General features: G+C 73.9%; 112 protein-coding genes, 1 tRNA gene, 2 pseudogenes and 2 riboswitches (2 of these 117 running past the window's edge). Of the genes and pseudogenes, 59 read left to right on the forward strand and 56 right to left on the reverse strand.

Annotated elements, in window-relative coordinates; genetic code table 11:
- The 3 genes in view from DER29_RS10035 to DER29_RS10045 are tightly spaced (at most 40 nt apart) and all read right to left on the reverse strand, a layout consistent with a single transcriptional unit that may run on beyond the window.
- Positions 1–520 carry the 5' portion of a menaquinone biosynthetic enzyme MqnA/MqnD family protein gene (locus tag DER29_RS10035; protein WP_121397102.1) on the reverse strand. It extends 332 nt beyond the left edge of the window, so only the first 520 of its 852 coding nucleotides appear in the window; the start codon lies at positions 518–520; the stop codon falls past the left edge of the window.
- A 33-nt stretch (positions 521–553) separates the two neighbouring features.
- Positions 554–1,831, reverse strand: coding sequence for an MFS transporter (locus tag DER29_RS10040; RefSeq protein WP_121397103.1), 1,278 nt, complete (start codon positions 1,829–1,831; stop codon positions 554–556).
- A gap of 40 nt (positions 1,832–1,871) precedes the next feature.
- The gene (locus tag DER29_RS10045; RefSeq protein ID WP_121397104.1) at positions 1,872–2,456 is read right to left on the reverse strand and encodes a helix-turn-helix transcriptional regulator; all 585 of its coding nucleotides are present in this window, start codon (positions 2,454–2,456) and stop codon (positions 1,872–1,874) included.
- A 220-nt stretch (positions 2,457–2,676) separates the two neighbouring features.
- Between DER29_RS10045 and DER29_RS10050 the strand changes: the two genes are divergently transcribed.
- The 4 genes from DER29_RS10050 to DER29_RS10065 all read left to right on the forward strand — a co-directional run bounded on the left by DER29_RS10050 (position 2,677) and on the right by DER29_RS10065 (position 7,429).
- Entirely contained in the window at positions 2,677–4,839 is a 2,163-nt protein-coding gene (locus DER29_RS10050) for an AAA family ATPase (protein ID WP_121397105.1), read from the forward strand.
- 59 nt (positions 4,840–4,898) lie between these two features.
- A complete protein-coding gene (locus DER29_RS36065; RefSeq protein WP_121397106.1) occupies positions 4,899–5,819 on the forward strand; it encodes an ABC transporter ATP-binding protein in 921 nt (306 codons plus the stop codon).
- Between the two features lie 15 nt (positions 5,820–5,834).
- On the forward strand, positions 5,835–6,572 hold the full coding sequence (locus tag DER29_RS10060; RefSeq protein ID WP_121397107.1) for an ABC transporter permease: 738 nt from the start codon (positions 5,835–5,837) through the stop codon (positions 6,570–6,572).
- A 95-nt stretch (positions 6,573–6,667) separates the two neighbouring features.
- Complete coding sequence (locus DER29_RS10065; RefSeq protein ID WP_121397108.1) at positions 6,668–7,429, forward strand: VOC family protein; 762 nt, start codon at positions 6,668–6,670, stop codon at positions 7,427–7,429.
- Between the two features lie 128 nt (positions 7,430–7,557).
- Here DER29_RS10065 and DER29_RS10070 read toward each other — a convergent pair whose 3' ends face one another.
- The 4 genes from DER29_RS10070 to DER29_RS10085 all read right to left on the reverse strand — a co-directional run bounded on the left by DER29_RS10070 (position 7,558) and on the right by DER29_RS10085 (position 12,702).
- A complete protein-coding gene (locus tag DER29_RS10070) occupies positions 7,558–8,358 on the reverse strand; it encodes an ABC transporter ATP-binding protein (RefSeq protein WP_121399124.1) in 801 nt (266 codons plus the stop codon).
- Between the two features lie 44 nt (positions 8,359–8,402).
- Entirely contained in the window at positions 8,403–9,491 is a 1,089-nt protein-coding gene (locus DER29_RS10075; RefSeq protein WP_121397109.1) for an iron ABC transporter permease, read from the reverse strand.
- 28 nt (positions 9,492–9,519) lie between these two features.
- On the reverse strand, positions 9,520–10,458 hold the full coding sequence (locus tag DER29_RS10080; protein WP_121397110.1) for an ABC transporter substrate-binding protein: 939 nt from the start codon (positions 10,456–10,458) through the stop codon (positions 9,520–9,522).
- A 111-nt stretch (positions 10,459–10,569) separates the two neighbouring features.
- Positions 10,570–10,653, reverse strand: a riboswitch (cobalamin riboswitch).
- Between the two features lie 165 nt (positions 10,654–10,818).
- On the reverse strand, positions 10,819–12,702 hold the full coding sequence (locus tag DER29_RS10085; protein WP_121397111.1) for a M14 family zinc carboxypeptidase: 1,884 nt from the start codon (positions 12,700–12,702) through the stop codon (positions 10,819–10,821).
- Positions 12,703–12,914: 212 nt separating this feature from the next.
- Here DER29_RS10085 and DER29_RS10090 point away from each other — a divergent pair, with 212 nt between their 5' ends.
- The 3 genes and pseudogenes from DER29_RS10090 (at position 12,915) to DER29_RS33850 (ending at position 14,838) form a co-directional block, all read left to right on the forward strand.
- On the forward strand, positions 12,915–14,273 hold the full coding sequence (locus DER29_RS10090) for a C39 family peptidase (RefSeq protein WP_121397112.1): 1,359 nt from the start codon (positions 12,915–12,917) through the stop codon (positions 14,271–14,273).
- A gap of 89 nt (positions 14,274–14,362) precedes the next feature.
- Positions 14,363–14,446: pseudogene (locus tag DER29_RS36225) on the forward strand (sigma factor); the annotation flags it as partial.
- A gap of 188 nt (positions 14,447–14,634) precedes the next feature.
- Positions 14,635–14,838 carry a hypothetical protein gene (locus DER29_RS33850; protein ID WP_148709999.1) on the forward strand — a complete coding sequence of 68 codons (204 nt, stop codon included), beginning with the start codon at positions 14,635–14,637 and terminating at the stop codon, positions 14,836–14,838.
- Between the two features lie 129 nt (positions 14,839–14,967).
- On the opposite strand, the gene DER29_RS10100 is transcribed toward DER29_RS33850, so the two are convergent.
- The 3 genes from DER29_RS10100 to mqnE are packed head-to-tail and all read right to left on the reverse strand — an operon-like array spanning position 14,968 to position 16,896.
- The gene (locus DER29_RS10100) at positions 14,968–15,237 is read right to left on the reverse strand and encodes a DUF4229 domain-containing protein (RefSeq protein WP_121397113.1); all 270 of its coding nucleotides are present in this window, start codon (positions 15,235–15,237) and stop codon (positions 14,968–14,970) included.
- Positions 15,238–15,280: 43 nt separating this feature from the next.
- On the reverse strand, positions 15,281–15,703 hold the full coding sequence (locus DER29_RS10105; RefSeq protein ID WP_121397114.1) for a hypothetical protein: 423 nt from the start codon (positions 15,701–15,703) through the stop codon (positions 15,281–15,283).
- 23 nt (positions 15,704–15,726) lie between these two features.
- Positions 15,727–16,896 carry an aminofutalosine synthase MqnE gene (gene mqnE / locus DER29_RS10110; protein WP_121397115.1) on the reverse strand — a complete coding sequence of 390 codons (1,170 nt, stop codon included), beginning with the start codon at positions 16,894–16,896 and terminating at the stop codon, positions 15,727–15,729.
- Positions 16,897–17,137: 241 nt separating this feature from the next.
- On the opposite strand from mqnE, the gene DER29_RS10115 reads away from it, so the two are divergent.
- From DER29_RS10115 to DER29_RS10130, 4 genes are all read left to right on the forward strand, one after another.
- Positions 17,138–18,751: a C40 family peptidase gene (locus DER29_RS10115; protein WP_121397116.1), complete on the forward strand. Its 1,614-nt coding sequence runs from the start codon at positions 17,138–17,140 to the stop codon at positions 18,749–18,751.
- Positions 18,752–18,904: 153 nt separating this feature from the next.
- Complete coding sequence (locus DER29_RS35150) at positions 18,905–20,266, forward strand: hypothetical protein (protein ID WP_233599705.1); 1,362 nt, start codon at positions 18,905–18,907, stop codon at positions 20,264–20,266.
- A gap of 196 nt (positions 20,267–20,462) precedes the next feature.
- Positions 20,463–22,217 carry a DEAD/DEAH box helicase gene (locus DER29_RS10125; protein ID WP_370040057.1) on the forward strand — a complete coding sequence of 585 codons (1,755 nt, stop codon included), beginning with the start codon at positions 20,463–20,465 and terminating at the stop codon, positions 22,215–22,217.
- Positions 22,218–22,326: 109 nt separating this feature from the next.
- The gene (locus tag DER29_RS10130; protein WP_121399126.1) at positions 22,327–22,947 is read left to right on the forward strand and encodes a putative glycolipid-binding domain-containing protein; all 621 of its coding nucleotides are present in this window, start codon (positions 22,327–22,329) and stop codon (positions 22,945–22,947) included.
- A 125-nt stretch (positions 22,948–23,072) separates the two neighbouring features.
- Here the strand turns inward: DER29_RS10130 and DER29_RS10135 are convergent, their stop codons facing one another.
- The 3 genes from DER29_RS10135 to DER29_RS10145 all read right to left on the reverse strand — a co-directional run bounded on the left by DER29_RS10135 (position 23,073) and on the right by DER29_RS10145 (position 25,636).
- Complete coding sequence (locus DER29_RS10135; RefSeq protein WP_121397118.1) at positions 23,073–24,164, reverse strand: PLP-dependent cysteine synthase family protein; 1,092 nt, start codon at positions 24,162–24,164, stop codon at positions 23,073–23,075.
- Between the two features lie 22 nt (positions 24,165–24,186).
- Positions 24,187–25,014: an SDR family oxidoreductase gene (locus tag DER29_RS10140; RefSeq protein WP_121397119.1), complete on the reverse strand. Its 828-nt coding sequence runs from the start codon at positions 25,012–25,014 to the stop codon at positions 24,187–24,189.
- Positions 25,015–25,177: 163 nt separating this feature from the next.
- Positions 25,178–25,636, reverse strand: a complete 459-nt coding sequence (locus DER29_RS10145) for an Lrp/AsnC family transcriptional regulator (protein WP_101413732.1) — start codon at positions 25,634–25,636, stop codon at positions 25,178–25,180.
- Between the two features lie 268 nt (positions 25,637–25,904).
- Here DER29_RS10145 and DER29_RS10150 point away from each other — a divergent pair, with 268 nt between their 5' ends.
- Entirely contained in the window at positions 25,905–26,171 is a 267-nt protein-coding gene (locus tag DER29_RS10150; RefSeq protein ID WP_089002465.1) for a BldC family transcriptional regulator, read from the forward strand.
- 66 nt (positions 26,172–26,237) lie between these two features.
- On the opposite strand, the gene DER29_RS10155 is transcribed toward DER29_RS10150, so the two are convergent.
- Positions 26,238–26,867: a UbiX family flavin prenyltransferase gene (locus DER29_RS10155; RefSeq protein WP_121397120.1), complete on the reverse strand. Its 630-nt coding sequence runs from the start codon at positions 26,865–26,867 to the stop codon at positions 26,238–26,240.
- A gap of 195 nt (positions 26,868–27,062) precedes the next feature.
- On the opposite strand from DER29_RS10155, the gene DER29_RS10160 reads away from it, so the two are divergent.
- Entirely contained in the window at positions 27,063–28,067 is a 1,005-nt protein-coding gene (locus DER29_RS10160) for a terpene synthase (protein ID WP_121397121.1), read from the forward strand.
- A gap of 5 nt (positions 28,068–28,072) precedes the next feature.
- Here DER29_RS10160 and mqnP read toward each other — a convergent pair whose 3' ends face one another.
- Together mqnP and DER29_RS10170 are read right to left on the reverse strand one after the other, a co-directional pair.
- Positions 28,073–28,984: a menaquinone biosynthesis prenyltransferase MqnP gene (mqnP, locus tag DER29_RS10165; RefSeq protein WP_121397122.1), complete on the reverse strand. Its 912-nt coding sequence runs from the start codon at positions 28,982–28,984 to the stop codon at positions 28,073–28,075.
- Entirely contained in the window at positions 28,984–30,444 is a 1,461-nt protein-coding gene (locus DER29_RS10170; RefSeq protein ID WP_121397123.1) for a menaquinone biosynthesis decarboxylase, read from the reverse strand. Before DER29_RS10170 ends, mqnP begins: the two co-directional genes overlap by 1 nt.
- Positions 30,445–30,690: 246 nt before the next feature.
- On the opposite strand from DER29_RS10170, the gene DER29_RS10175 reads away from it, so the two are divergent.
- Positions 30,691–32,040, forward strand: a complete 1,350-nt coding sequence (locus DER29_RS10175) for a hypothetical protein (RefSeq protein ID WP_148710000.1) — start codon at positions 30,691–30,693, stop codon at positions 32,038–32,040.
- 127 nt (positions 32,041–32,167) lie between these two features.
- Here DER29_RS10175 and DER29_RS10180 read toward each other — a convergent pair whose 3' ends face one another.
- Positions 32,168–32,725 carry a carboxymuconolactone decarboxylase family protein gene (locus tag DER29_RS10180; RefSeq protein WP_121397125.1) on the reverse strand — a complete coding sequence of 186 codons (558 nt, stop codon included), beginning with the start codon at positions 32,723–32,725 and terminating at the stop codon, positions 32,168–32,170.
- Positions 32,726–32,839: 114 nt separating this feature from the next.
- Between DER29_RS10180 and DER29_RS10185 the strand changes: the two genes are divergently transcribed.
- The 3 genes from DER29_RS10185 to DER29_RS10195 all read left to right on the forward strand — a co-directional run bounded on the left by DER29_RS10185 (position 32,840) and on the right by DER29_RS10195 (position 35,432).
- Complete coding sequence (locus DER29_RS10185; RefSeq protein ID WP_121397126.1) at positions 32,840–33,316, forward strand: MarR family winged helix-turn-helix transcriptional regulator; 477 nt, start codon at positions 32,840–32,842, stop codon at positions 33,314–33,316.
- 422 nt (positions 33,317–33,738) lie between these two features.
- A complete protein-coding gene (locus tag DER29_RS10190) occupies positions 33,739–34,104 on the forward strand; it encodes a hypothetical protein (RefSeq protein WP_121397127.1) in 366 nt (121 codons plus the stop codon).
- The gene (locus DER29_RS10195; protein ID WP_121397128.1) at positions 34,104–35,432 is read left to right on the forward strand and encodes a hypothetical protein; all 1,329 of its coding nucleotides are present in this window, start codon (positions 34,104–34,106) and stop codon (positions 35,430–35,432) included. The genes DER29_RS10190 and DER29_RS10195 overlap by 1 nt, the downstream gene beginning before the upstream one ends.
- A gap of 146 nt (positions 35,433–35,578) precedes the next feature.
- On the opposite strand, the gene ccsB is transcribed toward DER29_RS10195, so the two are convergent.
- The 6 genes from ccsB to hemL form a co-directional block, all read right to left on the reverse strand.
- A complete protein-coding gene (ccsB, locus tag DER29_RS10200; RefSeq protein ID WP_121397129.1) occupies positions 35,579–36,556 on the reverse strand; it encodes a c-type cytochrome biogenesis protein CcsB in 978 nt (325 codons plus the stop codon).
- On the reverse strand, positions 36,556–38,220 hold the full coding sequence (locus DER29_RS10205) for a cytochrome c biogenesis protein ResB (protein WP_121397130.1): 1,665 nt from the start codon (positions 38,218–38,220) through the stop codon (positions 36,556–36,558). Before DER29_RS10205 ends, ccsB begins: the two co-directional genes overlap by 1 nt.
- On the reverse strand, positions 38,220–39,092 hold the full coding sequence (locus DER29_RS10210) for a cytochrome c biogenesis CcdA family protein (RefSeq protein WP_121397131.1): 873 nt from the start codon (positions 39,090–39,092) through the stop codon (positions 38,220–38,222). Before DER29_RS10210 ends, DER29_RS10205 begins: the two co-directional genes overlap by 1 nt.
- Entirely contained in the window at positions 39,092–39,667 is a 576-nt protein-coding gene (locus DER29_RS10215) for a TlpA disulfide reductase family protein (RefSeq protein WP_121397132.1), read from the reverse strand. The genes DER29_RS10210 and DER29_RS10215 overlap by 1 nt, the downstream gene beginning before the upstream one ends.
- Positions 39,667–40,314, reverse strand: a complete 648-nt coding sequence (locus tag DER29_RS10220; RefSeq protein ID WP_121397133.1) for a histidine phosphatase family protein — start codon at positions 40,312–40,314, stop codon at positions 39,667–39,669. The genes DER29_RS10215 and DER29_RS10220 overlap by 1 nt, the downstream gene beginning before the upstream one ends.
- Before the next feature lie 124 nt (positions 40,315–40,438).
- Positions 40,439–41,776 (reverse strand): glutamate-1-semialdehyde 2,1-aminomutase, encoded by a 1,338-nt coding sequence (hemL, locus tag DER29_RS10225; RefSeq protein ID WP_121397134.1) that lies wholly within the window; start codon positions 41,774–41,776, stop codon positions 40,439–40,441.
- A 575-nt stretch (positions 41,777–42,351) separates the two neighbouring features.
- On the opposite strand from hemL, the gene DER29_RS10230 reads away from it, so the two are divergent.
- Entirely contained in the window at positions 42,352–42,687 is a 336-nt protein-coding gene (locus tag DER29_RS10230; protein ID WP_121397135.1) for an STAS domain-containing protein, read from the forward strand.
- Positions 42,688–43,222: 535 nt separating this feature from the next.
- On the opposite strand, the gene DER29_RS10235 is transcribed toward DER29_RS10230, so the two are convergent.
- Entirely contained in the window at positions 43,223–43,777 is a 555-nt protein-coding gene (locus tag DER29_RS10235) for a two-component system response regulator (RefSeq protein WP_121397136.1), read from the reverse strand.
- Complete coding sequence (locus DER29_RS10240) at positions 43,774–48,141, reverse strand: HAMP domain-containing protein (protein WP_121397137.1); 4,368 nt, start codon at positions 48,139–48,141, stop codon at positions 43,774–43,776. The genes DER29_RS10235 and DER29_RS10240 overlap by 4 nt, the downstream gene beginning before the upstream one ends.
- Before the next feature lie 298 nt (positions 48,142–48,439).
- Here DER29_RS10240 and DER29_RS10245 point away from each other — a divergent pair, with 298 nt between their 5' ends.
- Together DER29_RS10245 and DER29_RS10250 are read left to right on the forward strand one after the other, a co-directional pair.
- On the forward strand, positions 48,440–50,512 hold the full coding sequence (locus DER29_RS10245) for a SpoIIE family protein phosphatase (protein WP_121397138.1): 2,073 nt from the start codon (positions 48,440–48,442) through the stop codon (positions 50,510–50,512).
- A 208-nt stretch (positions 50,513–50,720) separates the two neighbouring features.
- Positions 50,721–51,152 (forward strand): hypothetical protein, encoded by a 432-nt coding sequence (locus DER29_RS10250; RefSeq protein WP_121397139.1) that lies wholly within the window; start codon positions 50,721–50,723, stop codon positions 51,150–51,152.
- 20 nt (positions 51,153–51,172) lie between these two features.
- Here the strand turns inward: DER29_RS10250 and DER29_RS10255 are convergent, their stop codons facing one another.
- A complete protein-coding gene (locus tag DER29_RS10255) occupies positions 51,173–52,522 on the reverse strand; it encodes an FAD-binding oxidoreductase (RefSeq protein WP_121399127.1) in 1,350 nt (449 codons plus the stop codon).
- A gap of 90 nt (positions 52,523–52,612) precedes the next feature.
- Here DER29_RS10255 and DER29_RS10260 point away from each other — a divergent pair, with 90 nt between their 5' ends.
- Positions 52,613–54,709: a S9 family peptidase gene (locus DER29_RS10260; RefSeq protein ID WP_121397140.1), complete on the forward strand. Its 2,097-nt coding sequence runs from the start codon at positions 52,613–52,615 to the stop codon at positions 54,707–54,709.
- A 49-nt stretch (positions 54,710–54,758) separates the two neighbouring features.
- Here the strand turns inward: DER29_RS10260 and DER29_RS10265 are convergent, their stop codons facing one another.
- Positions 54,759–55,700, reverse strand: a complete 942-nt coding sequence (locus DER29_RS10265) for a threonine/serine dehydratase (RefSeq protein WP_121397141.1) — start codon at positions 55,698–55,700, stop codon at positions 54,759–54,761.
- A 95-nt stretch (positions 55,701–55,795) separates the two neighbouring features.
- Here DER29_RS10265 and DER29_RS10270 point away from each other — a divergent pair, with 95 nt between their 5' ends.
- Positions 55,796–55,984 (forward strand): hypothetical protein, encoded by a 189-nt coding sequence (locus DER29_RS10270; RefSeq protein ID WP_121397142.1) that lies wholly within the window; start codon positions 55,796–55,798, stop codon positions 55,982–55,984.
- 25 nt (positions 55,985–56,009) lie between these two features.
- Here DER29_RS10270 and DER29_RS10275 read toward each other — a convergent pair whose 3' ends face one another.
- The 4 genes from DER29_RS10275 to DER29_RS10290 all read right to left on the reverse strand — a co-directional run bounded on the left by DER29_RS10275 (position 56,010) and on the right by DER29_RS10290 (position 59,428).
- Complete coding sequence (locus tag DER29_RS10275; protein WP_121397143.1) at positions 56,010–57,530, reverse strand: FtsX-like permease family protein; 1,521 nt, start codon at positions 57,528–57,530, stop codon at positions 56,010–56,012.
- A complete protein-coding gene (locus tag DER29_RS10280) occupies positions 57,527–58,228 on the reverse strand; it encodes an ABC transporter ATP-binding protein (protein WP_121397144.1) in 702 nt (233 codons plus the stop codon). Before DER29_RS10280 ends, DER29_RS10275 begins: the two co-directional genes overlap by 4 nt.
- Positions 58,225–58,761 (reverse strand): PadR family transcriptional regulator, encoded by a 537-nt coding sequence (locus DER29_RS10285; RefSeq protein WP_121399128.1) that lies wholly within the window; start codon positions 58,759–58,761, stop codon positions 58,225–58,227. Before DER29_RS10285 ends, DER29_RS10280 begins: the two co-directional genes overlap by 4 nt.
- Positions 58,762–58,852: 91 nt before the next feature.
- A complete protein-coding gene (locus DER29_RS10290) occupies positions 58,853–59,428 on the reverse strand; it encodes a TIGR03086 family metal-binding protein (RefSeq protein WP_121397145.1) in 576 nt (191 codons plus the stop codon).
- Between the two features lie 31 nt (positions 59,429–59,459).
- Here DER29_RS10290 and DER29_RS10295 point away from each other — a divergent pair, with 31 nt between their 5' ends.
- The gene (locus tag DER29_RS10295) at positions 59,460–60,293 is read left to right on the forward strand and encodes an AraC family transcriptional regulator (RefSeq protein WP_121397146.1); all 834 of its coding nucleotides are present in this window, start codon (positions 59,460–59,462) and stop codon (positions 60,291–60,293) included.
- A 77-nt stretch (positions 60,294–60,370) separates the two neighbouring features.
- Here the strand turns inward: DER29_RS10295 and DER29_RS10300 are convergent, their stop codons facing one another.
- The 6 genes from DER29_RS10300 to DER29_RS10325 are packed head-to-tail and all read right to left on the reverse strand — an operon-like array spanning position 60,371 to position 65,971.
- A complete protein-coding gene (locus tag DER29_RS10300; RefSeq protein WP_121397147.1) occupies positions 60,371–61,909 on the reverse strand; it encodes a SpoIIE family protein phosphatase in 1,539 nt (512 codons plus the stop codon).
- A gap of 1 nt (position 61,910) precedes the next feature.
- On the reverse strand, positions 61,911–63,239 hold the full coding sequence (locus DER29_RS10305) for a sensor histidine kinase (protein ID WP_199729427.1): 1,329 nt from the start codon (positions 63,237–63,239) through the stop codon (positions 61,911–61,913).
- A gap of 29 nt (positions 63,240–63,268) precedes the next feature.
- Positions 63,269–64,297 carry a SpoIIE family protein phosphatase gene (locus DER29_RS10310; RefSeq protein WP_233599708.1) on the reverse strand — a complete coding sequence of 343 codons (1,029 nt, stop codon included), beginning with the start codon at positions 64,295–64,297 and terminating at the stop codon, positions 63,269–63,271.
- A complete protein-coding gene (locus tag DER29_RS10315) occupies positions 64,285–64,704 on the reverse strand; it encodes an ATP-binding protein (protein ID WP_121397149.1) in 420 nt (139 codons plus the stop codon). The genes DER29_RS10310 and DER29_RS10315 overlap by 13 nt, the downstream gene beginning before the upstream one ends.
- Entirely contained in the window at positions 64,701–65,114 is a 414-nt protein-coding gene (locus DER29_RS10320; protein ID WP_101413704.1) for an STAS domain-containing protein, read from the reverse strand. Before DER29_RS10320 ends, DER29_RS10315 begins: the two co-directional genes overlap by 4 nt.
- A complete protein-coding gene (locus tag DER29_RS10325; protein ID WP_121397150.1) occupies positions 65,114–65,971 on the reverse strand; it encodes an STAS domain-containing protein in 858 nt (285 codons plus the stop codon). Before DER29_RS10325 ends, DER29_RS10320 begins: the two co-directional genes overlap by 1 nt.
- A 162-nt stretch (positions 65,972–66,133) precedes the next feature.
- On the opposite strand from DER29_RS10325, the gene DER29_RS10330 reads away from it, so the two are divergent.
- The gene (locus tag DER29_RS10330; RefSeq protein ID WP_092381119.1) at positions 66,134–66,490 is read left to right on the forward strand and encodes an STAS domain-containing protein; all 357 of its coding nucleotides are present in this window, start codon (positions 66,134–66,136) and stop codon (positions 66,488–66,490) included.
- A gap of 9 nt (positions 66,491–66,499) precedes the next feature.
- Here the strand turns inward: DER29_RS10330 and DER29_RS10335 are convergent, their stop codons facing one another.
- Entirely contained in the window at positions 66,500–67,801 is a 1,302-nt protein-coding gene (locus DER29_RS10335; RefSeq protein ID WP_121397151.1) for an MFS transporter, read from the reverse strand.
- A 50-nt stretch (positions 67,802–67,851) separates the two neighbouring features.
- Here DER29_RS10335 and DER29_RS10340 point away from each other — a divergent pair, with 50 nt between their 5' ends.
- From DER29_RS10340 to DER29_RS10355, 4 genes are all read left to right on the forward strand, one after another.
- A complete protein-coding gene (locus tag DER29_RS10340; protein WP_121397152.1) occupies positions 67,852–68,535 on the forward strand; it encodes a FadR/GntR family transcriptional regulator in 684 nt (227 codons plus the stop codon).
- 39 nt (positions 68,536–68,574) lie between these two features.
- Positions 68,575–69,048 carry a large conductance mechanosensitive channel protein MscL gene (gene mscL, locus DER29_RS10345; protein ID WP_121397153.1) on the forward strand — a complete coding sequence of 158 codons (474 nt, stop codon included), beginning with the start codon at positions 68,575–68,577 and terminating at the stop codon, positions 69,046–69,048.
- An 82-nt stretch (positions 69,049–69,130) separates the two neighbouring features.
- Positions 69,131–69,379: a hypothetical protein gene (locus DER29_RS10350; RefSeq protein WP_121397154.1), complete on the forward strand. Its 249-nt coding sequence runs from the start codon at positions 69,131–69,133 to the stop codon at positions 69,377–69,379.
- A 108-nt stretch (positions 69,380–69,487) separates the two neighbouring features.
- Positions 69,488–69,862: a hypothetical protein gene (locus DER29_RS10355; RefSeq protein WP_121397155.1), complete on the forward strand. Its 375-nt coding sequence runs from the start codon at positions 69,488–69,490 to the stop codon at positions 69,860–69,862.
- Here the strand turns inward: DER29_RS10355 and DER29_RS10360 are convergent.
- Positions 69,804–71,192, reverse strand: a complete 1,389-nt coding sequence (locus DER29_RS10360; RefSeq protein WP_305036119.1) for a benzoate/H(+) symporter BenE family transporter — start codon at positions 71,190–71,192, stop codon at positions 69,804–69,806. The genes DER29_RS10355 and DER29_RS10360 overlap by 59 nt on opposite strands.
- 149 nt (positions 71,193–71,341) lie before the next feature.
- Here DER29_RS10360 and DER29_RS10365 point away from each other — a divergent pair, with 149 nt between their 5' ends.
- Positions 71,342–71,809 (forward strand): helix-turn-helix domain-containing protein, encoded by a 468-nt coding sequence (locus DER29_RS10365; protein WP_233599709.1) that lies wholly within the window; start codon positions 71,342–71,344, stop codon positions 71,807–71,809.
- A 46-nt stretch (positions 71,810–71,855) separates the two neighbouring features.
- On the opposite strand, the gene DER29_RS10370 is transcribed toward DER29_RS10365, so the two are convergent.
- Positions 71,856–72,893, reverse strand: a complete 1,038-nt coding sequence (locus DER29_RS10370) for a helix-turn-helix transcriptional regulator (protein ID WP_121397157.1) — start codon at positions 72,891–72,893, stop codon at positions 71,856–71,858.
- Positions 72,894–72,956: 63 nt separating this feature from the next.
- Between DER29_RS10370 and DER29_RS10375 the strand changes: the two genes are divergently transcribed.
- The 5 genes from DER29_RS10375 (at position 72,957) to eis (ending at position 76,868) form a co-directional block, all read left to right on the forward strand.
- Positions 72,957–73,676: a PP2C family serine/threonine-protein phosphatase gene (locus tag DER29_RS10375; RefSeq protein WP_121397158.1), complete on the forward strand. Its 720-nt coding sequence runs from the start codon at positions 72,957–72,959 to the stop codon at positions 73,674–73,676.
- 80 nt (positions 73,677–73,756) lie between these two features.
- A complete protein-coding gene (locus DER29_RS10380) occupies positions 73,757–74,098 on the forward strand; it encodes a PadR family transcriptional regulator (RefSeq protein ID WP_121397159.1) in 342 nt (113 codons plus the stop codon).
- Entirely contained in the window at positions 74,095–74,913 is an 819-nt protein-coding gene (locus DER29_RS10385; protein WP_121397160.1) for an ATP-binding cassette domain-containing protein, read from the forward strand. The genes DER29_RS10380 and DER29_RS10385 overlap by 4 nt, the downstream gene beginning before the upstream one ends.
- Positions 74,910–75,602, forward strand: a complete 693-nt coding sequence (locus DER29_RS10390) for a hypothetical protein (RefSeq protein WP_121397161.1) — start codon at positions 74,910–74,912, stop codon at positions 75,600–75,602. The genes DER29_RS10385 and DER29_RS10390 overlap by 4 nt, the downstream gene beginning before the upstream one ends.
- A gap of 66 nt (positions 75,603–75,668) precedes the next feature.
- Positions 75,669–76,868 (forward strand): enhanced intracellular survival protein Eis, encoded by a 1,200-nt coding sequence (eis, locus tag DER29_RS10395; RefSeq protein WP_121397162.1) that lies wholly within the window; start codon positions 75,669–75,671, stop codon positions 76,866–76,868.
- 22 nt (positions 76,869–76,890) lie between these two features.
- Here eis and DER29_RS10400 read toward each other — a convergent pair whose 3' ends face one another.
- The 3 genes from DER29_RS10400 to DER29_RS10410 form a co-directional block, all read right to left on the reverse strand.
- Complete coding sequence (locus DER29_RS10400; protein WP_121397163.1) at positions 76,891–77,973, reverse strand: NAD-dependent epimerase/dehydratase family protein; 1,083 nt, start codon at positions 77,971–77,973, stop codon at positions 76,891–76,893.
- A 96-nt stretch (positions 77,974–78,069) separates the two neighbouring features.
- Positions 78,070–78,366: a hypothetical protein gene (locus tag DER29_RS10405; protein WP_233599710.1), complete on the reverse strand. Its 297-nt coding sequence runs from the start codon at positions 78,364–78,366 to the stop codon at positions 78,070–78,072.
- Between the two features lie 92 nt (positions 78,367–78,458).
- Positions 78,459–78,950 carry a DUF1772 domain-containing protein gene (locus tag DER29_RS10410; protein WP_121397165.1) on the reverse strand — a complete coding sequence of 164 codons (492 nt, stop codon included), beginning with the start codon at positions 78,948–78,950 and terminating at the stop codon, positions 78,459–78,461.
- 235 nt (positions 78,951–79,185) lie between these two features.
- Here DER29_RS10410 and DER29_RS10415 point away from each other — a divergent pair, with 235 nt between their 5' ends.
- Complete coding sequence (locus DER29_RS10415; RefSeq protein WP_158618998.1) at positions 79,186–80,508, forward strand: M23 family metallopeptidase; 1,323 nt, start codon at positions 79,186–79,188, stop codon at positions 80,506–80,508.
- Positions 80,509–80,538: 30 nt separating this feature from the next.
- Here DER29_RS10415 and DER29_RS35155 read toward each other — a convergent pair whose 3' ends face one another.
- Together DER29_RS35155 and DER29_RS10425 are read right to left on the reverse strand one after the other, a co-directional pair.
- The gene (locus DER29_RS35155; protein WP_233599711.1) at positions 80,539–80,793 is read right to left on the reverse strand and encodes a flavin reductase; all 255 of its coding nucleotides are present in this window, start codon (positions 80,791–80,793) and stop codon (positions 80,539–80,541) included.
- A complete protein-coding gene (locus DER29_RS10425) occupies positions 80,790–81,050 on the reverse strand; it encodes a hypothetical protein (RefSeq protein WP_121397167.1) in 261 nt (86 codons plus the stop codon). The genes DER29_RS35155 and DER29_RS10425 overlap by 4 nt, the downstream gene beginning before the upstream one ends.
- A gap of 243 nt (positions 81,051–81,293) precedes the next feature.
- Here DER29_RS10425 and DER29_RS10430 point away from each other — a divergent pair, with 243 nt between their 5' ends.
- The 7 genes from DER29_RS10430 (at position 81,294) to argS (ending at position 85,845) form a co-directional block, all read left to right on the forward strand.
- Positions 81,294–82,100: a helix-turn-helix transcriptional regulator gene (locus DER29_RS10430; RefSeq protein WP_121397168.1), complete on the forward strand. Its 807-nt coding sequence runs from the start codon at positions 81,294–81,296 to the stop codon at positions 82,098–82,100.
- Positions 82,087–82,278 (forward strand): DUF397 domain-containing protein, encoded by a 192-nt coding sequence (locus DER29_RS10435; protein WP_121397169.1) that lies wholly within the window; start codon positions 82,087–82,089, stop codon positions 82,276–82,278. The genes DER29_RS10430 and DER29_RS10435 overlap by 14 nt, the downstream gene beginning before the upstream one ends.
- Before the next feature lie 146 nt (positions 82,279–82,424).
- Positions 82,425–82,496 (forward strand) — tRNA-Lys (locus DER29_RS10440).
- A gap of 152 nt (positions 82,497–82,648) precedes the next feature.
- Positions 82,649–82,924 (forward strand): type II toxin-antitoxin system Phd/YefM family antitoxin, encoded by a 276-nt coding sequence (locus DER29_RS10445; protein WP_121397170.1) that lies wholly within the window; start codon positions 82,649–82,651, stop codon positions 82,922–82,924.
- The gene (locus DER29_RS10450; RefSeq protein ID WP_120328095.1) at positions 82,921–83,178 is read left to right on the forward strand and encodes a Txe/YoeB family addiction module toxin; all 258 of its coding nucleotides are present in this window, start codon (positions 82,921–82,923) and stop codon (positions 83,176–83,178) included. Before DER29_RS10445 ends, DER29_RS10450 begins: the two co-directional genes overlap by 4 nt.
- Before the next feature lie 245 nt (positions 83,179–83,423).
- Positions 83,424–83,828, forward strand: a complete 405-nt coding sequence (locus tag DER29_RS10455) for a hypothetical protein (protein ID WP_121397171.1) — start codon at positions 83,424–83,426, stop codon at positions 83,826–83,828.
- Between the two features lie 298 nt (positions 83,829–84,126).
- Complete coding sequence (argS, locus tag DER29_RS10460; protein ID WP_121399130.1) at positions 84,127–85,845, forward strand: arginine--tRNA ligase; 1,719 nt, start codon at positions 84,127–84,129, stop codon at positions 85,843–85,845.
- A gap of 285 nt (positions 85,846–86,130) precedes the next feature.
- On the opposite strand, the gene DER29_RS10465 is transcribed toward argS, so the two are convergent.
- Both DER29_RS10465 and DER29_RS10470 read right to left on the reverse strand, forming a co-directional pair.
- Complete coding sequence (locus DER29_RS10465; RefSeq protein WP_121397172.1) at positions 86,131–86,595, reverse strand: DIP1984 family protein; 465 nt, start codon at positions 86,593–86,595, stop codon at positions 86,131–86,133.
- A 164-nt stretch (positions 86,596–86,759) separates the two neighbouring features.
- Positions 86,760–87,743, reverse strand: coding sequence for an NAD(P)-dependent alcohol dehydrogenase (locus DER29_RS10470; RefSeq protein ID WP_121397173.1), 984 nt, complete (start codon positions 87,741–87,743; stop codon positions 86,760–86,762).
- A 104-nt stretch (positions 87,744–87,847) separates the two neighbouring features.
- Between DER29_RS10470 and DER29_RS10475 the strand changes: the two genes are divergently transcribed.
- Positions 87,848–88,564: a TetR/AcrR family transcriptional regulator gene (locus DER29_RS10475; protein WP_121397174.1), complete on the forward strand. Its 717-nt coding sequence runs from the start codon at positions 87,848–87,850 to the stop codon at positions 88,562–88,564.
- A gap of 118 nt (positions 88,565–88,682) precedes the next feature.
- Here the strand turns inward: DER29_RS10475 and DER29_RS10480 are convergent, their stop codons facing one another.
- The 4 genes from DER29_RS10480 to DER29_RS10495 all read right to left on the reverse strand — a co-directional run bounded on the left by DER29_RS10480 (position 88,683) and on the right by DER29_RS10495 (position 92,522).
- Positions 88,683–89,360 (reverse strand): hypothetical protein, encoded by a 678-nt coding sequence (locus DER29_RS10480; protein WP_121397175.1) that lies wholly within the window; start codon positions 89,358–89,360, stop codon positions 88,683–88,685.
- 177 nt (positions 89,361–89,537) lie between these two features.
- Positions 89,538–90,014, reverse strand: coding sequence for a MerR family transcriptional regulator (locus DER29_RS10485; protein ID WP_121397176.1), 477 nt, complete (start codon positions 90,012–90,014; stop codon positions 89,538–89,540).
- Positions 90,014–91,513 (reverse strand): SulP family inorganic anion transporter, encoded by a 1,500-nt coding sequence (locus tag DER29_RS10490; protein WP_121397177.1) that lies wholly within the window; start codon positions 91,511–91,513, stop codon positions 90,014–90,016. Before DER29_RS10490 ends, DER29_RS10485 begins: the two co-directional genes overlap by 1 nt.
- A 142-nt stretch (positions 91,514–91,655) precedes the next feature.
- Entirely contained in the window at positions 91,656–92,522 is an 867-nt protein-coding gene (locus DER29_RS10495) for an SDR family oxidoreductase (protein WP_121397178.1), read from the reverse strand.
- Between the two features lie 119 nt (positions 92,523–92,641).
- Here DER29_RS10495 and DER29_RS10500 point away from each other — a divergent pair, with 119 nt between their 5' ends.
- A complete protein-coding gene (locus tag DER29_RS10500; RefSeq protein WP_121397179.1) occupies positions 92,642–93,259 on the forward strand; it encodes a TetR/AcrR family transcriptional regulator in 618 nt (205 codons plus the stop codon).
- Positions 93,260–93,381: 122 nt separating this feature from the next.
- On the forward strand, positions 93,382–93,888 hold the full coding sequence (locus DER29_RS10505; RefSeq protein ID WP_121397180.1) for a hypothetical protein: 507 nt from the start codon (positions 93,382–93,384) through the stop codon (positions 93,886–93,888).
- On the opposite strand, the gene DER29_RS10510 is transcribed toward DER29_RS10505, so the two are convergent.
- On the reverse strand, positions 93,832–94,323 hold the full coding sequence (locus DER29_RS10510) for a GNAT family N-acetyltransferase (protein ID WP_121397181.1): 492 nt from the start codon (positions 94,321–94,323) through the stop codon (positions 93,832–93,834). The genes DER29_RS10505 and DER29_RS10510 overlap by 57 nt on opposite strands.
- Positions 94,324–94,355: 32 nt before the next feature.
- Positions 94,356–96,671 carry a glycoside hydrolase family 65 protein gene (locus DER29_RS10515; RefSeq protein WP_121399131.1) on the reverse strand — a complete coding sequence of 772 codons (2,316 nt, stop codon included), beginning with the start codon at positions 96,669–96,671 and terminating at the stop codon, positions 94,356–94,358.
- Positions 96,672–96,933: 262 nt separating this feature from the next.
- Between DER29_RS10515 and DER29_RS10520 the strand changes: the two genes are divergently transcribed.
- Entirely contained in the window at positions 96,934–97,572 is a 639-nt protein-coding gene (locus DER29_RS10520) for a phosphatase PAP2 family protein (protein WP_121397182.1), read from the forward strand.
- 60 nt (positions 97,573–97,632) lie between these two features.
- Here the strand turns inward: DER29_RS10520 and DER29_RS10525 are convergent, their stop codons facing one another.
- Complete coding sequence (locus tag DER29_RS10525) at positions 97,633–98,391, reverse strand: A24 family peptidase (protein WP_233600042.1); 759 nt, start codon at positions 98,389–98,391, stop codon at positions 97,633–97,635.
- 551 nt (positions 98,392–98,942) lie between these two features.
- Here DER29_RS10525 and DER29_RS10530 point away from each other — a divergent pair.
- The 12 genes and pseudogenes from DER29_RS10530 to DER29_RS10585 all read left to right on the forward strand — a co-directional run.
- Positions 98,943–99,560, forward strand: coding sequence for a hypothetical protein (locus DER29_RS10530; RefSeq protein ID WP_370040058.1), 618 nt, complete (start codon positions 98,943–98,945; stop codon positions 99,558–99,560).
- Positions 99,557–100,540: a hypothetical protein gene (locus DER29_RS10535; RefSeq protein WP_121399132.1), complete on the forward strand. Its 984-nt coding sequence runs from the start codon at positions 99,557–99,559 to the stop codon at positions 100,538–100,540. The genes DER29_RS10530 and DER29_RS10535 overlap by 4 nt, the downstream gene beginning before the upstream one ends.
- 55 nt (positions 100,541–100,595) lie before the next feature.
- Positions 100,596–101,255 carry an SAF domain-containing protein gene (locus DER29_RS10540; RefSeq protein WP_121397185.1) on the forward strand — a complete coding sequence of 220 codons (660 nt, stop codon included), beginning with the start codon at positions 100,596–100,598 and terminating at the stop codon, positions 101,253–101,255.
- 2 nt (positions 101,256–101,257) lie between these two features.
- The gene (locus DER29_RS10545) at positions 101,258–102,058 is read left to right on the forward strand and encodes a ParA family protein (RefSeq protein WP_121397186.1); all 801 of its coding nucleotides are present in this window, start codon (positions 101,258–101,260) and stop codon (positions 102,056–102,058) included.
- On the forward strand, positions 102,048–103,583 hold the full coding sequence (locus DER29_RS10550) for a CpaF family protein (RefSeq protein WP_121397187.1): 1,536 nt from the start codon (positions 102,048–102,050) through the stop codon (positions 103,581–103,583). Before DER29_RS10545 ends, DER29_RS10550 begins: the two co-directional genes overlap by 11 nt.
- A 6-nt stretch (positions 103,584–103,589) precedes the next feature.
- The gene (locus DER29_RS10555) at positions 103,590–104,492 is read left to right on the forward strand and encodes a type II secretion system F family protein (RefSeq protein WP_121397188.1); all 903 of its coding nucleotides are present in this window, start codon (positions 103,590–103,592) and stop codon (positions 104,490–104,492) included.
- 8 nt (positions 104,493–104,500) lie between these two features.
- Entirely contained in the window at positions 104,501–105,370 is an 870-nt protein-coding gene (locus DER29_RS10560) for a type II secretion system F family protein (RefSeq protein ID WP_121399133.1), read from the forward strand.
- Positions 105,371–105,396: 26 nt separating this feature from the next.
- Positions 105,397–105,600 carry a hypothetical protein gene (locus tag DER29_RS10565; RefSeq protein WP_121397189.1) on the forward strand — a complete coding sequence of 68 codons (204 nt, stop codon included), beginning with the start codon at positions 105,397–105,399 and terminating at the stop codon, positions 105,598–105,600.
- 114 nt (positions 105,601–105,714) lie between these two features.
- A complete protein-coding gene (locus DER29_RS10570; RefSeq protein WP_121397190.1) occupies positions 105,715–106,146 on the forward strand; it encodes a TadE family protein in 432 nt (143 codons plus the stop codon).
- The gene (locus tag DER29_RS10575; RefSeq protein WP_121397191.1) at positions 106,131–106,610 is read left to right on the forward strand and encodes a TadE/TadG family type IV pilus assembly protein; all 480 of its coding nucleotides are present in this window, start codon (positions 106,131–106,133) and stop codon (positions 106,608–106,610) included. Before DER29_RS10570 ends, DER29_RS10575 begins: the two co-directional genes overlap by 16 nt.
- Positions 106,607–107,038, forward strand: coding sequence for a pilus assembly protein TadG-related protein (locus tag DER29_RS10580; RefSeq protein ID WP_121397192.1), 432 nt, complete (start codon positions 106,607–106,609; stop codon positions 107,036–107,038). The genes DER29_RS10575 and DER29_RS10580 overlap by 4 nt, the downstream gene beginning before the upstream one ends.
- 15 nt (positions 107,039–107,053) lie before the next feature.
- Positions 107,054–108,229: pseudogene (locus tag DER29_RS10585) on the forward strand (LysM peptidoglycan-binding domain-containing protein); the annotation flags it as partial.
- Positions 108,230–108,859: 630 nt separating this feature from the next.
- Here DER29_RS10585 and DER29_RS10590 read toward each other — a convergent pair.
- Both DER29_RS10590 and bluB read right to left on the reverse strand, forming a co-directional pair.
- Positions 108,860–109,711, reverse strand: coding sequence for a Rieske 2Fe-2S domain-containing protein (locus DER29_RS10590; protein ID WP_121397193.1), 852 nt, complete (start codon positions 109,709–109,711; stop codon positions 108,860–108,862).
- 108 nt (positions 109,712–109,819) lie between these two features.
- Positions 109,820–110,449, reverse strand: coding sequence for a 5,6-dimethylbenzimidazole synthase (gene bluB, locus DER29_RS10595; protein WP_121397194.1), 630 nt, complete (start codon positions 110,447–110,449; stop codon positions 109,820–109,822).
- 38 nt (positions 110,450–110,487) lie between these two features.
- A riboswitch (cobalamin riboswitch) is annotated at positions 110,488–110,686 on the reverse strand.
- 108 nt (positions 110,687–110,794) lie between these two features.
- Between bluB and DER29_RS10600 the strand changes: the two genes are divergently transcribed.
- A protein-coding gene (locus tag DER29_RS10600) for a DMT family transporter (RefSeq protein WP_199729211.1) crosses the window boundary here: on the forward strand, positions 110,795–111,520 show its 5' portion. 192 nt of this gene lie beyond the right edge of the window; 726 of the gene's 918 nt are visible here — the first part of the coding sequence; it begins with the start codon at positions 110,795–110,797; the stop codon falls past the right edge of the window.

Consider the following 111,520-nt stretch of genomic DNA (forward strand, 5'->3'; position numbering starts at 1 on the left):
CCTGCCCGAGGTCGGTGACCTCCAGCCCACGCTTCGGCGCCTCGTAGAGGGCACGCAGCGCCACGTCGCCGATCAGCACCCCGGCGTCCGCCTCCAGCAGCATCTGGGTCAGGTCGGGCGGGCAGCGGAAGTACTCGGGGTTCACCCCGTACCGCTCGCCGAGCAGCAACTGGGCCAGCAGCACGCCCGTCCGCGAGGTCGAGCCGAGCGCCACCTTGCCGTGGCCGAGCTCGGCCAGCGGGCGGGTGGAGACGACGTTGACGGAGAGCACCGGGCCGTCGCTGCCGACCGCCAGGTCGGGCAGGAGCAGCAGCTCGTCGGCGTGGCGGAGGTACTCCACCTGGGAGATCGGGCCGATGTCCAGGTCACCGGCGACCAGGGCGGCGCTGAGCCGGTCCGGCGAGTCCTTGTGCAGGTCGACGTCGATGAGGGCACCGGAGCGCATCAGCCCCCAGTAGATCGGCAGGCAGTTCAGGAACTGGATGTGCCCGACCCGGGGGCGTGCGACGTGCTCAGCCATGCCCCGACCGTATCCCCGCCACCGTCCGGTGGCTCAGTGGGCCGGGCTGGGAGTGGCCAACCCCGCATCCGCCGGCTCAGCGGCGTCGCCGGGGGTGCCGGCCGCTCGGACCCGCCGGACGGACCGGGCGACGGCCGGCACGAAGGCCACGACGACCAGCAGGCCGACCGCGCCGGCCGCCGCGATCAGGGGTCGCGGCGCCAGCAGCGCCAGCAGGGCGCCACCGATGAGGTAGCCCCCCATCGAGCCGCCCTGCACCGCTGCGCCGTAGAGGGCGTACGCCCGGCCGCGCGACGCCTCCGGCACCCGCCGGGCGGTGAGCAGGTTGGCGAAGACGTTCTCCCCGCCGTTCGCCGCGCCCGCCATCAGCCAGAGCGGGACCAGCAGCGCGGCCGTGGGCACGGCGGCGGCGACGACCACCGTCAGGCAGATTCCGCCGAGCGTCACCAGCACCCCGTACACCAGGGCGCCGTCGTCGGTGAGCCGGCGGGCCAGCCGGGCGCAGAGCCAGCTGCCGGGCAGCATCCCCGCCATCCAGGCGGCGCCGACCAGTCCGTACACCGTGGGCGAGCCGTCGAGGGTCTCCCGGATGAAGAAGACCTCGACCACGTTGATGCCGCCGACGGCCGTGATGACCGCGGCCGTGCTGAGGACGACGGCCAGCAGCAGCGGGTCGCTGCGCAGCCGCCACGCCGGGGCCCGTTCCGTCCCGGAGGCGGGCGCGGCCGTGGCCCGCCCGCCGCCCCTGCGGGTGCGCAGCAGCAGACCCGCGGCCACCAGCGCGAGGTAGCTCACGGCGTCGATGAGCAGGGGTACGCGCGCGCCGAACTGCCCGACCAGCAGCCCGGCGAGCACCGGGCCGCCGAGCGCGCCCAGGCTGCTGGCCGTCTGGCTGATCGCGCTCGCCCGGGGCAGGTCGGCGGGGCGCACCATCGCTGGCAGCAGCGCAGCCAGGCAGGGCTGGGTGACGGCCAGCCCGCAGGCGAGCAGCGCGACGAGCCCGATGATCAGGGCCGGGTGGTCGGCGAAGGCGAGCAGGGCGCAGACGGCGGCCTGCCCCAGGCCGGCGGTGACCAGCAGCGTCCGGCTGTCCACCCGGTCGGCGAGCCGCCCGGTGAGCGGGGCGAGCACCACCAGCGGCAGGGTGGCCGCCAACAGCAGTCCGGACACGGCGAGGCCGCTGGCGCCGGCGGTCTGGAGGGCGAGCGCCAGGGCGGTGGCGGCGAGGAAGTCACCGCACATCGAGGTGCCGCGTGCGGTGGCCGCGAGCCAGACGTCGGACCAGCGCGACCCGTCAGTTGTGAAGGACATACTTCGAAAATAATCCTTCACAACTGGTCGGAGCAACCCCCTACGCCAGCGGCACCGCCCGGTACTGCACCGCCACCGTCCGCGCCCCGGCCGGCGGATCCGCCTGCCGGTTCCGCTGCCGGTACGGCTCGAACAGCGCGCTCACCGCCTCGTTCAGCCCGGCCAGCTCGTCGGCGGTGAGCAGCAGCAGCGTGTCGCTGAACAGCGCGACGTCGTACCACTCGGCGGACTCGCCGTCGGCCCGGCGCAGCCAGTCCCGGGTCCGCTCCATGTCCCGGGCCGCGTGCGCCTCCACCAGCGCCTGCTCGGCCGCGCGCGTCTCCGGGCCGGCGGACTGCCCCGCGTCGACCATCAGGCCCCGGCCGACCGTGCGCCACAGCCGCTCGCGCGCGTCCCCCCGGCTCGGGGCCTGCTCCACCAGGCCCGACTTCGCCAGCGCCCGGAGGTGGTAGCTCGTCGCGCTCGGCGACAGCCCGGCGACCTCCGCGCACTCGGTGGCGGTCGCGCCGCCTTCCACCACGCCCAGGTGTTCCATGATCGCGATTCGGGCCGGATGGGCCAGCGCCCGCATCACCTGCGGGTCGCTGATCGTGATCCGGCGCTGTTCGGGACGCGCCTCCGTCATGCGTCCATGATTCCTGGTCGCCCGCCCGCCGTGGGTCGCCGGTGGACCGGCACCGGAGGCGGCGGCGCCACGGTCGAAATCCGGTGGAGCGTCGCGCGCGCGGCGCGTAGGCTGTCAGGTCGCTTGACGGCCAGGGTGAGGTGACCACCGCATCGGACGTCCCGCGCCGGGGGCCGGCCCATCCGCCCGCCGGACACGCGAGCGACCGGCAGATGACCCGATGGGATCCACCGTGACCGCAATCGACCTCGACCTCGATGCCGACCTCGCCGCCGAGCGCGAGCACCTCGCCACCTCCCGGGCCGCCCTGGCCCAGATGCGGGAACGCGCCCAGGCCCTCTTCTCCACCGGCGACCAGGTGGCCGGCGACGCGTACGCGGCCGAGACGCTCGGGCGCACCCTGGCCCGCCGGGTGGCCGAACTCGCCGACGACCCCACCACGCCGCTCTTCTTCGGCCGCCTCGACTTCGGCCCGGCGACCGGGGCCCCGCCCGGCGACGGAACCGACGGGTGGCACGCGGACCACGCCGGGCGGCGCTACCACGTCGGCCGGCGGCACGTCACCGACGACCGGGGCGAACCGCTGGTGCTGGACTGGCGGGCCCCGGTCTCCCGGTCGTTCTACCGGGCCAGCGCCCGCGACCCGCAGGGCGTGGCCGTACGGCGCCGCTTCGGGTTCAGCAACGGGGCACTGACCAGCTTCGAGGACGAGCGCCTCGACCGGGGCGAGGAACTGGGCACGACCAGCCGGATCCTCACCGCCGAGATCGAACGGCCGCGCGTCGGGCCGATGCGCGACATCGTCGCCACCATCCAGCCCGAGCAGGACGAACTGGTCCGGGCCGACCTCGCCGACTCGATCTGCGTGCAGGGCGCCCCGGGCACCGGCAAGACGGCCGTCGGCCTGCACCGGGCCGCGTACCTGCTCTACCTGCACCGGGAACGGCTGCGCCGCTCCGGCGTGCTGATCGTGGGGCCGAACCGGGCCTTCCTGTCGTACATCGCGGCGGTGCTGCCGGCGCTCGGCGAGGTGGAGGTCGAGCAGGCCACCGTGGAGGACCTGGTCGGCCGGGTGCCGGTGCGGGCCGTCGAGGACCCGGCGGTGGCCGCGATCAAGCACGACGCCCGGATGGCCGAGGTGCTGCGCCGGGCGGTCGACGCGCACATCGGCGAGCCGACCGAGCCGATCATGGTGTCGGACGGCTCGTTCCGCTGGCGGATCGGGCTGGACCCGCTGCACCGGGTGGTCCAGGAGACCCGCCGGGAGCGCCTGCCGTACGCCACGGGGCGCGAGCGCGTCCGGGCCCGGGTGGTGGCGCTGCTGCAACGGCAGGCCGAGGCGCGGCGCGCCGAGTCCCCGAGCGACGCCTGGTTGCGCCGGATGGGCAAGGCCACGCCGGTCACCGCCTTCCTCGACGCGGTCTGGCCGGCGCTCACCCCGGAGGGGCTGGTGCACGCCCTGCTCACCGACCCGCAGCGGCTCGCGGCGGCGGCGGACGGGCTGCTCGACGCCGAGGAGCAGGCGCGGCTGCGCGGGCTCGTCGTCCCGGACCCCGGGCCCGGCCCGACGGCGGTGGCCGGCACCACGCCCGCCCCGGCGCGGCGGCCGGGCCCGGCCGGCACGAAGCTCGGGCGCACGCCGAAGGCCACGAAGTGGACGGCGGCCGACGCCGTGCTGATCGACGAGGCGGCCGGGCTGATCGAACGGCCGGGCGGCTTCGGGCACGTCGTCGTCGACGAGGCCCAGGACCTCTCCCCGATGCAGTGCCGGGTGATCGCCCGGCGCAGCGAACACGGGTCGATCACCCTCCTCGGCGACCTGGCCCAGGGCACCGCCCCGTGGGCCGCCGCCGACTGGCGGGAGTCCCTGCGCCACCTCGGCAAGCCGGACGCCGTCGTGGTCCCGCTGACGGTCGGGTTCCGGGTGCCCGCCGCCGTGGTCGCGTTCGCCAACCGGCTGCTGCCGGCGCTCGCCGTCGACGTGCCCCCGGCCGAGTCGCTGCGCCGCGACGGCGCGCTCGACGTGCGTACCGTCGACGACCTGGTCGCCGCGACGGTGGCCGAGGTGCGCGCGGCGCTGGCGTTCGACGGCTCGGTGGCGGTGATCGCCGCCGACGACGCGGTCGGCGGGCTGCGGGCGGCGCTGGACGCCGCCGGCGTCGACACCGCGACCATCGACGAGGCGGCCGCCGCGGCGCGCGTCACGGTGGTGCCCGCGACCCTGGTCAAGGGCCTGGAGTACGACCACGTCATCGTCGTCGAGCCGGCGGCGATCGTGGCCGCCGAGCCGCGCGGCCTGCACCGGCTCTACGTGGTGCTCACCCGGGCGGTCTCCCGCCTCGCCGTGCTGCACGCCCGGCCGCTGCCCGCGCCGCTCGGGTGACCCGGCGACTTGCGCCGGGAAGGTAGACAGGTGTCCGTGACAGCCACGACGAGCGCCCCGTGATCCTGGCCCGCGCCGAGGCGGTCAGCCGCCGCTACGGCGACGTGCTCGCCCTCGACCGGGTCGACCTGGAGGTCTCCGCTGGCGAGTTGGTCGGCCTGCTCGGCCCCAACGGGGCGGGCAAGAGCACCCTGCTGAACCTGCTCGTCGGGCTGCGCCGGCCCACCGCCGGCCGGGTCGAGCTGTTCGGCGGCGACCCGCGCGACCCGGCCAGCCGGCGGCAGATCGGGGTCACCCCGCAGGAGACGGGCCTGCCCGGCACGCTGCGGGTCGGCGAGGTGGTGGACTTCGTCGCCGCCCACCACCCCGACCCGGTCCCCCGGGGCGAGCTGCTCGACCGCTTCGGCCTGGGCGAGCTGGCCCGGCGGCAGACCGGCGGCCTCTCCGGCGGGCAGCGCCGCCGGCTCGCGGTGGCACTCGCCTTCGTCGGCCGACCCCGGCTGGTGCTGCTCGACGAGCCGACCACCGGCCTGGACGTCGCGGCGCGGCACACCCTGTGGGAGGCGATCCGGGCGTTCCACGACGACGGCGGCACCGTGCTGCTGAGCAGCCACTACCTGGAGGAGGTCGAGGCGCTGGCCCGGCGGGTGGTGGTCATCGGGCACGGCCGGGTGCTGGCCGACGACACGGTGGAGGCGGTCCGGGGGATCGTCGGCGTACGCCGGGTCAGCCTGGTCGCCGACGGCCTGCCCGCGCTGCCCGGCGTGGTCCGCACCGAGCGGGTCGACGGCCGCACGCACCTGCTCACCACCGACGCCGACGAGCTGGTGCGGGCCCTGGTCACCGCCGGGGTCGCGTTCGCCGACCTGGAGGTCCGCCCCACCTCGCTGGAGGAGGCGTTCCTCGCCATCACGGCTGCGCCGGGCTCGGAAGCCGGCCGTCCGACGGCCGACGTGGCCGGCCCGCCCGCCACCGCCTGAGGGAACGGATCACCCATGCGCCTCGCCCTCGTCCACGCCCGCTACCAGCTCCTGGAGACGGTCCGCATCCCGGTCGCCGTCGTCGGCAGCGCCTTCTTCCCGGCCGTCGCGATGCTCTTCTTCGTGGTGCCGTTCGCCGGGAAGGACCCGGTCGGCGCCACCTACGCCACCGCCGCCATGGTCACCTTCTCGGTGATGAGCGCGAACATCTTCCAGTACGGCGTCGGGGTCGCCGAGGACCGCGACCAGCCCTGGAACCCGTACACGCGAACCCTGCCGGCCGGCCCGGCGCCGCGCTTCGCCGGACGGGTGCTGGCCGGGCTGGCACTCACCTACCTCTCCCTGGTCCCGGTGGTGGCGATCGGGGCGGCGCTCACCGAGGCGCGGATCAGCGCACCGGCGTTCCTGCTGGCCCTGGCGATCGTCACGGTGATCTCGGTGCCGTTCACGTTGCTGGGTCTCGCCATCGGCTACTCGATGCCGAGCAAGGCGGCGATCGTGGTGGCGCAGGTCGTCTTCTTCCCGCTCGCCTTCGGGGGCGGGCTGCTCTCCGCACCGGACCAGGCGCCCGGATTCGTCGAGGCCGTCGCGCCGTTCCTGCCGACCCGGGGCGCGGTGGAGCTGATGTGGGCGGCGGTCGGCGACTACCCGGTCAACCCGCTGTCGATGGTCATGCTCGGGGTCTGGGTGGTGCTGCTGGCGCTGCTGGCCGGGTGGGCGTACCGGCGCGACGAGGGTCGACGGTTCAGCTGACGTTTCCTCGGATCCGCCCCGGGGCGCGGCGGGTCGGTGCCACGATTCCGGCAGGGGCGTGCCGGCGTGGCCGTCCCCCGCCGAGAGGGGTCGACGTGAGCACCGTCCCGCCGGGCACACCCTGCTGGGCCGACCTCGCCACCCCGGGCCTCGCCGAGGCGCGCCGGTTCTATCCCGAGCTGTTCGGTTGGACCGGTCGGATCGACCCGCAGCCCGAGGCGGGCGGCTACACGGTCTTCCTGCTCGGCGGGCGGACGGTGGCGGGCGCGGGTCCGCCGGCCGTCCCCGACCAGGTGCCGATCTGGTCGACGTACCTGGCGACCGACGACGCGGACCTGGTCGCCGGCCGGGTCGAGCGGGCCGGCGGGCAGGTCGTGGTGCCCCCGTTCGAGGTCTTCGACCAGGGGCGGATGGCGGTCTTCGCCGACCCGGCCGGTGCGACGTTCAGCGTCTGGCAGCCGATGTCGATGCCCGGGGCCGAGGTCTTCGACGTCCCGGGTGCGCTGACCTGGACCGAGCTGGTCACCCCCGACCCGGAGGGCGCGAAGGTCTTCTACGAGCTGGTCTTCGGCTGGCACCCGGACGACCAGCGGGCGGGCCCGGTCACGTACACCGGCTGGCGGCTCGGCACCCGGATCGTGGCCGGCATGGTGCCACCGCTCGGCGACGGGTTCCCCGCGGACACGCCCGCGTACTGGTCGGTGTACTTCGCCGTGGCCGACGCCGACGCGGCCGCCGCCCGCGCCGCCGAACTCGGCGGCACCATCCTGGTCCCGCCCCAGACCACCCCGGCGGGCCGCTACGCCGCCCTCCGCGACCCCCACGGCGCCCTCTTCAACATCCTCACCCGCCCCTGAGCCCCTCCACCCCGTCGATCGAGCAGTTCGGGTGGGCGTTTCGCGCCCACCCGCCCCTTTCGCGGGGCACCACAACTGCATGATCGACGCGGAAAGGAGGGGCGCGGGGGGCGGGGCGGCGGGGCGGGTCAGTGGTGGGGGCGGACCGGGACCACCAGGGGGCCGTGGTCGCCGTCGATGACGCGGACCGTGGCGCGGTACCAGGTGGCGAGGAGTTGCTCGGTGAGCACCTCGCGGGGGGTGCCGGCGGCCACCACCCGGCCGTCGGCCAGCAGCACCATGCGGTCGGCGTACTCGCCGGCGATCGAGAGGTCGTGCATGGTGGCGAGCACCGTCAGGCCGTGCTCGCGGCGTAGCCGGTCGACCAGCTCCAGCACCTCCTGCTGGTGGCCGATGTCCAGGGCGCTGATGGGCTCGTCCAGCAGCAGCAGGGTCGCGCCCTGGGCCAGCGCGCGGGCCAGGAAGACCCGCTGCCGCTCGCCGCCGGAGAGGGTGGCCAGCTCCCGGTCGTGGAACCCGGCCAGGTCCAGCCCGTCGAGCACCTCGTGGGCGGCGGCCAGGTCGGCGGCGGACTCCCGGCCCAGCGGCGCGATGTAGGGGGTGCGGCCCAGCAGCACGTAGTCGAACACCGACATGCCGGCCGGCACGACCGGGGACTGGGCCACGGTGGCGACCACCCGGGCGCGGTCGCGGCGGCGCAGCGCCTCGCTCGGCGTACCGAAGAGGGAGACGGCGCCCGGCGCGGGCAGCAGGCCGCCGACGGCGCGCAGCAGGGTCGACTTCCCGGCGCCGTTCGGGCCGATCACGGTGACCCACTCGCCGGGGGCCACGGTCAGGTCGACGCCGGCCAGGATCGGCGTGCCGTCCAGGCGCACGTGCAGGTCGCGCACCTCGACGGCGGGCACGGTGGCCGCGTCGGGGGTCCGCACGGCCCCACCGTCCGCCGGCCGCGCGGCCGGCACGCGCCGCGCGCTCACCCGAGCACCCGGCGGGAGGTACGCAGCACCAGGACGAAGAACGGGCCGCCGAGCAGCGCGGTGACCACGCCGATCGGGATCTCCGACGGGGCGGCGGCGGTACGGGCCACCACGTCGGTCAGGGCCAGGAAGGCGCCGCCGAAGAGCAGCGACAGCGGCAGGATCACCCGGTAGCTCGACCCGGCGAGCAGCCGGACGGTGTGCGGCACGATGATCCCGACGAAGCCGATGAGGCCGGACGCGGAGACGGCGGCGGCGGTGCCGAGCGAGGCGGCGGCGATGAGCAGGTAGCGGGACCGCTGCGGGTGCAGCCCGAGGCTCGCGGCCTCGTCGTCGCCGACGGAGAGCACGTCGAGCTCCCGCCGGTGCAGCAGCACCACCAGGGCGGTGAGCAGGAAGTACGGGAGCACCAGCCGCACGTCGTGCCAGCCGGCGGTGGCGAGCCGCCCGAGCAGCCAGGAGTAGACCTGCTGGATGCTGTCGGAGTTGCGTTGCAGCAGGTAGGTCTGCCCGGCCGAGAGGAACGCGGAGACGGCCACCCCGGCGAGGATCAGCGTGGCCGTGGAGCGGCCGCGCCCGCCGGAGGCGCCCAGCAGGTAGGTCATCGCCACCGCGCCGATCGAGCCGACGAACGCGGCCAGCGGGATGGTGAGCGGCAGCCCGGTCAGCGCGCCACCCGCCCCGGCGCCGAGGGTGATCACGGCCGTGACCGCGAGCCCGGCCCCGGCCGCCACCCCGAGCAGGTACGGGTCGGCCAGCGGGTTGCGGAACACGCCCTGGTAGCAGCCGCCGGCCAGGGCCAGCAGCCCGCCGACCAGCAGCCCGAGCACCACCCGGGGCAGCCGCAGCTCGGTGACGATGGCGATCTCCCGCTCGGTCAGCCCGCTGTCGAGGCGTACCCCGGGAATGAGGTTGAGCAGCTCGGCCGCGACGCTGCCCGGCGGCAGGCTGACCGGGCCGAGGGACACCCCGGCCACCAGCGCGACGAGGACCGCGGCGACGCCGGCGACGAGCCAGCGGGGCCGCAGCCCGGCGGGCCGGGACGCGGGGAGCGTCCCGGCCCGCCGGGCGGACGGCGCCTTCACGGGCGGACTGCTCACGGACGGGTGCGGGTCACGCCGGGACCTTGGCGGTCGCGTCGACGATCACACGCAGCAGCTCCACCACGCGGGGTCCCCAGCGGGAGGCGACGTCGTCGTCGAGGGCGACGATCTGGTTGTTCTTGACGGCGGTGACGCCGGCCCAGCCGCCGCGCGCCTTGACCGTCTCCGCGCTCTGCTTGCAGCACTTGGTGTCGGCGAGGAAGACGAAGTCCGGGTCGGCCTTGACGATGACCTCCTGCGAGAGCTGCGGGTAGCCGCCCTGCTTGCCGTCGGCGTCGGACGCGTCGGCGATGTTCTCCAGACCCACCATCGTGTAGAGCGAGCCGATGAAGGTCTTGCTGGTGGCCGTGTAGAGCTCCGGGCCCAGCTCGTGGAAGTAGGTCAGCTTCTCGGCGCGCTTCGGCAGGTCGGCGACCAGCTTGGCGATGTCGTCCTTCATCCGCTTGGTCACGTCGGCCGCCTCGCCCGCGTGGCCGGTGAGGGTACCCAGGTCCGTGATCTGCCGGTAGGTGTCCTCCAGCGTGGTCGCCGCCGGGTTCAGCAGGACGGGGATCTTCAGCGCGGTGAGCTGCTCGACGATCTTGTTGGTGTCGTTGGCGAGCACCACCAGGTCGGGGCTCTTGCCGGCGATCGCCTCGGCGTTCGGCTGGTAGCCGGAGAGGTCGCTCTTCGGGGCGTCGGCCGGGAAGTTCGACTGGTCGTCGACGGCGGTCACCTGCTTGCCGGCGCCGATGGCGAAGAGCATCTCGGTGGCCGTCGGGCTGAGCGAGACGATCTTCTCGGGCCGCTTCTCCAGGGTCACCGAGCCGACGGTGGCCGGGAAGGCGGCGCCGGCCGAGCTGGCGCCGGCGGCGGGGGTGTCGTCGGAGCTCTTCTCGGCGCAGGCGCCGAGGGCGAGCGCGGCCACCGCGAGGGTCGCGGCGAAGAGCCGGGGGGTACGTCTGAGCACGGGTCCTCCTGTCGGTCGAGGAGCGTGGTGCTTCGCCGACAGGGAGCGGTGGCGCCCGTCCGCGAGGCGCCCTTCCTCGAGAGCGCGAGTCGCGACCACGGACGCAGGCGACCTGGCTCGTCCCCGCCGCGACCCGGCCTTCGGCCGGGGTGGCGGGACATCACAGTTGCGGGACAGCGCCGGGCTCGCACCGGCTTCGCTGCGCGTGGTCGGTAGAACGGTAGCGCACGCCCCGGACGTGCCTCGTCGATCCAGGGCGTATCGGCGCTCGTTGATCACCAACGGCAGCGATATGCCCTGGATCGACGTCTGCTGGGAGGGTGGTGGGGCCCCGCCGGGGCGGAGCGGGGCCCCACCGGGTCAGGAACTGGTGATGGTGACGTTGTCCACAGCCGCCTCGACCAGGCTCGCGCCCGAGGCGTCCGCCGCCTCGACGAGGATCCGCACCGACTGACCGGCGTACGGGGTCAGGTTGGCGTTCGCCACCGCCCAGGCGCCGTTGCGGTTGGTGGCCGCCCCGGACTGGGTGAACAGGGCCGTGGTGCCGCCGTTGTGCACCACGCTCACCCGCAGGTAGTCGGCCGACGAGGCGTTCGAGCCGTGGGCCAGGTACCAGGCGAGGGAAAGGGTCAGCGTGCCGCTCGACGGCAGGGTCACCGCCGGCGACCGGGCGCTGGTCACGCCGCCGTCGAGGTCGTGGTCACCGGCCGCCGTGCCGGCCAGCGGGCCGGTGACGAGGTCGTTGGCGCCGGCGTACGGGGCGAGCTGCTTCGCCCCGCTGGAGTTGGTCGCCTGGGCGGCGCCCCGCTCCCACACCCCGAGGGTCGCGGTGTCGGTGCCGTTCGGGTTGACGGTCCAGCCGGTGGCCGTCTCGAAGGTGTCCGACCAGACCGTGGTGCCGCCGCCACCGCCGCAGTACTGCGCCTGCTTGCCGATCGCCCGGTACGGGCAGTCGGCGTACTCGCTGAGCAGCAGGACCGCCTCCCGGTTCCGCGAGGTCTGGGCGGGGATCACCTCGTCGGGCGGGTAGAAGCCGCCACCGCCGGCCGAGCCGGGGTACATCTCGAAGGTGTACGCCCAGATGCCGTGCTGGCCCCACATCCAGTCGATGCTGTCCCCGTCGGTGATGTAGAGGTCGCTCGACTGCTGCGGGGTGTAGCCATTGGTGTTCGCCATCTGCTGGCCCAGGGTGGCGAAGGTGTTGTACTGGTCGGCGCTCATCCCCGGCGCGGTGTTGTTGTACGTGTAGCCGAAGGGCCACAGCACCAGCTCCGAGTAGGTGTGGAAGTCGATGTTCGCCTTGATCTGCTGCGTGCCGCCGACGACCCGGCTGTTGACGAAGTTCCGCAGCGCCTGGGTCTCCGGCGCGGAGAACGCCGACGGGCCCCGGTAGGTGTCCGACGAGGTCGAGCCGGACGAGCCGCCGCAGCAGCCCCACTGGTAGGACCAGTTGCGGTTCAGGTCGGTGCCGACGTACGACGAGCCGCTGTTCGGCTGCCGGTTCTTGCGCCAGGACCGGTAGGAGCCGGTGGCGATGTCGTACTCGCTGCCGTCCGGGTTGACGGTCGGCACGATCCAGATCTCCCGGCTGTTCACGATGCTGGTGACCCGGGAGTCGCTGCCGTAGCTGTCGGTGAAGAGGTTGAGCAGGTAGATCGCCATCTCGACGGTCAGGTGCTCGCGGGCGTGCTGCTGGGAGTTGAACAGGATCTCCGGCTCGTTCTCGTCGCTGGCGACGTTGTCGGAGATCTTCACCGCCATCAGGTCCCGACCCTCGTACGAGGAGCCGATGCTGATCTTCCGGGCGATCGAGGGGTGGTCCGCGACCACCTTGTTCACCACGGCGGTCAGCTCCGCGTAGTCGTGGTAGTTGGAGTCGGCGGGCGGGAAGGCGGCCGTGCCGACGTCCCCCTCAGCGTGGCTGTGGCCGTGGTCGTCCGCCGAGGGGGCGGGGACCGCCTCCAGCCGGAAGCCGAGCCGGGTGATGGCCGCCGCCTCGGCCGGGGTGGCCGAGACGTTCAGCACGCCGTGCTCGACGAAGTCGATGGCGGCGCCGGTGCCGGCGACGGCGGTGCGGTCGTCGACCGTACGCGGGCCGAGCACCCGGTAGGACGACGCCGCGGAGTCGGCCCGGTCCGGGGCCGGCCGGGCTGTGGCCGGCGCGGCGGCGACCGTGAGCAGGGCGAACCCGGCTGCTACGGCGACCGCCAGGCGACGGCGGAGGGTGGTGTTGCGGAAGGCCATGGACAACCTCCTCGGGGGGCGGGAGGAGATCCCGCTCGGTGGAGGACACTTCACCACCGCTCACATGGTCATATCAACATCCATCGTTGCCCAGTTGCATGCCATCCTGATCCTCACATCGGCAAGGATTTTCCAACTATCGACCCCTGGCGAAAATTCCTTCCGAGCGGGACACTGACCTGCAACGATCCGTCCGTCCCTGCGGAGGACCCATGGCCAGAACACGCCTGCGTACGGCCGCCCTCGCGGCCGCCACCGCACTCACCCTTCTCGGCACCGCGGCACCCGCCGTCGCCGCCGCACCCGTCGCGGCCCCGTCGACCAACCGACCGGTGGTCCACGACGAACAGATCACCTTCCAGGACTGGTCCCGCTACCCCGACTGGCGTCGCGGCACCCACGCCGGCACCCGGGCCGTTCCCGGCCTCCGGCCGGGTGTGACGCTGGCCCGACCGCTCGGCACCACCGACTACACCGACCCGCACACCGGCGTGACCAGGAGCTGGGAGTACGCGACCTGGACCTCCCCGGTCACCCGGATCGGCTTCGACGCCACCGAGCTGATCGCCTCGTGGAACGCGAGCACCCCGGCCGGCACCTGGATCCAGGTGGAGATGCAGGGCACGTACAACACCGGCGTGCAGACCAAGTGGTACGTGATGGGGCGGTGGGCCTCCGGCGACGCCGACATCAAGCGCACCAGCGTCAACCGGCAGGGCGACCCCTGGTCGACCATCTGGACCGACACCTTCAGCATCGACGACGCCTCCGTCGGCGTGCTGCTGCGGGAGTACCAGCTGCGGCTCACCCTCTACAAGGCCCCCGGCCAGCGCGCCGCGCCGGTCGTGCACACGGTGGGCGCGATGAGCTCGAACGTGCCCGACCGGTTCACCGTCGAGCCGAGCGCCGGCGGCATCGCCTGGGGCAAGGAACTCGCCGTGCCCCGCTACTCGCAGAACATCCACGCCGGCCACTACCCCGAGTACGACGGCGGCGGTCAGGCCTGGTGCTCCCCCACCTCCACCACGATGGTGATCGAGTACTGGGGCCGCAAGGCGTCCGAGGAGGACACCTCCTGGGTCGACCCGACCTACCCGGACCCGACGGTCAACCACGCCGCCCGGATGGTCTACGACTACCAGTACGACGGCGCCGGCAACTGGCCCTTCAACACCGCGTACGCGGCCAGCTTCCCCGGCCTGGAGGCGCGGGTCACCCGGCTGCACTCGCTGGACGAGGTGGAGCGCTTCATCGCCGCCGGGATCCCGGTCGTGACCAGCCAGTCCTTCCTCGCCAGCGAGCTGGACGGAGCGGGCTACGGCACCTCCGGCCACCTGTTCGTGGTGGTCGGCTTCACCGCCGACGGCGACGTCATCGTCAACGACCCGGCCTCGTCCAGCAACGAGGCGGTGCGCAACGTCTACCCGCGTGAGCAGTTCGAGCAGATCTGGCTGCGCACCAAGCGGACCAACGCCAGCGGCGGGGTGTCCGGCGGCTCCGGCGGCGTCGTCTACCTGATCAAGCCCACGCTCAAGCCGTGGCCGAAGGTCGCCGGCTCCACCAACTGGTGACCTGACACCGACCGACTGTTCGAGGGGTCCGCGTCGCCCGGCTCAGCCCGGCGACCGGGCCCCTCGGCCGTTTCGCCCGCACTTCGGCGCTGGTGCGGCTCGCCCGGTTGCTGACCGGTGACGAGCATCGGGCCGAGGACCTGGTTCAGGATGCCCTCGCCAGGGCGTACGCCCTCGGTCACGCTTCACCGGTTGGTGCATGGCTCCTTCGACGAGGCCTCGCTGGGCGTTCGCTCATCTGCGCGGCGCATGCGGGAGTCGGACAGGATACCGGCAGACTACACTCGGTAGCCCATCGAGGGAGGCGAATGTGGCGGACTGCTCGAAGTGTGGCCGGTCAAAGAGCTACGCGGGTGAATGCATGTACTGCTGGGGCCGGGAGGCGGGAGATGACATAAACGCCGGGAAAACCATTCGCCTGCCGAACTCCGATTCGAGGCGCGACATAGACACCGGGCAGACCTACCACCCGAAGAGTTCCGGTTGCCTCGTGCTCGCCGTGCTCGCGCTGTCGCTGTCCGGGCTGATCCCCGGCGCACTGCTGATGTGGCGCCTGGCAATCTGACCCAGGGCTCCAGCGGCTTCCTGCCGAGCAGGTCCAGAGGACCGTGTCGGACACCGTGGGGGGCCGATCTCAGCGAGCGGCGGTGAGCGTCTGGGCGACGGGGACGTGCGGGCTCGTCGACGTCGAGCGCTAGCTGGAGGGCTTCTCCTGGTCCTCGTCCTCGCCGGCGAGGGCGGAGCGGAGCCGCTCCTTCTCGGCGCGACGGCGCTCGGCGGCGGTGGCCATCTCCTCGGCCATCTCGTCCCGCCAGCCCTTCAGCAGGAAGAACGACAGGGCGGCCGAGAAGGCCAGCGCCACCATCAGCTTGATGAAGATGTTCAGCTCGACCAGCCAGAGGGCCGCCAGCACGGCGACGAACAGCCCGATCCGGCCCAGCGTGTACTTGACCGCCGCGCTCACGTTTCCGCACTCCGTTCTCCGCCGGGGCTCCCCGGCGGCAGGTTCAGCCCGTCCGGCGGGCCAGCCAGTGGACGCCGTGGAACCAGACCACCGCGTACCCGAGGGTGAAGGTCGCCGCCCCCAGCCCACCGGAGAGCAGCGGCGGGAGACCGGCGGCGAGGCCGGCCACCACGAGCCCGGCGACCACGCCCACCGCGGCGGCCGCCAGCGCCGACACCACCCGCGCCGCGCCGAACTCCCAGGCGCGGAAGTCGTCCCAGAACAGCCAGGCCGGCAGGATGATCGCCAGCCAGCCGTTCGACCGCCCGAACTCGCCGCTGCCGATCAGCGCGAACGCCCAGTCGAACAGCACCACCGCCAGCACGCCGATGACCAGGCCGGCCAGGCTCACCCCGAGCAGGTCGCCCAGGGTGAGGATGCGCCCCTCGGCGTCGCGCCGGGGGAACCCGCTCCGCTGCTCGGTCATGGTCTGGAAGGGTACGTGCCGACTCAGGCCCAGACCTGCTGCGGCTCGGCGCGGCGCTCGGCCAGGGACGGCGGGGCGTCGTACTCGCGGACCACCTCGTAACGGGTGTTCCGCTCGACGGGACGGAAGCCGGCGTCCCAGATCAGGTGCAGCAGGTCGTCCCGGTGCATCGTGTTCGGGGTGCCGTACGAGTCGGCGTCGTGGGTGATCTTGTATTCGACGACCGAGCCGTCCAGGTCGTCGACGCCGAAGTTGAGCGAGAGCTGGGCGACCGACAGCCCGTGCATGACCCAGAAGCACTTCACGTGCGGGACGTTGTCGAAGAGCAGCCGGGAGACCGCGAAGGTCTTCAGCGACTCGGCCGGCGACGCCATCGTCGTACGGGCCTGGATCCGGTTACGGATCTTGCCGTCCGCCGAGTCGACGAAGTCGTGCTGGTAGCGCAGCGGGATGAAGACCGCGAAGCCGCCGGTCTCGTCCTGGAGCTCGCGCAGCCGCAGCACGTGGTCCACCCGGTGCCGGGGCTCCTCGATGTGGCCGTAGAGCATCGTCGCCGGGGTCTTCATGCCCTTGCTGTGCGCCAGGGCGTGGATCCGCGACCAGTCCTCCCAGTGGCAGGCGTGGTCGACGATGTGCTGGCGGACCTCCCAGTCGAAGATCTCCGCGCCGCCGCCGGTCAGCGACTCCAGGCCGGCGTCCATCAGCTCGTCGAGGATCTCGTCGGCGCTCAGGCCGCTGATCTTCTCGAACCACTGCACCTCGGTGGCGGTGAAGCACTTGAGCTTGACGTTCGGCAGCGCCGCCTTCAGCTCGCGCAGCACCTTCGGGTAGTAGCGCCAGGGCAGGGTCGGGTGCAGGCCGTTGACGATGTGCAGCTCGGTGAGCTGCTCGTCCTCCATCTCCTTGGCCTTGCGGACCGCCTCGTCGATGCGCATCGTGTAGGCGTCCTTCTCCCCCGGCTTGCGCTGGAACGAGCAGTACGCGCACGAGGCGGAGCAGACGTTGGTCAGGTTGAGGTGCCGGTTGACGTTGAACATCACCCGGTCGCCGTTGAGCTCGGTGCGCCGGTGGTGCGCCAGCCGGCCGAGCCACGCGAGGTCGTCGCTGTCGTAGAGGGCGATCCCGTCCTCGCGGGTCAGCCGCTCGCCGGCGTACACCTTCGCTTCGAGCTCACGCTTGAGTCCGGCGTCCATCGAAAGCCACGTCCCTTCCACCTGCGGTAGGAATCGAGCGTACGTCGGCCCGCCGACGCCGCCGCAGCATGGTCGGCCCCCGTGGGCCGGTTCACCGAACTCTCAGGCACCCGTTACCTGTCCACGCATCGACATCGTTGCCTGGGTGCGGTAAGACAGGGTGGGACGTTCGCCACACACTGGTAGCGTCCCCACCGCCGCGCCCACCCGGCGCGGCGTCGCAGGCCGGACGGGGAGCGGAATGGTCGACAGCAGGCACGGGCGACGGCAGCGACGGCGGAGCCCGGTGATCTCGCCGGTGCTGCGCCCGGCGCTCTGGTCCGCCCTGCTCGGCGCCGTCGCCGCCACCGTCCTCGCCAACCCGGTCCAGGCCGACCCGTCGCTGCCCACCAGCGTCCCCGACACCGGGTCCCGCCCGTCCTACATCGGCCAGCTCCAGCTCCCCGGCGGCACGCCGGTCCCCGGGCTGCCGGGCACGGTCCCGGGCCTGCCGGGCACTCCCGGGCTGCCGGGCACGGTCCCCGGCGTGCCGGCCGGCAACGTCGGCAACGGCCCGCTCGCCGCGCAGATCTACGCCGCCGAGGCCCAGGTCGGGCAGCTCCGTGACCAGCTGCTCCTGCTCCAGCAGAAGCGCACCGAGGCCGAGGCGCAACGCGCCACCGCCGAGCGCGACCTCGCCCTCGCCCGGGACGCGGTGGCGCGCGCCCAAGAGGGTGCCGACGCCGCCGCCGCGGGCGCCTTCAAGGCCGCCGCCGCCCTCCCGCCGGGCGAGTTCGCCAACGACCTGCACGAACTGAGCCGGCTCTCCCGGATCATCCGGGGCGAGAAGGCCGAGGGCGGCACCACCGCCGCCGAGGGCGAGGTGTCCCGGGCCCGCACCGGCGAGCAGGCCGCCAACCAGGCGATGGTCTCGGCCGAGTCCCGCCTCACGGGCGCCAGGACGGAGTACGCCGCCGGCGAGAAGGCCCTGCGCGAGGCCGAGAAGAAGCTGGACAAGCTGAAGCGGGACAACGCCGCCCAGCTCGTCGAGATCGAGCGCCAGCAGGAGGCCGCCGAGCAGCGCCTCGGCGCCGGCTACCTCGGCAACGAGACCGCCAACGGCCTGGCCGCCCACCCGACGGCGCTGAAGGCCCTGGCGTACGCGAAGGCGCAGCTCGGCGACCCCTACCTGTGGGCGGCCGAGGGGCCGGACCGGTTCGACTGCTCCGGCCTCATCTACGCCGCCTACCGGTCGGCGGGCTACTACGGGCTGCCCCGGGTCTCCCGGGACCAGTACTACGCCACCCGGTCCCGCACCGTGTCCCGCACCGCGTTGCTCCCCGGTGACCTGCTCTTCTTCGCCTCCGGCACCAGTTGGACGACGATCCACCACATGGGCATGTACGTCGGCGGCGGCAAGATGATCCACGCGCCGACCACCGGCGACGTGGTGAAGATCTCCACCGTGCGCTGGTCGCGCCTCTACGCCGCCACCCGCGTCATCGGGGCGGTGCCCGCGCCGGTCAGCACCCCCTCGCCGACGCCGACGCCGAGCAAGCCGCCCGCGACGAAGCCGCCGGCCAGCCCGAAGCCGACCCCGTCGCCCACCTCGCCGTCGCCGAGCCCGTCGACCTCGCCGTCGGCGACGCCCACCGGCACCCCCTCGCCCAACCCCACGCCCAGCACGTCGACCTCGCCGTCGCCGTCCCCGAGCAGGTCGACCTCGCCGTCGCCGTCCCCGAGCAGCTCGGACGCCTCCTCGCCGAGCGCCTCGACCGGCAGTGTGGCTCCGACCACGGCGCAGAGCAGCTCCGTTCCGGCGGGCAGCACGTCGGCCACCGCCTCGGCCACCGCCTCGGCGAGCACCGGGAGCTGACCACGTCCCCCGGGCCGGCCGACGGGATCGGCCCCGACACCGCCCCGGAACGCGCTCCGGCTGTGCCGCCGGGCCGGAATGTGGCACGGTGACAGACAGGCACACCCGGTCCGATATCGCGGATCCGGGCGCGAGCGTGCGCGGAGGGCGAGCATGGCCGAGCAAGAGGTTCCGGCGGAGCCGGTCGACCACGGGTCCACGCCCGACCGGAGCCGTGCCGAGGCACCGCATCCCCTGACGTCCGTCGGCGCACCGTCGCCGGCCGCAGCCGGGCCGTCCGGGTCGTCGCCCGAGCCGCCCGCCGACGACGTACGCCGACAGCCCGCCGCGCCGGCCCGGGGCCGGGTGTCCGTGGCCACCGCGACCGCGCCCGGTCAGGACGACGCGGCACCACCGACCGGCCCGAGCGCCGGCACCACCTACCGGGCCGCCGGAACGGGCGCCCCGGCCGCCGCCCCGGTCCCCGGACAGCGGGCCACGGCGGGGGCGCGGGCCAGCGCGGCCGTACCGGGAATGCGACGGATGTCGGCCGACGAGGCCGGGGCCGTCCGGTCCCGGACGGGCGAGGCCCGGATCTACCGGGCGGCGCCGGTCAACCCGCAGCCCCCGGAGCCCGCCCAGCCGCCGGAGCCGGCGCAGCCGCCGACCCCACCCGTCCCGGAGCCCGAGCCGGCGCCCACGCCGCCGGTGCCGGGCCCGAACCCGCCGTCGCCGGCCCCTCCGGTCCCGACCCCGACGCCGCCGGTCCCCGGTCCCTACCCGCCGGGCCCGGTGCCCCCGGGGCCGGGGCCCAGGCCGCCGGCGCCGGTACCGCCCCTGCCGGGTCCGCCCACGCCGCCACCCGGGCCGCCGGTGCCCGCCCCGCCGCCCCCGCCCGGCCCGACGCCGGCGCCACCGTTCCCGCCGCCGCCCCTCACGGCCGCCGCGAGCGCCGGACCGGTACCGGGCCCCGTCGCGAGCGCACCGCCGTTCTCCGCGCCCTCGTTCTCCGCGCCCTCGTTCTCCGCGCCGCCGTTCTCTTCGCCGCCGGCTTCCGGGCCGCCGGCCGTGCCCGCTCCCGCGCTGCCGGGCTGGCCGCCGCCCACCAACCCGGGTGACCGCCGGCCCGGCGGCGCCGAGCCGGCCACCGCGCCCCGGGAGGCGCGCCGGCTGAGCGGTCGCGTCGACGGCCCGTCCACGCGCGTCGGGCAGGCCGAGGGCGTCCCCGCGGGCCGCTACGACGGCGGGCCCGACCTGGGCACCATCTACGGTGCGGGTACCGGAGCCGGCACCGAGGGCCCGGGCTTCAGCACCGTCGCGTTCCCGAACAACCCGGTGGAGAACTCCGGCTCGTTGACCGGGCACATCCTGGCCCAGGGCTGGACGGAGACCCCCACCGAGCAGCGGTCCAGCACGACCAAGGTGGTGGTCGTCCTGGCCGCCTCGCTGGGCCTGCTCGTGGCGATCAGCGTGCTGGTCGTGCTGCTCGCCAACGACACGGTGGGCGGGCTGGTGGGCGGCGTACTGAGCAAGTGAGCCGCGTACGACGACGATGGTGAGCCCGCCCACTACCCGTCCGTGGTCGGGTGGCGGGTTCGTCCTGTCCCCGTACACTGGTGGGGATCACTGACCCGGCGCGCCCTGCGCGCCCATGGGCGATCTTGCGGGCGATTCGGCGGCGTTCAGCTGCGGCAGGCCATCGCGAAGATGCGCCCCGCTCGAAAGGCATTTCTTGACGACCTTTGCTGAACCCAGCACGTTCCTGCCCGCCCTCGACACCGCCGACGCGCAGACCGCCGTCGAGCGGGACGGCACCGCCCAGGACCCGGCCGCCCCGGTGACGCCCGAGGCCACCGACTTCGCCGCGCTGGGGCTGCCCCAGCCGCTGGTCCAGGCGCTCGCCCGACAGGGCATCACCACCCCGTTCGAGATCCAGCGCGCCACCATGCCGGACGCGCTCGCCGGCCGGGACGTCCTCGGCCGGGGCCAGACCGGCTCCGGCAAGACCCTGGCCTTCGGCCTGCCCCTGCTGGCCCTGGTGGCCGACCGCAACCGGGCCCGGCCGCTGCGCCCCCGGGCCCTGGTCCTGGTGCCGACCCGGGAACTCGCGATGCAGGTCAACGACGCGCTGATGCCGCTCGGCAAGGCCGTCGGCGTGTTCCTGAAGACCGCCGTCGGCGGCGTGCCGTACGACCGGCAGATCGACGCCCTGCGGCGCGGGGTGGAGATCATCGTGGCCACCCCGGGCCGGCTGGGCGACCTGATCGCCCGGGGCGTCTGCTACCTGGACGACGTCGAGGTCACCGTCCTCGACGAGGCCGACCAGATGGCCGACATGGGCTTCCTGCCCGAGGTCACCGAGCTGCTGGCGAAGACGCCGGCCGGCACCCAGCGGCTGCTCTTCTCGGCCACCCTGGACGGCGACGTCGACGCGCTGGTCAAGCGGTTCATGACCGACCCGGTGACGCACTCCACCGCCCCGTCCACCGCCTCGGTGTCCACCATGGACCACCACATGCTGCTGATTCCGCCGCACGACAAGTTCCCGGTCACCGCGTCCATCGCGGCCCGGGACGGGCGGACGATGGTCTTCGCCCGCACCCAGCTCGGCGTCGACCGGCTGGTCGAGCAGCTGGCCGCCGTCGGCGTACGGGCGGGCGGGCTGCACGGCGGCAAGACCCAGCGGATGCGTACCCGTACGCTGGCCGAGTTCCGTGAGGGCCGGGTGAACGTCCTGGTCGCCACGGACGTGGCGGCCCGGGGCATCCACGTCGACGGGGTCTCGCTGGTGCTGCACGTCGACCCGCCGAAGGACCCGAAGGACTACCTGCACCGCGCGGGGCGTACCGCCCGGGCCGGCGAGTCCGGCGCGGTGGCCACGCTGGTGCTGCCGAAGCAGCGGCGGACCACGCTCGCCATGCTGGAGAAGGCCGGCGTGGCACCGGCCGAGACCCGGGTGCGGGCCGGCGATCCGGCGCTCGCCGAGCTGACCGGCGCCCGCGAGCCGAGCGGCGTCCCGGTGCGCGTCGAGGCCGAGGAGCCGCGCCGGCATGGCGACCGGCCGGGCGGCCCGCGCCGCTACGGCGACCGCGACACCCGGGGCGAGCGCCGCTACGGCGACCGTCCGCAGGGCGAACGCCGCTACGGCGACCGTCCCACCGACAGCCGCGGCTACGGCGACCGCCCCCAGGGCGAACGCCGCTACGGCGACCGTCCCACCGACAGCCGCGGCTACGGCGACCGCCCCCAGGGCGAACGCCGCTACGGCGACCGTCCCACCGACAGCCGCGGCTACGGCGACCGCCCCCAGGGCGAACGCCGCTACGGCGACCGCCCGACCGACGGTCGCAGCTACGGCGACCGCCCGCAGGGCGAGCGGCGCTTCGGCGACCGGGGTGGCTTCCGGCCCGAGGGCCGGGGGCGCGACGAGCGGCCGCGCGACGACCGGCGGGGCTTCGGCGGGCGTCCGCCCGCGCGTACCCACTGATCACCAGCGTCAGCCACGAACGCCGTCGCGGGGCCCAGGCTCCGCGACGGCGTTCGCGCATCCGCTGCCGGTGCCGGCCGGGTCGCGTAACGTCCGGCTCATGCCGACCATGCCGAAGTCGCTCTTCTGGACCCGGACGGACACCGCCGGCGCGGAGCACGCGCTGTTCGACGACGGCCGTGGGCTGACGGCGCGGGGGACGCTGACGGCCGTCGACCCGATCCCCTACACCTGCCGCTACCAGCTCGCCACCGACCCGGAGTGGGCCAGCGTCCGCGTCGAGGCGGAGGCGGAGGGCACCGGGTGGATGCGGAGCGTACGCCTGGAGCGGGTGACCGACGGGTGGCGGGTGACCACCGCCGAGCAGGGTGACCTGGACGCGGCGCTGCGGGCGGCCGGCCACCCGCCGGTCGGGCTGCCCGGCACCGACGACCCGGGCCGGCTGGCCGGGGCGGTGGACGTCGACCTCGGCGGAGCGGCGCTGTTCAACGCGCTACCGGTGCGCCGGCTCGGGCTGACCCGCGCCGCGGCCGACATCCCGCACCGGATCGACGTCGCCTGGTTGCTGGTGCCCAGCCTGCTGGTGGTGCCCGCCGAGCAGGTCTACACCCCGCTCGGCCCCGGCCGGGTCCGTTTCACCAGCGACACCTTCACCGCCGACATCGACCTCGACGGCGACGGCTATGTGCTGCGCTACCCCGGGCTGGCCGAGCGCGTCGGCCCACGCTGACCGGGCTGCGGACGCCTCCCCCGGCGACCCCGGGCCGGCCAGGCACCCAAGCGGGCGCCCCATGCCGGCCAACCCTGCCGGTTACGCGGCTCAGGCCGGCCACGCGGCTCAGCCACCCCGACGGCTCAGGCCGGCCAGGCGCCGGTGGTGAGGAAGCGCTCGACGGTCGCCAGGTGCGGGGTCGGGTCCAGTCCCTGGGCGGCCAGCCAGTCGTCGGAGTAGTAGGTGTCGACGTAACGGTCGCCCGCGTCGCAGATCAGGGTGACCACCGAGCCGGTGCGGCCCTCGGCGAGCAGCTCCGCGATCAGCCCGAAGGCGCCCCACAGGTTGGTGCCCGTCGAGCCGCCCACCCGGCGGCCGAGCACCGCCGAGCCGGCGCGCATGGCGGCCAGCGATGCGGCGTCGGGCACCTGGACCATCCGGTCCACCACCGACGGCACGAACGACGCCTCCACGGTCGGCCGGCCGATCCCCTCGATGCGGGAGCCCCGCCCGGTGCGCACCGACCAGTCGGCGGCCTGCCAGGCGGGATAGAACGCGGAGTTCTCCGGGTCGACCACGCACAACTTGGTGGGCAGCCGCTGGTAGCGGGCGTACCGGCCGATGGTGGCGCTGGTGCCGCCCGTGCCGGCGCCCACCACGACCCACGCCGGCACCGGGTGCCGCTCCAGGGCGAGCTGCGCGTAGATCGACTCGGCGATGTTGTTGTTGCCCCGCCAGTCGGTGGCCCGCTCGGCGTAGGTGAACTGGTCCATGAAGTGCCCGCCGGAGTCCTCCGCCAGCCAGCGCGCCTCCACGACCACCTTGGCCGGGTCGTCGACGAGGTGGCAGCGGCCGCCCTGGAACTCGATCTGGGCGATCTTCTCCGGCGAGGTGGACGCGGGCATCACCGCGATGAACGGCAGCCCCAGCATCCGCGCGAAGTACGCCTCGGAGACCGCCGTCGAGCCGGAGGACGCCTCCACGATCGTGGTCTCCGGGCCGATCCAGCCGTTGCACAGCCCGTAGAGGAAGAGCGAGCGGGCCAGCCGGTGCTTCAGCGAGCCGGTCGGGTGCACCGACTCGTCCTTGAGGTAGAGGTCGATCCCCCACGACCGGGGCAGCGGGAACGGCAGCAGGTGAGTGTCGGCGGAGCGGTTGGCGTCCGCCTCGACGGCGGCGATCGCCTCGGTCACCCAGCGCCGGCTGGCCTCGTCGCACCGGTCGATGTGAGTCACTCTCGAAACCTAGCAAGCCGGCTCACCGCGGATCGGCTCCGGTCCGGCGGCGCTGGCGGCGCTGACCGGCCCTGCCGGCCGCGAGGATCAGCGGGGCGAGCCGCACGGCGGCGCCGGGCAGCGCGTCGAGGAGCCGGACCTGCGCGCCGCGCCAGCGGGGGACGCTGACCACCGGGCGGGGCCGCCGGGCCAGTCGCGCGGCCCGCCGGGCCACCCGCTCGGGGGTCAGCAGCGTCCCGGTGAAGGAGGCCGCGGCGCCCGGGTCGTCGAGCCGGTCGTGCAGCATCGGCGTCCAGATCCCGTCCGGGCACAGGCACGACACGTGTACGCGCCGATGCCCGGCCAGCCGCAGGTCGGCGAGGGTGCCGATGCTGAACGCGACGAGGGCGTGCTTGCTGGCCGCGTAGACGGTCTCGCCGGGCGCGGCCACCAGGCCGGCCAGCGACACGACGTTGACCACGTGCCCGTGCCCCTGTTCCCGCATGACGGCCAGCGCGGCGAGGGTGCCGTTCATCGCGCCGAGGGCGTTGACCTCCATCACCCGGCGGCGGGTCGGCGCGTCGTGCTCCCAGGAGGGGCCGGTGACGAGGATCCCGGCGTTGTTCACCCAGAGGCCGAGCCCGCCCCGGCCGGCGGCCTCGGCGGCGACGGCGGCGCAGGCGTCCTCGTCGCGTACGTCCAGCCGGCGCGACCAGCCGCCCAGCGGGGCGGCGGCACGGGCCACCGCCTGGTCGTCGTGGTCGGTGAGGAGCACCGGCCAGCCGTCGGCGTGCAGCGCGGCGGCGATGGCGCGGCCGAGGCCGCCGGCCGCGCCGGTGACCACCGCCGTCCCGCGGGCTGGCTTCGTCATCGGCGCACGCTATCGCCGCCCGGCGACGGTGCGCCAGAGCCGGCCGGACGCGGGCTCTCCGGCGACCGCGCACCAGCGCCGGCCGGACGTGCTGTCCAGGGGCCGAGGGCCGGAGGTGGCGGGATGCGGCTGTCGGGGCGGTCGAGGGCCGGCGGGCGGCGGGTCAGGCGGCGGGCGGCACCGGGGCCTGTGGCCGGTTCTCCCACTTCGTGGACAGGGCGATGCCGGTCCGGGTGGAGGCGACCCCCGGGGTCCGGTTCAGCCGCACGATGAGCCGCTCCAGCTCGGCGATGGTGCCCACCCGGGCCTTGAGCATGAACGACTCGACGCCGGCCATGAAGTAGCAGGATTCGATCTCGGGCATCTGCCGGAACGCCTCCAGCACGTCGTCGGTGTCGCCGCCGGAGTCCTCGACGATGCCGATGAGCGCGGTGACGGCGAAACCGATCGCCTCGGGGTCCACCTCCGCCCGGTAGGCCCGGATCACGCCGCTGGACTCCAGCTTGCCGACCCGCTCGTGCACGGCGGGCGCGGAGAGGCCGACCTGCCGGGCCAGCTCGGCGTAGGACAGGCGGGCGTTGCCGCGTAGCAGCTCCACGAGGCTCAGGTCGATGGCGTCCACGGACTGTGACCCTAGCGGTCGGGGCGTAACGTCGGGCATCCGGCGCGCGTTGGACATGACAGGGTGTAGTCGTTCGCAAACTCGCAGTCAAGGGAGCCGCACGCAGGTAATATTTCCTAACTTCCCACTCAGTGCGTTTTTCGCGTTTGGCGGACAGGCCAGGTCGCTGGTGCTGTAATTGCCATACGTCCCTCATGACGGCTCTGGGCTCGCACCGGCCGGGGGCAGTGTGTTCAGCCGGGGGCTTCGTCGACGCGAGGAGGGGGCTGTGGACACTGGAGATCGCCTGCTGACACCGGGTGAAGTTGCCGCGCTGTTTCGGGTTGACCCGAAGACTGTGACGCGATGGGCAGCGGCGGGCCGGATAGGCAGCATCCGGACTCCAGGCGGGCATCGCCGGTTTCGGGAATCCGAGGTGCGGGCCCTGCTTGAGGGGGAGGGCATGTTGGACGAGGCGGAAGACGTCGGCAAACCGCGTAACGCGGGGCCGGCCGCCTCGACCGGGCCGGGCCCGGCCAACGCCGGAATGTATTGAATGGTGCGGATCGTCACGCGGGCCGGACGCAAGCTCCGGTCCGCGTCCCGGTGAGCCGGGCCCGGGTCACTCCCGCGCCACGCCCAGCTCACCCGACCAACGACGGAACAGCGTGTGCGGTACGCCGAGGGCGTCCAGCACCTTGCCGGCCACGAAGTCGACGAGCTGCGGGGCGGAGGCCGCCGCCCCCGCGCCGTAGAAGCCGGGGCTGGCCGGCAACACGACCGCTCCGGCGTCGTGCAGCGCGATCAGGTGCTCCAGGTGGCTGCGGGTCACCGGCGTCTCCCGGGGCACCACCACCACCGGCCGGCGCTCCTTGAGGTTGACCTCGGCGGCCCGCTGCAACAGGTCCTTGGAGAGCCCGATCGCGATGCCGGCGCAGGCCGCCGTGCTCGCCGGGACCACCGCCATCCCGCGTACCCGGTACGAGCCGCTGCTCGGGCCGGCGGCCAGGTCGCCGGCGGGCCAGTGCCGCACGTCGGCCCCCGCGAGGTCGCGGCCCAGCCAGGCGGCGAGGTCCTCGGTCCAGTGTGCGTCCCGGAACGGGCGCCCGGTCTCGTCGAGGACGGTCAGCCGGGCGGCCCGGGAGACGATCAGGTCCACCGCCTCGCCGGCGTCGAGCAACGCCCGCACGACGGCCGCCGCGTACGGCGTGCCGGACGCCCCGGAGACTCCGACCACCCATGGTTCGCGCATGCCCTCCAGCCTGCCTGGTCGCCCCGTCCCGGCGCCGGGCACCCCCGCCCGGAGCGTCCGTGATGTCCCGCTCGGGCGTCGGTTGTGCCCCGACGGGCGCGATGTCGGGTCGGGAGCGCGCCCATCCCGACGGCCTGACATGCTGCCGGTGGCAATTCCCACGCGTAGCGGGATCGCACCCGGGAGGAATCGGTGATGACCGGCGAGGTCCTGCGGTCGCTACGGTCCGAGTGCCCCATCCCGCCCCGGCTCTCGCCGTACGCCGACCGGGTGCAGGAGTGGCTGGTCGGCGACCTGCTGCCGGGCCTCGGCCCGGCGGCTGACGACGGGGCGCCACAACGGCTGGCGCACGCCGGCGTCGCCCGGTACGCCGGCCGGCTCTACCCCGGCGCCGCCGAGGCCGACCTGCGGGCGCTGACGGCGCTGTTCACCTGGTTCTTCCTGGTCGACGACGCGTGTGACCGGCCGGGCCGGCTCGGCCCCGACCAGATCCGGGCGCTGCGCGCCGGCGCGCTCACGCTGCTGCACGCCGGTCCCCGGCTCCGGCACGCCGGCCTGACCGGGCCGCTGAGGCGGCTGCTGGTGCGCGGGTGGCGGGAGCCGCGCCGGCGGATGCCGGCCCGCTGGCGGGTGCGCTTCGCCGAGGCCGTCGCCGACCATCTCGACGGCACCTGGCGGGAGGCGGTGAACAAGGCGGCCGGCCGCCGTCCCGGCGTCGCCGAGTACGTCGCGCTGCGGCGCGCCACCTCCGCCGCGTACGTGTCGTATCCGCTGGTGGAGTTCGTCACCGGCCGCCCGCTGCCCGACCCGGTCCACCACCACCCGCTGCTGCGGGAGATCGCCGACACCGGCAACGACCTGCTCTCCTGGTACAACGACCTCGCCTCGCTGGAACGCGACGAGGCCACCTCCGGCGGGCACAACCTGGTGCTCGCGACGGCGGCCGAGCGGCGGGTGCCGGTGGAGACCGCGGTCGGCCTGACGGCCGAGCGCTGGCGGGCGTCGATGCGGCGCTTCGTCGAGCTGCGCGCCGCGGTGCCGTCGTTCGGCCCGGCGCTGGACCGGGCGGTCGCCGACCACCTCGACGGGGTGGCGAACGCCGTCCGGGCCACCGTCGACTGGACCCTGGAGAGCACCCGCTACGGCGGCGGGGGAGGGCGCCTCGTCGACGCCTCCGCCAGCGGAGGGACCCCCTCCTGACTCGGTCAGGCGCGCAGGCCGAGGCGGACGACCAGGTCGAGCAGGGCGAAGACGAACAGCGCGATGCCGACGAAGCCGTTGGCGGTGAAGAAGGCCCGGTTGACCTTGCTCAGGTCGGTCGGGCTGACCACCAGGTGCTGGTAGCCGAAGGCGAGGGCGGTCAGCCCCAGCCCGATCCACCAGAGCCAGCCGAAGCCGACCAGCGCCCCGAACCAGAGGAACAGCGCGAACGTCACCACGTGCGCCACGGTGGAGGCGTGCAGCGCGAACCGCAGCCCGTAGCGGGCCGGCACGCTGTGCACGCCGATCTGCCGGTCCACCTCGGCGTCCTGGCAGGCGTAGATGAGGTCGAAGCCGCCGATCCAGAGGCCGACGGCCACGCCGAGCAGCCACGCCGGCCAGGAGCCGTCGAGGGTGCCGGTGACGCCCAGCCAGGCGCCGACCGGGCCGACGGCCTGGGCGACGGCCAGGATCGCGTGCGGCCAGTTGGTGAACCGCTTGCCGTACGGGTAGACGACCAGCGGCACCACCGCGAGCGGCGCGAGCACCAGGCAGAGCGGGTTGAGCAGGGCGGCGGCGGCGAGGAAGACCACGAGCGCGACGGCCGCGCCGGTCCAGGCCGTCCGCACGCTGACCGCCCCGGTGACCAGTTCCCGGCCGGCGGTACGCGGGTTCCGCGCGTCGATCCGGCGGTCCAGGATCCGGTTCGCGGCCATCGCGAACGTCCGCGCGCCGACCATCGCCACGGTGATCAGCAGCAGGTCCAGCCACCGGACCCGCCCCCCGTCGACCTGCATGGCGGTGAGCGCCGACAGGTACGCGAACGGCAGCGCGAACACGGAGTGCTCGATCGCCACCAGCTTTAGGAAGGACTTCACCCGGCCCGGCCGCTGCGCCGGTTCGACGGCGGTGGCCATCAGATGCCGTACTCCTTCCAGCGCTTGTCGACCAGGGAGACGACCTCGGGGGCCATCCGCATCTCCTCCGGCCAGCCCCGGGTGTAGCCCTCCTCGGGCAGCTTGCGGGTCGCGTCGACGCCCGCCTTGCCGCCCCAGAACTGCTGGTAGGAGGCGTGGTCCAGGTGGTCCACCGGGCCCTCGGTGAGCAGCAGGTCCCGGGCGTAGTCGACGTTGCCGAAGGCGCGGAAGGCGACCTCGTTGTAGTCGTGCACGTCGCAGTCCTCGTCGACGATCACGATCAGCTTGGTCAGCGACATCATGTGCGCGCCCCAGATCGCGTTCATCACCTTCTGGGCGTGCTTCGGGTAGCGCTTGCGGATCGACACGATCGCGCAGTTGTGGAAGACCCCGGCGGCCGGCAGGTCGTAGTCGACGATGTCCGGGATCAGGAAGCGCAGCAGCGGCGCGAAGATCCGCTCGGTGGCCTTGCCGAGGCCGTGGTCCTCCTGCGGGGGCTGCGACGTGACGATCGAGTGGTAGACCGGGTCGCGCTGCGTGGTCATGCACTCGATGTGCATCACCGGGAAGGGCTCCACCGGCGTGTAGAAGCCGGTGTGGTCGCCGAACGGGCCCTCCGGGAGCCGCTCACCCGGCTCGATGTAGCCCTCCAGGACGATCTGCGCGTGCGCCGGCACCTGCAGCGGGACCGTCAGGCAGTCCACCATCTCGACCCGCTCCCCACGCAGGTACCCGGCGAACAGGTATTCGTCGATGTCGGCGGGAAGTGGCGCGCTGGCCGAGTAGGCGACCGCCGGGTCGGTACCGATGGCGATCGCCACCGGCAGCCGCTGCCCGAGCCGCTCGGCGACCGCGTGGTGCGCCGTGGAGTTCTTGTGGATCTGCCAGTGCATGCCGATGCTGTTCCGCGAGTGCTGCTGCAACCGGTACAGCCCCAGGTTGCGCTTGCCCGTCTCCGGGTGCTTCGTGTGGGTCAGCCCGAAGTTGTGGAAGATCCCGCCGTCACCCGGCCAGACCTGCAACCCCGGCAGCCGGTCCAGGTCGACGTCGTCGCCCCGGTAGACCACCTGCTGGCAGGGGGCGGTCCTGACCTTCTTGGGCGGCATCGACGTGAGCTGCCTGACCTTGCCGAGGCCGTCCATCATCCCGGAGAGGCCCACCGGCAGCTCCGGCTTGAGCATGTTGCCGATCCGCTCGCCGATCTCGTCCAGCGACTCGACGCCGAGCGCCATCGCCATCCGCTTCTCGGTGCCGAAGAGGTTGATCGCCACCGGCATCTCGCCCCGGGTGGGTCGCTCGAAGAGCAGCGCCGGGCCGCCCGCGCGGACCGTCCGGGTGACGATCTCGCTGATCTCCAGGGTGGGATCGACCGGGGCGCTCACCCGCCGCAACTCGCCCGCGCGCTCCAGCGCCGCGAGGAAGTCCTTGAGATCGGTGTACGGGAAGCCACGAGCCGCCATGCCTGCCAGTCTCCCGCACCGACCTGGGCGGCGACCACGCCGGGTGGTGTGACACCGACGATCACCGGTCGGGCGGCGCGGGAACGGCCCGGTCGCTTCGGCCGGCGGAGGGCCGGGCCATCGATCACCGGCGCTCCGACGGGCCGGACCGGACGGCCGGTGATCACTAGGATCGGGTCCGCCGATCGGACCGGTCGTGATGCCCACCGTGGCCTTCCGGACCGGCCTCACCCACGAAGGAGATCGATGAGATCTGTGCGTGTCCCGCACAGCAGGATCCTGCGCGCCCTGACCGTGCTGGCCGTGGTCGCGGCGGCAACCGGCACGGCGGCGGGTCCGGCTGCGGCGGAGACCGACGCCGGCCAGGTCAGCGGCTGGTTCAACGACCTCACCGTCGGCGCGGCCGGCGCGCCCGGCCGGACGGCGCGGCTGGAGCTGAGCAGCACCGGCGCGACGGCCCCCCGGGTCACCGTCGACCTGACCGGTCTCGCCGGCGTCGCCACGGCCAGCTTCCCCGACTGGTGTGTCACCGAGGGCACCTCGGTCACCTGCCCGATGCCGCCGGGGGCGACCCCGGACGAGTACGGCACCGTCAACGGCACGGTGCCGGTGGTGTTCCGCGCCGCGCCCGGCGCCGTCGACGGCGCGACCGGCACGCTGGACTACACGGTGCGGGCCGACGGACTGGAGCCGTACACCCATCAGGCGACCGTCAGCGTGCGCTCCGGTCCCGACCTGCTCGACCTGGTCGACGAGCGCGTCCAGGGCGTGGACGTCGGCGACGTCCACGCCCTGCCGGTGGCCGTGGTCAACGCCGGTGACCAGCCGGCCGGGGATCTCCGGCTGACCCTCCGCTTTCCGGTGGGTCTGCAACCCGCCAGCTACCGGAACTGCCGGTACGGCACCGACGCCGTGCTCGCCACGGTGGTGGTCTGCACCGTGCGGGGCACCTTCGCGCCCGGGATCCGGCACGAGTTGCGCAACGGCCTCGCCACCACGGTCGGTCCGGCCGCCCTGGGCGACAAGCGCATCACCCAGTTCGTGGAGCCGCTGGCCACCGCGGGGCCGTTGCCCGACGGCGTGCGGCTGACCCGTCGGGAGGCCGACCGCGCGCTCCGGCTGCGGCCGGTCGGCGAGCCGCTCGATCCGATCGTCACCGGCGACGCCTACGGCAGCACCTACCTGCCCGGCATCCACGGCGCCTTCGACGTCGTCGCCGTGGCCGCCACCGTCACCGGTGCCGTCGGTGACACCCTCCGGGTGGACGTGGGGATCCGCAACGACGGTCCGGGCGTGCCGGACAACACCGTCTCCGGCGGCAACACCAGCGCGATGATCTTCACCCCACCGGCCGGAGTGACCGTGCTGGCCACCCCGCCCGGCTGCGGGCCGACCCAGGACGGCGAGGGCAGCGCTCCGACGGCCTGGGTCTGCTGGCAGGGGACCGTGTTCCCCGCCGGGCAGAGCTTCACGATTCCGTTCGACCTGCGGATCGACGGGCCGACGGGCGCCCCCGGCGAGGTGCGGGTATTCCACAACTACCCGCGTCCGGACGACGATCCGACCAACGACGCCGCCCCGGTCACCCTCGGCTGACCGGACCCCCGCGCCCGCCCTGGACCGGGGCGGGGCCGACGAGGAAGGCCGGCCACGGGCGTACCGTGGCCGGCCTTCGCGCCCCGGCCGCCGGGTGCGGGTCCGAGATCGACCCAGGACAGGTTCGTCAGCGGGCGGTCGGCTCCCACGCGTACGCGGCCACGGGCGGGTCGAGCGGGGCGCCGGTGAGCCGGTTGGCCAGGGTGGAGATGGTGTACGTACCGACACCGAGCACCACGTCCAGGGCGTGCCGGCGCTGGTAGCCGGCCGCCAGGAAGGCCTTGATCCCGTCCTCGGGAACCGCGCCCCGGTGGTCGAGCACGGCGAGGGTGAAGCGGCGCAGGGCCTCCAGCCGGTCGTCGGGCAGGGGCGTGCCGGCGCGCAGCGCGCCGATCAGCCCGGGCGTCGCGCCGTGCCGGGTGAGTGCGGCCGTGTGCATGGCGACGCAGAGGTGGCACTCGTTGCGGGTGGCGACCGTCATGACGACGACCTCCCGCTCGACGGGGTCGAGGGCGCACTTCTCGAAGATGCCGTTGACGGTGAGGAACCCGGTGAGCAGTTCCGGGGACTCGGCCATCAGGCCGACCGCGGCGGGCAGGTGTCCGAGCCGGCGGCGTACGCCCTCGATGACCGGCCGTGCGGCGGCGGGTGCGGTGTCGGCGGTGTGCGCGGTGAACGGGGGCACGGAAAACCTGCTCTCGGGGTCGGAGACGGCCGGCGCGGCCCGACCGGCGACGCGCCGTAGGTGGACGTAGAATCGTCAACGTGGTTGTCGAAATAGTAAACGAGGTTGTCGAACGTGGCAACGGCTGAACCCGACCGGCCCGGCTTCCTGCTGCCCCTGCTGCTGCTGGCCGGCTTCCGTACGCTCATCGACGACCTGCACGCGGAGCTGGCCCGGCAGGGACACCCGGAGCTGCGGCCGCTGCACGGCTTCGTCCTCCAGGCCGTCGGCGCCGAGGGCACCACCGCCACCGAGCTGGGCCAGCGGCTCGGCGTCTCCAAGCAGGCAGCCGGCAAGACGGTCGACCGGCTGGTCGCCCTCGGCTATCTGGAGCGCGCCGACGACCCGCGCGACGCGCGGCGCAAGCTGGTCCGGGCGACCCCGCACGGCCTGGACGGCCTGCGCCGCTCGGCGGCCGTCTTCGACCAGCTCCGGCAGCGGTGGGCCGCCACCCTCGGCCCCGACCGGGTCGCCGCCCTGGAGGACGACCTGCGCGCGGTCACCCCGGCCAACCCGTTCCGCCTCGACGTGCCCGGCTGGTTCGGCGGCTGACCACCGCACCGTCGCCCGCGCTCGCTGGGCAACGGGGCCCGGGAGCGGCGGTGGACGAGCGCCCGGCGGGGTCGGCAGCAGCACGGCCGCCCGTCGTCAAGACCCCCGGTCGCCGTCGCCCGAACGGTCGAAGCCCGAACGGCGCGCCCCGCACGGCCCCGCGGACCGGCCCGGACCACCCGTCGACAGCCGCCTCTCCCGGGTCGCCCGAGCCCGTCATAGGCCTTTCGGCCACCTGCTAACACACCGCGTGCGAACGCGGCCAGCACCGTCCATGCGCAAATTGCCGGACGTTCAGTCGGGCCGCGCCGGACCCACCCGGGGGCGTACATCTTCCGACATTGCCCGCAGACAATTCCAATGGTTCCGTCACCACCATCCGAAACTGTTTCCATCGAAAAAGATGGGGGTGACGGTTGGCGATGGCCACCTTTCATCAGGACCACCAGCACGTGCACCAGCAGTTCAACGCCGATCACATCGATCTGCGGAACAGCACATTCGAACGCCTCCCCGACAACGTCGCCCCGGCGGAGGTCGTCCGTCGCCTGGAGGCCATCCTGCGGGAGGTGGAACGGGCCGCCAGCAGCGGCGCCCTCGACCAGCGCGCCGGCCGCTCCGTCGCCGACGACCTGCACGCCGCCACCCGCAGCCTGACCCGCGACGACCAGGCGGAAGCCTCGCGGCGGCTGCGGAAGGCCATCGAGGCGTTGCAGGCGGCGGCACCGCTCGCGGCGATCGGCGGGGCGATGGCGACCATCTGGAACACGTTGGGCGGGGGATCCTGATGACCACCTTCGACCAGCGGCACCAGCGGGTCTTCGGCGCCCAGATCAACGCCGACGCCGTGCACATCAACCCCTCCGACGGCCCGGAGGAGCTGATGAGCTACGGGCGGCGGGCCGTCGCCGAACGGCTGTACAAGAGGGCGGCCGAGTACTTCACGGAGGCGATCGCCAAGGGTGCCCCCGGCTCCGACCCGCACTACTACCTGGCTCTCGCACTCCTCGGCGGCCGACGCCCCAGCCGGATGGGTCGGGAGGCTCAGCAGGTGATGGCCCGGGTGGAGGAGCACCTGGGCAGGGCGCTCCAGGTCGATCCCGCCGCGGCGCACGTCCGTGCGCTCTGGGTCGCCGTCAAGCGCGACCACTACGCCGACCGCCACGACCCGGGCCCGTCCGTCGCCGACCTCGAGGCCGGAGCCGGCGACATCGATCCGGTGCACGCGGCCGAGATCGCCCCCTTCCTCGGCAACCGCGAGAACCGGCTGTGGAAGGCCACCGTCGCCGTGGCGCAGGCCGGCATCGAGGAACGCAAACCGAACGTACGCAAGTACTTCGTCCGCACCCCCGTGCCGCCCGTGACCGGTGGCCCGCAGGCCATGATGGTCGCCGGCGGCATCGGGTTGGCCGTCGCGCTCATCCTCATGATCGCGTCGTTGTCGGAGTCCGGTTACCTCTGCCTCGCGGTGCTCGTGGGTGCGGGCGGCATCGTCCTGCTGGTCAAGGGGTTCAGCCAGTACAACGCGCTCACGTCGAAGTACGAGCGCGACCTCGCGGCGGCCGAGCCGAAGCCGAGCGACGAGCAGATGGACATGTGGCTGCACTTCGACAAGTTCGGAGTTCTCGACCACGCCCTGCGGCACCTCGACCGGGAACTGGACGACCTGATCTGCGAGCCGCAACTCGTCATCGGCCCCGCCTCGCCCACCGAACAGGCCGTGGGAAAGGACGGCATCCGACGGTTCTCGCGGTACAAGTTCGTCATCCTGCTCCTCGGACAGACCCGCATCTCGGTCTTCTCCTGCGAGTGGGACTTCGTCAAGTGCATCGTGTCGAACGCCGACGCCTTCGACTTCCGCTACAAGGACATCACCGGCCTGCGGACGCGGCAGCTGCACGAGGCGCCGCAGGGCGGCCGACTGGTCATCACCGATGACCACGGCAAGGAGATGGAGGTCCGGTTCGCCAAGGTCTTCGAAATGATCATCGCCGGTACGGACCGGATCGCGGTGACCATCGACGTACAGGCGCAGAACGCCGGCGCCGGGTTGCAGCCGACGGGGGCCACCGCCACCGAACGGCTCGTCCGGCGGCAGTTGGACGACGCGGCCTGACCGGTGACCCGGTGACCTGCGGTGGGTGGCCCGGCAAGGCCGCCCACCGCACGCGTCGACGCGGCCGTCATCCGCCCGCCGTGGGCCGTCTCCGGATCAGCGGGACAGCGGCGGGCGCACGTGCGGTCCGGGTCACCCGCAGGTGATCAGTCCAGACCCCCGTAGGAGTGCAGTCCCTCGAAGAAGATGTTCACGCCGAACAGGTTCATCAGCATCGTGAGGAAGCCGACGACGGCGAGCCAGGTCGCCACGTTCCGCTTCACGCTCGGGGTGGCCCGGGCGTGCAGGTAGCCGGCGTAGATCACCCAGGAGATGAACGACCAGGTCTCCTTCGGGTCCCAGCCCCACGGCCGCCCCCAGGCCGCCTCGGCCCAGATCGCCCCGGCGATCACCGCGAAGGTGAAGACCGGGAACGCGAAGGCGTGCAGCACGAAGGTCAGCCGCTCCAGCGCCGCCGCCGCCGGCAGCCGCTTCGCCAGCGTGTACGGGAAGCTCCGCCGGCCCTGCTCGTAGCCGGCGCGCATCAGGAACGCCACCGCCGGCACCGCGCCCAGCAGGAAGATGCCGGAGGCGAAGACGATCGTCGAGACGTGGATGACGAACCAGTACGAGTTGAGCGCCGGCACCAGCGGCACGATCGGGGTGTAGAGCACCAGCTCGGCGGTCGCCACCAGCAGCACCATCACCAGCGACAGGAACAGCCCGAGGCGGCGCAGCTGCGGCCGCTTCCAGAGCACCACCAGCCAGCCGGCGACACCGATCCAGGTGCCCGTGAGCACGAACTCGTACATGTTGCCCCAGGGCATCCGGTCGGCGGCGAGACCGCGCGTGACCAGCGCCCCCAGGTGCAGCAGCGCCCCGAGCGCGGTGGCCGCGACGGCGGCCAGGCCCGCCAGCCGGGCGCGCCGGGCGGTGCGCTCGGCCGCCGACGCCCCGCTCGCGACAGGTGCGTCCGGGGTGCCGCCCCCGGCCGCGCCGACACCGGCGCCGACCAGCTCACGGGCGGGCGCCGCGGCCACCCGGGCGCGGGCGTTGCCGAGCGCGTACTCGACGGCGTGGCTGATCATCGCGATCAGGTACGCCAGGATCGCGAACGACACCAACTGGTCGGAGAGTGCGGACATCACTCGGCTCCTTCTCGCGCTCCGGCCCGGTCGCCGCCGTCGCGGTCGACACCGGCCTCCTCGTCCGACCGCCCGTCGCCGCCGATGGCGGCCACGAGCTGCGCGAACTCGTCGGCGAACCCGGGATGGTCGGTGCGCGGCAGGCCACCGGCCTCGACCAAACTACTACCGCTCGTCGGAGATCCACTCGTGGGGTCGGCGGCACCGGCCGGCAGCACCCGGAAGAAGACCCGGCGGCGCCGCCCGAACAGCGAACCCATCAGCCCGACCAGCAGGACGGCGGAGCTGACCAGCAGCAGCGTCGAGCCGGGGTCGTACCGGACCGACAGCGTGATGTACGGCACGGTGCCCAGGAACTCGACAGTGGTGCCGTCGTCCAGCTGCCAGGTCTCGCCCTTGCGGAGCAGCTTCGTGCCGACCTCCTTGACCTTGCCGGCCCGCACCTGCCGCTGGTCCAACTCGTAGACCGAGCCGGGGATGCCGGCGTCCATGCCCAGGTTGCCCCGGTACGCGACGAGGTTCAGCGCGGGGTTCCGCTCGGTCGGGTACTCGGAGCGGGCGAACGGCGCGGCGGCCGGTGCGGTCGGCAGGTAGAGGCCGGAGAAGGCCATCTGGAGGTTCTCGCCCCGCTCGCCCGTCGCGGGGTCGACGTTGATGTCCGGGAAGGCCGCCAGCCCCTCGCTGGTCAGCCCCACGTCGCCCGTGGTCAGGAACGGGAAGTTGCTGGTCTGGCTCTTGCCGAACCGGTCCGTGTAGCGGATCACCGGGGCGTAGCCGTGGCCCAGCAGGTAGACGTTCGCGCCGTCGAGGCGCAGTGGGGAGTTGACCGAGAAGTTGGCCCGCCGCCGCTCCCCGTTCGCCTCGTCGACGGTCACCTCGGCGTCGAAGAACTCCGGCTGGCCGGACTCCAGAAACCGGGCGTGGAAGTCATCGAGTTGGATGCAGAAGCCCGGCAGGTCGGCGCTGTCGACGCGAGGGCCGAGCTTGCTCTCGGCGTACTGCTGGCGGGTGTTGCAGAACGCGTTGTCCGCGCCGGCCACCAGCAGCTTGTTGCCGCTCCAGCCGTACCAGGAGCCGAGCGCGACGCCGACCAGCACGAGCACCAACGAGCTGTGGAAGAGCAGGTTGCCGGTCTCCTTGAGGTAGCCCTTCTCCGCGGAGACCTCGTCGCCGCGCACCACCACCCGCCAGCGCCGCCGGCGCAGCGCCGCCGCGATCGCCGCCGCGCCCCCCTCGGGCGCGGGCAGGACGGCGTGCTGCGGCAGCCGGTCCAGCCGCTTCGGCGCGGCCGGCGGCTTCGACCGCAGCGCCCGTACGTGGTCGCGCAGCCGGGGCGTGATGCAGCCGATCAGCGAGGTGAAGAGCAGCAGGTAGATCGCGGAGAACCAGACCGAGCCGAACGCCTCGAAGGCCCCGACCCGGTCCAGCACCGGAGCCAGGTCGGGGTGCGCGGTGAAGTAGTCCCGCACGTCCTCCGGGTTGACCCCGCGCTGCGGCAGCACGGAGCCGGGGATGGCGGCCACCGCGAGCAGGAAGAGCAGCACCAGGGCCGTACGCATGCTGGTGAGCTGCCGCCACGAGTTGCGCAGCAGGGCCAGCAGGCGGTTGGGCCGGCGCCGGGGCGCCTCGGCCGGCGGTGCGGGCCGCTCGTCGACGGCGGTCATCAGATGCTCACCTCGCCCACCCCGACGGTGGTCTGCAACCAGATCACGAAGTTCGCCCAGCCGCCGGTGACCAGCGCGAGGCCGATCAGGATCAGCAGCGCCCCGCCCACCCGGGTGACCCAGCGGCTGTTGCGCCGGACCGCCCGGAACACGCCCAGCAGCCGCTCGAAGCCCAGCCCGAAGACGACGAACGGAATCCCCAACCCGAGGCAGTACGCCAGGGCGAGCACCACGGCCCGGTCGGTCTGCCCGCCGACGGTGGCCATGCCCATCACCGCGCCGAGGGTCGGGCCGGCGCACGGCACCCAACTGAGCGCGAAGACCGCGCCGAAGACCGGCGCGCCGAGCAGCCCGGCGGCGGGCAGCCGCTGGAAACGGAACTCCCGCTGCAACCCGGGGACCAGTCCCACGTAGCTCAGCCCGAGCACGACGATCAGCGCGCCGATGACGATCTCCAGCGTCCGCTCGTACTCGAAGAAGACCCGGCCGACGCCGGCGAAGAGGATCGCGGTGGCGGTGAAGACGGCGGTGAAGCCGGCGATGAACAGCAGCGTGCCGGCGAGCACCCGGCCCTTGACCGCGACCTTCGGCGCCCCGGTGCGCTCGCGCACCGCCACCCCGCCGCCGTTCTCCCCGCTCGCGGCGCTGTCGGCGCCGGACAGGGGCCCGTCCGTCGGCGGCTGGCCCTTCCGCACTCGCGGACGCCGGGTTTCAAGGTCCGCGCCGGCGAGGCCGGTGACGTACGACAGGTAGCCCGGCACCAGCGGGAGCACGCACGGGGAGAGGAAGCTGACCAGCCCCGCGAGCGCCGCCGCGCCGATGGCGAGCAGCAGCGGACCCGACTGGGCGAGCTCGGAGAACGTCTCGCCCATCAGCGGGAACCGTTGGGTGCCGGCTGCTCGGCGGCGATCCGCTCGACGATGGGCTGGAGGCCCTCCTGCTTCACCGCCGCCCGGATCACGACGGCGATCCGGCCGTCCCGGTCCAGCACCACGGTGGCGGGGATGGTGTTCGGCGGGATGTCCAGGGCGAGCGCCAGCCGGCTCGGCGGGTCGAAGAGGCTCGGGTAGGTGACCTTGAAGCTCTCCTCGAAGGCGAGCGCCTTGTCCCGCTGGTCCTGGATGTTGATGCCCAGGAAGGTCACCCCGGAGCCCTTCGTGGCCTGGTACGTGTTCTCCAGGTCGTCCGCCTCCGCCCGGCACGGCGCGCACCACGAGCCCCAGAAGTTGACCACCACGACCTGGCCGCGGTCCCTCGCCACGTCGTGGCTGCCGCCGGTGAGCAGCTCACCGGCGAGCTTCGGGGCGGCCGAACGCTGGTCGGGGGCGCACTCGATGATGCCGTCCCGGTTGTCGCACGCCTTCTCGCCGTCGTGCGACGAGCAGCCGGCCAGCGCCACCGTCGCGACGGCGGCGAGCAGACCCGCGGTCCACCTCCGGGCGTTCATCAGGCTCCCTTGGCCGTCCTGGCGGTCGGCGACATCGCGATCAGGTGGGCGGCCGGCTCGGAGTAGCCGATGCCGACCACCTTGGCGCCGTCGAAGTGGAAGGAGGTGAGGCTGGCCAGCCCGCACTGACGCTTGCGCGGGTCGTGCCAGAGCCGCTTGCGCTCGACGTAGCGGCGCAGCGTCCAGATCGGCAGTTGGTGGGAGACCAGCACGGCCTCGCGCCCCTCGGCGGCCACCCGGGCGGCGTGCAGGGCGCCGAACATCCGCTCCGCGATGGCGCGGTAGGCCTCGCCCCAGGACGGGGTGACCGGGTCCCGCAGCACCCACCAGTTGCGCGGGTCGCGGAACGAGCCGTCGCCGGGCGAGACCTTCTTGCCCTCGAACCAGTTGGCGCTCTCGATGAGCCGCTCGTCCACGCCGACCGGCAGCCCGAACTGCGCGGCGATCGGCTCGGCCGTCTGCTGGGCGCGCTCCAGCGGGCTGGCCACCACGTGCACGACCTCCCGCTCGGCCAGCCCCTGCGCGGCGGCCTTGGCCATCTGCACGCCGAGCTCGGAGAGCCGGAAGCCCGGCAGCCGGCCGTAGAGGATGCCGTCCGGGTTGTGCACCTCGCCGTGCCGCAGCACGTGGACCACCGTCTTGCTCACCGCTGCGCCCCCTTCGTTCGCGACTGCGGGGCTCGCAGACCCGGCTCACTCCTCGCGCTCACCGCTACGCCCTTCGTTCGCGACTGCGGGGCTCGCAGACCCGGCTCACTCCTCGCGCTCACCGCTACCCTCCGTGACCTGCCGCTGCCGCCGCGTTGGCCGCCACCGGCAGTACGGCGGCGATCTGCTCCAGAGCGGCGTCGTCCAGCGCCGCAGACACGAACCACGCCTCGAACGCGCTCGGCGGCAGGTAGACGCCGCCGGCGAGCATCGCGTGGAAGAACGCCTTGAACGCCGGCACCTGCTGGGTGCGGGCGCTGTCGTAGTCGACCACGTCGGCGTCGGTGAAGAAGACCGAGAACATGTTTCCCGCGTACGACAGCCGGTGCGGGACCCCGGCGGCGGCGAGCGCGTCGGCGGCGAGCCTGCCCACGACGGCGGCCGTGTCGTCCAGCTTGCGGTAGAGCGCGTCGTCGGCCAGCCGCAGGGTGGCCAGGCCGGCGGCGCAGGCCAGCGGGTTACCGGAGAGGGTGCCGGCCTGGTAGACCGGGCCGGCGGGGGCCAGTCGCTCCATGATCTCCGCACGCCCGCCGAACGCCGCGGCCGGCAGGCCACCCCCCATGACCTTGCCGTACGTCCACAGGTCGGCGTCGGAGGGGTCGAGGCCGTGCCATCCGGCGCGGGAGACCCGGAACCCGGTCATCACCTCGTCGACGATGAGCAGCGCGCCGTGCGCGTGCGCGATCCGGGCGAGCTGGGAGTTGAAGCCGTCGCGCGGGGCGACCACGCCCATGTTGCCGGCGGCGGCCTCGGTGATGATCGCGGCGATGTGCTGCCCCTCGGCGGCGAACGCCTGCTCCACGGCGGCGACGTCGTTGTACGGCAGCACGATCGTGTCACCCGCCGCCGCACCGGTCACCCCCGGCGAATCGGGCAGGCCGAGGGTCGCCACCCCCGAGCCGGCGGCGGCCAGCAGGCCGTCGGAGTGCCCGTGGTAGCAGCCGGAGAACTTCACGATCCGGGGGCGGCCGGTGAAGCCGCGCGCCAGCCGGATCGCCGACATGGTGGCCTCGGTGCCGGAGTTGACCAGCCGGACCTGCTCGACCGGGGTGCGGTCGACGATCTCGGCGGCCAGCTCGACCTCGCCCGGGGTGGGGGTGCCGAAGCTCGTGCCCCGGGTCGCGGCCGACCTGATCGCGTCCACGACCTCCGGGTGCGCGTGGCCGAGGATCAGCGGGCCCCAGGAGGAGACCAGGTCCACGTAGCGCCGGTCGTCGGCGTCGTAGAGCCAGGGCCCCTCCCCCCGGACCATGAAGCGCGGCGTGCCGCCGACGGCACGGAACGCGCGCACGGGGGAGTTCACCCCGCCGGGCACGATGGCCTTGGCGCGGTCGAACAGGGCCTCGGAGGCCGGTGCGTCGGCCGGGTAGCGGCCGGATCCGGCGGGAAACATATCGGTCACGATGCCGCCATTGTGTCAGCGTCGGGCGGCGAATCGGCAGGCACCCCGCACGGGGGTTACCAGGCTCACCCGGGCCGGCCCTCACCGCCGTCCCGGCGGCGTCGCTCCCGCCGTGCGGGGTGTACCCGTTCCCGACCCTCCCGGAGCACGTCCGGTCCCGGCCTTGCGGGACGTACCCGTTGCCTGCCGTGCGGAGCGTTGCCGCTCCCCTTCGATGCGGGGCGTACCCGCTCCCGACCGTGCGGACTGTGCCCGTCCCTGGCCGCGCGGACTGTGCCCGTCCCTGGCCGCGCGGAGTGTGCCCGTCCCTGGCCGTGCGGCGTGTGGCCGTCCCTGGCCGTGCGGCGTGTGCCCGCTCCCGACCGCGCGGACTGTGCCCGTCTCCAGCCGTGCGGCGTGTGCCCGTCCCTGGCCATGCGGGCTGATCCGGTTCGGGTCCTGCCGTGCGGGGGCGGGCTGCCGTCGCCCTGGCGCGGGGGCGCTTCCGTGCTCGGGAGCGTGGTCGTCGCGTTCGGTTGGTTTGGTCGCCACCCGCTCGACGGGCCGGGTGGTCCGGATCGCGCTAGGCTGACCCGGTGGATCGTGCCGAACTGTCCATCACGCTACACCGGACGGGCGACGAAGCTGTGCTTCGCCTGGCCGGTGAGATCGACATGCTCACGGCCGCCCAGTTGTCGACCGTCGTCAACGAGGTCCTCGCCGATCCGCCACCGCGCATCGTGCTCGACCTCGGCGGGGTCACCTTCTGCGACTCCCAGGGCCTGGGCACCCTCGTCGTACTCAGCCGCAAGGCCAGCCACGCGCAGAGCCTGCTGATCCTGACCAACGTCGGCGACTTCCTGCTCCGCGTCCTGGACATCACCGGCCTGCGTAGCGCCCTGATGATCCGCAACGACCAGACCACGGGCTGACTCCCCGCCCAACCCACGCGTCGACTCCCCCGCCCACTCCACGCGCGGACTCCCCGCCCAGACGACGGGTTGAGGCGATCTTGGCGGGAAACGGCCCCTCCAGGGGCCGCCAGCTACCAAGATCTCGCTGCGCACGCCGACACCCCCGCCCGGCGTGTCCACACGCCCCGCCCACCCGGAGTCGATCATGACGTTGGCCCGGACAATCCGACCATTTCCCCCGGCCAACCTCATGATCAACGGGCGAGGGCGAGGGGCGAGGCCGGGAGCCGAGTCCGGTCCCGGGTGCGGGCCGGACCGGCCTGCGGGCAGGGCCGGGAGCCCGGGTCCGGCCCCGGGTGAGGGCCGGAGGGCCCGGGTGAGGGCCGGAGGGCCCGGGTGAGGGCCGGAGGGCCCGGGTGAGGGCCGGAGGGCCCGGGTGAGGGCCGGAGGGCCCGGGTGAGGGCCGGAGGGCCCGGGTGAGGGCCGGAGGGCCCGGGCCGTGGTCAGGGCCTGTGGGTCAGGGCCTGTCGGTTTGGGCGGGTCGGGGGGTGGGTCAGGGGGTGTTGCCCCAGCGGGCCTGTTCCAGGACCCGCACCGCTCGGTCGCGGGAATCCTGATCGTCCAGGCGCAGCATCGCGGTGGCCTCGTCGACCGCGTCGGTCAGCACCCGCAGCTGCGCGTCCCGGTCCCGCACCAGATCCGACTGGGCCGCGAGCTGCCGGGTCTTCACCCACAGCTCGACGAAGACCGACACCTTGGCGCGCAGCACCCACGGGTCGAACGGCTTGGTCAGGTAGTCGACCGCGCCGACCGCGTAACCGCGCAGCGCCAGCTGGGCGTCCCGGTCGGCGGCGGTGAGGAAGATGATCGGCACGTGCCGCGTACGCTCGCGCCGCTTGATGTGGCTGGCCGTCTCGAAGCCGTCCATGTCCGGCATCTGGGCGTCCAGCAGGATCACCGCGAAGTCGTCGACCAGCAGCTGCTTCAGGGCCGCCTCGCCGCTCTCGACGGCGACGGACTGGACCGGCAGGCCCTGGAGAATCGCCTCCAGTGCCATCAGGTTCTCCCGGCGGTCGTCCACCAGCAGCGCCTTTGCCATCTGGGTCACGAACTCTCCTCGGTTCGGCTGCCGCTGATCCAGGACGACATGAGTTCGATCAACTCGTCCAGGTCGACGGGCTTGGTGATGTAGTCACTTCCCCCGGCCGCCAGCGCCGACTCGCGGTCGCCGGGCATGGCCTTGGCGGTCAGGAAGACGATCGGCAGGTCGGCGAACCGGTGGTTGCGCCTGATCTGTCGGGTCGTCTCGTACCCGTCCTGATCGGGCATCATCGCATCCATCAGGACGATGTCCACCTCCGGATGCTCGGCCAGCAGGCGGACGCCGTCCGCCCCGTTGTCCGAGTACAACACGGTCAGGCCGTGCAGTTCCAACGCGCTGGTCAGCGCGAAGACGTTACGGACGTCGTCGTCGACGATCAGCACGGTGGCGCCCTCCAGCCGCCGGGTGGCCGGCGTGGAGGCCGGCTCGGGCAGCTCCGGCGGCGGCATGAGCAGCGAGGACGGCAGTCCGGCCCGCGCCGGTGACGGCGGCAGCGGCGCGACCACCGCGTCCGGGGCGAGCACGTCCGGCACGAAGAGGGTGAACGTCGAGCCCTGGCCGGGCGCCGACGCCACCACGATGCTGCCGCCCAGCAGCCGGGCCAGGTCCCGGCTGATCGACAGCCCCAGCCCCGTACCGCCGTAGCGACGGCTGGTGGTGCCGTCGGCCTGCTGGAACGCCTCGAAGATCAACGAGAGCTTGTCGTCGGAGATGCCGATGCCGGTGTCGACCACGGTGAACGCGATGACCTGCCGCGCGTTGGTCAGGGCCGGCACGTCGAAGACGGCGCTGTCGGGCGCCGGCGCGATCCGCAGCGTCACCGCCCCGTTGTCGGTGAACTTGACCGCGTTGGAGAGCAGGTTGCGCAGGATCTGCTGGAGTCGCTGGGCGTCGGTGACCAGCGCCTCCGGCAGGTCCTTGCTGATCCGTACCTGGAAGTCCAGGCCCTTCTCCTCGGCCTGCGGCGCGAACGCCTGCTCCACGTACCCGCGGATGTCGTCGAACCGGACGGCGGTGGGCTCGACGTCCATCCGCCCCGCCTCGATCTTGGACAGGTCCAGGATGTCGTCGATCAGCGACAGCAGGTCGGAGCCGGCGCCGTGGATCGTCCGGGCGAACTCGATCTGCTTCGGCGTGAGGTTCTGCTCCGAGTTCTCGGCCAGCAGCCGGGCCAGCAGCAGCAGCGAGTTCAGCGGCGTACGCAGCTCGTGGCTCATGTTGGCCAGGAACTCCGACTTGTATGCCGACGCCCTCGTGAGCTGCTGGGCCTTCTCCTCCAGGCCGAGCCGGGCCAGCTCGATCTCCCGGTTCTTCGTCTCGATGTTGCCCTTCTGCTCCGAGAGCAGCTGCGCCTTGTCCTCCAGTTCGGCGTTGGTGCGCTGGAGTTCCGCCGACTGCTCCTGCATCTCGTGGGCGAGCCGCTGCGACTGCGCGAGCAGTTCCTCCGTACGCCGGTTGGCCTGGATGGTGTTGACGGCGACGCCGGTGGTGAGCACGAGCCGCTCCAGGAACGACAGGTGCAGCTCGGAGAAGGCCGCCACGCTGGCGAACTCGATGACCCCGAGCAGCTCGCCCTCGAAGAGCACGGGCAGTACGACCAGGTCGGCCGGCGGGGTCTCGGCGAGCCCGGAACGGAGCATCAGCTTGCCGTCCGGCGCCCCGCCCATCCGGATCGTGCGGCGGGACAGGGCGGCCTGGCCGACCAGCCCCTCACCGGGGCCGAAGGTGACCTCGTGCCCCCGGGCGACGTAGCCGTAGGAGGCGGTCAACCGCAGCCGCATCACGCCCTCGGACGTGTCCGCCAGGAAGAACGCGCCGAGCTGCGCGTCGACCAGCGGGGTCACCTCCATCATGATCATGCGGCAGACCTCGCCCAGGTCGCGCTGCCCCTGGAGCAGGCCGCCGATCCGGGCCAGGTTCGAGTCGAGCCAGCCCTGCTCGGCGTTCTTCTTGGTCGTCTCCCGGAGGGTGACGATCATCTGGTTGATGTTGTCCTTCAGCTCGGCGACCTCGCCCTGCGCCTTGACCGCGATCCGCTGGGTCAGGTCGCCCCGGGTCACCGAGGTGGAGACCTGCGCGATGGCGCGCAGCTGGGTGGTGAGGGTCGAGGCGAGCTGGTTGACGTTCTCGGTGAGGTCCCGCCACGTGCCGGAGACGCCCTTCACCTGGGCCTGGCCGCCGAGCTTGCCCTCCGAGCCCACCTCGCGGGCGACGCGGGTCACCTCGTCGGCGAACGACGACAGCTGGTCCACCATCGTGTTGACCGTCGACTTCAGTTCCAGGATCTCGCCCTGGGCGTCGACCGTGATCTTCTGGGAGAGGTCACCCTTCGCCACGGCCGTGGTGACCGAGGCGATGTTGCGCACCTGCGACGTCAGGTTCGACGCCATCGAGTTGACGTTGTCCGTCAGGTCCCGCCACGTACCCGAGACGCCCTTGACCTGGGCCTGACCGCCCAGCTTGCCCTCCGTACCCACCTCGCGGGCCACCCGGGTCACCTCGTCGGCGAACGACGACAGCTGGTCCACCATCGTGTTCACCGTCGACTTCAACTCCAGGATCTCGCCCCGGGCGTCCACGGTGATCTTCTGCGACAGGTCGCCCTTCGCCACGGCGGTGGAGACCTGGGCGATGTTGCGGACCTGGGCGGTCAGGTTCGACGCCATCGAGTTCACGTTGTCGGTCAGGTCCCGCCAGGTGCCGGCGACACCGCGCACCTGGGCCTGGCCCCCGAGCTTGCCCTCCGTACCCACCTCGCGGGCCACCCGCGTCACCTCGTCGGCGAACGACGACAGCTGGTCCACCATCGTGTTCACCGTCGACTTCAACTCCAGGATCTCGCCCCGGGCGTCCACGGTGATCTTCTGCGACAGGTCACCCTTCGCCACGGCCGTGGTGACCGAGGCGATGTTGCGCACCTGCGACGTCAGGTTCGACGCCATCGAGTTCACGTTGTCGGTCAGGTCCCGCCACGTACCCGAGACGCCCTTGACCTGGGCCTGACCGCCCAGCTTGCCCTCCGTACCCACCTCGCGCGCGACCCGGGTCACCTCGTCGGCGAACGACGACAGCTGGTCCACCATCGTGTTGACGGTGTTCTTCAGCTCCAGGATCTCGCCCTGGGCGTCGACCGTGATCTTCTGCGACAGGTCACCCTTCGCCACGGCGGTGGAGACCTGGGAGATGTTGCGCACCTGGCTGGTCAGGTTGCCGGCGAGCTGGTTGACGTTCTCGGTCAGGTCGCGCCAGGTGCCGGAGACGCCGCGCACCTGGGCCTGGCCGCCGAGCTTCCCCTCGATGCCGACCTCGCGGGCCACCCGGGTCACCTCGTCGGCGAACGACGACAGCTGGTCCACCATCGTGTTGACGGTGTCCTTCAGCTCCAGGATCTCGCCCTGCGCCGCCACGGTGATCTTCTGCGACAGGTCGCCCCGGGCCACCGCCGTGGAGACCTGGGCGATGTTGCGCACCTGGGCGGTCAGGTTGGACGCCATCGAGTTGACGCTGTCGGTCAGGTCCTTCCAGGTGCCGGCCACGTTCGGCACGTCGGCCTGCCCGCCGAGCTTGCCCTCGGTGCCCACCTCCCGGGCCACCCGGGTGACCTGCTCGGCGAAGAGCCGCAAGGTGTCGGTGAGGTAGTTCATCGTGTCGGCCAGCTCGGCGACCTCGCCGCGCGCGCTGACGGTGATCTTCTGCGACAGGTCGCCCTTGGCCACCGCCGTCGCTACCTGGGAGATGGACCGCACCTGGCCGGTCAGGTTCGACGCCATGGTGTTCACCGAGTCGGTGAGGTCCTTCCAGGTGCCGGCGACGCCGCGCACGTCGGCCTGGCCGCCGAGCTTGCCCTCGGTGCCCACCTCCCGGGCGACCCGGGTGACCTCGTTCGAGAAGGACGAGAGCTGGTCGACCATCGTGTTGACCGTGCGGCCGATCCGCAGGTACTCACCGCGCAGCGGCCGGCCGTCGATCTCCAGGGCCATGTGCTGGGAGAGGTCGCCGTCGGCCACCGCGACGATGACCCGGGCGATCTCGGTGGTCGGCCGGCCCAGGTCGTCGATCAACGAGTTGACCGCCCGCTGCCCCTCGGCCCAGGAGCCGTCCAGGCCCTCGTCGTCCAGGCGCTCGGTGAGCCGGCCGTCCCGGCCGACGATCCGGCTGATCCGCCGCAGGTCGAGGTACTGCCGTTCCTGGAGCGACACGACCTCGTTGAAGGCGTCCGCGACCTCGCCGGCCCGGCCCGCCCGGCGGGGCAGCCGGACCTTCAGGTCGCCCCGACGCACCCGCCGCAGCGCCTCGGTCAGCTCGCCGAGGAGCGCCTCGTGGTCGGGCGCGGACGGGTCCACGGTCGCCGACTGTTTCGTGGTCATCATTCCTCGCTCAGCTCGGGGCCACCGGCTCCTGCCGACACCGGCCATCCCATCATTGTGCCCGTGGCCCCGTCCCCACCACGCCCACGCGCCCGACCCACCCCTCCCCCAAGGCCCCGCCCCGCCCCGCCGGGCCGCGGTTCAGGGGTCGATCATGCAGTCGTGGTGCCCGACGAAACGGGTCAGACTTCGCCGACCGCCCACCACAATTGCATGATCGACGAGGCGGAAGGGGCGGGGCGGGGGCGTGCGTACGGGGATCGGCTTGGCACCCGCGTGGGTGGCGGTGGAGGATACGGGGGTGTCAGCGGAGGCGGGGCCCGCGGCGACCGGGGGCCGAGACGAGCACGTCCGGCGCGTCCGGCTCCCCGCGGACCGGCGTACGCCAGCTGCGGCGCGGGCCCTCGTGCGCTCCGTCCTCACCGAGGCCCACCTGGACGAACTGGCCAACGAGGCCATGCTGCTCACCACCGAACTCTCCACGAACGCGGTGGAGCACGCCCGCACCGAGCTGGACGTCGAGGTGGTCGCCGACCCGGTCGGGATCACCGTCACCGTGTCCGACTTCGCTGCCGGCCCGGTGGAGGAGCTGACCGTCGGGGTACGCAACGACGCCACCGACATCGACGAGGTCTCCGAGCGCGGCCGGGGGCTGCTGCTGGTCGACCACTTCGCCAGCCGCTGGGGCACCACCTACCTGCCCACCGGCAAGGGGGTGTGGTTCCGGCTGGACCTGCCCGGCCCGGCCGCGGGCACCCGGCACCCCGGGGTGCCCGCCGCGGCGACCGCCGGGGGCGGCGCACCGGCGACCCCGGAGAGTTCCGCGCCGAGCGCCGGTGCCATGAGCGAGCTGATGCAGACCACCCCCGACCCGTACGCCGAGGATCCGCTGCCCGACTTCGCGACCAGCCTGCTCACCCGGGTGGCGGAGATGGTCGGCGCGGCGGGCGGGGTCGTGCGGCTGGACCGGGGCGACGGGCAGGGCACCCAGGTGCTGGCCCGGTACGGTCGCCAGCCCCGGCCCGGCAACGAGCTGCTCCGGGTGGCGCTGGCCGTGCACCGGCCGTACGCCGGCGAACTGGAGCTGGACGCGGCACCGTCGGCGTACGCCCGACCGCTGGCCGTGCTGATGGCCGAGCGGCTCTCGCTGCACCTGGAGAACGACCGGCTGCGCCGGGCGGACGTCCGCCGGCAGGCCTGGCTGACCTTCCTCGCCGAGGCGAGCGAGCTGCTCGCGCAGTCGCTGGACGTCGAGTTGACCATGGCGCTCGTCCCCCAGCTCGTGGTGCCCCGGCTCGGGCAGTGGTGCGCGGTGCACACGACCGACGAGTGGGGCCGGCTCCGCCTCGCGGCGGCCAGCCACGCCGACGAGTCGGTGCTGCCCCAGCTGCACCAGGTGCTCGCGGAGACCGGCCCGGAGTCGATCCAGGCCCGGCTGCGCGAGGCGTCCCGCAACGGCACCCAGATGCCGCTCGGCGCGCCGATGGAGGGCTTCGCCGTCCCGTTGATCGCGCGGGGGCAGCGGCTGGGCACGCTGGCCGTCGGCCGGCACCAGCGACACCGGCACGACCCGGACGAGGTCGCCGTGCTGGAGGACGTCGCCCGGCGGGCGGCGCTGGCGATCGAGAACGCCCGGATCCACGCCGAGCGCCGGCGCGTCGCGCACACCCTCCAGCAGTCGCTGCTGCCGCCGGTGCTGCCCGTGGTCGAGGGCATCGGCTTCGCCGCCGAGTACGTCCCGACCGGCGGCGACGTCGACGTCGGCGGCGACTTCTACGACGTGGTGCCCCTGCCGGACGGCCGCTGGCTGGTGGTGATCGGCGACGTATCGGGCAAGGGGGTGCAGGCGGCCACGGTCACCGGCCTGGTCCGCGACGTCATCCGGGTGCTGGTGGGCGACGGCAAGCCGCTGCCGGAGGCGCTGGCCCGGGTCAACGAGACGCTGATCGAGCGGGGCGGCGGGCGCTACTGCACGTTGGCCCTGGCGGCGGTCGGCCCCGGCGACGGCGACCAGCTCGACGTCTCCCTGCACCTCGCCGGCCACGACCGGCCGGTGCTGCTGCCCGCCGGCGGCGGGGCGCGCTTCGTCGGCACCGGGGGCACCGCGCTCGGCCTGCTCGACTCGATCGCCTCCCCGACGGCGGAGGTGCCGCTCGACCCGGGCGACTCGCTGGTCTTCTACACCGACGGGGTCACCGAGCGGCGGCGCGGCCGGGAGCTGTTCGGCACCGACCGGCTGCGCGACGCCGCCGCCCCGCTGGCCGGCTACCCGGCCGACGTGATCGCGGCCCGGCTCCGCTCGACGGCGATCGGCTTCTCGATCGAGGCGCCCCGCGACGACATCGCCATCCTGGTGCTCCGCAACGACGCCTGAGCGCCGGTGACAGGGCCGGCACGCGTCGCGGCACCGCGCGGCGTCGACGCCACAGGCCGACACGCGCGGGCCGGCTCCGACAGCTCGCCCCGGTGCCGCGCGATCCGGTCGGACGACCACGCCGGCGGGCACCGCTACGGACGGCCGGTCGAGCGGGCACTTCTTCGGACCGGCCGGCGCCACCGGGCGAGTTCGCTAGGTTGACCGCATGTCGAGCACCGTCCATGGAGCCGCCGAGCGTCCGCCGCTGCTGCGCAGCGTCGTCGCCGCCCAGTCGGCGCTCACCGCCGCCTTCGTCGTCGTCCTCGCGCTCTGGGTCGGCCGGATGGCCGCCGCCGGGGTCGGCCCCGAGGAGATGCGCAGCGGGGCGTACGACCCGAAGGATCTGGTGCCGTTCGGCCTGGGCGGGGCGAACCCCCTCACCTGGCTGTACGGCGCGGTGTCGCTGCTCTACCTCGCCGGCCTGGTCGCCGGGCCGCTGCTGGCGGTCCACGCCGTGGTGCTGCTGGCCCGGGACCGGTCGGCGATGTCCCGCCGCACGTGGCGGATGCTGCTCGCCCTGACCGTGGGCGCGGTGATCGTGGCCGCGAGCCGCTTCACGCCGATCGGCGCCGACCTGCACCGATGGTGGATGGACTGAGCCGTGAGCTGCCCGGGCGGTCAGAGGCCGCCGGGCAGGCGGCCCGGGGCGAGGCGGTGGTGCGGGTCGAGGTGTTCCTTGGCCGCGCGCAGCCGGGCCAGCCCGGCCAGCTCGCCCCACAGGTCGACGGCCCGCCGGACGGCCGGCGGCGCGGAGACCACCACGCACCGGCCCTGCCGGGCGAGGAGCACGCCGCGGACGGCGGCCAGGATCGACGCCACCCGGTCGGGCGACATGGCGCCGGGCAGGGCCGCGTGCACCACGCCGAGGCCGGCGGAGCCGCGCACCGGGACGGGGCCGCCGGCGGCGTCCCGCAGCGCGTAGACGGCGGCGTGCAGGTCGGCGATCGGCACCTCGATCCGCAGCGCCGTGTCGCCGGGGCCGAACGGGTAGCGCCGCCACCACTCGGGCGCGGCGTGGCTGGCGGCCGTGCCCGGGCCGAGGAGCGCGACGAGCCGGTCGGCGCGCTCGGCCACGTCGGCCGGACCGCCCTCCAGCAGCACCACCAGCCGCCCGGCACCGGCCGGGCCGCCGCGGACGCGCCCCGCCATGGACGGGTGCGCGGCCATCGCGGCGGCCCGGCTGCCCTGGCGCGGCCGGGGTCCCGCGCCGGCCGGCAGGTCCAGCTCGACCGCCGCCGGGTCGAAGCGCGCGGCGAGCACGGTGCGGATCAGGTCGTGCACCTCCAGCGGGGTCCACACCGGTCGGCTGACCCAGATCCGGCCGGCCGGGACGGCCTGCACCCGCAGGGTCGCGGAGACCAGCACGCCGAGCGCCCCCTGCGAGCCGCAGAGCAGCCGGGCCAGCTCCAGGCCGGCGGCGCCGCCCCCGGCGTCGACGAGTTCGCCGTCGGCGTCGAGGTAGCGCACCCGGACGAGCTGGTCGCAGGGGCTGCCGTGGCGGTGCCGCAGCGGTCCCGCCTCGCCGGCGGCGAGCACGCCGCCGAGGGTGGCGCCGGGCGAGGGAGCGTCGAGCGCCAGGCGCTGCCCGGTGCGGTCCAGAGTGGACTGCACCGCGCGCAGCGGGGTGCCCGCCCCGACCTCGGTGGTGGGCGCGCCGACCGGCTCGTGCCCGATCCCGGCGAGCCGGCCGGTGTCGAGCATGATGTCGACCCGGTCGGGGGCGGCGCCCCAGTCGATCTTCGTGCCGGCGCCGCGCGGCACCACCGTCAGGTCGTGCCGGGCGGCGAGCCGCAGCACCTCGGCCGCGGCGTGCGCACCGCCCGGGACGGCCACCCAGCGGGCCGGGCGGCCGGCCACCTCGTCGGCGGGGCCGGCGAAGCGGGCGAACGGCGGGCCGCAGATCTCGGTCAACCGCCGGGTGATGTCGAGGGCTCCGGGCCGGTCGGTGGAACTCGCTGCAGCCGCCATGCCGGCCATCGTACACATGTTCGAAAGGTGTGGCGGCGGGTCGCGGTCGAGGCCGCGCGGCGGGCGGCGCGCGGCCGGTAACGTGGCGCCGTGACCACCGAGACCCCCGCGCCCACGGCCAAGCGGGTGCCCAGCGAGCGCACCCACCACGGCGACACCGTCGTCGACGAGTACGCCTGGCTCACCGCCAAGGACGACCCGGAGACGATCGCCTACCTGACCGCCGAGAACGCGTACACCGAGGCCCGGACGGCGCATCTCGAAGGGCTGCGCGCCGACCTGTTCGAGGAGATCCGCCGGCGCACCCAGGAGACCGACCTGTCGGTCCCCGGCCGCAAGGGCGGCTACTGGTACTACACCAGGACGGTCGAGGGCCAGCAGTACGGCGTGCAGTGCCGCCGGGCGGTCCGGGACGGCGAGACCGAGCCGCCGGTCAGCGCGGACGGCGCGCCGCTCGACGGCGAGGAGGTGCTGCTCGACGGCAACCTGCTCGCCGAGGGGCACGACTTCTTCGCGCTCGGCGCGTTCGACGTCAGCCCGGACGGGCGTTGGCTGGCCTACTCCACGGACTTTTCGGGCGACGAGCGGTTCACGCTGCGGGTCAAGGACCTCTCCACCGGCGAGCTGCTGCCCGACGAGGTGCCCGACACGTTCTACGGCACCGCCTGGTCCGCCGACGCCTCCGTGCTGTTCTACGTGACGGTGGACGAGACGTGGCGCCCGAACCGGGTCTGGCGGCACGCCCTGGGCACGGCGTCCACCGAGGACGTGGTGGTCTACCAGGAGGACGACGAGCGGTTCTGGGTCGGCGTGGAGCTGACCCGTTCGGAGCGGTTCATCCTCATCGACGTGCACAGCAAGATCACCAGCGAGGTGCTGGTGATCCCGGCCGGCAACCCGACCGGCGCGCCGGCGTCCGTGGCGCCCCGGCGGCAGGGCGTGGAATACACGGTCGAGCACCACGGGCACCGCTTCCTGATCCTGCACAACGACGGCGCGGAGGACTTCGCGCTGGCGTACACCTCGGCGGACGCGCCCGGCGACTGGGTGCCGCTCATCGAGCACTCGCCCGGCACCCGGCTGGAGGCGGTGGACGCCTTCGCCGACCACCTGGTCGTCTCGCTGCGCACCAACGGGCTGACCGGGCTGCGGGTGCTGCCCGTCGGCGGCGGCGACGCGTACGACATCGACTTCCCGGAGCCGCTCTACAGCGTCGGCCTCCAGGGCAACCCGGAGTACCGCACCGGGCAGATCCGGCTGGGCTACACCTCGCTGGTCACGCCCGACTCGGTCTACGACTACGACCTGGTCACCCGGCAGATGGTGCTGCGCCGGCAGAAGCCGGTGAAGCCCGGGCCGGACGGGCGGGCGTACGACCCGGCCGACTACGAGCAGCACCGCGACTGGGCGCTGGCCGACGACGGGACCCGGGTGCCGATCTCGCTGGTCTGCCGGGCCGGCACGCCGAAGGACGGCTCCGCCCCCTGCGTGATCTACGGCTACGGCTCGTACGAGGCGAGCATGGACCCGTGGTTCTCCGTCGCCCGGCTCTCCCTGCTGGACCGGGGCGTCATCTACGCCGTGGCGCACATCCGCGGCGGCGGCGAGCTGGGCCGCCGCTGGTACGACCAGGGCAAGCTGCTGGCCAAGAAGAACACGTTCACCGACTTCGTCGCCTGCGCCCGGCACCTCGTCAAGGCGGGCTGGACGACCAGCGACCGGCTCGTGGCCCGGGGCGCCTCGGCCGGCGGGCTGCTGATGGGCGCGGTCGCCAACATCGCCCCGGACGCGTTCGCCGGGATCGTCGCGCAGGTGCCCTTCGTGGACGCGCTCACCTCGATCCTCGACCCGTCGCTGCCGCTCACCGTCACCGAGTGGGAGGAGTGGGGCAACCCGCTCGCCGACCCGGAGGTCTACGCGTACATGAAGTCCTACACGCCGTACGAGAACGTGCGGGCGGTGGACTATCCGGCGATCCTCGCGGTGACCAGCCTCAACGACACCCGGGTGCTCTACCACGAGCCGGCGAAGTGGATCGCCCGGCTGCGGGAGGTCGCGCCGCAGGGCGACTACCTGCTGAAGACCGAGATGGGCGCCGGCCACGGCGGCCCCAGCGGCCGTTACGACTCCTGGCGCGAGGAGGCGTTCGTCAACGCCTGGATCCTCGACCGCCTCGGCCGCGCCTGAACGGGGTCGGGAAGGGCCCTCGCCGACGAGGGCCCTTCCCGGCGCCCGCTCACCCCAGCACGCCCGCCAGCACCGCCGGGTCGACGTTGCCGCCGGTGACGACGGCGACCGTACGACCGGGCGGCAGCTCGGCGGCGCGGAACAGCCGGGCGGCCACGGCCACGGCGCCGCTCGGCTCCACGACCAGGCGGGCGTCGCGCACCAGCCGGCCCATCGCGGCGCGGATCTCCTCCTCGGTCACCGTGACGATGCGGTCGAGCCGGGCCCGCAGGTGGGCGAGGGTCAGCTCGGACGGCGGCAGGCGCAGCCCGTCGGCCATCGTCCGATAGGTGCGCTCCTCGCCCCAGACCACCACCGACCCGGCCGCCAGCGACTCCCGGGCGTCGGCGGCGAGTTCCGGCTCGACGCCGATCACCGTCGCCGCCGGCCGCAGCGCCGTCACCGCGGTGGCGACGCCGGAGGAGAGCCCGCCGCCGCCCACGGGCACCAGCACCACGTCGACGTCGGGCAGATCCTCGACGATCTCCAGCCCGACCGTGCCCTGCCCGGCGACGATCCGCCGGTCGTCGAACGGCGGCACCAGCACCGCGCCCGTGGTCGCCGCGATGCGCTCCGCCTCCGGGCCGCGCTGCGGGGGCGGCACCAGCAGCACCTCGACGCCCAGCGCCCGGATCCGGTCCACCTTCGCCGCCGGGGCACCCTCGGGCACCACGATCCGGCACGGCACGCCGGCCGCGCGGGCCGCGTACGCCAGCGCCAGGCCGTGGTTGCCCGACGAGTGGGTGACCACGCCGCGCGACCGCTCGTCGGGCGTCAGCCGGGCGACCGCGTGGGTCGCGCCGCGCAGCTTGAAGGACCCCACCGGTTGCAGGCTCTCCGGTTTGAGCCACAGCTCCGCGTCCCAGCCGGTCCGCAGCAGCGGGGTACGCAGCACGGTGCCCGCGATGTCGGCGGCGGCGTTGTGGACGTCGGTGATCGAGACCAGCTCCATCGCCCCATCCTGCCCGAGCCGGGGGACGCCGACAGTCCCGTGTCGTTCCGGTCGGGACGTCGGGGACGGCGCGGACGGGCCCCTAGACTGCCGGAGTGACCGGGGGCGACGGGGTGGACGACGACGAGCCGGCCGGCGGCGTACCGGCGGCGGGGTGGCGGGCGGCGGCGCGCGACCGGCGCGTCTGGGCGATCCTCGCGGTGGTCGCGTTCCTGCTGGTGTGCTGCTGTTCCGCCGCCGCCGGGACGCTGCTCGCGCTCGCCACCGGCCTGTTCACCGCCTGACCCGGCACCGGGGGCGTGTCGCGGCTCAGGTCGCGCGCAGCTCCTCCACGGCCGTGCCCGCGCGCAGGAAGAGCAGGCCCACGCCGACCGTCACCAGCACCCCGGCCAGGGCGCCGGCCCCGAGCAGGGCCAGCTGTTCCAGCGGTACGTCGGGCGGCACGGTCACCTCCGGCATCTCCACGACCCGGGTGTGGCGCGCCCGGGTGGCGGGGTCGGCGCAGAGCTGCGCGGTGGCGTCGCAGACCTCGTCGTAGTGAATTGCGGTCGGCGCGCGGAAGAGCCCCCGGGCCAGCAGCAGGCCCACGGCGAGCGCGACGGCCACCGCCGGCACGGCCGGGGCCAGCGACTGCCAGGCGATGGACCGGCCGAGCGTGGACCGGGGCACCCCGGTCGCCACCAGGGCCGCGTACGCGCGCCGCCGGGCGGTGATCCCCTCCACCACCGCGACGACCAGCCCACCGGCGGCGACCAGCATGGCCACCGCCACCGCCAGGTCCACCAGATCCATGGTCCGCAGGTAGAAGTCGCCGCCCGCCATCCCGGACCCGGTTCGCCGGCTGAGCTCGGCCGACGCCACGAAGTACTCCCGCAGCCCGGCCGCGCCCGCGCCGAGGAGCACCGCCGCCAGCAGGGCGGCGAAGGTGCGGCTGCCCGCCCACGGGTCGGCCATCAGCCGGCGGGCGGCGAGCAGCGCGGCCGGCCCCCGGGCGTAGCGGTGCAGCGCCCGCCCGGCCATCCAGGAGATCCAGCCGGTGCCGACGACCACCCCGATCATCGCGGCCAGCCCGCCGCCGACGAGCAGCGCCGGCACCAGCCACGACGGTCCGTCGGCGCCACGCCGGACGTACCAGCGGGTGACCGGTCCGACGGCGAGGAAGGCGGCCAGCCCCGCGCCGATGAGGACGCCCGCCCAGGGCCGAGGGCCGCGTTCCCGGCGCTGCGTACGCAGCACGCCGAACGGGGTCGTGCTCACCCGGCGCAGCATCAGCGCGGTGGCCAGCGCCGCCACGACCGGCAGCCCCGCCAGCACCGCCGCCAACACGCCCGCCGGGGGCAGCACGTCGGTGGGGAGGACGAGCCGCCCCCGGGCGTCGGGCCGGTCGAACAGCTCGCGGCCGGCGAAGTGGACCGACGCGCCGGCCAGCGTGCCGAGCAGGCTCGCCAGGCCGGTCTCCAGCACGGCGATCCGGGTCACCTGGCCCGGGGTGGCGCCGGCCAACCGGAACGCGGCCAGCCGGCGGTCCCGCGCCGGGGCGCCGAGCCGGGCGCACTGCCCGGCCAACGCCAGCACGGGAATCATGAGCAGCAGCAGGGCGAAGGCCGTGCCGCCGCGCAGCCCCGGCTCGACGAGCAGCTGGTTGGCGTACTGCTGGGACCAGCGGCTGCCGTTGCCGTCGGTGGCGGGCGGGGTGGGGATGGCCAGCACGGTGAGCGCGGCGAGGGCGGCGAGGGTCGCCAGGGCGGCGCTGAGCGCGGTCAGCGCCACCCGGACGGTGTCGGTGCGGGTGCCGGCCAGGGCGAGGCGTACCAGCGTCGACGGTCTCACCGGCGGCTGCCCGGCAGCGGGGTGTCGAGGCCGAGCCCGGTGTGGTCGACCATGCCGTCGCGGAGGATGACCTCGCGGTCGGCGTACGCGGCGATCTGCGGCTCGTGGGTGACCAGGACGACCGTGGTCCGCTGGTCGCGGGCGAGCCGGACCAGCTGGACGAGCACCTGCTCGCCGGTGAGCGTGTCCAGCGCGCCGGTCGGCTCGTCGGCGAAGAGCACCCGGGGCTCGGTGACCAGGGCCCGCGCCGTCGCGCAGCGCTGCTGCTGGCCGCCGGACATCTCGCCCGGCCGGACGTCGGCCAGGTCGGCCACGCCGAGCCGGTCCATCCAGGACAGTGCCGCCGTCCGCGCCTCCCGCCGCCGGGTGCCGGCGAGGAGCAGCGGAAGGGCGACGTTCTCGGCGGCGGTCAGCTCGGCAACGAGCTGGCCGAACTGGAAGAGCACCCCGAACTCGGTGCGCCGCAGCCTGGACCGTGCCGCCTCGGACCAGGTGTCGATCCGCTGCCCGTTCCAGCTCACCTCACCGGCGTCCGGGCGCAGGATGCCGGCGAGGCAGTGCAGCAGGGTGGACTTGCCGCAGCCGCTCGGGCCGGTGACGGCGACGATCTCCCCCTCGGCGACGTCGAGCGTGACGCCGCGCAGCGCGGGTGTCCGCCCGTAGGCCTTGACCACGCCGCGAGCCTGAAGTTGCGTCACGAGTGCACCTCCCGGTGCCAGTCGGCGACCCGGCCCAGGGTGGTCTGCAACCACCGCAGGTCGGCGTCGAGATGGGCGATGGCGAAGTCGGCCGCGACGATGTCGTCGAGGCTGGCCGAGGGCGCCGTCTTCACCGCGGTCAGCTCGCGCAGCCGCTCGGTGTGGGCCTGCCGCTGGGCGACGAGGTAGGCCCGGGCCCGGTCCGCGTCGGCCACCAGCAGCGCCACGACCACCTTGGCGAAGAGCGTGCTGGCGACGTAGGGCATCGGCGGCTCGACCTCGGCGAGCCACCGCTGGAGCGCGGCCCGGCCGTCGGCGGTCAGCGAGTACGCGGTGCGGTCGGGACCGCCCTCACGTTCCTGCCCGGCGGGTGCCACCAGGCCGTCCCGCTGCAACCGGCCGAGGGTCGAGTAGACCTGCCCGAAGGCCAGTGGCCGGGCGCGGGGCAGGCGCTCGTCGTGGGCGCGCTTCAGCTCGTAGCCGTGCCGGTTGCCGGCGGCGAGGAGGCCGAGCAGCAGGTGCGGGGTGGACACCCGGGTCACTATTCACCGAGCGAATAGTGACTGTCAAGGAGGCCCGCGCGGCGGGATGCCGCGCGGGCCTGTGAGAGGGAGGGCTGTCCGATCAGGCGCCGGCCGACCAGGCGGGGTGCCGCCCGGTCAGGGCGAGGAGACTATCGATCTCCGAGGCGTCCGACGAGGACGTGCCCACCGGCTCCGCGAAGAGGCCACGCTCGCGGGCCGTCGGGCCCTGCTGCTCCATGAACGCGTAGATCGGGGGCAGCGCCTCCGGCGCCGGCTGGAACGGCTGACCGGTGGCGATGGCCAGGTCCCACCCGTGCACCGTGAGTTCGAGCAGCGCGATGTTGCCGACCGTCTCCTGCGGCATGCCCATCCCGGGCGAGTCGCCTTCCAGGGCGGCCGGATCCGACCACGCCTCGATCAGTTTCGCGATCTCGCCCTCGAAGCGGTCGCGCCAGCCCTCGGTCAGGTGGTCGGGCTCCTCCACCCACTCCGGCTGCTGCTTCGCCGCCAGCACCCGGAGGTTGACCACCGCCTGGTAGAAGTGGTTGAGCAGGTCGCGTACCGCGTAGTCGCTACAGGGGGTCGGCAGGTCCAAATGGTCGTCGGAGATTCCCCGGATCACCGCGACGGTACGGGGCGCCGCGGCTGCCAACAGATCGCTAGTCTTTGTGGACATAGGGTCAGCGTATGAGGATCGTCTTGAAGAAATGCGACACCAGCCGCGCCGCGACAGCCGGGGAATTCTGGACCCCCACCGGTTGCTGCGGCGGGTCCGGCTCCGCCGCTGCCTGCCGGCCGCCGCGCTACTGCCCTATGTGGAGCACTACTGGCTCGTCGACTGGCGGCTGACCGAGCCGTTCGTGCAGCGGGTCGTGCCCCATCCCGCGGTGAACGTGGTCTTCGCCCGTCACGACGACGCCCCCGAGACCGCCCAGATCGCCGGCGTCGGGCTGCGACTGCTCTCGATCACGCTGGCCGGCAGCGGCCAGGTCTGCGGCGTCCAGTTCCGCCCGGGCGGCTTCCGGCCCTACTGGCGGCGGTCGGTCGCCGAGCTGACCGGGCGGCGCCAGCCCCTCACCACCGGCCCCGGCGCCGCCGACCCGACCGGTGCCGGCGCGCCCCCGCGGGCCGCCGTGGGCGGCGCGGTCTGCGAGGGTACGGACGACGAGCGCTGCGCCGCGCTGGACGCCGTCCTGACCGCCTGGGCGCCCGAGCCGGACCCGGTCGCCGACGAGGTCATCGCGCTGGTCGAGAAGATCCGCGCCGACCGGAACATCCTGCGGGTGAGCGACTTCGCCCGGCGGCACGACAGCTCCGTCCGCCGGTTGCAGCGGCTCTTCCTGGAGTACGTCGGCGTCGGCCCCAAGTGGGTCATCCGGCGCTACCGGCTCCAGGAGGCGATCGAGCAGGCCGCCGGCGGGCCGCAGGACTGGGCGGCGCTCGCCTCCGACCTGGGCTACAGCGACCAGGCCCACCTGGTTCGGGAGTTCACCGCCGTCACCGGCGTCTCCCCGGCCGCGTACGCCCGGTCGCTCGGCTGACCGGCGCACCCGCGCTTCGGGCGCGGCGACGCAGGCGTGCCCCGGGGGCCACCGGGTCCCGCTGGGACGCCCGACGGTCAGCGGCGGCGGAGGGCCACCACGGCGACGTCGTCGTGGATCTCCGGCGGGGCCAGCTCGACCAGGAGCCGTTCGCAGAACTGGTCCAGGTCGTCCTCGACCCGGCCGGCGGCTACGGCCAGGGCGGCCAGCCCGTCGTCGATCGTGGTGTCCCGCCGCTCGATCAGCCCGTCGGTGTAGAACACCAGCGTCGCCCCGGCCGGCAGCACGAACTCCAGGTCGGGTGGCCGTGGCGCGCGGACCCCGAGCAGCGGGGCCGAGTGCTGCACGAACTCCACCTTGCCGTCCAGACTGAGCAGCGGCGGCAGGTGACCGGCGCTGGCCAGCCGCACCCGGCCGCTGGGCGGGTGCAGCAGCAGCACGCAGATCGTGGCCAGCTCGTTGGGGAGCAGGGTGCGCATGAGCTCGTTGACCCGGTCGAGGATCTCGCCCGGCTGGTGCCCCTCCACCGCGTACGCCCGCACCGCGTGCCGCAGCTCGGCCATCACCGTCGCGGCGTGCAGCGAGTGACCGGCCACGTCGCCGATCGCCAGCAGCAGGTGACCGTCAAGCATCACCAGCTCGTAGAAGTCGCCCCCCACCTCGGTCTGCGCGCTCGCCGGCTCGTAGCGGACGGCCATGTCGAGCCCGTTGACCTGCGGTATCCGGCGCGGCAGCAGGCTGCGCTGGAGCGTGACCGCGATACGGTGCTCCTCGTCGAAGGAGCGCTGCGCCTCCACAGCCGCCGCCACCGCCTGAGCGAGCTGCCGCAGCACCGGAGTGCGGGCGGTCTGCGTGGCGGTGGGCACCACGACGTAGAGCGGCGCGCGGTCCTCGCGCAGCCGGGCGGCGGCCACCGTGACCGTGTCGTCCGACGGCCACTCGACCAGGCCCCAGGCGGCCGGCTCGTCCACCCGGACCGTCGTCCCGGTGGGCACCCCGGCGTCGTCGACGATCCACGGGACGATCGTGGCCGGGCCGCCGGGGCCGTCCGCGATCCCGGCGAGGCAGTCGCCCTCGAACGTCTCGGCGATCACGGCGGCCGGGCTCTTGAAGATCTGGGCGGCGCCGGCCGCCGCCGCCTCCAGCAGCCGTGCGAAGTTCGGGGCGGAGTGCACCGCCACGGTGGTGTCGGCCAGCCCGAGCAGCCGTTCGGCGAGCAGCTCGGCGCGCTGCCGGGCCCGGTAGTAGCGCAGCACCGCGTGGGAGGTCGCGACCAGCTCCTCCGGCTCGATGGGCTCGGCCAGGTACGCGTCCGCGCCCCGGGTCAGCCCCTGCGCCCGGTCCGCCACGTCCACCGCGTGCGCGGACACGTGGATCACCGGCATCGCCGGGTGCGCCGCCTTGATCCGCTCGCAGACCTCGAACCCGTTGATGTCGGGCAACCGCACGTCGAGCACCACGAGGTCGATCGGGTCCACCCCGACCCGGGCCAGCGCCTCGGCGCCGTTCTCGGCCTCCAGCACGGTGAAGCCCGCCCGGGAGAGCCAGCTGACCAGGAGGTAGCGCTTGGTGGGGCTGTCGTCGACCACCAGCACCGTCGCCGGGCCACCCTCCACCTCACGCTCCTCCGACGGGCAGGGTGACCGTGAACGTGCTGCCCCGGCCCGGCTCGCTGGACACCGTCAGGCTGCCACCGAGCAGGTTCACCAACCGCCGCGCGTACGGCAGGCCGAGGCCCGTGCCGCCGACCCGGGTGGCGCCGGGCACCTGGTAGAACTCCTCGAAGATCCGCTCGTGCAGCTCCGGGGGGATGCCCGCGCCGGTGTCGGAGACGATGAGCGACCAGCGCTCGTCCCGCCGCTCCGCCCGCAGCCGGACCTCCCCGCGCTCGGTGAACTTGAGTCCGTTGTGCAGCAGGTTGCGCAGGACCTGGGCGAGCAGCACCTCGTCCGTACGCAGCGTCGCCGGAACTGGCGGCTCCTCCACCACGAACTCCACGTCGGGGCGGGTGGCCAGGGCCCGTAGCGTGCCGCGCAACTGGCCGAAGACCGGCCGCAGGTCGACCTCGGTCCAGTCGGGCTCGATCCGGCCCGACTCGGCCTTGGCCAGGTCGAGCAGCTCGTTGACGAGCGTGAGGAGGTCACCCGCCGAGGAGCGGATCAGCCCGACCTGGCGGGCCTGCTCGGCGGTGAGCGGGTCGGAGGCGGAGTCGCCGAGCAGCCGGCCCAGGCCCATGATCGCGGTGACCGGCGCCCGCAGCTCGTGGCTGACGTTCGCCAGGAAGCGGCTCTTCGACTCGCTGGCCGCGCGCAGCTGGGCGGACTTCTCGTCCAGCTCGGCGTAGAGGGCCACCACGCCGCGGTTGGTCTCCTCCAGCTCCTCGGTGAGCTGGTTGTAGAGCGCCATCACCCCGCGGTTGGTCTCCTCCAGCTCCTCGTTCAGGACGGCCAGCTCGTCGCGCTGGCTGCGTACCTCGTCGAGGGCGGCGACCAGTTGGGCGTTCTGGGCGGTCAGCTCGTCCAGGGCGCTGCCCGGGGCGTTCCGGTCGAGCTCGGAGCGCAGCTCGGCGAGACGCTCGGGGGTCAGCACCTCTGCGGTGACCGGGACACGTCGGGACATCCTCACGACCGTAACCCCCTCCCCGGTCACCACGCCCAACTTGTCCACCAACCGCGCCACCGCGCCGGACTGCGGCTCGTACCGGCCGCCGGGCAGCGGACGCGCCGGGACGAGGTCCACCCGCAGGTGGCGCCTGCCGTCGACGGCGTCATCGACGAGCACGAATGCCACCTCCGCCCCGCCGACCGAGTGCAGCAGGTCCCGGGCGACCTCGCTGAGCGCCGTGGCGATGCGTACCTGGTCCTGGTGCTCCAGGCCCACCGCGGCGGCGACCTCACGGCCCCGCTGGCGGACGACGAAGATGTCGTGTTCGACCCGCAGCGCCATCGTCAGCAGCGGCGCCCCGGTGGGTCCGGTCACGACCATGCCCGGACGGCCAGGACGCAGGCGTCGTCGCGGCGGGTGCCGGCGTCACGCAGCACCGTCGCGGCCACCACCAGGGGCGAACGGTCGACGAGACCGGGATAGTCGGCGAGCTGCCAGCGGTCGACCACCCCGTCACTGTGCATGACCAGCAGGGAGTCGGACTCGAATGGGTAGTCGTACTGCCGGACCGAGGGGCGCTGGTGCCCGGCGATGCCGGGCAGCGAGACCAGGCCCCGCCGCTTGCCGTCGGCGCCAATCACGGCGGCGGAGATGTTGCCCAGCCCGGAGTAGCGCAGCATCCCGGCCGACGGGTCCGGCTCGGCCACGGCCAGCGCCGCGCCCCGGGTGTGCGACATCGAGCGGTGCAGGTGCGCGACGACCGCCGACGGCGCCCCCACCGGCGCCTTGCGGAACGCGTCGAGCGCGGCGTCGGTGGCGGCGGAGGCGAGCGGCCCGTGTCCCAGGCCGTCGCAGACCAGCACCTGGCGCCGGCCCTCGACGATCCGCCACGCGTACCCGTCGCCGCTGACCGACTCCCCGGCCAGCGGCCGGCTGAGCGCGCCGACCCAGGGCCGCTCGTGCCCGCCGTCGGGCTTCGGCCAGACCTGTACGGCGAGGACCGTGCCGCGCTCCGGCCGGGAGTAGCCGTCGAACCAGCTGGCCTGTCGGACGATCGCGCCGAGGCCGATGCCGAGCGTCCCGACGGTGGAGTGCCCGTCCTGGGAGGAGGCGGTGAGGTCGGCCATCCCCGGCCCGGTGTCGAGGGCGACCAGCTCCACGCCGGCCTCCCCGTCGCGCCGCGCCGGCCGCAGCAGCAGGACACCGTCGTCGGCGTGCTTGACCAGGTTGCTGGTCAGCTCGGCGGCGACGATGGCCAGGTCGGCGGTGCGGGCATCGCCCAGGTCGAGCTGGACGCCGAGCCGTTCGGCGGCCCGACGCACCGCGCTGGCCGTGCTGCCGTTCTCGACCCGGAACCAGACTCCGCGGTCGGAGACCACGTCGTCGTTCATCGGGACCATTTGGTGACCGTGATCCGGGTTCCCTCGCCCACGGCGGTCTGGATGTCGAACTCGTCGACCAGCCGGCGCGCGCCGCTGAGCCCGAGGCCGAGCCCGCCGCCGGTGGTGTAGCCGTCGGTCAGCGCCAGGTCGAGGTCGGCGATGCCCGGGCCGGAGTCGGCGAAGACGATCCGCACGCCCCGCCGCCGGCCGTTGTCCACCGTGGCCACCTCCACCGAGCCGCCGCCGCCGTACACCAGGGTGTTGCGGGCCAGTTCACTCGCCGCGGTGACGATCTTGGTCTGGTCGACCAGCGAGAGCTTGACCGCCACCGACACGGTACGCACCAACTGCCGGACCCGTACCACGTCCTCGTCGCTGCGGATCGCCTGCGCCTGCGGCTGGCCCAGGTCGACTCCGGCGGTCATGACAACGCCGTCGTCTCGGCGTCCGGTTCGTCGTCGAACGCGAGCTCGTGCTCGTCGGCGTGGGCCGCCGCGATCAGCTCCATGCCCCGCTCGACGTTGAGCGCCGTCCGGATGCCGTTGAGCGACAGGCCCAGCTCGACCAGGGTGATGGCGACGGCGGGACGCATCCCGACCACGACCGTCTCCGCGTCGAGCACCTTGGAGATCGACGCGATGGTCGACAGCATCCGCCCGACAAAGGAGTCGACGATGTCCAGGGCGGTGATGTCGATGATCACGCCGTGACAGCCGGTGGCGACGATCCGCTCCGCGAGGTCCTCCTGGAGCTGGACGGCCGTCTGGTCGGACATGTCGACCTGGATGGAGACCAGCAGGATGTCGCCGATCTTGAGGATCGGCACCCGCTCCATCAGGCCTCCCGGCGCTGGCGGCGGCCGGTCTCGACCCCGGTGAGCCGGAGCACGTGCCGCAGCGCGTCGGCGAGGCTGGCCTTGGTGGCGATGTCGCCGAACTCGATGCCCAGGGCCACGATGGTCTGCGCGATCTGCGGCCGGATGCCGGAGATGATGCAGTCGGCGCCCATCAACCGGGCGGCCACCACGGTCTTGAGGATGTGCTGGGCGACCTGGGTGTCCACCGCCGGTACGCCGGTGATGTCGATGATCGCGTAGGGCGAGCCGGTGTCGACCAGGGTCTGGAGCAGCCGCTCCATCACCACCTGGGCCCGGGCCGAGTCGAGGGTGCCGACCAGCGGCACGGCGACCACGCCCTCCCAGAGCTTCACCACCGGGGTGGACAGCTCCAGCAGCTGCTCCGCCTGGTCGGCGATGAGGCTCTCGCGGGTGCGTACGAAGCTCTCGAAGGTGAACAGGCCCATCTGGTCGATCAGGCCGGAGAAGGCGACGTAGTCGCGGAGCGCGTCGGGGCCGCCCTCGGCCTCCACCAGCTCCAGCAGCACCTCCTTGAGCGAGAACACGCTGACCGCGGTCTCGGAGGCGGAGAAGCCCTGCCGGGCGCGTCCCCGGGACAGCTCCGACAGCACGGCGCGCAGCTCGGTGGCCTGCTCGGAGTCGAGGTCGACGGCTCCCTGCTCACTTGCCGTGATCATGCTAGAATGCAGCTCCTGCATCTGCCGGCGCAGTTCGCCCTGACTGAGTCGCCCGCGCAGCGACCCGGCGGCGATCTCCGTCCAGCGCTGCATGATCCGCTCGGCGTGACCGGTCAGCAGACCGGCCAGCCGGCTGCTTTCCTCGGCGCTCAACGCCATGGTGAACCCCCTTCGACCTCGACGGCGGACTCTATCACCGGAGGCCGGAGCGCTACTTGTCGCAGGGCAAACGAATGAGGACGGCCACCGGATACCGCCTCCCGTTCTGCATACCACCCCGATCGTGGGATACCGTTTCCCCGATAACAGGAGGTCTGGCGAATGTCCTTGACGGTGCACACGGAACAGCGCGGCGACGTGGTCGTCGTATCGGTCGCGGGCGAGCTGGACATGGCGACCGCACCGCAGTTGCAGGACCAGATCACCGACCTGCTCGACAAGGGCCGCAGCCGGCTCGTCTTCGACCTGGCGAACGTCTCGTTCTGCGACTCCACGGGGCTGTCGGTGTTCGTCCGGGCCAAGAACAGCTGCGACGAGGCGGGCGGCGTGGTACGGCTGGCCGCACCGCAGCGGGGCGTGCTGCGCATCCTCGAGGTGAGCGGTCTCGTCGAGGTGCTGCACACCTATCCGACGGTCGACCAGGCCGTGGCCGGCGACCCCACGCCGGCCTCCTCCTGACGGTCCCCCTCACGCCTCGTCCTCGATGTGTCGGGGACGGGCGATCACCATGCCCGCGCCGGTCTGCACAGCGAGTGCCGCCAGCAGGAACCCGATCGGGACGGTCCAGCCGCCGGTCGTCCCGTAGAGGATGCCCACCAGCAGCGGCCCCAGCGCCGCGATGAGGTAGCCGACGCTCTGGCTGAAGGCGGAGAGCGCCACCGTTCCCTCGGTGGTCCGCGCGCGCAGCCCGATGGTGGCCAGGATCATCGGGAAGGCGCTCTGCCCGATGGCGAGCAGCACCACCCAGAGCAGCGCACCGTCGTGCGGCGCGACGGCCATCCCGACGTAGGCGAGGGCCATCGCGGCGGAGAGCGTCAGCACCAGCGGGTGCAGGGTGCGCAGCCGCCCGGCCAGGGTCGGCATCAGCAGGGCGATCGGCACGCCCAGCGCCGTCACCCCGGCGAGCAGCAGGCCGGCGTCCTGCGGCCGGTAGCCGGCGTCGCGGAAGAGCTGGGCCAGCCAGCCCATGATCGCGTAGGCGCCCAGCGACTGCGTCCCGAAGTAGACCGCCATCGCCCAGCCGAGCCGGGTCCGCCCGGGCCGGATGCGGCGGGGACGGGGCGCCACCGCCGCCGAGGTCGCCGCCCGTCGGGCCGCGCGCGCCCGCAGCGCCAGCGGCACCCACGGGAGTACGGCCACCAGGGCCAGCCCGGCCCACACGGCGAGCCCGGCCCGCCAGGTGCCGAAGAGGTGCGCGACCGGCACCGCCGCCGCGGCGGCCACCGTCGCGCCCACCGTCAACGTCATCGAGTACGCCCCGGTGACCAGCCCGATGCGGTGCGGGAAGTACTGCTTGACCAGCAGCGGGAGCAGGACGTTCGCCACCGCGATCCCGGCCAGCGCGAGGGCGCTGCCGGCGATGAAGACCAGCGCGGAGTCCGTACCGACCCGGACGAGCTGCCCGGCGGCGAGGATCAGCATCGCCACCACCAGCACCCGGGCCGGGGAGTTCCGGCGGACCAGCCGGGGCGTGAGTGACCCGAAGACGGCGAAGGCCACCGCGGGCAGGGTGGTCACGACCCCGGCCAGCGCACCGGAGAGGGCCAGGCCGCCGCGTACCTCGTCGAGCAGGGCGCCGAGGCTGGTGATCGCGGCCCGCAGGTTGAGCGCCACGAGCAGCATGCCGACGAGTACGAGCAGGCCACCGGCGACCGGGCCGGCCGGCGCGGCGGCGCGGGACGACCGGAGGTCGTCACCCGACGTACCCGGCGAGGCGCCGGCGTCGACGTCGACGCGTGCGGCCGGGGCGGCGGTGGTTGGCGGGGTCATGCGTCCGAACCTACAATCATGGGATGAATTTCGGGCAGGTGTTGTAACCAGTGCCACCGTCGGTTGATTCCGCCACCGCGCCACCGCGGGGACACCGGGTGCGGCAGACCATCGCCCAGCTCAGGGAGCGGATCCTCGGCGGCGAGTGGCCGGTCGGCGGGCGGATCCCCACCGAGCCGCAGCTCGTCGCGGCGCTCGGCGTGGGCCGCAACACGGTCCGCGAGGCGGTGCGGGCGCTGGTGCACGCCGGGGTGCTGGAGTGCCGGCAGGGCTCCGGGACGTACGTGGTGTCGACCGACGAGCTGGCCCCGGTGGTGGCCCGCCGGCTCACCGCCGACCGGATGGTCGAGGTGGTCGAGGTGCGCCGCGCCTTCGAGGTGGAGGCCGCCCGGCTCGCCGCGCTACGGCGTACGACCGAGGACCTGGCGGCCCTGGACGGCGCGCTCGCCGCCCGCGAGGCGGCCTGGGGCGGCGGCCGGGTCGACGAGTTCGTGGAGGCCGACGCGGCGCTGCACACCGCCGTGGTCGCGGCGGCGCACAACGGCATGCTCGCCGAGCTGTACGCCTCGGTCGGCACCGCGCTGCGCAGCACGGTCGCCCAGTCGATGGGCGACGCGCTGGAGCCGGAGCGCTACGTCGACCACTCCCGGCTGGTCGAGGCGATCCGGGCCGGCGACCCGGACCGCGCGGCGATCGAGGCCGGCGCTTTTCTGGAGCCCACGCCCGGGGCATAGGTTGTGCCGGACGGAAGACCGGACACCTCGGGAGTACGGATGCTCAAGGGCTTCAAAGACTTCATCATGCGCGGAAACGTCGTCGACCTGGCGGTCGGTGTCGTCATCGGCGCCGCGTTCACGGGCGTGGTCACCCAGCTCACCAAGTCGTTCCTGGAACCGCTGGTCCGGGTGCTCATCGCGCTGCTCACCGGCAGCAAGAACGGCCTCACCGGCTCCACACCGACGTTCCGCGAGATCCCGTTCGACTGGGTGGCCTTCGTCAACGCGCTGATCACCTTCCTGCTCACCGCGGCGGCGCTCTACTTCCTCGTGGTGTTCCCGATGAACAAGCTGGCCGAGCGACGCAAGCGGGGCGAGGAGCCGCCGCCGAAGGCGCCGAGCGAGGAGGTCCGGCTGCTCACCGAGATCCGCGACGCCCTGGTCGCCGCCGGCCACACCACCCCCGGACAGCGGCGCGGCGCGCTCGACGAGGTGCTGGGCCGCCGGGAGGAACCGCCCACTCCGCGCTGAACCCGGCGCACGCACACCGGCCCCTGCGGGATTCCCGCAGGGGCCGCACATTTTCGTACGCCTGTTCGATAGAGTCCCCGCCATGGAGCAGCGGAAGCACTGGTGGAACGGGAAATGGGGCCGGCTGGCCCGGCGCGACGTCTTCCTCCGGGTGGACGCCGACCGGTGGCACGTCGAGCAGCGCGCCGGCGGCTCCGAGGGCGTCTCCCGGTTCTACGAGTACGACACCGCCGAGGACGCCGAGGAGACGGTCCGGGCACTGCTCCAGGGCACCGACACGTGGCGCGAGCTCTCCCCCCGCCCGCCGAGCGCCTGGTCCCCGGAGGCGTGACCGGTACGCCACCACGAGATCTTGGACAGTTGCCGTTCGGCCCGAGCGGCAACTGTCCAAGATCTCGACGATGGTTTAGCCGGAGCGGGGGCCGGGAACCGCGCCAGGATGGAGCAGCAGGGCACCGAGCGACAGGCGACAGTTTCCCGGATCACCACGGGCATGCGGGTGGTCGACGTCGACGGCACCGAGGTCGGCACCGTCGACCTGGTCCAGCGGGGCGACCCGAACGCGGTGACCGTGCAGGCGCCGACCGCCGACCCGGGCAGCAGCCTGGACGAGCTGATCGAGTCGACGGCCGTCGAGGAGCCGGACGTGCCGGCCGACCTGGCGGCCCGACTGCTGCACAGCGGCTACCTGAAGGTCTCCACCGACCTGGTCCGCACCGGCGCGGTCTACGTGCTCGCCGAGCAGATCGCCGCCGTCACCGACGACCAGGTCCGCCTCGACGTCCCGGCCCGCCACCTGCCCCCCGAGGAGTAGGCGCCGCCCCGCCGCCACCCGGCGACGAGGCGACCGCGACGGAATCCGGTCCGGTCGAAGCCGGAGCGGCCGCAGCAGGCCCGGTCGCAGCAGGCCCGGCCACACCCGGTTCGGCCGCATCCGGCCCCGGCGATGCGGTCGCGGGTCCGGGCGCCGGCTCCGGCGCGGCCGGCCCGCCGGAGCGGTGGCGGAAGAGCAGGAGCATCACCCCGCCCGCGACCAGGCCCCAGAACGCCCCGCCCACGCCGACCAGGGTCACCCCGGAGGCGGTGACCACGAAGGTGACCACCGCGGCCTCCCGGGCCGCCGGCTCCGCCAGCGCCGAGGTGAGCGCGGTGGCCAGCGCGCCGAGCAGCGCCAGCCCGGCGACCGCCTCGATCAGCACCGGCGGGGCGAGCGCGACCAGCGCGGTGGCCGCCCCGGCGCCCAGCCCCAGCAGGGCCAGCCCGATCCCGGCGGTGACCGACGCGATCCAGCGACGGTCCGGGTCCGGGTGGGCGTCCGGGCCGGCGGCCAGCGCGGCGGTGATCGCGGCGAGGTTGACCGCGTGCCCGCCGGCGGGCGCCGCGACCACGGTGGTCAGCCCCGTGGCGCGCAGCGCGGCGCCGAAGGGCGGCCGGTAGCCGTAGCCGACCAGCACCGCCATCCCCGGCACGTTCTGCGCGGCCATGGTGACCAGGAAGAGCGGCAACGCGAGGCCGACCATCGCGGAGAGGCTCCAGGCCGGCGCGGTCAGCTCGACGGCGGGCAGCAGCCGCGCGCCGCCGAGCCCGGAGACCGGCGTGGTCAGCGCGATCGCCGCCACCGCGACGACCAGCGCGCCCGGCACCGCCCACCGGCGGGCGAACCGGTGCAGCAGCAGCCAGGCCAGCACCACGGGGACGGCCAGCCGGGGCACCTCGACCAGCGCGCGGACGGGGGCGGTGCAGAGCGGCAGCAGGACGCCCGCGAGCATCGCGCCCGCGACCGGCCGGGGGATCGCCGCGACGGCCCGCCCGAGCGCGGGGAACAGCCCGGCGGCCACGATCAGCCCACCCGAGACGAGGAACGCCCCGACGGCGACGGGCCAACCGCCGGGCGCCGCACCGGTGGCGACCAGCAGCGCCGCGCCCGGGGTGGACCAGGCGACGCTCATCGGGATCCGGTGCCGCAGGCCCAGCCAGACGGCGGAGATCCCGGAGGCCACGCACACCGCCAGCAGCCCGGACGCGGCCTGGGCGTCGGAGGCGCCGACGGCCCGCAGGCCGGCCAGCACCACCGTGAACGAACTGGCGAAGCCGACCAGCGCGGTCACCACGCCGGCCAGCACCGGTTGCGACAGTCCCGCCATCCCGCCTCCCCCGACCGTTCCGTTTACGGAACAAGAACCTGTAGCACCATAGCGGGGTGCCGCAGACGTCACCAGTCCACCGATCGGCCCCCGATCCGGGCGCCGAGGCCGTCGGTCGCCGGATACGCGCCCTGCGCGAGGAGCGGAGGATGTCGCTGTCCACCCTCGCCCGGCTCGCCGGGGTGGGAAAGGCGACCCTCTCCGGCCTGGAGAACGGCACCCGCAACCCGACCCTGGAGACGCTCTACGCGATCACCGCGCAGCTCGGCGTACCGCTGACGGCCGTGCTCTCCGGCCCGGCCGCCGGGCCGACCGTCCGCGGCGCCGCGGTCAGCGCCATCCTGCTGGAGGTCTTCGAGGACGGCGACGCCACCTACGAGCTGTACCGGATGCTGGTCGCGCCCGGTCCGGAACAGCTCTCCCCCGCGCACCAGAAGGGGGTCACCGAGCACGTCACCGTCTTCTCGGGCGTGCTGCGCGCCGGCCCGGTCGACGCGCCGCTTACCGCCGCCGCCGGCGGGCACCTGCGCTGGACGTCGGACGTGCCGCACGTGTACGCCGCCGTCGGCGACGAGGAGGTCGCCGCCAGCCTCCTGCTCCGCTACCCCCGCCGCTGAGCACCCGCCGGCGACGCGGACCGCGCCGGCCCGCTCAGGCGTCGGCTCAGCCGTCCACCGGCGTCGGCACCGGCAGCCGCCGCTGCACCGCCCAGATCGCCGCCTCGGTACGCGACGCCGACCCGGTCTTGCGCAGCAGGTTGGACACGTGCACGGTGACCGTCCGCACCGAGATGCCGAGGGCCCGCGCCGCCTGCTTGTTGGACATCCCGGCGACCAGGCAGCCCAGCACCTCGATCTCCCGCCCGGTCAGCTCGGCGTCCACCGGATCCGCCGGCCGCCGCGGCGCCACCCTCGGCGGGCCCGGGGCGGGCGGCGGCCGGAGCAGCGCCTCGGGCCCCCGGCCGGCGTGGGCGGCGAGCAGCTCGGTCAGCGCGTACGGGTTGCCGCCGGTGCGCTGCCAGACGGCGCGAACCAGCCGGCCGGACGGGCGCGGCTCCGCGTACACCTGGGTCAGCACCTCGGCGACCTCGGCCGGGAGCAACGGTCCGAGGTGTTGGCGGACGGCGCCCCGGACGCCGCAGAGCCGGGCCAGGGCGCGGACCGCGAGGTCCGGCGCGACGGCGTCCTCGGCGGGCCGGCTCGCCACCACCAGCAGCGCCGGCAGGTCGGCGGTGGTCGCCAGCTCGCCGACCAGGTTCAGGCTGGCCGGGTCGAGGGCGTGCAGGTCCTCCACCACCAGTACGGCCGGGCCGGCGCCGACCAGCAGCCGGACGACCCGCACCGCGAGCCGGAGCAGGGTGCCCGGCGCGTAGCGCTCGCGCGGCGCGGTCGGCTGCTGGGCGAGCCAGGCCAGCGCGTCCGGCGGCAGGTCGAGCCGGCTCGTGTCCCGGCCCGTGAGAACGGCGGCCAGCCAGTCGTACGGGGCGGGGCTGTGCACGCGGGCGGCGCCGGAGAGCACCACCGCCGGCCGGGGGGCGAACGCGTCCAAGGCGGCCGCGACCAGCAGTGACTTGCCCACCCCGGCGGCACCGGTGATCACCGCGACGGCCGGCGCGGACCGCCGGGAGGTGACCACGGTGGACCACGCGCGGTCGAGCTCGGCCAGCTCACCGGCGCGTCCGACCATGGACACCGGCATCATTCCCCAACCCTACGCAGTAGTGCGTAGAGACGGCGGCAGGGTGTTCTTGGCAAGCTTGACCCCATGACGCTGATCCTCCGCTCGGCCATCCTCAACGACATCGGCCTGGTTCGCACCAACAACGAGGACTCCGCCCTCGCCGGTGACCGCCTCGTCGCGGTCGCGGACGGCATGGGCGGCCTGCCCGCGGGCGAGGTGGCGAGCGAGATCGTCATCCGCATCCTGGACGAGCTGAGCCCGCCGACCACCCCCGACGAGGCGGCCGGAGCGCTGCGCGCCGTGGTGAGCACCGCGAACCGCCGCATCCACGCCGCCATCACCGTCGACCCGGCGCGCGACGGCATGGGTACGACGCTGACCGCCGCCCTGCTCGCCGGGGACGCGCTGGTGCTGGCCCAGGTGGGCGACTCCCGCTGCTACCTGCTGCGCGACGGGGAGCTGACCCAGCTCACCCGCGACGACACCTTCGTCCAGGCGCTGGTGGACCAGGGGGCGCTCTCGCCCGAGCAGGCGCGGCACCACCCGCAGCGGTCCCTGGTGACCCGGGCGGTGCAGGGCTCGGACACTCCCCCGGCGATCGGGGTGCTCACGGTGGTGGCCGGCGACCGGCTGCTGCTGTGCAGCGACGGGCTCTCCGACTACGTCGAGGACGGCACGATCGCCGCCGCGCTGCACACGTACGGCGACCGCCACCAGTGCGGCGAGCAGCTCGTCAAGCTCGCCCACCAGGCCGGCGCGCCGGACAACGTGACCGTCGTGGTCTCGGACGTCGTCGCCGTCTGAGCTGGTCCCGGCTCCTGTCGCGGGCAGCCGCGGTCGTCTAGGTAGTTGTGCCACCTAGGTAGTGCCGCTATGTTCGTCGGGTGGATTCCGACCGGCGCGGTCAGTGGCTGCGCGGGGTGCTCGACCTCTGCGTCCTGGCCCTGCTGCGCGAGGGCGAGTCCTACGGCTACCAGCTCGCCCAGGCGCTGGAGGCCGCCGGCATCGGCCCGATCCAGGGCGGCACGCTCTACCCGGTGCTGCTGCGCCTGCAACGCACCGGCCTGGTCACCGCCGAGTGGCGGGAGGGCGCGTCCGGGCCCGCCCGCAAGTACTACCGGCTCACCGACAGCGGGCGGGCGACCCTGCACGAGGGCGGCAGCGCCTGGCTCGCGTTCGTCGCCCCGGTGACCGGCCTCGTCACGAAGGAGGAGGTCGACGGATGAACGCCGACGAGTGGCTGCGGGCGTTCGCGGCCGAGTTGGACCGGCGCCGGGTCCGGGCGGACGCCGCCCGGCACGTGGTCGCCGAGGCCGCCACGCACCTGCGCGACAGCGGGGGCGACCCGTGGGCCGTCTTCGGCCGACCGCACGACTACGCCGCCGCAATCGTCGAGACCATCGGCACCTCGCCCGGTCCGCGTCCCGGACCGGTCCGGCTGCACGCCCGGGGCATCACCAAGCGGTACGGGCGACGCACCGTCCTGCGCGACGCGTCGCTGACCGTCCGGGCCGGACAGATCGCCGCCGTGATCGGGGCGAACGGCAGCGGCAAGAGCACCTTCCTGCGCGTCTGCGCCGGGTTGGTCTCCCCCGACGCCGGGGAGGTGACCGTCTCCGGCCGGGTCGGCTACTGCCCCCAGCAGGGCGGCACCGCCGACTTCCTGCTGCCCGACGAGCACTTCGTGCTGATCGGCGCCGGCCGGGGCGTGGCCCGTGGGCCGGCCCGCCGCGCCGGCCGGGCGGCGGCCCGCCACCTCGGCTGGGAGACCGAGGGCGACGTCCTCGCCCGCGACCTCTCCGGCGGCACCCGGCAGAAGCTGAACCTGACGATGTCCACCCTCAGCGAGCCGGACGTGCTGCTGCTCGACGAGCCCTACCAGGGCTTCGACCGGGGCACGTACGTCAACTTCTGGGACCAGCTCGCCCGGCTGCGCGACGAGGGACGGGCGATCGTCGTGGTGACCCACCTGCTCAACCAGCTCGACCGGGTCGACCTGGTGCTCGACCTGACCCCGGCCACCCAGGGAGGGCGTGCGTGAACCGCCTCGTCACCGTCGCCGAGATGACCCTGCGGGAGCTGCTGCGCCGTCGGGGCGTGCTCCTGCTGCTGCTGTTGATGCCGCTGGCGTTCTGGCTGATCCGGCGGGACTCCCACGTCGGGCAGTCGGTGCGTTCGCTGCTGCTCGGCATCAGCTGGGCCGTCAGCACCGCCGCCCTCTTCGCCACCGGCGCGGCCCGCGAGCTGGAGCCCCGGCTGCGGCTGGCCGGCTACCGCCCGCACGATCTCTACCTCGGCCGGATGCTCGGCCTGTGGGCGGCCGGGCTCATCCTCTCCGTGCCGTTCTTCGTGCTCACCGTCGTCGACGCGCCCGAGCTGCGGCACGGCGGGGTGGCGGTGGCGATGCTCTGCTGCGTGGGGGTGGCCGCGCCGTTCGGAATGCTGATCGGCGCGCTGCTCCCCCGCGAGCTGGAGGGGACGCTGCTGCTGCTCACCGTGGTGGCGGTGCAGATGCTGATCGACCCCGCCGGCACCGGCGCCAAACTGACCCCGTTCTGGTCCAGCCGGGAGATCGCCACCTGGGCGGTGGACCACACCGACTCCGGATACCTGACGCGGGGGTCGCTGCACGGGCTGGCCGTCACCGCGCTGCTGATCGCCACCGTGGCGGCCGTGTTCAGCGTCCGGCTGCGCCGCCGCCGGCACCTGCGGCACCTGCCGATCGGCTGACCGCCCGCCGGTCGGTCACCGGCGATTGCGGTTGCGGCGACCGCCGGGCCGGGATGGGATGGGCGGATGACCGTCCGCCGGGTGAACGCCGAGGAAAGACTGTCCACCAGCTTCGCGCTCGGCGCGTACGCCTTCGAGGCGTCGCCGCGCAGCGCGGCCCGTGCGGAGGAGTTCCGCGGCTACCTGCCCTACAACGAGGGCAACCGGACACTGGTCGTCGAGGAGGGGCGCACCACGCTGGCCGCCGCCTCGGCGATCCCGATGCGGCAGAACCTGCGCGGCGAGGTGCTGCCGATGGCCGGCGTCGCCGGGGTCGCCACCCACCCGCTGGCCCGCCGGCGCGGGCACGTACGCTCCCTGCTGCACCGGCTCCTCGACGAGATGCGCGACGAGGGGCACCAGCTCAGCGCGCTCTACCCGTTCCGGCCGTCGTTCTACGCCCGGTTCGGCTACGTGGGGCTGCCGAAGCCGCGTACGGTCACGTTCTCGCCGGCCGACCTGGGCGAGCTGCTCAACGCCGACCTGCCCGGCGAGGTGGGCTGGGAGCGGATCGGCGAGGGCTACCGGGACTGGCGCGCGTTCACCGAGCGGTGCCTGAACGAGCGGCACGGCTTCGCGATCTTCCCCGGCTACCGGGACGTGGGCTTGCGCGACCGCGACGAGCACTGGCTGCTGACGGCCCGCACGGGCGGTACGGTCACCGGCGCGGTGCTCTACCGCATCGACGACCACGGTGGCACGCTCGCCGCCGGCGACCTGCTCGCCGCCGACCCGCTCGCCCGGGCGCTGATGTTGCAGTTCTTCGGCCGGCACGTCGACCAGGTGGAGCGGGTGACCGTCCAGGTGCCCGTCGACGAGGTGCCGGAACTGTGGCTGACCGACCTGGCCGTGCACGTCGAGGCGCGGGTGGCCCGACCGAGCTACTCCGCGCCGATGGCCCGGCTGCTGTCGGTCGACGCGCTGGCCGGGCTGCCCGTCGGGCTGGGTCGGGTGCGGGTGGAGCTGACCGGCGACCGGTGGCTCGCCGGGTCGTACCTGCTGGACGGCACGACCGGCGTGCTGGAGCTGGTCACCGGTGCCGCCGCCACCGTCGGCTCGCCGCCGACCGCCACGCTGACCGCCGCCGGCCTCTCCGCCCTGGCGTACGGGGTCCTGGACCCGGTCGAGGTGGGCCTGCGGGGGTTGGGCGACGTGTCGACGGACGCGGCGGCGGAACTGCGCCGCCTCTTCCCCCGCCAGCACCCGTACGTCTTCGCCGACTTCTGACCCGCCCACCGTGCGGCGTGGGTCAGTAGGGGTTGCCGTGGCCGGCGGGGCGGCCGCGTAGCAGGGCGGTGGGGCGGCCCGGGAGGTGGCGGGCCGCCGACATCGGCGGGCTGGCGGTGTGCGCGCCGTCGGCCATACCGGCGAAGAGTTCCTTCAGGGCGCTGAGCGCGTCGTGGCGCGGGTGCCAGCCCAGCTCCGACTCGGCGCGCTCGCTCGACATCAGCGGCGCGTGCAGCGCCAGCTCCACCCAGCCGGCGTCGATCGGTTGCAGCCGCGCCCGCCAGGTCAGGGCGGCGGCGACGCGCAGCACCAGGGCGGCGACGGGCACCGTCCAGCCGTGGAAGTGCCGGGCCACCAGCTCCGGGGTCAGCACCGGGTCCGTGGCGACGTTGAACGCGCCGCGCGCGTCACCGAGGACCGCCCGGGCGTACGCGTCGGCGACGTCGTCGGTGTGCACCGCCTGCATCCGCAGCCGCCGGTTCGTCGGCACCAGCGGGATCCGGCCGAAGCGCAGCAGCCGGACGGGCGCGAACGGGCCGAGGAAGTAGCGGGTGATCTCGGTGGCCGCCGCCCGCTGGAAGTTCAGTCCGGGCCGCAGCCGCACCACCCGCAGCCCCGGGTGCTCCCGCTCGGCGCGGTCGAGCAGCGCCTCCACCTCGGCCTTGTCCCGGCTGTACGACGAGCCGGGCACCCCGGTCGCCGGCCAGCGCTCGGAGACCGGGTGGTCCTTCGGGCCGGGCGCGTAGACGCCGACCGACGACGCGTACACCAGGGCCGGCACGCCGGCGCGGACCACGGCGTCGATCACGGCCGCGCTGCCGCCCACGTTGGTCCGGTGCAGCACCCGCTGGTCGTGGCTGGGCTGGATCTGCCAGGCCAGGTGCACCACCGCGTCGGCCCCGGCGAAGACCTCGGCGAGCTGGTCGGCCGCGCCGGGCAGGCCGACGTCGCAGGAGTGCCACTCCACCTGGTCGTACGGCTCGCCGCAGTCAGGCCCGGGCAGCCGGCGGGCCACCCCGGCGAGGTCCACTCCGCGTTCCCGCCGCAGCCGGCGCAACAGGGCGGTGCCCGCGTTGCCGGTCGCCCCCACCACCACGATCCGCATGCCCGTCCCGTACCCGGTCAGGCGCGAGTCAATCGCGGCACGCGGCCGCGGACCCGGCTGTCGGCGCCTGCGGATCCGCGCCGCCGATCGCCGCCGTCAGGGGCGGGGCGCGTGACGGACCCAGTTCTTCTGCCCGCCCCGGCGGCGACCCTGCGAGGCGGCCAGGCAGCGCGGGCAGATCCGGCCGACCGGGTCCGCCTCGGTGAGCACGTCCGTCGAGGTGTACTCGAACCGCACGTGCGGGAAGCGGCGCAGCCGGGTCCGGCTGAGCGGGAGCCCGCAGACGGTCTGGTTCTGCCCGGGCAGCCAGGCGTGCACCTCGCCGGCCGGCTCCCGTACGCCGTCCGGGCCGGTTCCCTCGCTGGAGGCCGCCACGGCCGGGGTGCTGCTCATCCTCATACGGACACGGTTCCCCCACGCCGCCCCGCCCATGCCTGCCGCGTCGGTGCGGGCGACGACACGGGCGGGCCCGGAGCGGCCGGCGGTCAGCCGCGCCGGGCAAGCAGGGCGGCGACCAGGCAGGCGAACGCGGCCACCGAGGAGAGCGTGCGGACGAGGTTCCCGCGTACCCAGGCCGCCTCGAACCAGGCCCGCACCCCGGCCAGGTCGGCGATCTGGTCCACCGGGCCGGCGGCCTCCAGCCGTTCGTTCAGCGGCACGTTGAGGCGCGCGGTCACCCCGACGGTGACCAGGTAGCAGGCCAGCGCGGCGACGGTCCAGACCAGGACGGGGCCGCCCCGGTCCAGGTGCGCGGCGGCGGCCACGGCGAGCAGCAGCGGCGCGCCGAGGAAGGCGCCCAGGAACCAGCCGTTGAGGATCCTCCGGTTGATCGACTGCATGGTGCCGACCAGCGTCCGGCCGTCGGTGGCGGCCAGGCCCGGCATGACCGCGCAGGTGAACGCGAAGAACAGCCCCGCCACCAGCCCGGTGGTCAGGGTCGCCCCGGCCAGGGCGACGGTACGGATCGTCTCGGTCATCGGTGGTCCTCCCCCGTCGTCGTCCCACCAGTCAACCGGGCGCTGCCCCTCCCGCCCATGGCCGAGCCGCTCGCCCCCATAAGCACGCGTCCACTGGGCTGTCACCCGAGACGGGGAGTTCAACCGCCGCCGGTGCCCGGCTGAACGGGCGCGGATTCGTCAACGCGACCTTGTGCACATCCGCGCGATGCCACACCATGCCGATGTTCATCGATATCGGCGAGAGGGCGGAGACGTGACCAGAGTGAGCGCGTGGGGTCGACTGCGGGCGATCGGAGTAGCGGCAGGAGTCCTGCTCGGGATCGCGGTCGTTCCGGCGCAGCCGGCGTCCGCGCAGGCCGGGGCGATGGTCCAGCCGGTGGGTGGGCGGGTCACGGGGGTGCTCGCGAACAGGTGTGGCGCCACCGACAGCGATCACTACGGGGTGGACATCGCGGGCAACAGCGGGATGGCGATCGGGGCGGCGTACCCGGGCACGGTGGCCTTCGCGGGTTGGACCTCGGGTGGGGGCAACATGGTGACGCTGTCGCACGCCGGTGGCTACCAGACCCGGTACCTGCACATGGTGCGGGCGGCGTCGGTCGCCGTGGGGCAGCAGGTCGGGCAGGGGCAGGTGCTCGGGCACGTCGGCAGTACCGGCAACTCCACGGGCCCGCACCTGCACTTCGAGATCCGCCGCCACGGCGCGGTCTACGACATCCGCCCGGCGTACGTCTGCGGCAGCACGGTCACCAAGGGCGCCCCGATCAACCTCCCGTTCGCCGACCTGCCGCCGGTCAACGCCGCTCCCGACCGGGTCCTGGTGGTGCGCACCGACGGGACGCTCGCGGCCAAGGAGTCGCTGAACGGGACCGTGCACGAACTCAAGACCAACGTCACCAGGGTCTCCGCCGACCGCGACCGCGTCGCCGTGATCAGCACGAACGGGGCCGCCGAGGTGAAGGTCGGCGGCCTCACCGCCGGCTGGGTGACGCTGTTCCACAACGCCAGGGACGTCGTCGTCGACGGTGACCGCTACGTCGTGCTCGGCACCGACGGCAGGGCCTGGGCCAAGGACGGCCTCTACAGCACGAACTGGGCCCACATCTCGAGCAACACGACCGTGATCGACGCGGCCGACGGTCGGATCGGGGTCATCGAGAACGGCGTCGCGAAGGTCAAGGAAGGGCCGATCAACGCGTCCTGGCACACCGTCGCGGCCAGCGCGACCGACCTGTCCCTCGACGGGGCCCGGATCGGCGTCGTCGAGGGCGGCACGGCCAAGGTCAAGGAAGGGCCGCTCAACGCGGCCTGGGTGAACCAGGCCGCGGGCCGGCAGGTCGTCGTCGAGGGCTACCGGATCGCGGTACGGGACGACAGCGGCAACGCCTACGTGAAGGCCGGCCCGCTCAACGGAAGCTGGGACCACGTCGCCACCGGCGCCACGGATCTCGACGTCGCCGGCAACCGGGTCGCCGTGGTGTCCGGCGGCTGGGCCCGGGTGAAGGAACCGAACCTGAACTCGTACTGGGTGGACGTCGTCGTCAACGCCCGGCAGGTGGCCCTCGCCAACCAGTGACGCCCCACCTGAGGGAGAGCGCACAGGTGGTCAGGAGGCGGGACGGGGGTGGGCCCAGGCCGTGAAGCGGTCGGCCAGGTCGACGCGGGGACCGCCGCCGTCCAGCTCGGCGAGCTGGGCGGCGGCCTCGACCTGGAGGGTGGCGAGGTGGACCAGCAGGGCGGTCCGGTCGGTCCGGTACTCGCCGAGCAGGCGCAGCTTCGCCGCCGAGCAGGGCCAGGCGATCCCGCAGGCCGCGCAGCGCCAGGTCGGGCGGGACGGTACGTGGTCGCGTCGCCGGGTCACCGCGACGGCACCCTGACGACGGTCGCCCGGTCCAGCCGGACGGAGGCGTACCGCTCGCGCGGTCGCAGCGTGCCGTCCGGGTTCAGCTCCCGGCCGCGCAGCTCGACCCACTCCGCGCCCTGGAACGGGCCCCGGTCGAGGACCTCGGTGACGTACATCGTGAGGGCCCCGACGCCGAACCGGTAGGAGTCCTCCGGGACGCGGATCACCTCGCCCGGCGCGATGGCGCGCTCCCCGCGCGGCCTGTCGACCGTCACGTCTTCCTCCCGCCCGTCGGCCGGCCCGTCACGTGGAAGGGGGCCACCCACGGACGCCCGCCCGGGGCGGCCCCCGCGAGGACCACCCCCGGCCAACGCTCCACGAGCGGCCCTCGCTGGTGACACTCTGCTGTGGAGGCGACTACGCTCGGAAGGCTCCGCGCGCGTCCGGGCCGGGCTGGCCGAGCCCACGCCCGACGGGTGGCGCAGTGGGTAGTCGATCTTCAAACTGGGAGGCCCTGAATGGCCGACGTGCCGAGCCCGCTCGCCGCCTTCATCGTGGGCGAGATCCGCCGCGCCCGTGGCGGCGCCGGCATGACGCAGGAGACCTTCGGCCGGGGCGCGGGCTTCAGCGCGTCGCACGTCAGCGCCGTCGAGGGCGGCACCCGGGCGCTGACGATGGACTTCATCAAGGGAGCCGACCGGGCCCTCAGGACCGGCGGGCTCTTCGAACGGCTCGTCGCCAGCGTCGGCGCCCCGTCCTGGTTCCTCCCCTGGCTCGACGCCGAACGCGTCGCCACCCAGCTCCGCTACTTCGAGCCGAACCTGATCCCAGGGCTGCTGCAAACCGAGGACTATGCCCGCACCGTGCTGCGCTCCGTCGACATCCTCACCAGTGACGAGGTGGAACAGCGCGTCTCGGCTCGGATGGAGCGACAGAAGATCCTGACGGACGACCGGCCACCGCAGTTCGTCGCGGTACTCGACGAAGCAGCTCTACGCCGCTCCGGCGACGACATCGGCGGCGTCATGGCGCAACAGATCGCCCACCTGATCGCCCGCGCCGAACTGCCGCACGTCCACGTGCACGTCATCCCGGCGAGGAGCGGCCTGCACGTCGGCCTGTCGGGACCGTTCGCCCTCGCTCGCTCCCGCGATGGCGTGTGGGTCGGGCACCTGGAGAACCAGCTTGCCGGCGTCGTGGTGGACAAGGACGATGACGTAGCTACGCTTCAAGCTCGGTGGGAAAGCGTGCGGAACGAGGCTTTGCCCCGCCGGCAGTCCATCGACCTGCTTAAGGAAGTAGAGAGCCTTCATGGACCTCAGTAGCGCTCAGTGGCGAAAGTCCACCCGTAGCGGCGCCAGCGGCGGGAACTGCGTCGAGGTGGCCGACAACCTGCCCGGCGTGGTCGCCGTCCGCGACTCGAAGGACCCGACCGGCCCCGCCCTGACCTTCGCCCCCACGGCGTGGCGCGCGTTTGTCGCCCGCACCGCCGGGCGAGCCTGACCCTCCCGTACGCCCGGAGGTGCCCGCTCCTGGACGGGCGGGCGTCTCCGGCGGACGAGCCTCGCCCACCGCCTGAGCTGCCGTTGCCACCGACGGCACGAAAGCCGAGAGTCGCAACCGGCCGCCTTCCGGTAACCTGAGCGCGCGGGCCGCTAGCTCAATGGCAGAGCTGTGGACTTTTAATCCATAGGTTCAGGGTTCGAGTCCCTGGCGGCCCACTCCTCCGCAGGTCAGCGACCCCTTTGTGGGGTCGCTGAGGCCGTGATCTCGGCCCGCACAGCAGCACCCGTGGATCCACTGCCAGGTCGACCAGGGACGAGACGCAGACTCACCCGAGGTACAATTTTCTGTACCTACCCCGGAGGTGGTCATGCGGACCGTGAACTTCACCCAGCTACGGCAGAACCTGGCCGCCGAACTCGACAGCGTCATCAACGACGCGGAGGAAGTGGTGGTGACCCGGTCGGGCCACGAACCGGTGGTCATCGTGCCGCTTGCGGAGTACGAGGCGATGAAGGAGACCGAGTACCTCCTTCGCAACCCGGCCAACGCCGCAGCCCTGCGCCGCTCGATCGCGGAGCTTGAGGAGGGCGACGCGGCCGAGCGGGACCTGATCGACCCTGCCAACGTGCGGGACGTCGCGTGAGGCTGGTCTTCACCGCGACGGCCTGGAACCAGTACCTCAGCCACACCGACCGGAAGCTGGTCAAGCGCATCAACGACCTCATCGCGGACGTGATGCGCAACGGATACGAGGGCATCGGCAAGCCGGAACCCCTTCGGGGAGAGTTGTCCGGCTTCTGGTCCCGTCGGATCGATCGCGAGCACCGGCTGGTGTATCGGATCACCAAGGACGACGTCGAGATCATCGCCTGCCGCTACCACTACGGCGACAGGTAGTGGACCGGACTGGAACGGGAGTATCGACGTCCCGACCGTGTTCGTGCGTCCTACCGGTCCAGCTCGCTGCCGAGCCGCTTGAGCGCGTCGCAGTGGCCGCTGACGACAAAGCCGATCCACTGGCAGGAGGGCTCCGCGAGGCGAGGCGGGCGAGTCGTTGACGCACCTGGCCGACCGAGCGTCAGAGACGCCTGAACTCGTGGCAGGGTCTTGCTCACCGTCTGAACCTGGATCCGAGGAGAACCATGTCGAAGGACGTCACCGTCGATCTCATCCGGTCGTTGATCGAGGCCATGGACGGACCGTCGTTGGCCAGGGAGATGCGCGGGCCCGTGGAGGGCTGGGAGTCGCTGGCGATGATCCTGGAGTTCGGCGAGGGCTATCGCAGTGCGCACGGGTACGCGTACTCGCCCGACGGCGTCATCACGGCCGTGTCCTGTGGCTGGCCGAGTATCGAATCGGCGGTCCATGCGTACTTGGGGAGCCACTACAAGCCCGGTGATCTGCTGCCCGTGAAGATCCTCGTGCAGTTCGACCGGACGACCGGCAGGTACCAGGTGACGTTCGAGGACACGGACGAGGAACGCTGGGCGGTGAAGCCGGCGAACTACAGGGAGATGCGCGAAGCGCTGCGCCCGAAGTTCGACTGACCCAGTCATGACCTGGCGTAATTGCGTCCAGGTGTGCCCGCTCGCTGAGGGAACGGCGTTGCGAAACCCCCGCGCCGTCCGGTTAGGCTGCTGCCATGACCAGCTCGCCCGCGTACCCGATGACGTCCCCCGACGTCCAGATCGGCGCGCGGCGACGCCGGCGGTTCCGCGACCGCCTGCGCTGAGTCTTCTCCTGCGACCGGCGGATCGAGCCGCCGGTCATCGTCGATCGTCCTCGGTCCGCCCGCATCCCCATCCGGTGATCCGCGCGGCGGATCCGAGCGAGATCGGCGTACCCATGGACCTTGAGAAACTGCTGACCGACCGGCTGGCGCCGGCGTTCGCGACGGTGGCCGGCGGGCCGGTGGACCCGGTCGTGCGGCGCTCCCAGCGCGCGGACTTCCAGTCCGACGCGGCGCTGGCGCTGGCCCGGCGGCTCGGCCGGCCGCCGCGCGCGATCGCCGCCGAGGTGCTGGACCGCGCGGAACTGGCCGACCTGTGCAGCGCGGCGGAGGTTTCCGGGCCGGGATTCCTCAACCTGACCATCGCCGATCGGGCCCTCGGCGGACTGGTCTCCGCGCTGGCCACCGACCCGCGGCTCGGGGTGCCGCTGGCCGCCGAGCCGGAGACGGTGGTGGTCGACTACTCGGCGCCGAACGTGGCGAAGGAGATGCACGTCGGGCACCTGCGGTCGACGGTGATCGGCGACGCGGCAGCCCGGCTGCTGGAGTGGCTGGGGCACCGGATGCTGCGGGCCAACCACCTGGGTGACTGGGGCACGCCGTTCGGCATGCTGATCGAGCACCTGGTCGACCTCGGCGGGGCCGAGGCAGCGCGCGAGCTGTCCATGGGTGACCTGGACTCGTTCTACAAGGCGGCCCGGGCCACGTTCGACGCCGATGAGGCGTTCCGGGAACGGTCCCGGCGGCGGGTGGTGGCCCTGCAGAGCGGCGATCCAGGGACGCTGCGGCTGTGGCGGTTGCTGGTGGAGCAGTCCGAGCGGTACTTCATGACCGTCTACGACCTGCTCGACGTGACCCTCACCGAGCGGGACTTCCACGGTGAGAGCAGCTACAACGACCTGCTCGGCCCGGTGGTCGAGGAGCTGGACCGCCTGGGGCTGCTGCGGGAGAGCGAGGGTGCGGCCTGCGTGTTCCCGCCCGGCTCGGTGGGCCGTGACGGCGAGCCGCTGCCGCTGATCGTCCGCAAGTCCGACGGCGGGTACGGCTACCCGGCGACCGACCTGGCGGCGATCCGACACCGGACGGGCACGCTGGGCGCGACCCGACTGCTCTACGTGGTCGGGCTACCGCAGCGGCGGCACTTCGACATGGTCTACGCCGCCGCCACGCAGGCCGGCTGGCTGGCCCCGCCGGCCCGGGCCGAGCACGTCGGGTTCGGCTCGATCCTCGGGCCGGACGGGCGGATGCTGCGCAGCAGGGCCGGCGGCTCGGTGAAACTGGTCGGACTGCTGGAGGAGGCGATCGTCCGAGCCACCGCGCTGGCCCGGGAGCGGAACCCGAACCTGGGCGAGGCGGAGGCGGACGAGGTGGGCCGGGCGGTCGGCATCGGCGCGATCAAGTACGCCGACCTGTCCAGCGACCGGCACAAGGACTACGTGCTCGACTGGGAGCGGATGCTGTCGCTGGACGGCAACACCGCGCCCTATCTCCAGTACGCGTACTCGCGGATCCAGTCGATCTTCCGGCGGGCCGGGGCGGCGGCCCGGCCGGAGGCGGCGATCTCGCTGGCCGATCCGGCGGAACGGGCGCTCGCCTTCGAACTGGTCGGCTTCGGGACGGTGGTCGGCGAGGTGGCGGACAGCCTGGAGTTCCACCACCTGACCGGATACCTGTACCGGCTGGCCGTCGCGTTCAGCGCGTTCTACGAGCGCTGCCCTGTGCTGCGCGCCGACGAGCCGGTCCGGGAGAGCCGGCTGGCGCTCTGCGACCTCACCGCCCGGGTGCTCCAGCAGGGGCTGTACCTGCTCGGCGTCAGGACTCCCGAACGCATGTGATTCGTCCTACGCCCGCCGCGCCCGGGCGTTCAGGCCGTTGTCGAAGCCGGCAAGCTGCTGTACGAGGTTGCGGAAGTCCCCTGTCCCACCCTCGCCGTCGTGGATCTGCACCTGGTGGTGTGCCGTGCCCTGTGCGCCGTCACCTGTGTTCCGTGCTGGGCGTGCGATGTGTGTCGGGGAATCGAACCCCCGCGCCTGCCCTTGGCGCACCAGGAGTGAGTCGGATTACCCGCCGGCTCTCGGGTTCGTGCACGCCTCCACGTCGGCTACCTGCTCCGCAACTCGTCAGTCCAGCAGGTCGACCTCCCAGTTCGTCCGCTGGATCAGCGTGTCGACCTCGCGCACCTGCCGGGCGAGGTCGTCGGCCCGCCTGCGCAACTCCGCCACCGGCAGCGCCGGGACCATCTTCAGCTCCGACCGCAGCTGCCGGTACCCGCGCTGGCCCTCGCCGGCTGCGGCGTCCGCCGCGGAGGTGACCACGCTGTGCCGCATGCGGAGCACGTCGCGGCGCGCGAGCGCGTCGGTGAGCGTGCCACCCTCCACCACCGTGGCGGCGTTGGTGCGGTTGATCCGCCGGATCAGCGACTCCAGCTCGCCGAGCACCTCGCCCGCCTCGACGAGGAGAGCCGAGGCGTCCTCGGCGGGCGCCTCACCCTCCTGGTAGCGGGCGCTGGCAGCGATGCGGGCACGGAGTTGTTCGGCGCGACGCGCCGCATCCGCACGCAGCGCAAGTGCCTCAGCAAGCTTCATGGGCAACAGTATGGCCAGCGAAGATCATCACCGCTCCTCAATTCTCTCCGGCCCTGCCGATGCGGCCGTCGACGGCTCTCGACCATGACGCCGGTCCGCCACACAGAAGCGGCGACCACCGTTCAGTGTGGGGAAGATCGACGCCGGTAACGACACCGCAGGTTTCACAGGGTGATGACCACCTTCGCCCGCGCGTGTTCACCTTCGAGGTACCGGATGGCCTGGGGCACCTCGCGCAGCGGGTAGGTCCGGTCGATGACCGGGGTGAGGCGGCCGGCCTCGGCGTGGGCGCGGAGCGTGTCGAGGTGCTGCCGGCTGGGCGCCGCGGTGAGGGTGACGATGCGCTGGCGGACGAAGGGCGCCAGCAGCCGTCCGCGCGCGAGGAGCCAGACCGGTCCGACGAGCCTGCCGCCGCCGTACACGCCGCCGCCGGAGAGCACCAGCGTCCCGGTGGGGGCCAGCGCCCGCCGGAGCGCGGTGAGCGAGCGGTTGCCGACCAGGTCGAACACGACGTCGTGGCGGCGGGCGTCGCGGGTGAAGTCGTCGCGGGTGTAGTCGACGACGTGGTCGGCGCCGAGGGAGCGGACCAGGTCGACGTTGCGGGTGCTGCACACTCCGGTCACGGTCGCGCCGAGCGCCTTGGCCAGTTGGACGGCCAGGGTGCCCACGCCGCCGGAGGCGCCGTTGACGAGGACGCGGTGGCCGGGCTCGACCCGCCCGACGTCGCGCAGCCCCATGAGCGCGGTGACACCGGCCAGCGGCAGGGCGGCCGCCTGCTGCGGTGTCAGGTTCGCCGGCTTCGGCGCGACCAGGGTCGCGGGCACGCACACGTACTCGGCGAACGCGCCGTTGGCGTCGCCGAGGTCGCCGAAGACGGCGTCACCCGGGCGCACCTGTCGAACGTGGCTGCCGACGGCCTCGACCCGGCCGGCGAAGTCGCGGCCACGGATGCGCGCGCGGGGCCGCGTCCGGCCCATCGCCAACCGCGCCATCCGCGGATCGCCACGCATGGCATGCCAGTCGTACGCGTTGAGCGCGGCAGCCTCGACCCGCACGAGCACCTCGTCGGCGGCGGGCACCGGCACGTCGACGTCCGCGAGCGTGAGCGTCTCCGGCGGGCCGTACCGGTCCTGGACTATCGCCTTCATTTTTCCCTCCCTCTCGGTGTACGCCGTACACCAAATGTAGGTGTACGGCGTACACCGGTCAAGGCGGTTATGGTTTCAACCGCCGCCAGAAGACGAGGACCGCGATGGCTGAGCAGGCTGAGACGCTGCGCCGGATGCCGCTGAGCAGGGACCGGATCCTGCGCGCCGCCGTCGCGCTCGCCGACGAGGCCGGGATCGAGTCCCTCAGCATGCGCAACCTCGCCCAGGATCTGGGCGTCGTGCCGATGGCCCTCTACAAGCACGTGGCCAACAAGGACGAACTGCTCGACGGCATGATCGACGTCGTCGTCGGCGAGATCGACCCGCCGGTGCCCGAGGCCGACTGGAAGCACGCGGTACGCAGCCGCATCCTCTCGGCGCGGCAGGTGCTGCGGCGCCACCCCTGGGCGCCGCTCGCGATCGAGTCGCGGAACATGGCGACGCCGGCCGTCCTCGCGTACCTCGACTCGATGGTCGGGACGTTCCGGGCCGGCGGGTTCTCCGCCGACCTCACCCACCACGTGATGCACGCGATGGGCAGCCGGATCCTGGGCTTCAGTCAGGAGCTGTTCGACGCCTCTCGGCGCGCCGGCCGCTCCGGCACGGCCAGCTCAGAACCGCCGCAGGCCTTCCCACCAGAGGTCGCGGCCCGGTTCCCGCACCTCGCGGAGATCTCCACGGCCGCGTCCCACGACGACGCGTCGGTCGTGGGACAGGGCTGCGACGACCAGTTCGAGTTCGAGTTCGCGCTGGACCTGCTGCTGGACGGCATCGAACGGCTGCGACAGCAGGACTGGACGTCGTCGCACCGACCCCGCTGAGACCCGACCCGCCGTACGAACAGCAGCAACCGGGCAGTACCTGTAGCGCGGCCGGCCGGGCCGGCGACGAGTGTCGCCGATCCGACCGGCCCGGCGCCCACAGCGCGGGGATGACCGCTCAGGGGGTGTACGGCGCGTCCGTGTGGCTGATCTCGACGAGCCGGCTGCCGCTGAGTTCGTAGACGGCCGTACGCCGCACGGCGACCTCCGCCGAGGACGCGTCCTCGGGGCGGGTCAGGTAGACCACCGTCGCCCGGCGCGACTTGATCGAGACCGACTCGACGGGCGTACGGTCGCCGATGTCGACCATGGTGACGTAGACGGGCTTACCGTCGATGTTGCCGTACATCACAATCTGCCAGAACTTGCCGGTCCCGCCGCCGTCCATCAGCACCGGGACCAGCGCGTCGGCCGCGTCGTCGCCGGTCAGGTCGCCGATGGCGCACGGCTGTTGAATGTGGACGACGGTGCCGTCCTCCCCGGACCACATGCCGTCGACCAGCGGGATCGGTTCCGGGTAGCCGTTGTACCGCTCGGATCCGTTACCGAGGACGGCGGTCTTGAGCTGCGCGCAGGTGAGGGCCCGGAGCGTGGCGGGCGCTCCGGACGTGTCGGGTACGGCCGAGGGCGCCGGGTCGTCCGGGTCCGCTGTCTCGTCGTTCACGCTGACGGTGCTGCCTGTCGGCTGCGCCGAGGCAGCCGGGTCCGGGTCGTCCGCCGGCGTGTTGATCGTGACGCATCCGCTCAGCGCCGCCACCAGGGCGAGTGCCGCGACGGGCAGCAGGGTCCTACGCATTGATCTTCCCTCTCCTTGTGTGGCCCGGAGCGTAGTGCGCCTCCGCCACGGCCGGCAGCCAGCGGTTGGCGGACGGTCCCCAGTGGAGCGGGGAGGGCCACCCGGATCGAGAAGCACGGGAGCCGGACCGGGAACGGTCCCTCGTCACCACTCCCGCCGCCCGGGCCGGCTACCGGTTCAGGTGGACGGATCGCCGTGCTGGTCGAGCCTGTCGCGGAGCGTGCCGGCGAAGTCCTCGGCCATGGCGAGCTGGTCGCGCAGCGCGCCGACGCGTGCGGTGGCGGCGGTGTGGAACATGCCGAGCCGGTCGAGCAGGGCGGCCCGCTCGGCGCCCCCGGCCGTGTCGAGGGCGTCGAGGACGGCGAGCAGGTCGCGCATCTCGTCGAGGGCGAAGCCGAGGGGCTTCATCCGCTTGACCACGGCGAGCCGGTCGAGGTCGGGTGTGGTGTAGAGGCGGAAGCCGCCGTCGCTGCGGGCCGACGGGACGATCAGGCCGACGTCCTCGTAGTGCCGGATGGTGCGGATGCTCAACCCGATCCGCTCGGCAACCTCGCCGATCTGCATCCGCCGCCCGGCGCCGGCGCCGGGGGCGCGCACCGGCGCCGCGCCCGGGCCGGGGACGGGCTCCGGTTCGGCCGTACGGTCGCCGGCCATCAGTGGCCGACGCCGAGCCGGCCGGCGAGGGTGCCGTGGATGTGGGCGCTGGGGCGGTTCAGCTCGACGATCTCCACGGTCTTGCCGCGGGCGGCGTACTTGGTGGTGACGGCGTCGAGGGCGGCGACGGAGGAGGCGTCCCACACGTGCGCGTGCGTCATGTCGATGACCACGCTGTCGGGGTCGTTCGCGTAGTCGAACCGCCCGACCAGGTCGTTGCTGGAGGCGAAGAAGAGCTCGCCGTGCACCGAGTAGATCCGGGTCGTCCCCTCGGGGTCGAGGACGCTGGTCACCTCCACCAGGTGGGCGACCCGGCGGGCGAAGACGACCATCGCGGTGAGCACGCCGACGACGACGCCGACGGCGAGGTTGTGGGTGGCCAGGGTGGTGACGACGGTGGTCACCATGACGATCGTCTCGCCGTACGGCATCCGCCGGAGCGTGGCCGGGGCGACCGAGTGCCAGTCGAACGTCGACACCGCGACGATGACCATGACGGCGACCAGGGCGGCCATCGGGATCACCGCGACCACGTCGCCGAGCGCGACCACCAGGATCAGCAGGAAGACGCCGGCCAGGAAGGTCGACAGCCGCGTACGGGCGCCGGACGCCTTCACGTTGATCATCGTCTGGCCGATCATCGCGCAGCCGCCCATGCCGCCGAAGAACCCGGTGACGATGTTCGCCACGCCCTGCCCCCACGACTCCCGGGTCTTGCTCGAGGGGGTGTCGGTGATGTCGTCGACCAGCTTCGCGGTCATCAGCGACTCCATCAGCCCGACCAGCGCGATGCCCAGTGCGTACGGGGCGATCAGGGTCAGGGTGTCCATGGTCCAGGGGATCTGCGGCAGGCCGAGCGTGGGCAGGCTGTCCGGCAACGCCCCCTCGTCGCCCACGGTCGGCACCGCCGCGTGGGTGGTCACGGTGACCACGGTCAGCACCACGATGGCGACCAGCGGCGCCGGGACGGCTCGGGTGAGCCGGGGCAGCCCCACCATGATCGCCAGCGCGACCGCCACGAGCGGGTAGACCAGCCACGGCACTCCGAGCAGGTGCGGCACCTGGGCGACGAAGATCAGGATGGCCAGGGCGTTGACGAAGCCGACCATCACGCTGCGCGGGATGAACCGCATCAGCTTCGCCACCCCGAGCACCGCCAGCAGGATCTGGATCGCGCCGCCGAGGATCACGGCCGCGACGAGGTGATCGAGGCCGTGTTCCTTCGCGAGGGGCGCCACGACCAGGGCGACCGCGCCGGTGGCGGCGGAGATCATCGCCGGCCGCCCGCCGCAGATCGCGATCGTCACCGCCATCGTGAACGAGGCGAAGAGGCCCACCCTGGGATCGACCCCGGCCAGGATCGAGAAGGAGATCGCCTCCGGGATCAGCGCCAGGGCGACGACCAGGCCGGCGAGGACCTCGGTGCGGAACACCTTCGGCGAGAGCCAGGACGGGCGGGGCAGGCGCGGACGGGAGGCCGCGGACAGCACAGACGACATACGGCCATTTCCACTGGGAGGACGGGCTCGCCCGGCGCGGCGACCCAGCGGACCCTACTCTTCCGTGACGGAAGAGTTCCCGTCCGCGTGGCGATCGTCACGACCGTCGCGGGCGGGCGTACCCCGGCGAGCCCCCGTCCGGTCAGCTCGGCTCGGTGCCTGGGGCCGGGACCGCCTTCTCGGCGGCGCGGCTCACCTCTTCCCAGCCGGCCCAGACGTCCATGCGTCGCTTCGAGATGTCGAAGGCGAGGTCGTAGACCATGCTGCCCAGCAGCAGCCGCAGCGGCGGGTCGTCGCTGGCGACGAGCTTCATCAGCGCCTCGGCGGCCAGCCGGGGTTCGCTGTCGATCGACCCCTCCGCCCACTGCCGCGCCAACTCCTCCCGCAGCGGGTCGTAGGCGGGCTTGGGGGTGGCCGCCGTGCTGCTGGTGTAGAGGTCCGTCCAGTAGCCGCCCGGCTGGACGATGGTGACCTTGACGCCGAATCCTGCGGCCTCGGCGGCCAGCGCCTCGCTCATGCCCTCCAGCGCGAACTTGCTCGCGCTGTAGAGCCCCGTGCTGGGAAAGCCGCCGAGGGCGCCGATGCTGGAGATCTGCACGACGTGCCCGCCGCCCTGGGCGCGCAACTGCGGCAGGACGGCCTGGCTGACCCAGAGCGCGCCGAAGAAGTTGAGGTCCAGTTGGGCGCGGGCCTCGGCCTCGGTGAACTCCTCGACCATGCCCATGAAGAGCGCCCCGGCGTTGTTCACGACGACGTCGAGCCGGCCGAAGTGCCGTACCGCGTGGGCGACGACGTCGAAGACCGCCGCGCGGTCCGTGACGTCGAGGCGCAGCGCCAGCAGGCGGTCGGGATGCCGGGCGGCGAGGTCGTCGAGCGGCGAGACGTCCCGGGCCGCGCCGACGACCCGGTCGCCGGCGGCGAGCGCGGCCTCGGCGAAGGCGCGACCGAGGCCACGGCTGGCCCCGGTGATGAACCAGACCCGCGGTACGGCGGTGGCTGAGGCTTGCATGAGGACTCCTTCGCTGACGAGACGGACCGTCTCGTCTTGTTGACGCGAGTGACCATACCCGATCGGGCCCCGCTGTCAAGACGGACCGTCTCGTCTCATCTTCTTGCTAGATTGGGCCCGTGCCCACGCAGAAGGTCGCCCCCGACTCCAGCCGTCGCAGCGAGACGGCACGCCGCGCCATCCTCGCCGCCGCCTTCGACCTCGTCGGCGAGGTGGGCTACGCGAAGCTCAGCATCGAGGGCATCGCCGCCGCCGCCGGCGTCGGCAAGCAGACGATCTACCGCTGGTGGCCCTCCAAGGGCGCCCTGCTGTTCGACGCCTTCCTCGCACTCACGACCGACGGCGGGCAGGACGGTCGGGGCGGAGCCCTGCCCGACACGGGCGACCTGGCCGCCGACCTGAAGCTGGTCCTGCGGGCCATCGTCGACGAGCTGAACGACCCGCGCTACGACCTGCCCATGCGCGCCCTGCACACCGAGATCGTCCACGACCCCGCCCTGGCCGCCGACTACGCGCAGCGGCTGGACGGGCCCATGCGGGAACTGAAGAAGGAGCGCCTGCGCGCCGCCCGGCGCGCGGGGCAGCTCGCCGGGGACGTCGATCTCGACGTGGCCGTCGACCTGATCTTCGGACCGGTGCTCAACCGGTGGCTCCAGCGCACCGGCCCGCTGACCCACGAGTACGCCGACCAGGTGGTGGACACGGCGCTGCGCGGCCTGCGGCGGCACGAACCGTAGGCCCGGCGGCCCGTCCCGCGTCACCGGGCGGACAACACCTGACCCCCGGTCGTCGTTGATCCGGTCGTACCCGCCCCACCCGCGTCGACGGTGCGGGCGCCGACCGTGGAGGAGGCACGCCGATGACCAGTCAGCGCGAGACCGTGGAGGTCGACCCGGTCCTGTTCCGGGCCGTCTACGACTCGCCCGCCTCGCTGCCCGGCAGGCACCGGTGGACGACCCCGGAGTCCGACGTACGGCGGATCGAGAAGCTGCTCGGCATGCCGCTGCGCAGCATCGGCGCCCCGCTCTGGGTCAGCGGCGACGAGCCGGACTGCCCCAAGTGCGGCCGACGGGTGAACTGGTACGACATCGTCTCCTCCGCCCTCTCCGGCGTACACGACCGGATGATGATCGCGACGGTCATCCTCGGCGACCGCAGGTACGTCAACACCGAGGTCCCGGACGCGATCGCCGGGGTGCGCTGCACCGACTGCCGCACCGCGATCGAGGGGCTGCGCAGCTTCAAGTGCCACAACTGGGCGTACGCCTTCGAGGCGTTGGAGACCGTCCGACAGCGGATGTCCGGCGCGTCAGTCGTCGGCCGTCAGCTCTCGGGCGAACCGCAGCCCGGGGCGCCCGTCGAGTGACACCTCGCCCACCGGCGTGAACCCGGTGCGCCGGAGCACCGCGAGCGAGCCCGCGTTGTCCAGGGTGGTCCCGGCGGTCAGCCGGCGCAGCCCGTACACCCGGCGGGCCAACGCGGCGACGCGGCGGACGCCGTCGGTCGCCACCCCGCGCCCGGCGGCCCGCTCGGCCACCCGGTAGCCCAGCTCGGCCTCGCCGTCGGCGGCGTCGACCAGGTTGAACCGGCCCAGCACCGTCCCGTCCGGCTCGACCAGGACGTGGAAGTGGCAGGTGCCGGTCTCCTGCTCGGCGAGCAGCCCCGCGTGCCGCGCGGCGAAGTCGGCGAAGTACGCGTCGCCCCGGTCCGGCACCGACCGCGCGAACCACTCCCGGTTCTCCCGCTCGAAGCGCAGCAGCGCGGCGGCGTGGTGGGCGGCGAGCCGCTGGAGATCGGACACCGCGCCACCCTACCGAGCCGCGCCCCTACGCCTCAGCGGTCGCCGGCGGAGCGGCGGGCGGGGCGGCGGCCGGGCGGGGAGGGCGGCTCCGGCCCCGGGTCGGGCACCTCGGGCATCGGCCGGGTGACCGGCCCGGCCCCGGTGACCCGGAGCGGCTCGCCGTGGTGCCACACCTCGATGCCGGTCCCCGGGGCGGCGTCCGGCAGCTCGTAGCGGGCCTCGTCGGAGGTCAGGGTGACCCGCAGCCGGTGGCCGTGCCAGCGCAGGCTGAAGGCGAGCCGGTCGATCGCCGCCGGCAGCCGGGGGTCGAAGGAGAGCACCCCCCGGTCGTCGCGCAGCCCGCCGAAGCCCTGCACCAGGGCCAGCCACGCCCCGCCCAGCGACGCCAGGTGCAGCCCGTCGCCGGTCTTGTCGCCGAGGTCCGCCAGGTCCTGGAGCACCGACTCGGCGAACAGGTCGTACGCCAGGTCGAGGTGGCCGACCTCGGCGGCGAGCACCGCCTGCGGGGAGGCCGACAGCGACGAGTCCCGGACGGTCCGCGCCTCGTAGTAGGCGAAGTTGCGGGCCTTCTCGTCGGCCGTGAACTCCCCCGGGCAGCGCTGCATGGCGAGCACCAGGTCGGCCTGCTTGACCACCTGCCTGCGGTACAGCTCCAGGTAGGGGAAGTGCAGCAGCAGCGGGTAGTCGTCGTCGGAGGTGTCGGCGAAGTCCCACTCCGGCTGCTCGGTGAAGCCGGCCGACTGCTGGTGCACCCCGCGCTTGCGGTCGTACGGGACGAAGACGGCGTCCGCCGCGGCGCGCCAGGCCGACACCTCGGCCGGGTCGACCCCGAGCCGGCCCGCCGCCCCGGGGTGCCGCTCGGCGGCGTCGGCGGCCCCGCGCAGGTTGCGCCGGGCCATCAGGTTGGTGAAGACGTTGTCGTCGACCAGGGCGCTGTACTCGTCGGGGCCGGTCACGCCGTGCAGGTGGAAGGTGCCGGTGTCGGACCAGTGGCCGAAGCCGTGCCAGAGCCGGGCCGTCTCGACCAGCAGTTCCAGCCCCGGCCCGGCGAGGAACTCCTCGTCGCCCGTGGCGGCGACGTAGCGCAGCACCGCGTCGGCGATGTCGGCGTTGAGGTGCAGCCCGGCCGTGCCGGCCGGCCAGTAGCCGGAGCACTCCCGCCCGCCGAGGGTCCGCCACGGGAAGGTCGCCCCGGGCAGCCGCAGCTCCGCCGCGCGCTCGCGGGCCTCCGGCAGGTGGGCGTGCCGCCAGCGCAGCGCCGAGCGGGCCAGCGGCGGGTCGAGGTAGGTCAGCACGGGCAGGACGTAGCCCTCCGTGTCCCAGAGCACGTGCCCGTCGTAGCCGTTGCCGGTCAGGCCCTTGGCGGGAATGGTCCGGTCGCCGTCCGCCCGGCCCGCCTGGAGCAGGTGGAACACCGAGAACCGGATGGCCTGCTGGAGTTCGGCGTCGCCGTCGAGCTGCACGTCGGCGGTCTGCCAGGCGACGTCCAGCGCCGCGCGCTGGCCGGCCAGCAGGGTGTCGAAGCCCTCCGCGCGGGCCGCGTCGGCCTCCGCGACGACCAGGCGGGCCAGTTCCTCCGGGGGCATGGCGTCCACCGGGGTGCACTCGTACGCGGCGAACTTGGTCAGCTGGAGCCGCTCGCCGGCGCGCAGCGTCCCGGTCAGCGTGAGGCGTAGCCGGTCCGCGGTGCAGTCGACGCCGGGGGCGAAGCCGTCCGGCGCCTGCACCTCGTGCGCGACGGCGACGGCGACCCGCTGCCCGCTCTGCCCGGTGCGGTGGACGAGGACGCCGTCGTGCCCGTCGGAGTGCCGGTACTCGGCGGTCAGCGGGTCGGTGATGACGGAGGCGGCGCGGGGGTCGTCGGCGCGCTCGGGCACCCGCTCGTTGGCGAGCAGGTCGGCGCAGACCCGAACCTCGACCGTGCCGTTCAACGGCTCGACGGACCACCGCACGGCGGCCACCGGACGCCGGGGCAGGGAGACCAGCCGGACGCTGCGGACGCGTACGCCGTGCCCGGCCGGCGAGATCCACTCGGTGTGCCGCTCGACCACCCCGGCCCGCAGGTCGAGCACCCGCTCGTGGGTGCGCAGCGTGCCGGTGCGCACGTCCAGCGGCTCGCCGCCGACCCAGAGGCGGATCAGGGCCGCGTTCGGCGCGCTGATCACCGTGTCGCTGAACTGCGGGAAGGCGTACCCGTCCTCGGGATAGTCGAGCTCCCGCCGCTCGTGGAAGCCGTTGAGGTAGGTGCCGGGCATGCCGTAGGGCGTGCCCTCGTCCAGGGTGCCGCGCCAGCCGACCCAGCCGTTGCCCAACGCGAAGATCGACTCGGTCTCGGCGAGGCGGTCCATGTCCGCCTCCGTACGCCGGATCCGCCAGGCCTCGTCGTCCCCCGTGACCTGCCCGGTCGGCGGCCGATCGGCGATGGGGGTGTCGTGCACAGCGCCTCCAGGGAAGTCCGACGTACCGGGTCAATCGAAGCAGATGGGGCTGAGAGGTCGCTGAGACGAAAGTCGGGGTCGTCCCCCGACCAATGCACACTGCGCCCGACTTCCAGGTATTCCAGGGTTGTCTGGGAGCTAAACGAGGTATGAACGATCGGTGAGGTGAAACATGGTTGATGTGGACACGCCGGATGTTCCGAAGATCAGTGTCGAGTGGTACCAGGACATCGTCGACTTCGCCGCCGACACCCCGCAGCCGGTGCAGTGGTTCGCCGAGCACTTCACCGAGGGCGCGATCCTGCTGCTCGGCGCGCTGTGGCTGATCGCGGCCGTGTCCCGGCTCGGGGGCGGGCCGCGCGACCGCGCGTACGCCCTGGTGTCGCCGGCGCCGGTGGTGCTCGCGTACGGGTGCAGCGAGTTGTTGAAGACGGTGGTGGACCAGGAACGCCCCTGCCGGGCGCTCGCCACCGAGCTCGCCATCATCGCCGGCGAGTGCCCGCCGACGGGCGACTGGTCGTTCCCCAGCAACCACTCCACGATCGCGGGCGGCCTGGCGGTGGCGACGCTGCTGCTGTCCCGCCGGGTCGGCCTGGTGGCGCTGCCGCTGGCGGCGCTGGCCGCGTTCTCCCGCACCTTCGTCGGCGTGCACTACCCGCACGACGTTATCGCCGGCGTTCTGCTCGGCGCCCTGTTCGCCGCGCTGCTCACCCCGCTGTTCGCCCGCCCCGCCGCCGGGCTGCTGCACCGCCGCGCCCGCCAGGCCGAGCGCCCCGTCCGCGACCCGGCCACCCCGACGTCCCGCCGCTGACCGCTCGCGGGAACGGCGGAACCGGCCCGGGCCGGGGGCCTGAACGGGAGGCCGCCCGGGTCAGGTGAGGAGGACGGCCAGGGCGGCGAGGGTGCCGAGGACGAGGAACGGGCCGAAGGGGAGGTGGCTGCGCCAGCCGACCCGGCGGGCGGCCAGCAGCGCGACGCCGACCAGCCCGGACAGCAGCAGGGCGAACGCCAGCCCGGCGACCAGCGCCGCCCAGCCGTACCAGCCCAGCAGCGCGCCGACGCCGAGCGCCAGCTTGGCGTCGCCGAGGCCGAAGCCGCGCCGGCCGAGCAGCAACGTGGTGGTGGCGAAGAAAAGCGCCAGCGCGACGCCGGCGGCGGTGGCGCGCAGCCAGGGTGCCGGACCGGCCCCGGCCAGGGCGGCCAGCCCCAGCAGCAGCCAGGTGCCGGCCGCGGCGGGCAGGGTGAGCCGGTCCGGCAGCCGGCGCACAGCCGCGTCGACGAAGACCAGCGGGACCGCCCAGCCCAGCCACCAGGCCGTGGCGGCCAGCACGGTGGCGGGCGGCCCGAGCAGCACCAGCGCCCCGACGGCCGCCGCGACGGCGAGTTCCACCGTGCCGGGCGGCGGGCCGACGCGCGCCCCGCACCGCCCGCACCGCGCCGTGGGGCCCAGCGCCGGCCAGGGCCGGGCCAGCCCGACCGGGGCGCCGCACGCGTCGCACCCGGTCCGGGTCGCCACCCCCGGCGGTACGGCGTGCCGGATCACGGCGAGCCGGAGCGCCGGGGCGAGCGCGAGCACGGCCAGCAGCCGAGCCCCGCGCGCGGCGGCCTTCGGTGCGGTCGGCTCCGCCACGGCCGGCGGCCCGGTCAGCGCCACGATCGCCCCCCGGAGGCCGGCGCCGGCGGCGACCACGCTGGGTAGTGCGTCGACTGTCGGCCGGTAACGGGCGGAACGGCCCGCACCCCTGCCCCATGAAGCGCGGCACAGCGCGCGGAAATGGCGCGTCCACATAGGCGGGAATCCCATCTTGGCGAAATGTCGATGCGTCGGCGCGGGGGACGGATCGGACCAGACGCCACGTCCGGGACAACCGCCCGCCACCGCGACGACACCTCCCCGACCGCGCGCGCTTCCCACGCCGCCGCCCCACCGATCCGCGCCGCCCGACCCGTCCGCACCAGCCGACACCACCCGCCGCCACCACCTGTCATCACTCACAGTATCCAGATGAATTGCCTCTGTTGCATCGGCGAGCGTCAGCCTATGCTCGCCCCTTGGGTGTGGTGCAACCCAAAGCGAAAAGACGGGACGACGCGGGACATCGCTTTTGCAGAGATCAGCAACGGCAAATGCATCGGCGCTTATCGACAGGACCGGATGGCCCCATCCGGTCGCGCCGTCGCATGCCCGGAGGCCGCCATGCCGGCCCCGGGCGGCCACCGAGGAGGCACGACGTGCGCGGACGGCGGTTCAGCCGATGGGCAACCTGCCTGCTCGCCATCGCGGCGCTCGGCGCGGCCCCGGCCTGCGGCGCCGAGCCCGGAACGGCCCCCCGGGCGGCGACCGCCGGGGACGCTCCCGCCCCCACCCACCGGGCCGCCGACGAACAGGCGGCGAAGAAGGCGGCGCTGGCCGCGTACGCCGGATATCTCGCCGCCTCCCGCAAGGCGAGCGGGCGCGGCGACCCCCACCATCCGGAGCTGTCCCGGTTCCTCGCCGACCCGCTGCTGACCCGGGTCCGGCTGACCATCCGCAAGGCGAAGGAGCACGGCGCGATGCGTACCGGCACGTTGGTCTCCGACCCCACCGTGACCTCGGTGAGCCTGGATTCGAGCCCGCCCACGGTGGAGATCCAGGACTGCCTGGACGCCACCGGCTACCGGCTGGTCTACGCCAGGGACAAGCGGGTCGTGCCCGGCACCGGCGGAACGCGGCACCTGGCCACCGCCACCGCCACCCGCTTCCCGGACGGTCGCTGGCTGATCAGCGCCGGCGCCGCCCACGAGGACCTGCCGTGCTGACGCGGGCGGGACGGGCCACCGGGCCGGACTTCGTCCGTACCGCCGACGGTGGCGGCCGGAGCGGGACGGCCCGCCGGTCGCTCGCGGGCGTCGGCCTGGCCCTGCTGCTGGCGCTCGGGGCGGCCGTGCCCGCGATCGCCGCGCAACGCGCGGACCCCGGCGCGGAGTGCCCGCCGGGGCAGAGCGACTGCAGCGTCTGGGACGACGATCCCGGCGCCCCGGGCGATCCCGGCGGCGGCGGGGACGACGGCGGGGGCGGTGACCCGGGCGGCGGGGGCGGCAGCGCCAGGTGCCAGTGGAACGGCCGCACCGTCAAGTGCTACGACAGCGTGCTCGGCTGGTTCAACAACGGCGACGGCTGCTACTACAAGCTCGCCGAACCGCAGCCGGAGGCCCCCGAGGGCCAGCAGTGGTACGTGCGCACCTGTAACGGCGGCGACCTCGGCTCCCAGACCACCGTCCTGCGCGACGCCCCGCCGCCTGGCTTCGGCGCGCCGCCCGACCCGGAGGAACTCGCCCGGCGGGCGCTGGCGAAGATCACCATCGCGGCGCCCCGGATCGCGGTCGCCCCCCGCCGCAGCAACGGTCCCGGACTGGTCGGGCTGCCGGTCTGGATGTGGGGCCGCAACGACGACCGGAAGTACTTCGGGCCGACCCAGGAGGCGTCGGAGAGCGAGCGGGGCCTGACCGTACGGATCGAGGCCAAGTTCGACCGGATCGTCTGGAACATGGGCAACGGCCGCAAGGTCACCTGCTCCGGCGCCGGTACGCCGTACCGGGCCGACGGCCCGCTCGCCGGCCGCCCCTCCCCCGACTGCGGCTACCAGGGCTACCCGAAGGCCGGCGACTACCGGGTGCGGGCCACGACCTACTGGACGGTCACCTGGGCGGGCGGCGGCCAGAGCGGCGTCATCCCGGTCAACCGGACCACGGGAACGGTCCCGGTCCGGATCAACGAGCTACAGGTGGTGGCCCAGTGAGCGCGAGGAGTGAGCCGGTCTTGCGAGCCCCGCAGTCGCGAACGGACATGGTCCGGTGAGTGTGGCGACCCGGAACGGAACCGGGCCGGTGGACGCGCCGGTCGCCCCGCCCCGGGTGGTGCGGCAGCGCCGGATGCGGCCCGGGCTGCTCGGCCTGGCCGTGCTGCTGATCGCCCTCGGCGGCCTGGGAGCGGCGTTCGCGGTCACCTCGGTACGCGCCACCGGCAGCTACCTGGCGGTGGCCCGGCCGGTCGAGGTCGGCCGGCAGGTCAGCGCCGACGACCTGGTCCCTGTGCAGGTGGCCGGTGGTCAGGGGCTCTCCCCGGTGCCCGCCGGCCGGCTCGACGAGGTGGTCGGCAAGCGGGCCGCCGTGTCGCTGACCCCCGGCACGCTGCTGACCATGGCCCAGCTCACCGACGACCCGCTGCTCGGGCCCGGCCAGCAGCAGCTCGCGCTGGGCCTGAGCCCCGCCGAGGTGCCCGCCCGCAGGCTCCACCCCGGCGACAAGATCCTGCTGGTGAGCACGCCGGACGGCGACGACGACCGTCCGGCGGGCGCCGCCACCCGGTTCGAGGCGACGGTCATCGACGCCGTCACCTCGGACGACGACGACGAGGTGGTGGTCTACCTGGCGCTCGCCGTCCGGGACGTGCCGGCCGTCGTCGCGCTGTCCAGCCAGGAGCGGATCGCCCTCGTACTGACCGAGGCGGCCTGACCGTGGCGATCATCGCGCTGGTGGCGGCGAAGGGCTCCCCGGGCGTCACCACCACCGCCCTGGCCTGCGCCCTGACCTGGCACCGGCGGCTGGTGCTCGCCGAGTGCGACCCGGCCGGCGGATCGATCCTCGCCGGCTACCTGGGCGGCGCGCTCGACGGTCCCCGGGGCATCGGCGAGCTGGCGGTCGGCGAGTTGCGCGCCGGCAACCTGGAGTCGGCGTTCTGGTCGCAACTGGTCGACCTCGACGCGCCGAAGCGGGAGCGGCTGCTGCTGCCCGGCGTCGTCGATCCCGCCCAGGCCGGCAGCGTCACCCCACTCTGGCAGCGGTTCGCCGACTTCTTCGGCGGCCTGGAGGGCGGCGACCCGCCGTACGACGTGGTGGTGGACTGCGGGCGGCTGCACGTCGTCGGTCCACCGTGGCCGATCCTGCGCGCCGCCTCGGTGGTGCTGCTGGTCAGCGGCGCCCGGCTCCCCGACCTCTCCGGCACCCGGGCCATGGCCAGGACGATCGAGCGGGACTTCGCCGAGCACCGGGTGCCGCCGGGCACCCTGCGGCTGCTGCTGGTCGGTGACGGCCACGGCAGCGGCGAGATCAGCAAGGCGCTGCGACTGCCGGTCATCGCCCGGATGCCGCACGATCCGCGTACGGCCGAGGTGCTCGGCCTCGGCGGCACCGTGCGGGCCGGTCGGCCCCTGATGCGCGCGGCCGGGGCCCTGGAGGTGCCGGTCGGGGCGCTGCTGGAACGCCGGCGCGCCCGGCTGGCCTGGCCCGTGTCGCAGGGGGTGCCGGGTGCGGTTTGAACCGGTCTCCGGCGACCCGCGCCGGCAGCCGCCCGGCGCCCCCTCCACGGCGCCGCCGCTGACCCCGCCCAACGGCCGGCACCACCCCGCCCCGCTGCCGGTGCCGGTCACCGCGCCGCGGCCGGAGCAGCCGCCGCCCCGGCCCCGGGTCGACTTCCAGGTGGTCCGCGAGCTGCGCCGGGAGCTCAGCGAGCGGCTCGCCCTGTGGCAGCGCGGCCGGGAGTTCACCGTCGACGAGGAGGACACCGAGCGCGCCCGGCTCGCGGTGACGGTGGTCGCCGAGTACGCCGACGCGGTGCGCCGGGCCGGCACCCCGATGGCGGCCGGCGAGGAGCGGCTCCTGCTCGACCAGGTGACCGCCGAGCTGGCCGGGCTCGGCCGCCTCCAGACGCTGCTGGTCGACGACACCATCGAGGAGGTGCACATCCTCGGCTGCGACCAGGTGCGCGTCACCCGCCACGGCGGCGGGGTCGACTGGGTGGAGCCGATCGCCGACAGCGACGACGAGCTGGTGGAGATCCTCCAGGCGGCGGCCCGCCGGGCCGGGGCCACCGAACGCTCGCTGTCGACCTCCAAGCCCACCCTCGACCTGCAACTGCCAGACGGCAGCCGGCTCGCCGCGGTGTTCCTGGTCAGCCACCGCCCGTACGCGGTGATCCGCAAGCACAACACGCTGGACGTGAGCCTCGACGACCTCGCCGGGGGCCGGGGTGACCTGGACGAGATGATCGACCCGCTGGTGCGCGACTTCCTCCGCGCTTCCATGCGCGCCGGGCTGAACATCATGGTGGCCGGCCTCGCGGGCGCCGGGAAGACCACCGTCATCCGGGCGCTGATGGACGAGATCCCGGCCGACGAGCCGTACGTGCTGCTGGAGGAGAGCCGCGAGCTGCTGCCGGCCCGCCGCCGGCTCAAGCACCGGGCGGTGATGAGCTTCGAGTCCCGGGAGGGGCACGGCGAACGCGGGGCGGACGGCCGCCCGGCCGGCGAGGTGAGCATCGCCGACCTGATCCCGGTCTCCCTGCGGATGGGCGTGCTGCGGATCATCGTCGGGGAGGTCCGGTCCCGGGAGATCGTCCCGATGCTCCAGGCCATGACGACCAGCCGCGGCTCGATGTGCACCATCCACGCGCGTACGCCCGCCGGAGTGAGCGAGCGGATCATCGAGCTGGCGCTCGCGCACGGCCGGGAGATGACCGTCGACCAGGCCCGCCGGATGGCCGGCAACGCGCTCGACCTGATCGTCTACGTCACCGTCGAGGACGAGACCGCGATCGGCGGGCGCAAGCACCGCTTCGTCTCGCACGTCGAGGAGGTCATCGGCGTCGGCGACGGCAACCGGATCACCACCACCCAGGTGTTCGGGCCCGGGCCGGACGGGCGGGCCGTACCCCGGCACCTGCCCGAGCGGGTGCGCGCCCAGCTCCTCCGGGTCGGCTACGACGCCCGGCTGCTGAGCCGGTGGATCGAGGCCGGCACGGGCGCGTGGCGGCGGCCCCGGCACACCCGGCTCGGACGGCGGTGACCGGAGGTGCTGGACAACGTCGAAATCGTCGCGGTGGCCTCCGGTGCCGCCTGCGTGGCCGGGCTGCTGCTGGCGGTCGTCGCGCTCGTCGGCACCCGCCGGCCTCCCGGCGGCCGGCCCGGCGCGGGCCGTGGGATCGACCGGCTCTGGAAGGGCCCGGGCACCACGCCGCGCGAGCAGCGGGCCCACCAGGCGCTGCTCGTCGCCGCCCTGGTCGCGGGCGCGCTGGCCTTCCTGGTCACCGGCCTGCCGGTCGTCGGCCTGCTGGTCGCGGTGGCCGTCCCGGGCACCCCGTGGCTGTTCTCCGTCGGCAAGGCCGAGCAGCGGGCCATCGCCCGCATCGAGGCGGTCGGCGAGTGGACCCGCCGGCTCAAGGACGTCTCCGCCACCGGCCAGGGACTCCAGCAGACGATCATCGGCACGGTCGCCACCGCGCCCGAGGAGATCCAGGAGGAGGTACGGCTGCTCGCCGCCCGCCTCCAGGCCGGCTGGCTGGCCCGCTCCGCGCTGCTCGCCTTCGCCGACGAGATCGGCGACCCGGTCTGCGACCAGGTGGTGGCCGCGCTGATCCTGCACGTGACCGACCGGGGCGAACGCCTCGGCGACGTGCTCGGCTCGATCGCCGGAGCGGCGGCGGCCGAGGTGGCCACCCGCCGGGAGATCGAGGCGAAGCGCACCCAGCCCCGCTTCGCGGTCCGTTTCCTCACCGGGATGACCCTGGCCACCGTCGCGTACGGGCTGCTCAACACCGAGTACATCAGCCCGTACGGCACGCCCTTCGGGCAGCTCGTGATGGCGGCGCTCGGCGCGGCCTTCGTCGGCCTGCTGGCCTGGGTGCGGTCGATGAGCCAGCCCCGCCGGCCGGCACGCTTCCTGCCCGCCCCGGACCCGGAGGAGGTGCTCGCGTGAACGCCGTGATCCTCAACTGGCAGCTCGCCGTCGCCGTCTGCGGCGGGGCGACGGGCGGGCTGGGCGCCTTCCTGGTGGTCCGCGAGCTGGTGCCGGCCACCCCCGCGCTCGGGCCCGCGCTGCGCCGGCTGCACCAGCCGGCCGGCACCGGGCAGCTCGCCACGCCCGCCGACCGGCGGCTGGAGTGGCTCACCGGGCTGTCCCGCTGGCTGCGGCCACCGCACCGGCAGCTCGCCCTGATCGACCGGACACCCGAGCAGTACGCCCTGTCGATGCTGCTTTCCGCGCTGATCGGGCTCGCCGCGCCGACGCTGCTCGGCGTCACCCTGTTCGCCGTCGGCATCCGGCTGCCGGTGGTCGTACCCGTGCTCGGCAGCCTCGGGCTGGCGCTGCTCTGCGCCCTGATCGCGCACCGGGCGGTGCTGGACCGGGCGGACAAGGCGCGCGACGAGTTCCGCCAGGCGGTCTGCACCTACCTCGACCTGGTCGCCCTCCAGCTCTCCGCCGCGCACGGGCCCGTGCAGTCGCTGGAGCGGGCGGCGGCGGTCTGCGACGGCTGGGTCTTCGACCGCATCTCCGAGTCGCTGCGGATCGCGCAGATGCAGATGCACTCGCCGTGGGACGAGCTTCGCGACCTCGCCGAGCGCATCGGCATCGCGGAACTGGGCGACGTCGGAGCGATCATGCGCTCCTCCGGCAGCGAGGGCGCGCAGGTGCACGAGACCCTGCGCAGCCGCGCCGACTCGCTGCGCGACCAGATCCGCACCGACAACCTGGCAAGGGCCGAGGGGGTGACCAGCCGGCTCGACATCCCCGGGGCGCTGCTCGTCTTCGTCCTGCTCGGCTTCGCCGTCTATCCGTTCATCGCCCGCCTGTGATCCGACCCCGAGAGAAGGAGCACGTCATGTCCGTCATCACCCGCCTGCACGTCGCGCTGTCGACACGCCTGGCCGAGCTGCGCGAGGACGGCGAGCGGGGCGACAGCCCCGTACCGACCGCAGTGATCATCTTCGGTCTGGTCGCCGTCGCGATGGCGGTCACCGCCGCCGCCCTCGGTGCCGCCAACGACTGGATGGACAACATCCCGACCCACCAGGACCCGAAGTAACGCCGGGCCGTGCGCCGAGCAGACTCCGTCCCGGGACGCCGGGCGGCCACCGCCGCCCGGCGTCCCGTCCCGGCTGCCGCCGGGCGCCCCGGTCCGGCCGCCGGCCAGAGCCCTGTGCCGGGTGCCGTCCGGCGCCTTGTGCCGGCCGTCCGGCGGCGGCTCGTGGTTGGCGGGGTCGACCGGGGGGCCAACCCCGTCGAGTTGGCGGTGGTGATGCCGGTGATCCTGCTGCTGCTCTTCGCCTCGATCCAGACCGCGGCCTGGTTCGTCGCCCGCTCCACCGCGCTCAACGCCGCGCAGAGCGCGGTCAACGCGCAGCGGCTGCACCAGGCGCCAGCCGGGGCCGGTGAGGCCCGGGCCGTCCGGTTCCTGCGGGCCGCCGGCGGCTGGCTCGTCGGCTGGGACGATCCCGCACCGAGCTGCCAGACCACCACGACGGAGGTGACCTGCACGGTGCGCGGGCGGTCCCTGTCCGTCGTACCCGGGGTCAGCTTCCCGGTGCACCAGACCGCGCACGGAACCGTGGAACGGTGGACCACGCCGTGAGCCGTACCGCCGAGCGGGGCTCGGTCTCGATCGAGGTGGCGGTGCTCGCCCCGGCCTTCATCGCGCTGATCGTGCTGGCCGGCGTCGCCGGGCGTACCGCCGTGGCGGCCGAGGCGATCGACGCCGCCGCCCACGACGCCGCCCGCGCCGCCTCGATCTCCCGGGACGCCCGCACCGCCCGCGCCGAGGCCCGGGACGCGGCCCGCCGGCAGCTCGGCTGGCGCGGCCTGAACTGCGCCGGCACTCCCGAGGTGACCTTCAGCGGCGCGGTACGCGGCACCCCCACCAGCTTCGACGCGGCGTTCCGCAGCCCGGCCGGGCAGGACGCCTCGGTCACCGTCCGGGTCGCGTGCACCGTCTCCTACGGGGACCTGCACCTGTCCGTCCTGCCGGGGATGCCCGCCGGCAAGCGCGTGTCGGCGAGCTTCACGTCGCCGCTGGACCGCTACCGGAGCCGGGGATGACCGCCGTGGCCGGCCGGCACGACCAGGGCCGGGTGAGCATCTTCCTCGCGGTGGCGATGGTCGGCGTCCTCTCCGTCATCGGCCTGGCCTTCGACGGCGCGGGCCAGCTGCGCACGTTGCAGCGGGCCGACAACCTCGCGGCCGAGGCCGCCCGCGCCGGCGGCCAGGCCATCGACCGGGCCACCGCCATCGAGGGCGGGCCGACCCGGATCAACCGTCCCCAGGCCCGCCGGGCCGTCGCCGACTACCTCGCCGCCGCCGGCGCCGCCGGCCACACCGTCAGCTTCCCGGTCGTCGACGGGGAGACCCGGGTCCGGGTACGCGTCACCGTCACGCACCGCAGATCCATGCTCGGCCTGTTCGGCTTCGACGAGACCGTCACCGTCTCCGGCGAGGCGACCGCGCGGCCGCTCACCGGGGCACCGTAGGAAGGGAAGGCAGCCATGGCCGCATCGGGGCGTTCCGCCGTACGGCGGACCGGACGCATCCTGACCGGGTTCGGCGCGCTCGTCGTGCTCTGCGCGGTGCTGGTCGGCGCGCCGGTGGCGCTGCTCGCCCTCGCCGGCAACCCGTTGCCCGATCACCTGCCCACCGTCGCGGAGATCGGCTCGACGCTGACCAGCCGCGACGACGGGCGGCTCTTCCTGCGGGCGCTGGCGCTGGCCGGCTGGTTCGGCTGGGCCACGTTCGCCCTCTCCGTCCTGGTCGAACTCTGCGCGCAGGCGCTGCGCCGACCCGCGCCCCGGCTGCCGGGAATGAGTCGCCAGCAGCGGGCCGCCGCCGCGCTGGTCGGTTCGGTCGCGCTGATCCTCGCGGCCAGCCCGGCGGCGAGCGCGGCGACGGCGGTCGCCGGCCCGTACGCCCTGCCGTCGGCAGCGGCCGCGACCGCGCAGCCGACTGTCGCGGAGGCCGCCTGGCCGGGTCCGGCCGCGCGCACCTGGTCCGCCTCGGCCGCCCAGGTCGCCCGGCCCGCCTCGGCCGCTCCGGTCACTCGGCCGCTGTCGGCCGCCCTGCCTGCTCAGCCCCCGACGACTGTCCCGGTTGCACGGCCGGCATCGGCCGCCTCGGCCGCGCCGGCCGACCTGTCCGCTCCTGCCGACTCGGACGACGGCGTGGCGGTCTACCGGGTGGCCCGGGGCGACCACCTGGGCGCCGTCGCCCAGCGCTACCTGGACGAGTTCGCCGACTACCGGGAGTTGGCCGAGCTGAACCGGCTCGGCGACCCCGACCGGATCCACCCCGGCCAGTTGCTGAAGCTGCCCGGGGACGCCGAGGACCGGGGGGCCCGCCGGCACGCCACCGGCCGCCTCGTCGCGCGCCCGACCCCGCCCGCTCCCACCCGGCCGGCCCCGCAGCCGGCGCCGGGGAAGGTCGCTCCCGAGCGGGCGACGCCGCCCCCGCCGGCCGCCGAGGCCCCGGTGCCGCCCCCGGCGGAGAGGGACGCCGGTCAGGCCCCGACGGTGACGGTGGGAGCCGCCCGGGCCGGCGAACCCGATCGGGTGAACAGGCCCCTCGCGGTCTCCGCCGTCCTGGCGGTGGCGAGCATCGTCGGCGCGCAGATCGGCGCGGTCCTGGGCCTACGCCGCCGACCGGGCCACGTACCGGCCGGCGCCGCCCGGACCACGGCCGCCGCCCGCCGTGGCACCGCCGCGCGCGACACCACCACGACCAGGCGCGGCCCGGGTCGCCGGGACGTCGGCACCACCCCGCGCGGCAGCGCGACCACGGCCGACCGGGACGGTACGGACGCCGGCACCCACGACTCCGCACACCCGACCGGTCACGGCTCCGCGTACGCCAGCGGCATCGTTCACGCGGGCAGGACCGCCCCCGGCACGGCCACCGGCGTCGGCACCTACGACGGCGGGCTGACCGCCGGCGCCCGCGACGACGATCTGACCGGCCACGGCCGAACCCACCCGGGTTCGTCCCGCGACACACCAATCGGCCGCCACCGCCGCCCCTGACCCATCCACCCTGCTCACACCCGCCGACGCCCTACCACCCACCCCACCCCACCCCGCCCAACCGAAACCGCTTCGCTCGGGCGACCACCGATACCGCTCGGGTGATCAAGAGGTTTGGTCACGGCAGGCAGATCGAACTCGCCCCAAACCTCTTGATCGACATCGGAGGCCGAGGCCGGAGAGCACGGGACCGGGCGGGCCGAGCCGGGCGGGCCGAGCCGGATAGGGGCATGGCCCAGCCGGACAGCACGGCAGCCGGGCCGGGAGGGCGCAGGGTGCCGGTCAGGGGAGGCGGGTCTCCAGGACGCCGTTGACGACGCGGGTCGGCAGGACCTGCTGGTCGTTGCCGGACGGGCCGTGTACGACCTCGCCGCCGTTGAGACGGAACGCGCTGCCGTGCCACGGGCAGACCACGCACGCGTGCCCGTCGATCTCGCGCACCTCGCCCTCGCCCAGCGGGCCGCTCTGGTGCGGGCAGCGCTCCAGCATCACGGTGACCTCGTCGCCGTGCCGGTAGAGGATCACCGAGACGTCGTCGACCTCCCGGGTGATCAGCTTGCGCTCCGGCAGGGCGGCCATGTCCGCGATCGAGTGCCAGCCGTCGCTCATCCGGTGCAGCTCGGAGATGCTCTGGTTGACCTGCGCGCCCTGCTTGTACGCCAGGTGCCCGCCGAGGTACGCCCCCATGCTGGCGGCGCCGAGCCCGAGGAAGCCGAGCGTACGGCCGAGGTTGTGCCGGCCGGTCATCCGCGCGGCCACCGAGCCGGCGTAGAACGCCAGGCCGACGCTGTTGGACGCGGCGTGCACCAGGCCGACCCGGCGCTGGTCGCGGGCGAGTGCCGCCCAGTCGTTGAGGCCGGCGACCGCGGCCGGGAGGGCGCTGACGGTGCCCACCGTGCACAGGGTGGTGGCGGCCCGGCGCTGTCCCGGCATGAGGTCCAGCACCGCCGTGCTGATCCACGCGCCGACCGGCACCTGCACCATCGCCGGGTGCAGCGGATGGCCCAGCCACACGCCGTGCAGCAGGTCGCGGACCCGCTGCGGTCGGAGGGTGGCCTGGACGGCGCGCTGCAACCGGTCGCCGACCCGGTCCAGGCCGGATGCCTGTTCGATCTTCGTCAAGAGTGCTCGCACCCGTACCGACTTCCCGGCAGGAGCCGGCGCAAACCGGTCGGCGGTGACGGATCCGCAGCCGTACGTGATCGGGCCCCCGCAGACCCGTAACGGGACGCCCCACCGAGGTCAGCTCTCCCGTGCCGCCCAGCGGTCGTGGTGGATCGCGTCGGCCAGCGGGCGCTTCTGCCGCCAGCCGTGCCGGGCCAGGTCGGGTACGGGCTCGAAGTGGGTGACCGGCCCGAGGCAGAGCCACGCCACCGGCCGGATCCCGTCGGGGATGCCGAGCAGCTCGGCGAGCCAGGGCTCCCGGTAGAACGACACCCAGCCCACCCCGAGCCCCTCGGCGGTCGCGGCGAGCCAGAGGTTCTGGATGGCGAGGCAGGTCGAGTAGAGCCCGGTGTCGGCGATGGCGTGCCGGCCGAGCACGGCGGGGCCGCCCCGGGACTGGTCGTGGGTGACCACCACCGACAGCGTCGACTCCAGGACGCCGTCGATCTTGATGCGGGCGAACCGCTCGGCCGCCTCCCCGTCGAGCGTCGCGGCGAACGTGTCCCGCTCGGTGCGGACGTGCTCGTGGAACCGGCGGCGCAGCTCCGGGTCGCGCACCAGGACGAAGTCCCAGGGCTGCGAGTAGCCGACGCTCGGCGCGGCGTGCGCCGCCGCCAGCACCCGGTCCAGCGTCTCCTCGGGCACCGGCGCCCCGGTGAACTGGGCGCGTACGTCCCGGCGGCGGTGGATGACGTCGTACAGATCCAAGGCAGGCTCCCGCTGCGCTCGGCCCACGCCACGCCGGACGCGGGCACCGGACGCGAGGCCGGTCTTCGGACTCCCGGATCGACGCCTGGCCGTCCGCCTTCCCGGCCCGGGCGGGCCAGTGGCTGCGCGTACGCGTGGACGGTGGCTCCCCGGTCACCGCGGCGGGCCCGTGCCGGATTCGCACCGGCTTCCCGATTCTCCCCGCTCGCGCGGGGCACCTCACATGATCGTGCCATCGGGATGCTAGCGCCGCCCGGCCCGTCCCGGTCCGGCGGGCGGCGCGGTGCACCCGCAGCGGTGGAAATCCGGTCGCGGGCCGCCCGCCGCGGTACCACTGTGGTCCGGGTGTACGCACTCTCCTCCCGCCCGCTGCCGGCCGGTCGACCGGCGACCCGACTGACTCTCGCGCTGGGACAGCCCCGGGCCGTGCCGCCCCCGCTGCTGATGCTGCTGGGCATGCTCTCCACCCAGGTCGGGGCGGCCGTCGCCAAGCAACTCTTCGGCAGCACCAGCGCCGGCGGTACGACCACGTTGCGGCTCGGCTTCGCCGCGCTCATCCTGCTGGTCCTGGTCCGGCCGGGGCTGCGCCTGGGCTGGCGCACCGCCGGTCTGGTCGGGGCGTTCGGGCTGGCCCTCGCGGTGATGAACCTCGCCTTCTACGCGGCCCTGGAACGGGTGCCGCTGGGGGTCGCGGTCACCATCGGCTTCGCCGGGCCGCTGCTGGTGTCGCTCGGCGGCAGCCGCCGGCTCGGCGACGTGGCGTGGGCGGCGCTGGCCGGCGGGGGCGTGCTGCTGATCAGCGGGCTCGGCGGGACGGGGGTGGACCGGGTGGGGCTGCTGTGCTGCGTGGCCGTCGCGGTCGGCTGGGCCGGCTACGTGCTGCTCGGCAAGGCGGTCAGCGCCCGGGTGCCGGGCAGCCGGGGCCTCGCGCTGGGGATGGCGGTAGCCGCGCTGGCCGTGCTGCCCTTCGGGGTCGCCGGCAGCGGTACGGCGCTGCTCGACCCGTGGACCCTCGCGCTGGGGGCGGCGGTGGCGCTGCTGTCGTCGGTGCTGCCGTACTCGGCGGAGATG

This window comes from Micromonospora sp. M71_S20, assembly GCF_003664255.1.
GTDB lineage: Bacteria > Actinomycetota > Actinomycetes > Mycobacteriales > Micromonosporaceae > Micromonospora.

What these genes read in the sequence shown, in the direction of transcription:
- mqnE (WP_121397115.1), bottom strand. Translation starts at nt 16,896, where the DNA reads ATGGACGCCGGACTCAAGCGTGAGCTCGAAGCGAAGGTGTACGCCGGC.
- DER29_RS10250 (WP_121397139.1), top strand. Translation starts at nt 50,721, where the DNA reads ATGTCGAGCACCGTCCATGGAGCCGCCGAGCGTCCGCCGCTGCTGCGC.
- DER29_RS10190 (WP_121397127.1), top strand. Translation starts at nt 33,739, where the DNA reads ATGGCCACCTTTCATCAGGACCACCAGCACGTGCACCAGCAGTTCAAC.
- DER29_RS10085 (WP_121397111.1), bottom strand. Translation starts at nt 12,702, where the DNA reads ATGGCCTTCCGCAACACCACCCTCCGCCGTCGCCTGGCGGTCGCCGTA.
- eis (WP_121397162.1), top strand. Translation starts at nt 75,669, where the DNA reads ATGACCGTCCGCCGGGTGAACGCCGAGGAAAGACTGTCCACCAGCTTC.
- DER29_RS10115 (WP_121397116.1), top strand. Translation starts at nt 17,138, where the DNA reads ATGGTCGACAGCAGGCACGGGCGACGGCAGCGACGGCGGAGCCCGGTG.
- DER29_RS10445 (WP_121397170.1), top strand. Translation starts at nt 82,649, where the DNA reads ATGCGGACCGTGAACTTCACCCAGCTACGGCAGAACCTGGCCGCCGAA.
- DER29_RS10520 (WP_121397182.1), top strand. Translation starts at nt 96,934, where the DNA reads ATGGTTGATGTGGACACGCCGGATGTTCCGAAGATCAGTGTCGAGTGG.
- argS (WP_121399130.1), top strand. Translation starts at nt 84,127, where the DNA reads ATGGACCTTGAGAAACTGCTGACCGACCGGCTGGCGCCGGCGTTCGCG.
- DER29_RS35150 (WP_233599705.1), top strand. Translation starts at nt 18,905, where the DNA reads ATGGCCGAGCAAGAGGTTCCGGCGGAGCCGGTCGACCACGGGTCCACG.
- DER29_RS10090 (WP_121397112.1), top strand. Translation starts at nt 12,915, where the DNA reads ATGGCCAGAACACGCCTGCGTACGGCCGCCCTCGCGGCCGCCACCGCA.
- DER29_RS10515 (WP_121399131.1), bottom strand. Translation starts at nt 96,671, where the DNA reads ATGGACCGCCTCGCCGAGACCGAGTCGATCTTCGCGTTGGGCAACGGC.
- DER29_RS33850 (WP_148709999.1), top strand. Translation starts at nt 14,635, where the DNA reads ATGTACTGCTGGGGCCGGGAGGCGGGAGATGACATAAACGCCGGGAAA.
- DER29_RS10565 (WP_121397189.1), top strand. Translation starts at nt 105,397, where the DNA reads ATGTCCGTCATCACCCGCCTGCACGTCGCGCTGTCGACACGCCTGGCC.
- DER29_RS10490 (WP_121397177.1), bottom strand. Translation starts at nt 91,513, where the DNA reads ATGTCGTCTGTGCTGTCCGCGGCCTCCCGTCCGCGCCTGCCCCGCCCG.
- DER29_RS10290 (WP_121397145.1), bottom strand. Translation starts at nt 59,428, where the DNA reads ATGTCCACAAAGACTAGCGATCTGTTGGCAGCCGCGGCGCCCCGTACC.
- DER29_RS10385 (WP_121397160.1), top strand. Translation starts at nt 74,095, where the DNA reads ATGAACGCCGACGAGTGGCTGCGGGCGTTCGCGGCCGAGTTGGACCGG.
- DER29_RS10155 (WP_121397120.1), bottom strand. Translation starts at nt 26,867, where the DNA reads ATGCGCGAACCATGGGTGGTCGGAGTCTCCGGGGCGTCCGGCACGCCG.
- ccsB (WP_121397129.1), bottom strand. Translation starts at nt 36,556, where the DNA reads ATGTCCGCACTCTCCGACCAGTTGGTGTCGTTCGCGATCCTGGCGTAC.
- DER29_RS10455 (WP_121397171.1), top strand. Translation starts at nt 83,424, where the DNA reads ATGTCGAAGGACGTCACCGTCGATCTCATCCGGTCGTTGATCGAGGCC.
- DER29_RS10195 (WP_121397128.1), top strand. Translation starts at nt 34,104, where the DNA reads ATGACCACCTTCGACCAGCGGCACCAGCGGGTCTTCGGCGCCCAGATC.
- DER29_RS10215 (WP_121397132.1), bottom strand. Translation starts at nt 39,667, where the DNA reads ATGAACGCCCGGAGGTGGACCGCGGGTCTGCTCGCCGCCGTCGCGACG.
- DER29_RS10255 (WP_121399127.1), bottom strand. Translation starts at nt 52,522, where the DNA reads ATGGCGGCTGCAGCGAGTTCCACCGACCGGCCCGGAGCCCTCGACATC.
- DER29_RS10330 (WP_092381119.1), top strand. Translation starts at nt 66,134, where the DNA reads ATGTCCTTGACGGTGCACACGGAACAGCGCGGCGACGTGGTCGTCGTA.
- DER29_RS10470 (WP_121397173.1), bottom strand. Translation starts at nt 87,743, where the DNA reads ATGAAGGCGATAGTCCAGGACCGGTACGGCCCGCCGGAGACGCTCACG.
- DER29_RS10305 (WP_199729427.1), bottom strand. Translation starts at nt 63,239, where the DNA reads ATGGCGCTGCGGGTCGAACACGACATCTTCGTCGTCCGCCAGCGGGGC.
- DER29_RS10040 (WP_121397103.1), bottom strand. Translation starts at nt 1,831, where the DNA reads ATGTCCTTCACAACTGACGGGTCGCGCTGGTCCGACGTCTGGCTCGCG.
- DER29_RS10480 (WP_121397175.1), bottom strand. Translation starts at nt 89,360, where the DNA reads ATGCGTAGGACCCTGCTGCCCGTCGCGGCACTCGCCCTGGTGGCGGCG.
- DER29_RS10465 (WP_121397172.1), bottom strand. Translation starts at nt 86,595, where the DNA reads ATGAAGCTTGCTGAGGCACTTGCGCTGCGTGCGGATGCGGCGCGTCGC.
- DER29_RS10350 (WP_121397154.1), top strand. Translation starts at nt 69,131, where the DNA reads ATGGAGCAGCGGAAGCACTGGTGGAACGGGAAATGGGGCCGGCTGGCC.
- DER29_RS10175 (WP_148710000.1), top strand. Translation starts at nt 30,691, where the DNA reads ATGAGATCTGTGCGTGTCCCGCACAGCAGGATCCTGCGCGCCCTGACC.
- DER29_RS10160 (WP_121397121.1), top strand. Translation starts at nt 27,063, where the DNA reads ATGACCGGCGAGGTCCTGCGGTCGCTACGGTCCGAGTGCCCCATCCCG.
- DER29_RS10325 (WP_121397150.1), bottom strand. Translation starts at nt 65,971, where the DNA reads ATGGCGTTGAGCGCCGAGGAAAGCAGCCGGCTGGCCGGTCTGCTGACC.
- DER29_RS10295 (WP_121397146.1), top strand. Translation starts at nt 59,460, where the DNA reads ATGCGACACCAGCCGCGCCGCGACAGCCGGGGAATTCTGGACCCCCAC.
- DER29_RS10320 (WP_101413704.1), bottom strand. Translation starts at nt 65,114, where the DNA reads ATGGAGCGGGTGCCGATCCTCAAGATCGGCGACATCCTGCTGGTCTCC.
- DER29_RS10205 (WP_121397130.1), bottom strand. Translation starts at nt 38,220, where the DNA reads ATGACCGCCGTCGACGAGCGGCCCGCACCGCCGGCCGAGGCGCCCCGG.
- DER29_RS10505 (WP_121397180.1), top strand. Translation starts at nt 93,382, where the DNA reads ATGACCAGTCAGCGCGAGACCGTGGAGGTCGACCCGGTCCTGTTCCGG.
- DER29_RS10105 (WP_121397114.1), bottom strand. Translation starts at nt 15,703, where the DNA reads ATGACCGAGCAGCGGAGCGGGTTCCCCCGGCGCGACGCCGAGGGGCGC.
- DER29_RS10435 (WP_121397169.1), top strand. Translation starts at nt 82,087, where the DNA reads ATGGACCTCAGTAGCGCTCAGTGGCGAAAGTCCACCCGTAGCGGCGCC.
- DER29_RS10265 (WP_121397141.1), bottom strand. Translation starts at nt 55,700, where the DNA reads ATGGAGCTGGTCTCGATCACCGACGTCCACAACGCCGCCGCCGACATC.
- DER29_RS10485 (WP_121397176.1), bottom strand. Translation starts at nt 90,014, where the DNA reads ATGGCCGGCGACCGTACGGCCGAACCGGAGCCCGTCCCCGGCCCGGGC.
- DER29_RS10580 (WP_121397192.1), top strand. Translation starts at nt 106,607, where the DNA reads ATGACCGCCGTGGCCGGCCGGCACGACCAGGGCCGGGTGAGCATCTTC.
- DER29_RS10370 (WP_121397157.1), bottom strand. Translation starts at nt 72,893, where the DNA reads ATGATGCCGGTGTCCATGGTCGGACGCGCCGGTGAGCTGGCCGAGCTC.
- DER29_RS10060 (WP_121397107.1), top strand. Translation starts at nt 5,835, where the DNA reads ATGCGCCTCGCCCTCGTCCACGCCCGCTACCAGCTCCTGGAGACGGTC.
- DER29_RS10430 (WP_121397168.1), top strand. Translation starts at nt 81,294, where the DNA reads ATGGCCGACGTGCCGAGCCCGCTCGCCGCCTTCATCGTGGGCGAGATC.
- DER29_RS10140 (WP_121397119.1), bottom strand. Translation starts at nt 25,014, where the DNA reads ATGACGAAGCCAGCCCGCGGGACGGCGGTGGTCACCGGCGCGGCCGGC.
- DER29_RS10405 (WP_233599710.1), bottom strand. Translation starts at nt 78,366, where the DNA reads ATGAGCAGCACCCCGGCCGTGGCGGCCTCCAGCGAGGGAACCGGCCCG.
- DER29_RS10355 (WP_121397155.1), top strand. Translation starts at nt 69,488, where the DNA reads ATGGAGCAGCAGGGCACCGAGCGACAGGCGACAGTTTCCCGGATCACC.
- DER29_RS10240 (WP_121397137.1), bottom strand. Translation starts at nt 48,141, where the DNA reads ATGATGACCACGAAACAGTCGGCGACCGTGGACCCGTCCGCGCCCGAC.
- DER29_RS10495 (WP_121397178.1), bottom strand. Translation starts at nt 92,522, where the DNA reads ATGCAAGCCTCAGCCACCGCCGTACCGCGGGTCTGGTTCATCACCGGG.
- DER29_RS10315 (WP_121397149.1), bottom strand. Translation starts at nt 64,704, where the DNA reads ATGACCGCCGGAGTCGACCTGGGCCAGCCGCAGGCGCAGGCGATCCGC.
- DER29_RS10475 (WP_121397174.1), top strand. Translation starts at nt 87,848, where the DNA reads ATGGCTGAGCAGGCTGAGACGCTGCGCCGGATGCCGCTGAGCAGGGAC.
- DER29_RS10530 (WP_370040058.1), top strand. Translation starts at nt 98,943, where the DNA reads ATGCCCGGAGGCCGCCATGCCGGCCCCGGGCGGCCACCGAGGAGGCAC.
- DER29_RS10210 (WP_121397131.1), bottom strand. Translation starts at nt 39,092, where the DNA reads ATGGGCGAGACGTTCTCCGAGCTCGCCCAGTCGGGTCCGCTGCTGCTC.
- DER29_RS10360 (WP_305036119.1), bottom strand. Translation starts at nt 71,192, where the DNA reads ATGGCGGGACTGTCGCAACCGGTGCTGGCCGGCGTGGTGACCGCGCTG.
- DER29_RS10310 (WP_233599708.1), bottom strand. Translation starts at nt 64,297, where the DNA reads ATGGTCCCGATGAACGACGACGTGGTCTCCGACCGCGGAGTCTGGTTC.
- DER29_RS10130 (WP_121399126.1), top strand. Translation starts at nt 22,327, where the DNA reads ATGCCGAAGTCGCTCTTCTGGACCCGGACGGACACCGCCGGCGCGGAG.
- mscL (WP_121397153.1), top strand. Translation starts at nt 68,575, where the DNA reads ATGCTCAAGGGCTTCAAAGACTTCATCATGCGCGGAAACGTCGTCGAC.
- mqnP (WP_121397122.1), bottom strand. Translation starts at nt 28,984, where the DNA reads ATGGCCACCGCCGTCGAACCGGCGCAGCGGCCGGGCCGGGTGAAGTCC.
- DER29_RS10170 (WP_121397123.1), bottom strand. Translation starts at nt 30,444, where the DNA reads ATGGCGGCTCGTGGCTTCCCGTACACCGATCTCAAGGACTTCCTCGCG.
- DER29_RS10050 (WP_121397105.1), top strand. Translation starts at nt 2,677, where the DNA reads ATGGGATCCACCGTGACCGCAATCGACCTCGACCTCGATGCCGACCTC.
- DER29_RS10400 (WP_121397163.1), bottom strand. Translation starts at nt 77,973, where the DNA reads ATGCGGATCGTGGTGGTGGGGGCGACCGGCAACGCGGGCACCGCCCTG.
- DER29_RS10410 (WP_121397165.1), bottom strand. Translation starts at nt 78,950, where the DNA reads ATGACCGAGACGATCCGTACCGTCGCCCTGGCCGGGGCGACCCTGACC.
- DER29_RS10045 (WP_121397104.1), bottom strand. Translation starts at nt 2,456, where the DNA reads ATGACGGAGGCGCGTCCCGAACAGCGCCGGATCACGATCAGCGACCCG.
- DER29_RS10365 (WP_233599709.1), top strand. Translation starts at nt 71,342, where the DNA reads ATGTCGCTGTCCACCCTCGCCCGGCTCGCCGGGGTGGGAAAGGCGACC.
- DER29_RS10335 (WP_121397151.1), bottom strand. Translation starts at nt 67,801, where the DNA reads ATGACCCCGCCAACCACCGCCGCCCCGGCCGCACGCGTCGACGTCGAC.
- DER29_RS10375 (WP_121397158.1), top strand. Translation starts at nt 72,957, where the DNA reads ATGACGCTGATCCTCCGCTCGGCCATCCTCAACGACATCGGCCTGGTT.